This window comes from Nocardiopsis sinuspersici, assembly GCF_001998325.1.
Taxonomy (GTDB): Bacteria; Actinomycetota; Actinomycetes; order Streptosporangiales; family Streptosporangiaceae; genus Nocardiopsis; species Nocardiopsis sinuspersici.
The window spans coordinates 1,551,393-1,664,497 of sequence record NZ_MCOK01000001.1 but is presented as its reverse complement, the minus strand read 5'-3'; the positions used below and the strand labels follow the sequence as shown (position 1 = coordinate 1,664,497).

The following is a 113,105-nucleotide window of genomic DNA, read 5'->3' as shown; positions in this document are numbered from 1 at the left end:
GTACGTGTCCCTGGCCTGGCGCAGGAGGTTCGCGCCCGCACCGCGTTAGCGGCGGTGGCCGGGGCGGCCGGGGCCCGCACACGGTTCGGTGTGCGCGGGCCCCGGGGAGCCGGGACGAGGGTGCTCGCACGCACGCGACGAGGGGGAGAGCGGTGGAGACGAACGGCGCGGAACACGTACACGACGTGGCGGTGGTCGGCGGCGGACAGGCCGGGCTGGCCGCCGGGTACTTCCTGCGGCGGGCGGGCCTGGACTTCGTCGTCCTGGACGAGCGCACCGGCCCCGGCGGCTCCTGGAACGGGTACTGGGACTCGCTGCGGCTGTTCTCCCCCGCCGGGCACAGCATGCTGCCGGGCTGGTGGATGCCCGCCGAGGAGGGGCACGAGTACCCGAGCGCACGACACGTGGCCTGGTACCTGACCGAGTACGAGCGCCGCTACGGCCTGCCCGTGCACCGCCCCGTCCACGTGGGACGGGTCGAGCGGGCGGACGGTGCGCTACGGGTGATCGCGCGCGAGGGGACGTGGCGGGCACGGTACGTCGTCAGCGCCACCGGGACCTGGCGCGCGCCCCACGTCCCGCGGGTCCCCGGCCGGGAGGAGTTCGAGGGCCAACAGCAGCACACCGTCGACTACCGGGGTCCGGAGGAGTTCGCCGGGCGGCGGGTGGTGGTCGTGGGCGGCGGCAACTCCGCGGCCCAGATCCTGGCCGAACTCTCCCAGGTAGCCGAGACCACCTGGGCCACCCTTCGCCCTCCCCGGTTCCTGCCCGACGACGTGGACGGCCGCGCCCTGTTCGACATCGCCACCCGGAGCCAGCGGGCCGCGGGGGCCGGCCGGCCGGTGGAGGGCTTCGGCGACCTGGGCGACATCGTGGTGGTGCCCGGCGTGCGGGAAGCGCGCGAACGCGGCGCGCTCAAGGCCGAGCCGATGTTCGAGCGGCTCACCCGCACCGGGGTGGCCTGGGCGGACGGCACCTCCCTGGAGTGCGACGCGGTCCTGTGGTGCACGGGCTTCCGGCCGGTCCTGGACCACCTCGCCCCGCTGGGCCTGGCGGACGGCCGCGGCCGGATCGCCCTGGAGGGCACCCGCGCGGTGGACGAGCCCCGTCTGTTTCTGCTGGGCTACGGCGACTGGACCGGGCCCGCCTCGGCCACCCTCATCGGTGCCGGGCGCACCGCCAAGGCCACCGTCGCCGAGATCACCGGCGCCCTCGCCCGGGAGGGATAGGAGGCGGACGCGGGCGGGGACCGCTGGCCAGCGCGGTCGCCGCGCCCACGGCCGCCAGGGCTCCCAGCACGGCGAACGCCGCCGGATAACCGCCCAGGACCCCGGCCAGGGCCGCGCCGATCCAGGGGGCCAGGGCGACGGCCAGCATCAGCGGCAGGTGCATCAGGCCGCTGATCGCGGCGTAGCCGCCGGTCCCCCAGCGGTCGGCCACGGCGGTGGCCTTCAGCAGGGTGAGGACGCCGCGCGCCATGCCCGCCAGCACCGCGACGGCCATGAGCACCGCCCAGGGGCCGGGAACCAGGGCCAGGAGCAGGGTCGTGGCCGCGCAGGCGCCCAGCACGGCCACCGCCCGGGGAACGGGGGCCGACCTCCGCTCCAGGGGCGCGTAGACCAGGCGGCCCAGCACCTGTCCCACACCTCCCAGGCCCAGCGCCCAGGCCGCCGTCGCGGCGTCCAGCCCCCGGGCCGCCAGGAGGGGGACCAGGTTGACCACGACCGCGTACACGGTCAGCGATCCCAGTGCCAGGGACGCGGTCAGCGCCCAGAAGGCCCTGCCGCGGACCACGGCCCGCACCGCCGCCCCCGGCGCACCGGAACCCCCGTGCGCGACCGGCGCGCTCCAGGCCGGGGGCAGGGCGAAGGCGTGCAGCGGGACCACCACCAGGGCCAGCACGGCCGCGAGCACCAGATAGGCGCCGCGCCATCCCCACGCCTGCTCCAAGGCGGCGGTGAGCGGGGCGAAGACGGTGCTGGCCAGCCCGGCGACCAGGGTCAGCGCGGTCAGCGCCCGCACCCGCCCCTGCTCGTACCAGTGGGTCAGGGCTGCGAAGGCGGGCGGGTAGAACAGTCCGGACATCGCCGCCCCGGCCGCCAGCCAGGCCGCGCCGAAGAGCCACAGGTCGCCCGCCGACGCCAGTACCGCCAGCGACGGGACCGCCACCAGGGCGGCGGCCGTCATGACCGGGCGGGGACCGCGGCGGTGCAGCCACCGCCCCACCGCGACCGAGCCCAGGCCGGCCACGACCTGGGAGGCCGAGAACAGCGCGGTGACCGTGGTCAGGGTCCAGCCGGTGTCGGCGGCGATGGCCGGGGACAGGACCGGAAAGGCGTAGAACAGCACTCCGTAACTGGTGGTGACGGTGACGCACAGGGTCACCAGCCCCCGGTGCGCCCGCGCGGCGGTCAGGACCCGCGCGGGCACACCGAGGGCGTCGGAGATCACGCGTGTCACGCCACCGGGGCCGACCGGCCCAGGTCGACCGTCTGCGGGACGGGGCCGCAGCAGCCGCCCTGCGCCTCCTCGGGGGTGTCGGCCTCGTCGAACAGGCCCGCGCCGCCGCACACCCCCGTGTCGGGCAGGGTCAGCTCCACCCGGGCCGCGCTCTCACGGTCACCGGCCAGGTGGGCGGCGATACTGCGCACCTGCTCGTACCCGGTCAGAGTGAGGAAGGTGGGAGCGCGCCCGTAGGACTTCATCCCCGCCAGGAAGAACCCCTCCTCCGGGTGCGCCAGCTCCTCGGCCCCGTGGGGGTAGACGGTGCCGCAGGAGTGCACGTTGGGGTCGATGAGCGGGGCCAGGCCCACCGGGGCCTGCAACGTGGTGTCCAGCCCCAGCCGGATCTCCGACAGCGGGGACAGGTCGGGACGGAACCCGGTCAGCACCACGGCCTCCTCCACCGGTTCCAGCGCGCGTCCGCCCTCGTCCACCAGCACCAGGCGCCCGTCCCGCTCCGACCGGACCTCGGCGGTGCGAAACCCCGTGACCACCCGGATGTGTCCGGCGTCCACGGCCTCCTTCGCGCGCTGTCCCAGGGCGCCGCGCGCGGCGAGCTGGTCGGCCGCGCCCCCGCCGAAGGCGTCGCCGACCTCCCCGCGCCGCAGCACCCACACAGCACGGGTCCCGGGCTCCTGCTCGGCCAGCGCGGACAGGGAGACCAGGGCGGTCAGCGCCGAGTGGCCCCGGCCCACGACCGCCGTGGTGCGGCCCGCGTGGCGGGCACGCGCCCCGGGGTCGGCCAGGTCGGGAACGCGGTAGGAGAGGCGTCCGGCCACCGCCGCCTCGCCCAGCGCGGGCAGGCCGTCGCCGCCCACCGGGTTGGGCGAGCCCCAGGTTCCGGAGGCGTCCACGACCGCGCGGGCCAGGATCCGCTCCTCGCCGTGGTCGGTGCGCACCCGCACGGTGAAGGGCTGCTCCTCCCGCCCGGCGTCGACCACCCGGTCCCGCCCCAGGCGGCTGACGCCGGTGACCTCGGCGCCGAAGCGCACCCTCTCCCCCAGGACGTCGGCGAGCGGGGCCAGGTAGGCATCGGCCCACTCCCGGCCGGTCGGATAGCCCTCGTCGGCGGGGCGCCGCCAGCCGGTGGCGGTGAGCAGCTTCTCCGCCGCGGGATCGACCAGGTCGCGCCACATGGAGAACAGGCGTACGTGCCCCCACTCGCGCACCGCCGCTCCGGCGCCGTCCCCCTTCTCCAGGACCAGCGCGGGCAACCCGCGCTCGGCCAGCTCCGCCGCCGCCGCGAGCCCCACGGGACCGGCACCGATCACCACGACCGGACGTTCGTCGACCATGACACACCCTTTCATCGACTGGTGTCTATGAAGAGAACCATATAGACACCGATCGATGAACGCAACATCGACTTTCGTCGATATAGATCATCACTGATAATGGGGGCATGACCGTGACGAGCTCCGCCCCAGTACCCGCACCCGAGACGCTCCCGGCACAGGACGCCGAGACCTACGCCGCGTGGTTCGCCTGCCTGGCCGAGCCGATGCGCGTGCGCCTGCTGCACACCGTCGCCGCCCACCCGGGGTCGATCAGCGTGGGCGAACTCGCCCGCGCGGTGGGCATCCGCCAGCCGACCGTCTCCCACCACCTGCGCAAACTCGCCGAGGTCGGCTTCGTGACCATGACCCGGGCGGGCACCTCCACGCGCGTGGCCATCAACCCGACCTGCTGCACGGGCCTGCCGCACGCCGCCGACGCCGTCATGGGCATGCTCAACTCCCGCCCCTGCTGCCCCACCGACCTGCCCGTCGACGTCACCACCCGGGCCATGGCCGACACCGACCTGGAACGGGTGCGCGACATCTACGCCCAGGGCGTCGCCACCGGGAACGCCACCTTCGAGACCGAGGTCCCCGGCGTGGACGCCCTCAGGGACAGGTGGAGCGACGGGCACCGCTGGGTCGCCGAGCGCGACGGCCGGGTGGTGGGCTGGGCCGCCGCCGCGCCCGTCTCCGCCCGCGAGGCCTACTCCGGGGTCGCCGAGACCTCCGTCTACGTCGCCGAGGACGCGCGCGGCCGGGGCGTGGGCAGGGCGCTGCTGTACCGGCAGGTCACCGAGGCCGACGACGCCGGGCTGTGGACCCTGCAGACCTCGGTCTTCCCCGAGAACCGCGCCGGCCTGTCCCTGCACCACCAGGCCGGTTTCCGCACCGTCGGCGTGCGCGAGCGCATCGCCCGGCACCACGGTGTCTGGCGGGACACGGTCCTGCTGGAGCGGCGGCGCCCGGCAGGGGAGGAGTGCTCCACCGGTCCCACCGCCGCCTGCGGCTGCGCTCCCCAGGAGGCCCCGCGGTCCTGACCGGCACCGGGGGCGGCGCGTTCGACGGGGCGGGCCGGGCGGCGGACCCGGTGGTCCCGTCGGCCCCTCAGCCGACGATCGGCCTCTCCTGGGGCAGTTCGTAGACGCGGACGCGGCGACGCAGCGCCAGGGCGGAGGCCAGCGTGATCGGCCCGATCCTGCCCACGAACATCAGGAAGACGATGACCAGCTCGCCCACGAGCGGCAGGTCGCCGGTGATGCCCGTGGACAGCCCGACCGTGCCGAAGGCCGACGTCGTCTCGAACAGGACCTGGTCCAGCGTGAACGGAGTGACGGTCATCAGTGTCAGCGTCGCCGCAAGGACCAGGCCCAGCGCCAGCAGCACCACCGTGGTCGCCTGGGAGGCGGTGCCCTCGGACAGCCGGCGTCCCGCCATGTGCACCGTCGGCTCCCCGCGCACGTTGGCGTAGACCACGAAGGCCAGCACAGCGAAGGTGGTCACCTTGATGCCCCCGGCCGTGCCCGCGCTGCCGCCGCCGACGAACATCAGGATGTCGGTGACCAGCAGCGTCTGGGTGTTCATCGCCCCGAAGTCGAGGCTGTTGAAACCCGCCGTGCGCGGCATCACCGCCTGGAAGAAGGCGGTGAGGAGCTTGCCGCGCAGCCCCAGGCCGCCCATGGTCGCCGGGTTGGCCCACTCCAGGGCGAGGAAGGCGACGAAGGCGACCACCAGCAGGACCCCGGTCATCGCCAGGGTGATCTTGGCGTGCACCGACCAGTGGCGGTGCTCCCCGCGGTGCCGGGTGAAGCGCCACAGCTCCACCCACATGGGGAACCCGAGCCCTCCCGCGACCACGGCCAGGGCGATGGGCACCGTGATCCACGGGTCGGTGGCGAAGCCCGTCATACTGTCGGAGTACAGGGAGAACCCGGCGTTGTTGAAGGCCGAGATCGCGTGGAAGGTCCCGGTGTGGACGGCCTCGCCGAACGACAGCCCGTAGCCGAGCCACCAGCGCAGCGTCAGCACGACCGCCAGGACCGTCTCGAAGACCACCGTCACCGCGAGGATTCCCGTGACGACCTGGCGCACCTCGCCCAGCGTGACGACCTTGGTCTCCGAACCGGTGCGCAGCGCCATCCGCAGCCCCATCTGCCGCCCCACGACCAGCGTCAGCACCGTCGCCAGCGCCATGATGCCGAACCCGCCGACCTGGATCAGGGCCAGGACCACCACCTCGCCGAAGGCCGACCAGTAGGCGGCGGTGTCCACCACCACCAGCCCGGTCACGCTGGCCGCCGAGGCGGCGGTGAACAGGGCGGTGGGAAAGGACGCCCGCTCCCCGCCGTCCACGGCCGAAGGCAGCGACAGCAGCACCGCTCCGACCAGGACCAGGGCGCCGAAGGCCGCCACCGTGAGCTGGGGCGGCTGGGCCCACCGGGTCAGGCCGCGCAGCCTCCGGTCCGCGACGGCGCTGAACCGGACCAGGACGCGTGAGGTGCATGAGGTGCGTGGATTCGCCGGGGGTCTGTCCGTGTCGGCGCTCACACCCCGCCGGTCCCCTCCGGCCGGAACCGGTAGCCCAGTCCGGGCTCGGTGAGGAAGTAGCGCGGACGCGGCGGGTCCGGCTCCAGGCGCTGGCGGATCTTGGTCATGAACACCCGCAGGTAGTTGGTCTCGCGCCCGTAGGAGGGCCCCCACACCTCGTTGAGCAGGTACTTGTGGGTGACCAGGCGGTCGGGGTTGCGCGCCAGGACCTCCACGATGTGCCACTGCCGCGGCGTCAGCCGCACCGGGTCACCGTCCTTGACGACCTGTTTGGCGGCCAGGTCGATCGTGAAGTCCGCGGTGACCACCGGCTCCTCGTACTCGGGCACCGTGGAGCGGCGCATGGCCGCGCGCACACGGGCGAACAGCTCGTCCATGCCGAAGGGCTTGATCACGTAGTCGTCCGCGCCCATGTCCAGCGCCTCGACCTTCATCGCCTCGGTGTCGCGCCCCGAGAGCACGACCACCGGCACGTCCGTCCAGCCGCGCAGTCCCCGCAGGACCTCCAGGCCGTCCATCCCGGGCAGCCCCAGGTCGAGCAGGAGCAGGTCGGGACGGTAGCGGGCGACGAGCTTGAGCGCGCGCTCGCCCGTGTCGGCCAGGTAGGCGGTGTAGCCGCGGGCGCGCAGGTTCACCTCCAGCGTCCTGAGGATGAGGGGGTCGTCGTCGACGACCAGGACCGCGGGCGCCCCTCCGCCCGTGTCCGTACTGGTCTCCGTGTCCATGGTGGTCCGTTCTCGCCCGTCCGGGTTCCCCGGCCCCGGATGGGGGCCTGTTCCCGATGGTAGGAGCGCCGCGGCCGGGCCCTCCCGTGGCGCGGCGCCGCATCGACTCTGCGCGGGCGCGGCACGTGCGGGCAAGCGCGATAACGACCCCTTAGCACCGACGGGACGGGAATTAGCGTCCTGTTAGCAGCCGAATGTCCGAAACCGTCCCCGCGGCCGGGGAGGATGGGGCGGGAAGGAGGTACACGATGACACGCGGCCATCTGCGCGTCTACCTGGGTGCGGCACCCGGTGTGGGCAAGACCTACCGGATGCTGGACGAGGCACACAGGCGCCGCGACCGCGGCGCCGACGTGGTGATCGGTTTCGTGGAGAGCCATGGCAGGACGCTGACGCAGGCCATGGTCGACGACCTGGAGGTCGTTTCGCGCGCGGTGCTCACCCACCGGGGGGAGCGGTTCGAGGAGATGGACCTGGACGCGGTGCTCGCCCGCCGCCCGCAGGTCGTGCTCGTGGACGAGCCCGCGCACGACAACGCCCCGGGAGCACGCAACGCCAAGCGCTGGCAGGACATCGAGGCCCTGCTGGAGGCGGGCATCACGGTGCTGTCGACGCTCAACGTCCAGCACCTGGAGTCGCTCAACGACGTCATCGAACAGATCACCGGCGTCCGCCAGCACGAGACCGTGCCCGACGCCTGGGTCCGCGAGGCCGACCAGATCGAACTCGTGGACATGACACCCGAGGCGCTGCGGCGCCGGCTGGCGCACGGAAACGTCTACAGCCTGGACCGGATCGACGCGGCGCTGGGGCGGCACTTCCGGATCGGCACGCTGACCGCCCTGCGCGAGCTGGCGCTGCTGTGGCTGGCCGGGCGCGTGGACGACGAGCTGGAGCGGTACCGGGCCGAGCACGCCGCGGCCTCGGAGTGGCACCCCCGCGAACGCGTGGTCGTGGCCCTGACCGGCGGCCCCGGCGGGGAGGCGCTCATCCGCAGGGCCGCCCGCCTCGCCGGCCGCAGCCGGGGCGCCGACCTGCTGGCCGTGCACGTGTCCCTGGGCAGCAGCCCGGTGGGCGCGGACCCCGCCCTGCTCGCCCGGCAGAGGATGCTGGTGGAGGACCTGGGCGGCACCTACCACCAGGTCCTGGGCGAGGACGTTCCCAGCGCGCTGATCGCCTTCGCCCGGGGTGTCAACGCCACCCAGCTGGTGGTGGGCGCCAGCAGGCGCGGCAGACTCGCCAACCTGCTGCGGCCGGGGGTCGGGGTGACCACCACGACCCTGTCCGGGCCGATCGACGTCCACCTGGTCACCCACGAGGAGGCGAACAGGCCACAGCGCCGCCCCAGGGCGGGGTCGGTCTCACGGCGCCGCAGGATCGCGGGGTACGCGCTGGTGGTCGCCGCGCTGGCACTGCTGGCGCTGGGAACCGGCCTGCCCCGGGGCGAGGACTACCTCAGCAACGGGATCCTGCTGGTCTTCGCGACGGTGACGGTGGCGGCGCTGGTCGGAGGGCTGTGGCCCGCGCTGGTGGCGGCCTTCAGCGGGTTCGTGCTGCTGAACCTCTTCTTCACCGAGCCCTACCAGACCCTGTTCGTGAGCCACCCGCGCAACGTGCTCGCCCTGGTGGTGTTCGTGGTCGTGGCCGTGGCGGTGAGCGTCGTGGTCGACCAGGCGGCGCGGCGCACGCGGGAGGCGGCGCAGGCCAGCGCCGAGGCCCAGACGCTGGCCACCATGGCCGGGAGCGTGCTGCGCGGTTCACGGCCCCTGAAGGCGCTGCTGGAGCGGTTGCGCGAGACCTTCTCCCTGGAGTCGGTGGCCCTGCTGGAGCGCAGGCCCGGCACCTCCGCGCGCCCCGACAGCCGTCAGGACCCCGACACCTGGGAGACGGTCGCCTCCGTCGGGGACCGGCCGTGCGAAGCCCCGGGCGAGAGCGACGTGGACGTTCCCGTGGACGAGTCGCTGACCCTGGTGCTGCACGGGCACCGGCCCCGCGCGGGCGACCGGCGCATCATCGAGGCGTTCGCCGCCCAGGCCGCCGTCGCCCTGCGCCAGGAGAGGCTGGCCAGGGAGGCGGCCACGGCCGGGCCGCTGGCGGAGGCGGACCGGATGCGCACCGCGCTGCTCGCCGCGGTCAGCCACGACCTGCGGGCACCCCTGGCCTCGGCCAAGGCGTCGGTGACCAGCCTGCGCAGCCGGGAGGTGCGCTTCAGCGAGGAGGTCCAGGCCGAGCTGCTGGCCACGGCGGACGAGTCCCTGGACCGGTTGTCCCGACTGGTGACGGACCTGTTGGACATGAGCCGCCTGCAGGCGGGTGTGCTGGGTGTGACGGTCACGGACCTGTCGCTGAGGGAGTCGGTGTTCTCGGCCCTGGACGAACTCGGCGAGCAGGGGCACGAGGTGCGGGTCCGGGCCCCCGAGGAACTGCCCCCGGTCGTGGCCGATCCGGGCCTGCTGGACCGGGTCCTGGCGAACGTGCTGGGCAACGCACTGCGCTTCAGCCCGTCCGGCCGGCCGCCGACGGTCACCGCCTCCTGGACGGGCGACCAGGTGGAACTCGTGGTCGCCGACCACGGCCCCGGGGTTCCCGAACAGGAGCGCGAGCGCATGTTCGTCCCCTTCCAGCGGCTCGGGGACACCGACAACGAGAGCGGCCTGGGGCTGGGGCTGGCGCTCTCGCGCGGGCTGATGGAGGCCATGGGCGGCTCGCTGGAACCGGAGACGACCCCGGGAGGCGGGCTGACCCTGCGCCTGACCCTGCCCACGGCGCAGGCCCCCTCCCGGTGACGGCGCGCTCCCACCGCCGGGGAGCGGCACGGGCCGACCGGCGCCGCCCCGCCGACCGGGCGGCTCCCGCGCTCACACGGGCAGGTCGCGGCGGCGCAGCGCCCACACCCCCGCGGCCGTGAGCGCGGCGGCCAGGGCCACGAGCAGCGCGTGGGCGGCCGGGACCGACTGGTAGTAGGGATTGACGTGGGCGAAGGGCGAGACCAGCAGGAACAGCGCCTCCGGCACCAGCCCGGCCTTGACCGCGACCTCGGTCAGGATCCCCACGGCGAGCACCGACCAGCCCACCGCCGCGCACAGGCGCGGAACCGCCCCGTGGGCCAGGACCGTGACGGCGACGACCACCCACACGGCCGGGGCCAGGGACAGGGTCAGCGCGGTGAACCGCGCGACGCCGGCCCACACCTCTCCCCCGCCCGCACCCGAGCCCGCGCCCACGGCGGCGCCGAGGACGAGGAGCAGGACCACGGGCGCGGTGAAGGCGGCGGCGGCGGCGTGCGCCAGCGCCCAGCCGGTCCGGCCCGTGGGCCCCGCCAGCAGCAGTTCGCCCGTTCCGGCGCGCTCCTCCTCCCGCACCCGCAGGGCCGTGAGCACGGCCTGGGCCGCGATCGGGAAGACGAACGCGAAGACGACGTAGACGAAGAAGGTGTCGGCGGGCGCCACGTGCAGCTCGGCGGCCATCGCACGCACCCAGGGCATGTCGGCGTACTCGGCCATCGCCCCGGCCCCGGCGTAGCCCACCGCCAGTCCCGTGACCGCGACGGCCGACGCCCACACCAGCAGGGAGGCCCGGTCGAGCCGCCACACCAGGGCGGGCACCGATCCCAGCCACCGCTTGGCCCGCACGGGGCCGCCCCGCCGGGGAAGCAGGCCCGAGCCCAGGTCGCGCCGGTCGGCCAGGGCGAGGGCCGCCGCCGCGGCCAGCGCGACCCAGACCGGGACCGGGGCCAGCGCCCACCACCGCTCGTCGGCGAAGGGGCGGACGTTCTCCAGCCACCCGTTGGGCACCAGCCAGGTCAGCCACAGCGCCCGTCCGCCCGCCAGCGCGCCCAGCCCGCGCACCATGTGCATCGCGTAGAACACGCCCAGGGCCAGGGCCGCGGCGGCCCCCGGGCCGGTGGCGAACTGGACCGCCACGGCTGCCAGCCCCGCACCCACCCAGGCCGCCGATGCGGTGACCAGGGCCAGCGCGACCGCTCCGGCCGCGGGCAGTCCGGCGGCGAGCAGACCGCCCGCCACGACCGTCGCGAGCACCGCCCCCGAGGCGAGGGCCACGGCCAGGGCCGCCGCCAGGTCCGCGTGCCGGCCCAGGGGCGCTCCCGCCAGCAGTTCGCGCCTTCCCGAGGACTCCTCGGCACGGGTGCCGCGCACCACCAGCAGGACCGCGCCCAGGGCGGCGCACATCGTGGCGGCGGCGAACGCCTGCTGGGCGGCCAGGGCCTCGGCGCCGGCCGAGAAGGCCCGGCTCTGGAACAGGACGAACACGGGCACGGTGCGAAGCTGCTCCCAGCGCTCCTGCCGCGCCTCGGGTGTGGGATAGGTGGCTTCGGCCGCCGCCACGCCGCCGAGGACGATCCCGGCCGTGGCGGTCAGCCAGACGGCGATCAGGACCCGGTCCCGTCGCAGGGCCAGCCGCACCAGGTGGCCCGTGCCCGCGGGGAGCACGCCCCGCCCGGCCGGGCGGGGCCGGTCCGTGGCCGCCCGCGCGCTCATCGGTCCTCCCCCGTGCCCGTGCCGACGCCCTCCCGGGGCTCCGCGGCGTAGTGGCGCAGGAAGAGCTCGTCCAGGGTGGGCGGTCGCGCGGTGAGGTCGCGCACGCCCAGCTCGGCCAGGCGCGCGCACAGGGCTCCCAGCGCCTCCGGGTCGGCGTGCAGGCGCACACTCGGACCCTCCACGGCCAGGTCGTGCACCCCGGGCAGGCCGCTGAGCCCGTCGGGGGGACCCGTGAGCCGCGCGGTGACGGTGACGCGGGACAGGTGGCGCAGTTCGGCCAGCGTCGCGCTCCGTACCGTGCGCCCGGCGCGGATGATGCTGACGCGGTCGCAGAGCGCCTCGACCTCGGACAGGATGTGGCTGGAGAGCAGGACAGTGCGTCCCCTGGCCCTCTCCTCGGCCACGGTCCGGCGGAAGACCTCCTCCATGAGCGGGTCCAGGCCCGAGGTGGGCTCGTCCAGGACGAGCAGTTCGGTGTCGGCGGCCAGTGCGGCCACCAGCGCCACCTTCTGCCGGTTGCCCTTGGAGTAGGCGCGCCCGCGGGTGCGCGTGTCGAGCTCGAAGCGGTCCACGAGTTCGGCGCGGCGCCGCGGGTCGGTCCCGCCGCGCACACGGCCGAGCAGGTCGAGGATCTCCCCTCCGGAGAGCCCGGGCCACAGGGCGACGTCGCCGGGGACGTAGGCCAGCCGGTGGTGCAGGGTCGCGGCGTCGCGCCAGGGGTCGCCGCCCAGCAGCCGTGCGGTGCCGGAGTCGGCGCGGGTCAGTCCGAGCAGGACGCGGAGGGCGGTGGTCTTGCCCGCGCCGTTGGGTCCGAGGAAGCCGTGGACCTCCCCGGTGCGCACGCTCAGGTCCAGGCCGTCCAGGGCCGTGGTGGAGCCGAAGCGCTTGACCAGGCCGAGGACGTGGATCGCCTCACTCATCGCTGTTCTCCCGTGGGGGTGGTGGGGTGGGGGCGGTGCCGTCGGCGGGCAGGGACTCGGCGAGCCGCCCACCCTGCTCTCCGGTGAGGAAGTCGGCCATGGAGGTGTAGATCCCGACCATGGCCGTGCCGATGCGCGGGACGTGCTCGGGGGCGAGCGGATCGGCCCCCATGCGCCGGGACATGTGGGTGTGCAGGACGAGGGTGCCCAGGTGCATGGCGCTCATGACGGCGGCGGCGTCGCGGGTGGAGCGGGCGCCCGCGGGATAGCGGTCGGGCCAGCGCTCGGCGAGGAAGCGCTCGGTCAGGTCGGCCCCGGCGTCGAAGAGGTCGGAGGCGGAGCGCGAGCCCTCCACCAGCGCGCGGGCGAGGTAGCGGACGCTGGCCCCGCCGGCCTGGTACATCGAGGCCGCGAAGCCCGGTGCGGCGGCGTCCTCCTCCATACCTCGCCGGGCCTGTTCGAGCAGGGCGCCGATGGCGTACGCGTCACAGGCCTCGCGCAGGCCCTCCTTGGAGCCGAAGTGGTGGCGGATCAGGCCGGTGGACACGCCGGCCGCGGCGGCGATGGCCTGGACGGTCGCGCCCCTGACGCCGCGTTGGGCGAAGACCTCCAGCGCGGCGTCGCGGATGCGCGCCCGCCCGGTGAGGTCCTCGTGCGGATTGGGTGGTGTGGAGCTCATACCCTCAGACTACACGCTCGTGTAGCAAACTACACGTATGTGTAGCACGCATTCCGGACAAGGCCCGCCCTACTCTTGAAAACAAATATCTAAAGTGTTTTCATGGTTCCAAGCCACCAAGCAGAACGGAACACCTCCCATGGACCTGTTCACCGACTTCCTCGCCTGGGCCTGGCCGCGCCACCTCAACCCGCTGAGCTGGTACGTCCGGCCGCTGTTCTTCCTGCCCATCGCCTACTTCTGCTGGACGCACAGGCCCGTCCTGCTGTCCCTGACCATCGCGGCGATGCTGTCCAGCTTCTTCTGGTTCCCGGCGCCCGAGAGCATCGACCCGGCGATGGCCGGGGTCCTGGAGATGGAGAGGAAGCTGTTCGCCGACCCCACCTGGGTCACCTGGGCGACCCTGCCGCTGGTACCCGCGCTGCTGGGCTCGCTGTGCGCGGCCTTCTGGCACCGCTCCCTGGGATGGGGACTGATCGTGATCAACGGCGGCCTGGCACTCAAGATCGCCTGGACCGTCGCCAACTCCGGACAGGACGGCCTGGCCACCCTGCTCCCCCTGGGCCTGGGCATGGTCGTGATGACCGCGGCCGTGGTCGCCGTGGCACGGTGGCGCTCGCTCCCCCTGTCCCTGACCGGCGGGCACCGGAACGGGGGGCGGGAGGAGCACGCACCGGCCACCGCACGGTGACCGGGAACCACCGGCCGAGGAGGAGACCACCATGCCACCCGCGTTCTCCGAGCAGGAGAAGGAACGCATCACCGCCCTGCTGCTGGAGTCCGGCCGCGCCCTGTTCACCACACGGGGCCTGCGCAAGACCTCCCTGGAGGAACTCGTCGCGCCCGCCGGCATCGCCAAGAGCAGCTTCTACGTCTTCTTCGACTCCAAGGAGGCCCTCTACCTGGAACTGATGCTGCGCCAGATGGCCGAGGTCAGGGAGCGCGTCATCGACGGGGCCCTCACCAGCACCGACGACGTACGGGAGGGGCTGCGGCGCTTCCTGCGCGCCAGCCTGGACGAACTGGGGTCCAACCCCCTCTACGGACGGCTCATGACCCACCCCGAGGAGATGGACGCGGTCGTCCGCAAGGTCGACCCCGCCCGGGTCAACGCCTCCCCCGACAACCCCGCGAACGCCCTCGCGGAGTTCGTCGCGGCCGGGCTCGGGAGCGGGGACCTGGTGAAGGCCCACCCCGCCGCGATCACCGGCGTCATCCAGGCGGTCCTGCTCCTGCCCATGAACGCCGACCGCCTGGCCTCGCCCGAGCACTACCCCCAGACCCTCGACCTGCTGGTCGACATCGTCGCGCGGGGCCTGACCCCCCGAAAGGAATGAACGGCGTGCACGTCCTCCTCCTCACCCACGGCACCCGCGGAGACGTCCAGCCCTTCCTGGCCCTGGCCCGGGCACTTGAGGCCGCCGGGCACACCGGCGTGGTCGCGGGCCCCGCGGCCTCCGCCCCGCTCGCCGCCGAACACGGCGTCGCCTACCGCCCCGTGGACGACGGCCCCACCGCGCTCATCGGCGACCCCGAACTGAGCGGTGTGATGGACACCGGCCTGCGCGGGCTGCGCGGCGCCGCCCACACGGTCGCGCTCCTGCGCAGGATCACCCCGCTCATGCGGCGGGTCCACGACGACATGGTCCACGTCGTCGACGGGGGCGCCGACCTCGTCGCGCACCTCCCCGGCATGCCGGGAGGGCACGTCGCCGAACGCCTGGGCGTGCCCTCGGTCCCGGTGGCCCTACAGCCCTCGTGGGTGTCCACCCGCGCCTTCCCCGCCCCCGGCGTGCCCTGGCCGTCCTGGCTGCCGGACGCGCTCAATCCGGTGACGTACCGGCTCACCGCCCTGGCCCTGCGCGGCCAGCGCTCGGTGGCCGAGGAGTTCCGCGTGCGCGGGATGGGGCTGCCCCCGCGACCGGGGCGGCACGACCCGCTGCGCCAGCCCGACGGGACCCCCTCCACCGTCCTGCACGCCTTCAGCCGCCACCTGCTGCCCCCGCGGACGCACTACCCGCCGCAGGTGCACACCACCGGCTTCTGGTTCCCGCCGCCGGACCGGGAGTGGGAGCCCTCCGCCGAACTGGAGGAGTTCCTCGGCGCCGGGAGTCCGCCGGTGTTCGTCGGCTTCAGCAGCCTGCCCACCGCCGACCCGGCCGCCACCGGGCGCATGGTGGCCGCGGCCGCCCGCCGGGCGGGGGTGCGCGCCGTCCTCGCCTCCGGATCGGGCGGCATCGCCACCGAAACGGACTCCGCGGCGGACGGGGACCACGTCCTGACCATCGACAAGGCCCCGCACGAGCGGCTCTTCCCCCTCTGCTCGGCGATCGTGCACCACGGCGGGGCCGGAACCACCGGAGCCGCGCTCGCCTCGGGCCGGCCCCAGGTGGTGTGCCCCTTCTGGGGCGACCAGCCCTTCTGGGCCCGGCGGGCCCACGCCGCCGGTGCCGCCGTCGCCCCGCTGCGCGGCCAGCGGCTGACCGAGGACGCGCTGGCCCGGGCCCTGTCCCGCGCGGTCGGGGACGCGCGAACCGTGGAGCGGGCACGCGTCCTGGGCGAGCGGGTACGCGCCGAAGGCGGTGCCCACGCGGCCGTGCGCCTGCTGGAGCAGGTCGCCGGCCGGCGGGACACCGCCTGAGCCACAGCACCCGTACGGCGCACGCCGGGTACGCCCCGAAGGATCAGCCCCGACGGGACTCGATGGCCTCGATGACCCGTGGACGCAGTTCCGCGGCGCGGATGACCGCGTCCACGGAGCCGACCTCGACCGCGCGCCGGATGTCGTGCACACGGTCGAAGTCCGCGGCCACCTCGCCGAGCTTCTCCACCCGGACCGACGAGCGCAGCTCGTCCAGTTCCGCGGTCAGCGCGGCGCGGTCCGCACCGGAGGCTGCGGCGACACGGGCCTCCAGTTCCCGCACGCGCGGGTCGGCCGCGGTACGGGCGTTGACGTCGCCGGAGAAGACCACCGCGGCGGCGGGGGCTCCGCCGAGCACCGAGGCGAACGAGCCCTCCAGCGCGAGCACGGTCATGTTCGGGTTCAGCGCCTTCGAGAACACCACGAACGCGCCGCCGTGGTAGCGCGAGATCACGCAGAACACGATGGGCCCCTGGAAGTTCACGATCGCGCGGCCGATCTCGGCACCGTACTCCAGTTGCAGCCTGCGCATCGACTCCGGTGAGCCGTCGAAGCCCGACAGGTTCGCCAGCACCACCAGAGGCCGGTTGCCGCTGGCCGCGTTGATCGCCCGCGCGGCCTTCTTCGACGACCGCGGGAACAGCGTGCCCGCGGTGTAGGTGTCCGGGCCGTCGGTGGGCGGGAAACCGCGCCGCTGCACCGACCGCGACTCGATGCCGAGCAGGCACACCGGCGCACCGCCGAGGTGCACGTCCTGCACCACCGCGGTCTCCGCGTCGGCCATGCCCGCCCAGCGCTCCAGCACCGGGTGGTCCTGGTCGGCGAGCGCCCGCATCACGGTCCGGATGTCGAAGGGCTTCTTGCGGTCCGGGTTGGCCTCGGCGGAGAAGATCTCGCCGACGGTGGAGAAGTCGCTGCCCTCCATGACGTGCGGGAAGTCGGAGACGTCGCGGTCGACGGAGTCGGTGGTCGTCGTCCGCCGCGGCGCCTCCTCGCCCGGTGCGACGTAGGTGTGGGCGTAGTGCGACATCAGCACGTCCCGTGCGGCGGCCAGGTTCGGCGCCCAGTACTGCGCCTGCCCGTTCGGGCCCATCACCCGGTCGTAGCCGCCGATGCCGAAGTTGTCCTCGGCCGACACGCCGCCGGAGAAGTCGAGCGACTGCTTGCCCGTGAGCACCATCGCCGAGTCCGGCGTCATCACCAGGATGCCCTTGGTGTGCATGAGCATCGTGGCCTCGGCGTTCCAGTACGGCTGCGCGCCGACGTTGATGCCCGCGACCACGATGTTGATCTCGCCGCCGTCCTGGGTGAACTCCACGATCCGCTTGAGCGCCGCGGCCACCCAGTCCATGTTCTCGGTGCCCGACTCCATCGAGATGCGGGCTCCGGCGGAGAGCGCGTACCACTCCAGCGGCACCCGCATCCGCTCGGCCAGGTCCAGCGCCGCGATCACGCGGCGGCACTCCGGCTCCGACAGCGCGCCGAGCGACTTCGTCGGGTCGCCGAGCAGCACCACCCTGGTGACGCCCTGGGGGTGCCGCGGGGTCGGCGTGGTGACCACGCCCGCGACGATCGCCGCGGTGTTGCGCCCCTTGGGCCGGTCGACCGGCACCAGCACGTGGTCCTCGTCGAGGTCGTGCTCGACGAAGTCGCCGAGCAGGCCGGTCAGCTCGTAGGGGTACACCGTGTTGCGGCTGCTCGCGCGCAGCACCTTCTGCCGGTAGTCGTCGACGGGCTCGATCGGCTCGTCCGACGGCTCGCTGACGGTCAGCTCGGTGCCGCCGGCGGCGTCGAAGGAGATGCGCACGGCGACCTTGGACAGCTCACCGGTCCCACGGTCGCGCTGTCGCGCGATGAACAGGATCTCCTCCAGCCCGGCGCCCGCGGTCGTCGGCAGCACGCGCCCGCCGAGCATCTCCAGCTCCGCGCGGGTGATGTCGATCGGCGGCCAGACGTAGACCACGATCCTGTTGGTGTTGAAGCGCCTCCTCGACGGCCGCTGCGCCTGCGCGCGGCGGATCGAGTCGAGGCAGGCGGCGATGGTGTTCTCGGCCGTCGGCAGCGCGACCAGCCTGCCGTCGTGCTCGCGCAGCTCGGTCAGGTCGCGTACCTGGGCGAACGCGACGAGGCGGTCGTCCGAGGGGTTCTCCCGCGCCACGCACTGGAAGAGGTAGACCTCCTCGTCCGCGGACGGCAGCCGGGTCAGGTCGAACTTGCTCAACCGCTCCAGCTGCATGCGCCGGGCGATGTGGGGGTGCAGGCCGCGGATCAGCCGGTCCTCGGCCATCCCGGTGTCCGACGGGCGGAACGTGAAGTGGTGGTGCATCACCGCGCCGCCCCTGCCCGCGACGGTGGTGGTGATCCGGCGGACCCGGTTCGGCAGCGGGTACACGCTGAGGGCCTCGTGCAGGGCGGCCGCCATCGCGTCGGAGTCCTCCGGCTGCTTCTCCCAGGCGAGGTAGATGTCGGCGTCGACGTCCTCCTCGCCGTTGGCCAGCTCCGCGAGCCCGCGCAGCGCGCCGCCCAGCGCGTCGAAGCTCACCGCGGAGGAGGCCACGCGCGAGCCCGCGCGTTCGGCGACCACGAACGTGCAGTCCGCGACCTCGCTGGTGCGGACACTGGTGAGGCCCTTGTTGCCGTAGTAGCGCCGGGTCAGCACCTCCAGCATGACCGAGTTGTCCAGGTCGGCGCGGACGAGCCGCTGGCCGAGCAGCCGGACCAGCGGCTCGGTGCTGCGCACCATCTCGGCGATGCGCTCGGCGCGGTCCGGCGCGTCCGGGTGCGCGTCCAGGTGGCGCAGGTGCCTGCGGACGCCGGCGTAGACGCGGGCGCGGTTGCGGCGCAGCAGCGGCTGGCCGAACCAGGCGAAGACCACGCCGCGCGCGAGGTCGGCGACCACGGGGAAGCGGACCTGCGTCGCGGCCACCAGCCGCTCCAGCGCCAGACCGGCGGGCTCGCGCAGCGCCTCGTCCGGCGGCGGCTCCCGCAGCCACGTGCGCAGCAGCGTCGTGACGACCGTGACGTCGGCGGACACGCGCTGTTGGGCGAGGAAGATCCGGAACACCGCGGCCTCGAGCTCGGGGGAGCGCTCCAGCTCGGTGACCCCGTAGTGCCCCAGCACCCTGGCGAGCTTGGTCTGGAAGGACGCGGGCAGCCCGGCCCGCTCCACGTCGAGGCTCTGCAGGTAGGTGTGGAAGTACTCGCGGGGACTGTGCACGTGGTTGTCGCCGTCGCCGCCGTCCTCACCCGCGGGCCGGTTGCGGCTCAGCTCGGCGAGGTCGGTGAGCACGCCGACGAGCTCCAGCTCCTCGGCCAGCGGCCGGTGGCCGCCCTCGGCGACCGCCCGGCGCGCGGCGAGGTAGTCGTCGATCACCCGGCGCTCGTCGTGCGGGTCGACGTCGAAGCCCAGCAGCAGGCTGCGCAGGTCCTGACGGCCGCGCGTGAGCCGCTCCCGCGCCGGAACCTCCCCGGCCGCGGCCGGCAGGTCCAGCTCGACGGACTTGGAGGCCGAGGCGTTCTCGGCCTCGGCGTCGTCGGCCAGCGGCTCCAGCCGCAGCAGCGGGGCACCGGTCTCCACCTGGCTGCCCACGGACACGACGCATTCCCTCAGCCGCGCCCTGAACGGCGCCCGCAGCACCGTCTCCATCTTCATGCTCTCCAGCACCAGCACCGGTGCGTCCGCCTCGACCTCGGCGCCGACCTCCAGCGGCGTGGCGACGACGAGTGCGGGCGCGGGCGAGCGGAGGACGCCGCCCTCGTCCCGGCTGACCCGGTGCGTCACGCCGTCCACCTCGACCAGGTGGATCGGCCCGTGCGTGTCGGTGAGCAGGCGGTACCGGGTGCCGTTGACGACGATCCGCCCGGTGTACCGGTCGAAGCGGTTGAGCTCGACGTCGGCGGTGCGCACGTCCCCGCCCGCCTCGACGCCGACACGGAACCGGTGCGCGCCGACCCGCGCGACGCGCACCCGGTAGCCGGCTCCACGCAGCTTGAGGTCCAGCGGACGGCCGCTCTCGTGCTGTACCTGGGGACGTCCGCCGAACGCCGTCGACAGCAGCCGCTGCTGCTCGACGCGCTCCTCCTCCTCGTAGGCCTCGATGGCGGCGGCCGCCAGCGCGACGGCGGAGTGCCGGTGCGAGACGAGTCCGCCCTCACCGCGGACGCGGTCGATCCAGCCGGTGTCCGCGCTGGCGTCGATCACCGCGGGCTGGTCGAGCAGGTCCAGTACGAAGCTCTTGTTGGTCGCGCCGCCCTCGATGACCACGGTGGTCCGCGCCATCGCCCGGCGCAGCCTGCCGAGCGCCTCCTCGCGGTCGCGGCCGTAGGCGATGATCTTCGCGATCATCGAGTCGAAGTCGGCGGGGATGGTGTCGCCCTCGCTGACACCGGTGTCCACGCGGATGCCCGGTCCGGCGGGCAGGTCCAGCCGCACGATACGGCCCGGGGAGGGCGCGAAGTCGCGGTCGGGGTCCTCGGCGTTCAGCCGGGCCTCGATGGCGTGCCCGCGCTCCGCCGGGCGCTCGCCCTCCAGCCTGCCGCCGGACGCCACGTGCAGCTGCGCCTTGACCAGGTCGAGCCCGGTGGTGGACTCGGTGATCGGGTGCTCGACCTGTAGACGGGTGTTGACCTCCAGGAAGGCGAACAGCTCGTCACCGGGGTGGTAGAGGAACTCGACGGTCGCCGCGCCGCAGTAACCGACCGCGACGGCCAGCCTCTCGGCCGACGCCTTGAGCTCCTCCGCCTGCGCGGCGCTGAGCACCGGCGACGCCGACTCCTCGATGACCTTCTGGTTGCGCCGCTGCACCGAGCAGTCGCGCACGCCCAGCGCCCAAGCGGTGCCCCCGCCGTCGGCGATCACCTGCACCTCGACGTGCCGTGCCCCGGTGACCAGGCGCTCCAGGAACACGACGCCGCTGCCGAACGCCCGCGCGGCCTCCTGGCTGGTGCGCTCGTAGGCGTCGGCGAGCTCGGTCTCGTCCGTGACCACACGGATGCCGCGCCCACCGCCGCCCGCGGTCGCCTTCAGCATCAGCGGGTAGCCGATCTCGGTCGCCGCCGCCAGGGCGTCGTCCAGGGTCCGGACCGCGCCGCGGCTCCACGGCGCGACCGGAACGCCGACCTCCTCGGCGATCAGCTTCGCGCCGATCTTGTCGCCGAGTCTGCGCATGGCCTCGGCGCTCGGTCCGACGAAGGTGACGCCGATCCTCTCGCACAGCTCCGCGAACGCCGGGTCCTCCGCGACGAAGCCCCAGCCGACCCACGCGGCGTCGGCGCCGGTCTCCACCAGCGCGCGCTCCAGCGCCTTCAGGTCGAGGTACGGCCGCGCGGACGCCGGACCCAGGTCGTGGGACAGGTCCGCCTCACGGACGAAGGCGGCCGTGCGGTCGACGTCGGTGTGCAGGGCGACGGTCTCGATCCGCTCCCCGGTCTCCGCGGCGAGGTCCCGTACGGCGTGGATGAGCCGCATGGCGGCCTCACCACGGTTGACGATGGCGATACGACTGAACAACCCGACCGAGCCTCCTGTAGACCAACGATGTGCGACACCGCGACACGACGGTCCCGGCACTGTTCCACCCTCTCGTCTTCTGGTCCGCGGCGCCATGTCGAAGACAACGCACTCTGGGCGGTCCCAGTTGTGGAGAACGACCAAAAGCCGTCTGGCGTCCACCCTGACCGGACCGGGAAGGAGGGCGGCGTCACGTTTTCGCCCCTGCCGCGGCGCGGGCCCGACGCGGCCGGTACGTACCGGCCGGTGACGCGGCGCCGCGACGCGTGCGGTCCGAAGGACGGAGGGAGGGAACCGGCCCTACAACGCGTGCAGGGAGCGCCAGGTCCGCCTCAAAAGTACCGCCGACGCCGCGGCGGTCACGACCGCTCCCCCGGCCAGGCACCACCACGGACCCAGGGGACCGGATGCGTACCCCGGAAGGGCCAGTACCGGCCACGCCGGAGGAAGGACGAGCAGGGCCGACGCCCACGGCTGTGGCAGGGCCCACAGCGCCACCGGGACCAGCACCATCACGGCGCCGAGGCCCTTGACCACCACGAGGGCCTCGACCTTGTTGGCCGCCAGCGCGGTCATCCCCGCCAGCAGCAGGGCCGACTGCGCGGCCGCCAGGATCAGGGCCACGACCGTCCCCGCGGACCACCCCGCCGCCATCAGCCCGCTCAGCGGCAGGGCCACGGCGAGGCCGACCAGGGAGGCGGCGGTGACGGCCGCCAGGCGGTAGGCGAGATAGGCCCGCAGCGAGAGCGGGGACACGCGCAGGACGAGCAGGACGCCCTCGTCCCTGTCCTCGACCGCGCGCAGACCGCCCACAACCCCGAACATCATGGGCACGTGCAACAGCACCAGCGCGGCCAGGACCGCGGGCGTGTGGGCCACCAGGTCGAAACCGTGGGAGTCGGCGAGGAAGTCCGCGACCGGCGGGAACGCCAGCCGGATGAGCAGGGCCAACAGCACGGGCGCCACCAGCATCACCAGCATCAGCGGCCCCCGGCCGGTGCCGAGGAGGTCGACGCGGACGAACCCCGCCACCGCCGGGAGGGCGCCCCTCCCGGCGGCCCGAGCCCTTCCGACGGCCCGAGCCCTCCCGACAGCGGGGCCCCGCCCGGACGGCCCGCGCGTGCCCGTGGTCCTCCGCCAGGGCACGCAGGACCCCTCCTCACCGCGCTCGACGCCCCGGCGGGCGACCTCGGCCGCGGCCACCGCCCACACCAGGGCGTAGAGCACACCGGCGGCCACGACGAGCGGCTCCTGCCCCGGCGAGCGCGGGTCGATCCCCCAGCGGATCAGGTCCGCCCCCACGGTGGTCGGCACCAGATAGGCCAGCGGATGCGCCACGGCCCCCGAGACGTGCAGCAGCGGGACCAGGATCAGCGGCGCCACGGCCGGGGGCAGCGCCACGAGGAAACCCGACAGGTCCCGTGCCCGCGCACCGGCCGCCAGGCACACGGTGAGCAGCACCAGGGAGGTCAGCGCCACTCCGGACAGGGACACCCCCAACGCCCATGCCGTGTCGGCGGGCCGCCCCCGCACCGACACCGCCACCATCGGCACGGCGATGAGCAGGGACAGCGCGGTGAGCACCGTGAGCTTGGCCGCGACCGCCTCGGCGGCGCGCAGCGGGGTGGCGGCCAGTGCCCGGCGCGCCCCCTCGGTCCGCTCGAACAGCAGCAGGGCCACCACGAACAGCGCCCCGAAGCCCGCCGTGTCGACGAAGAGAAGATAGGGCGCCACCACACGGGCCGCGCCCTCCGGAACCGCGAACAGGACCAGGGTCCACACCACGCCCAGGCCCACGGCCACGGGCACGACCCCGTAGCGCCGCTCCACCCGCCACTCCAGCGCGGTGGCCGCCGACAGGCGCCTCACAGCTTCTCCCTGGTCACGGCGGCGAAGACCTCGTCCAGCGACGCCTCCCGCGTGTGCAGGGTCTCGACCGCGCCCCGCGCCAGCAGCCGCTGGAGTTCGGTGTCGCCGGTCAGGGCGCCCATGGGGAACTCCCGCGTTCCCTGCCCCCGCACCTCGGCCACGAGCCCGGGCCGCCCGTGGTCGAGCCTGAACCCGCGCGGGGTGTCCACCGCCGCGATCCGCCCCCGCACGACGAAGGCCACCCGGTCGCACAGCAGGTCGGCGGTGGCCATGTCGTGCGTGGTGAGGAAGACCGTGGCACCCGCGTCGGCGGCCGCGCGCACGACCCCGCGCAGCAGGGCGGCGCGCACCGGGTCCTGGCCCGACGTGGGCTCGTCCAGGAACAGCAGGTCGGGCCGGTTGACCAGGGCCCGGGCCAGGTTCAAACGCATGCGCATGCCCTTGGACAGGTCGTCGGCCCGCCGGTCGGCGGCCTCCGACAGGTCCACCCTGGCCAGGAGCTCGTCCGGGTCCTCGACCGGCCCCCGGTAGAGCGAGGCGAAGGCCGCCAGGTTCTCCCGTGCGGTGAGCCTGCCGAACCCCGCGGGCAGCTCGAACCCGACCCCCACGCGCTCGAAGTAGTCCTGCCCCCACCGGCGCAGCGGGCGCCCCAGGACCCGCACCTCGCCCTCGTAGCGGCGCAGGAGGCGGGTCAGCACCTTCTGGGTCGTGGACTTCCCGGCCCCGCTCGGGCCGAGGAAGCCGAAGACCTCGCCCCGGGACACCGAGAAGCTCATCCGCTCGACGGCGGGCGCCTCGCTTCCGGGGTAGCGGACACCCAGGTCCTCGACGGTGACGACCTGCTCGGCCATGGGCACTTCTTCCTCACGGGGGAACGGCCTCGGCGAGGCCGTCTGGCGTCCCATTGTCCACCGCCGGGGCCGGGCCGCCCGGGCGAGCCCGGACGAAGTCCGGGAGCGGGACGGGCGGCGGCCCGGAGGACGCCTCCCTGCGCCGCCCCGTGGGCCGCGGCCATCCCGGGGACTACGGCTTGGGCACCCGCCGGGCGACATGGTCGGGCACCTCCACACCCGGTGCCAGGTCCGGGGCCGGCTCCGGCTCACCGAACACCTGCCGCACCGGCAGCACACCCGCCCACACAGGCAGGCCGTGGTCCTCCTCATCGCCCGACGGAGGCCCGGTGCGCACCTTCACCGACGCCTCCTCCAACGACAGCGCCAGCACGCGCGTGGCCGCCATCTCCTTGGCGCTCGGCCGACGGACCACGTCCCACTGCCCGGGAGCCAACTGCTCGGTCAGCGCGCGCAACCCCTCCCACCGCTCCCGCTCGTCCGTGACCACGCGCGGCACACCGTAGACCACGGCGGAGCGGTGGTTGACCGAGTGGTGGAAGGCCGACCTGGCCATCACGACACCGTCCAGCAGGGTCACGGTGACGCACACCTCTCCGCCCGCGCGCAGCGACCGCGCCCCGGTGGAACCGTGCAGGTAGAGGGTGTCGCCGACGCGCCCGTACCCGGTGGGCACCACCATGGGCGCGCCGTCGACGACCACCCCCAGGTGGCAGACCATCCCCGCGTCCAGCAGGGAGTACAGGTCCGCGCGGTCGGTCCGGGCCTTGTGCTTGCCGCGGCGGAGTCTGGTGCGTTCTGTGGTGGAGAGCATGGCGCTAGCCTAGGAAGCAAGTGGACACCCGACCATGGCCACTTCTTCCCGAAAGCGAAAGACCACTTTGCCCCGACGCCTCACCGAACCGGCCTTCCGCCTGGACCGCTCCGCCCCGCGCCCCCTCACCGTCCAACTGTCCGACGCGCTGCGCGAGGCCATGTCCGGGGGGACGCTCGCACCCGGCGAGCGCCTGCCCTCCAGCCGTGCCCTCGCCACGCAGACGGGCGTCAGCAGGACCGTGGTGACCGAGGCCTACCAGCAGCTCTACGCCGAGGGATGGCTCGAGGGACGGCACGGCTCGGGCACCTTCGTCGCCGAGCACGACGTCCTCCCCGTCGCCGCGCCGGCCCCGGCCGAGGTCCTCACGCCCCGCTGGTCCCGGGAACAGGCCCGGCGGCACGGCATGATCGACCTGCGCCCGGGCGCGCCGTGGGTGCGCGACCACGACCGTGCCGCCTGGCGCAGGGCCTGGCGGCACGCGGCCGAACAGGCCCCGGACGACGATCCCGACCCCCGGGGCCTGCCCCGCCTGCGCGAGCTCCTCGCCGGGCACCTGCGCCGGACCCGGGGCGTGCGCATCGGGCCGGAGAACGTCATGGTCACCCGCGGCACCGGCAACGGCCTGGACCTGGTCGGGGCCGCCCTGCTCGGCGCGGGCACCCGGGCGGGGGTCGAGGAGCCCGGGTACCAGAAGGCCCGCACCATCCTGGCCGCGCGCGGGGCACAGGTGCTCTCCTGCCCGGTCGACCACGACGGCATCCTCACCGGGGAACTGCCCGACGGCCTGTCCCTCGTCCACACCACCCCCGCCCACCAGTACCCGCTCGGCGGGCGGCTGCCGATCCCGCGCCGCGAGCGCCTCCTGGCCTGGGCCCGCGAGAGCGGAGCCATGGTCGTGGAGGACGACTACGACGCCGAGTTCCGCTACGACGTGGCTCCCCTGCCCGCCCTGTACGGCCTGGACCCCGGACGGGTCATCCTGCTCGGCACGCTCTCCAAGAGCCTGTCCCCCGACGTGGGCGTCGGCTGGATCGTCGCCGAGTCCCCGCTGCTGGAGCGCCTGGCCCGGACCCGGCACGACCTGTCCGACCGCACCAGCGTGCCGGTCCAGGCCGCGACCGCCCTGCTTCTGGAGCGCGGCGACCTCGACCGGCACCTGCGCCGGATGCGCCTGGAGTACGCCCGCCGCCGCGAGCTCCTGATCGAACTCCTCCACACGCGCACGACCGGGGACACCGCGGGTCTGCACCTACTGCTCCCGCTGCCCGCCCGCGCCGTGGCCCCGGTGGTCGCCGAGGCCGCCGAGCGGGGCGTGCTGGTGGACGACACCTCCCGCAGCAGCCACGGCGCCCCGACCGTGCACGGACTGGTCCTGGGCTACGGCACGGCGGATCCCGCCGAGCTGCGCCGCGCCTGCGCGGTCCTCAACGAGGCCGTCGCCCACCACACCGGGAACGGCCCGGACCGCCAGCACGGTGGGGAGCAACCCCTCCGGGAGCCGGTTCGGGGGAGACGCTGAGCCCACTGCACCAGGACGGCGCGGGCCCGGACGAGTTCCGCGTACGGCTCGCCGGTACCGGTGGCCGCCCCGGCCTCGCGCAGCCCTCGAAGGCCGGGTCGGCCCAGGTCATCCCGGCTCCTGCTGCGCCGGTCCGGGTCTGGACCGGCGCTGCGGCCCCGGCGTATTCTGCGCCGGTGCCGACACCATGGGGCGGGTCGTGCGGATCCGGTGCCGGGAGAAGCGGACCCCGGCCGACAGGTGCCCCAGGGCCTGGGCGCAGTAGTCGACCGTGTCCGGTGGGGGCTCGCGGACGGGCCACCACCGGATCTCGGTGTGCTTGTGCGGTTCGTTGTTGACCGGGGTGCCCGACCAGAGGCGGCAGACGAAGAAGAAGTGGACCCAGTCCCGGTGCGGGGACTCCTGGCTGTGGATCACGTGGGCGAACCCAAGGTCCACCGGGTCCAGGCCGACTCCGAGCTCCTCGTGGGCCTCACGCACGGCGGCGCCCACGACGTCCTCACCCGTGTCGACCTTCCCCGCGACTCCGGCGTGCCACAGGCCGGGGGCGTAGGACGCATCAGGGCCGCGACGGGTCAGGAGTACGCACCCCTCACGAAGAAGGAGCACGTGCGCGCTCAGCGCCGGGTGCGCCCCGGCCTGGACGGATGCATCCTCGTGTTCGCTCATGGGATCAGCGTGGCCCAGGAGCCGCTGGTGGTGAAGTGGTTCCGGTGAGTCTCTCCTCGTCCTGCGCGCTGTCTCGACGGGCTCTCTCGCAACAGGCCCTACCTCTCGGCCCAGACGCCCAGTTCGTTGCCGCTGGGATCGGTGAAGTGGAAGCGGCGCCCGCCCGGAAAGGCGTAGGGGCCCTTCACCACGTGCCCGCCCGCGGCCTCCACGGCCTCGGCGGACCGGTCCAGGTCGGTGGAGTACAGCAGCACGAAGGGGCCGCCCGGTCGCACCCGCTCGCCCAGGGCGAGTCCGCCCACCTCGGGTGCGTCCGCGCCCCGCGGGTTCTGGATTCCCGCGTACTGCGGCCCGTAGTCGTTGAACCGCCATCCGAACGCCTCGGAGTAAAAGCTTCGCGCCCGGTCCAGGTCGGTGACCGTGAGCTCCAGGTAGTCGATGGCGTGGTGCCGGTGTGAAGGCTGTGTCATACGTCGATTCTCCGTGACGACTGCGACAGTCCGCGGGTACACGCGTCGCTCCCTGCGTGCCACTGGCGGAGTCCTCGGTCCATTTGTCGGCTGGTGGATGCCCGTGTTCCGTGGTGGTGGATGTGCTCACGATTTCTGGAGAAAAGTCATCGGCCACATTTACGATGTAGATCTTCATCTGCGGCAGAGGAAACCATGGGCTGGCCTCCACGGATCGCACGGCCCGGTTCCCACGGTGACGCCGTCCTCCGGCCCGATCACCCCGACCATGGGTTCGAGCACGACCTCCTCGGCCGCCTCCGGATTCTCGGCCTCACAGGAGCAGCGAACGGTGAAGTCGGTGGGCGGCTCCAAGCGGTCACTCGGAAGCGCGTGTCGGAGTGCGCTTTCCGTCAACGGGCACAGGGCGCGGCCCCTCCGAGGAACAGGACCCGAAGCTCCACACGCCACCGCGTCACGGGAAGGACGCTGGTGAGGTTAGCCTTGCCTGAGGTCGTTTTCGCCCGTATATCCCGGTGAGGAAGAAAGAGGTCCCGTGCGCATCGAACAGCCCGGCCGCCGCGCGATGATCCGTACCCGCGTGGTGCGGACCGAGCGCCTGAGCGAGCACTTCGTCACCGTGACCCTGGGCGGACCGGAGCTGGCCGGCTTCGACTTCCTCGGCCGGGACCAGTTCGTGCGCCTCTTCCTTCCCCGCGAGGGACAGGACCGGCTGTCCATGCCCGCGGACGCCGACAAGCGCTGGGTGGAGCAGCTCTACGCGATGCCCCCGAGCCGCCGGCCGCACGTGCGCAGCTACTCGGTCCGGCGGTTAGACGCCGACGCGCTGGAGATGGACATCGAGTTCGTCGACCACGGCGACGCCGGTCCGGCCTCGGCCTGGGCGTCCCGGGCCGTCCCCGGCGACGAGGCGGGGATGCTCGCCGACGGCGTGTACCACCTCCCCTCCGAGGACGCCGACTGGCAACTGCTCGTGGGCGACGAGAGCGCCGTGCCCGCGCTGGTGTCGATCCTGGAACAGGCCCCCGAGGACATGCGGGCATTGGTGTACCTGGAGGTGCCCTCCGCCGGCGACGTGCGCCCGCTCCCCGACCGGCCGGGGGTGGAGGTGCACTGGCTGCCCCGCACCGACCCGCACGCGGTGCCCGGACGGCTCGCCCTGGACACGGTCCGCGCCGCCGAGCTGCCCGGGGGACGCCCCTACTGCTTCGTGGCCGGGGAGAACGCCCTGCCCACCGAGCTGCGCCGCACCCTGGTACGCGAGCACGGCGTGCCCAAGGAGGACGTCTCCTTCATCGGCTACTGGCGCCACGGCCGTTCCGCCATGGACTAGCACCGCGACGGCGGTGACCGGGAACCGGCGGAGCCGATGGCCGACGCGGTGCCGCGACCGGTCCGGCACGAGGCCCTCCGGTGACGCCTCAGGCCGCCGGGGCCGGCTTCCCGAGGTGTCGTCGCAGCACCGGTCGCGGGCGGGGGCGGTCAGAGTCCGAGGGAGGCCAGCAGCACGAGGATGAGGGTGGCCACGGCGAACACCCCGTGACCGCCCACCACGGCGACCGGGAAGTGCCGTTCGGGCGGGTCCTGGGCCGCGGTGGCACGGGCGCGGTAGGTGGGGATCCAGCGGAACAGCATCACGAATCCGAGGACCGCCACCGGCAGCAGCAGGACGAACCCCGTCCAGGCGATGGCGTGGTCGTCGGTGAACAAGTAGACGATCCACACCACCAGACCGACGACCGCCAGGGCGAAGTGGGCGAACACCACGCTCGGAGGGAGGCGGGTGTTCGACTCCTGCTTCCTCGGGCCGCCCTTGGCGATCCAGGTGCCCAGCATGACGAACCCGCCGACGGCGGTGACCAACCAGGTGATCAGTGCTGCGACAGCCATGTCGTTCTCCTACGAAGTGGTCGAAAGGACGCGGGTTTCCAGCCGTGCCTAAATCGGACGGTCCGGTTCGTGGCCGCGGGGCAGGTAGCCCTGGGCCTGGGTGGCCTCGTCGGCGACCCGCACGCCGTAGTGGTAGGCGAGCTTTCCGCCGAGGAAGCCGGACACCGCCAGCACGGCCACGCTCAGGGCTGACAACGCGAGCATGCCGCCCTCCACCGGTGCCGCCCGGCCGTACTCGGTCGAACGCCAGACGAGGTTGGCGGCGTAGGCGCCGGTGACCGCCAGGTTCAGGCTCATGTGCAGCAGGCCGACGCGGAAGGCCGGCGTGCCGGTGGGAATGGCGAACAGGTCCAGGAAGCCGATCAGTGCCGCGGCCACCGCGCCGAGCACGCCGATACCGATCAACCACACCGACCCCTGGGTGAGGAAGGCCGGTTCGGCCACCAGGTGTGAGGCCACGTCGAAGACCAGGCTCGCGACCCACGCACCGATCGGGACGGTGACCAGGATGGGGTGGAACGGGTGACCGTACGGACCCGCCAATGCCGCGCTCACCGGCTGTTTCGCCTGTGCCTGTCGATCGACCATCACGGGCCCCCTCATTGTTATTTCGCTAACTAAGATTAGTTTTATTTTTCAGAGGGCGCAAGACCCCGATGTCAGGCGGATATGCGTTATTTTCGACCTATGAGTGCTGGTTTATCTGAGTTAGGATGACTGGATGACCACCAGTGAGACTGACTCGATCGCGACCGTGGCGGTGCTGGACGACGAGCTACGCCGGGGGATGTACGGGTTCATCCGGCGCGCCCGTCGGCCCGTGGGCCGCGACGAGGCCGCCGCCGCGGTCGGGATCTCCCGCAAACTCGCAGCGTTCCACCTGGACAAGCTCGTCGCCGCGGGCCTGTTGCAAGCCCGCTTCGAACGGGTCGACGGGAGCCGCAGGGCCGGACGCATCCCGAAGGTCTACGAGCCCACCGACGGCGACGTGCGCGTCAGCATCCCCCAGCGTCAGCACGACCTGCTCGCCGCCATCCTGGTCGAGGCCGTGAGCACCGAAGGCGAGGGGGGCGAGTCCGAGACCGCCCGGGAGGCCGCCATGCGCGCCGCCCACGACCGCGGCCGGGCGCTGGGCACCACCGAACGGGCCCGGACCCGTCCCGGCAGGCTCGGCGCCCAGCGCGCGCTGACCCGCGCCGAAGGCGTGCTCGCCGACCACGGCTTCGAGCCCGCACGCGAGTCACCCGTCTGCCTGCGCCTGCTGAACTGCCCCTTCCACCCCCTGGCCGCCACGTCGCCGGAGCTGGTGTGCGGCATCAACCACGCCTTCCTGACCGGCTTCCTCGCCGGCCTCCGGGCACCGACGGTGGAGGCCGTCCTCGCCCCCCGCGCCGGGGAGTGCTGCGTGCACCTGCGCCAGAGCACCGGCGGTTCCTGACCTGGCCGCGCGTTCGGCGGGTTCGGGCGGACGGCGACCCGGCACACGCCTCAGCAGGAGCCCCGCGGGTTCCACGGGCTGAACAGCCCGTCCGGGTTCTCCTGCCAGAGCCACACGTGCAGCGAGTAGTTGACCGGCAGGCCCGGGGCCTGCGGCTCGGAGGGGCCGTCGAAGGGCTGCCCGAAGAGGCGGGGCCGGTCGTCGTCGGTGGAGACGTCCTGGTCCTCGTCGGCGTAGAAGTACTCCACCGCGACGAGCTCGCGGCCGCCGTAGCCGTCGGGCTGGTAGACCAGCGCCTCGGGTGCGCGCGCGTCCAGCTCCCGGTCGATCCGGTCCCATCTGACGTAGTGGTGGCCCATCACGCCCTCGGCGCTCTCCACGCACTCCCCGTCCGGCAGGTAGCCGTCGGCGAGCGCCCTCTCCTCGTCCACGTACACGTCCAGGGCCTTCTTCGTCGAGGCCAGTTCCCGGTCCACGGTCCCGTCCGCGTGCGCGCCCACCGGCGCGAGCACCGCCAGCACGGTTCCTGTCAGCGCGGTGGCGGCAAGGCGGGTGAGGGCTGGCGGCATCGTTTCCTCCTGGCTGCGTGCACCCTGCGCAGGCGCGTCCCCCGGAGGCGGACCGGGGCGGGCCGCCGCGTACGGAGGCGGCGCCCGTCCTACGGGTCCCCGGACGGGGACCGCGGGTGTGCGTACGACGGACAGGCTCTCGGCGCGCACCCCGGCGGAGCCGCCCGACACAGTGGCCCTTGAGGAAAAACCGACGCGGAATTAACCGGGCATGGGCGCCGTCCCGGAGGCGGGCGCCGCCCCGAAGGGTGTGCCGGGCCGCGCGGCCCGGGAACCGCGCGGCCGGGAACGGGCGGCCCGTCCCCGTCCTCAGCACACGGAGGGGACCCCGGCCGCCGCGACCCGCGTCCGTCAGGCCGATGCGCCCTGCCAGCTGCGCCACAGGTCGGCGTAGCGCCCCCCGGCGGCGACCAGGTCCGCGTGCGCGCCCTGCTCGACGATCCGCCCCCCGTCCATGACCACGACCCTGTCGGCCGTCTCGGCCTGGGTCAGCCGGTGCGCCACCACCAGGGTCGTGCGCCCGGCCGTGGCCGCCGCGGCCGCCCGCTCCAGGCGCCGGGCACCCGAACTGCCCGCCTCGGCCGTGGCCTCGTCCAGGACGGCCACGTCCGGGTCGGCCAGGACCAGGCGGGCCAGGGCCAGGTGCTGGGCCTGCTCGGCGGTCAGGGCGTGCCCGCCCTCGCCGACCACCGTCTCCAGGCCCTCGGGCAGGGCGCGCGTCCACTCCAGGGCGCCGACCGCCTCCAGGGCGGCCTCCGCCTCGGCCCCGGTGGCCCCGGCGCGGGCCAGGCGCAGGTCCTCCAGCAGGGTGCCGGCGAACACGTGGGTCTCCTGGCTGACGAGGAAGACGTGTTCGCGCACGCGCCGCTCCCCCAGCTCCTCCAGGGGGATCCCGCCCAGGTACACGCTTCCGGCCGTGGGCGTGCGCAGCCCGCCGACCAGGGCGGCCAGGGTGGTCTTGCCCGCGCCGCTGGCCCCGACCAGGGCCACGCGCTCGCCCGGGGCGACCTCCAGCGACACCTCCTCCAGGGCGGGCGGGCCGCCGGTGCCGTAGGAGTGGGTGACCGCGTCGACGCGCACCGAGGCGCCCGCGGGACCCTCCTCGGCCTCCGGGTCCGCCTCCGCCGGAAGGTCGGCCACACCGGCCAGGCGGGCCAGGCTCGCCCCGGCCGACTGCACCTCGTTGAAGTTCATGACCAGGAAGATCATCGGTCCGAACAGGCGGTGGAAGTACAGGGCGGCGGCGGTGACCATGCCGACGGTGGCCAGGTCGCCGCGCACCAGCCAGAACCCGACCACCAGCACGGAGGTCAGCCCGACGCACTCGGCGCCGTTGAGCCGCGACCCGAACCGGGTGAAGAGCCGGAACACCTCGACCGTGATGTCCATGGCGGCGCGGGAGCGGCCGCGGACGCGGTCCTCGTGCTCGGCCTCCAGACGGTAGGCGCGCACGCTGCCCCGCCCGCGCAGGGCGCCCATCATCGCGTGCGAGCGCTCGCCCATGGCGATGCGCTCGCGGGCGTAGTAGGGGCCCGAGAGCGGCAGGTACCAGCGCACCGCCAGCACGTACACCGGCAGGGAGAGCATTCCGGCCAGGCCCAGGCGCCAGTCCAGGGCGGTCATGCCCGCGGCGGTCAGCAGCACGGTGGCCAGGGCCACGACGACGTCGGGGCCGGTGCGGGCGATGCTCGCGGTGACCACGGCGACGTCGTCGCCCACGCGGGAGAGCAGGTCGCCGATGCGGACCCGTTCCAGGCGGGCGGCGGGCATGCGCAGCACGCGGTCCATGACGCGTTCGCGCAGACGTGCCAGGACGGTCTCGCCGACCCGGCTGACCAGCCAGGCGCCCACGCCCACCAGCAGTCCGCCGAGCACGCCCGACACGGCGATCAGGGCGGCCGAGGACAGCACGGTGTCCAGGCTCCTGCCCTCGGAGATGTCGTCGACCATCCGGCCCAGCACCCACGGGGCGACCAGTCCGCCGGCGCTGCCGGCGAGCACGGTGGCCAGGGCCAGGGGGGTGCTCCAGCCGGTGCGGCGCACCCCGTCGCCGAGCACCGCCCAGGTGCGGCGGGTCGAGGCGGTGGGCAGCAGTTCGCCGTGTCCGTCCGCCGGCGCCCCGGATGCCTCCGGGGCCTCCTCGTCCGGGGTCCTCGCCGTCGTGCTCATCGCAGCACCGCCTCTCCGTAGTACCGGTCCTCCTCGACCAGGCGCGCGTGTGTCCCCGTGCGGTGGACCCGTCCCCCGACGAGCACCACGACGCGGTCGGCGCGGGCCAGCAGTGCCGGGCTGTTGGCCACGACCAGGGTCGCCCCGGCCGGGGTCCGTTCCTCCCTGGCGGCGGCCACGCCCCGGGCGATGGCCTCCTCGGTGACCGCGTCCACGGCGGTGGTGGGGTCGTGCAGTACCAGCACGGGAGGATCGGCGACCAGGGCGCGGGCCAGGGCCACGCGCTGGCGCTGGCCGCCGGAGAGGTTGGCGGCGCGGTCGGCGACCGGCCGGTCCAGGCCCTCGGGATGGCCGCTGACCAGGTCCTGGGCCGCGGCGGCGCGCAGTGCGGCCAGGAGCCGGTCCTCGTCGGTCCCCGCACGGACCGTCAGGTTGGAGCGCAGGGTGCCCTCGAACAGGGCGGCGCCGTGCTCCTCCACCAGGACCGTGCCGCGCAGGGCGTCCAGGCCGAGCTCGTGGACGGGGACGCCGCCCACCGTGAGTGCGCCGTGCACCCGCTCGGGGTCGGCCCGGCCCGAGAGCAGTTCCAGCAGGGCCTCGGCGTCGCGGGGATCGGCGGTGAGCACGCCCACCAGCTCTCCGGGGGCGAGTTCGAGGTCCACGTCGCGCAGGGTGCGGTAGCCGACGCCGGACAGGGCGACGACCGGTCCGCCCCCGCAGTCGCGGTCGCCCGGGGTGACGGCGGCGGGCGCGTTGAGCAGGCGTACGAGCCGCCGCGCGGAGGCGCGTGCGGTGGCGAACATCTGGCCGACCATGCCCAGCCCCTGGACGGGTTCGGCGAGGAACTGGGCCAGGCCGATGACGATGACGAGTTCGCCGACGCTGAGACGGCCGTCGAGCGCCATCCATCCGGACACGCCCGCCACGCAGGCGAGGAAGAGGGCGCTGGAGGCGGTGACCAGTCCCCGGTAGAGGCCGTTGCTGGCGGCGGCGCCGACCGAGGCCTCCAGGGCGCGGGTGCTGGCGGCGCGGTAGCGGGCGGCGGCGTTGTGCCGTGCGCCGATGCCCATCAGGACGCGCAGGCCGCCGACCAGGTCGGTGGCCAGGGCCGTGGCCCCGGCCGCGGTGGCCTGTTTGGCCTCGCTGCGCCGGGTGATGCGGGCGGCGGGGAAGCGCAGCAGAAGCATGAGCAGGGGAACCCCGACGAGCACTCCGAGGCCGAGGGGGACGTCGACGGCCAGCAGGGCGACGGTGGCGACGACGACGGCGACCACGAGGGCGATCGACGCCGACCAGGCGCGCACGTACTGGGCGGCCTGTTCGGCGTCGGAGGTGGCCACCGACAGCACCTCGCCCGCGCGCAGGCCGCTGCGCTCGCCGCGGGGGTCGAGGGCGCGGCGGGCGGCCTCCACCCGCAGCAGGTGGGCCTCGTTCTCTGTGGCGCGCAGGGAGAAGCGGGCGCCGGTGCGGTAGGCCAGGGCCAGGACGGTGAAGAGCACCGCCATGCCCGTGACGCAGACCGCCAGGGCGCGGACGTCGCCGGGGACGACGGCCCAGTCGATGGTCAGGCCGATGGCGACGGGGACGAGGGCCTCGGCGACCTGGTGCAGGGAGAGCATGACCACGCCGAGGACGACGTGGCGGCGGTTGCGCCGCAGGGTGCGCCCGCGCAGGGCGCGCACACTGGTGGGGACGGCCGTGGTGTCCGGAGTGCCCGCGGCGTCCGGGGAGTCCGGGGCCGGCCGTTCCCGTCCGGCGTCGGCGGGAGCGACGGCGCTCACGCGGCGCGTCCCCTCGGTGCGGGGCGCGCGCCCCCGTGCGGGCGTGTACTCATCCGGTGTTCCCTCTCCTGCCGTGTCGTGCCCCGGTCCGGGCTGGTGCGCCGATCGGAGGCCGTCGGGTGGGACGGGCCCGCTCTCGGCCGGGTGCGGCCCGCCGCGTCCGGCCGCGGTGCCCGCCGTTCCCGGGAAGCGGACCCTGAACCGCCGCATCAGCCCTGGTTAGGCTAGCCTTTCCCAGAACGACAACGGTCACCGCGGACGGAAACCGGCAAACCGGATTCTCCACGACCCTCCGCCGCGGAACAACCAGAGGGGCCCCCGCCTTGCGCATCAGGCATCCGAGCCGTCGCACCATGATCCGGACCAGGGTGGCGCGCACCGAGCGCACCACCGACCACTTCCTCACCGTGACGCTCACCGGTGAGGAACTGGCCGAGTTCGAGTTCCTGGGTCTGGACCAGTGCACGAGGATCCTCTTCCCCAGGCCGGGCCAGGACCGGCTGTACCTGCCGGAGGCCGCCGAGGACGACGGGTGGGTGGCCGAGTTCCGCGCCATGCCCGACGACCGGCGCCCGCACGTGCGCAACTACACCGTCCGCCGCTTCGACCCCGACGCGCTGGAGATGGACATCGAGTTCGTCGCGCACGGGGACGGGGGCCCGGCCTCGGCCTGGGCGCTGGCGGCCCGCGAGGGCGACGAGCTGGGACTGTACCCGGAGGGGGTCTACTACCTGCCCTCCGAGGACACCGACTGGCAACTGCTGGTGGGCGACGAGAGCGCCGTGCCCGCGCTGCTCTCCATCCTCGAGCAGGCGCCCGAGGAGATGCGGGGGCAGGCGTTCCTGGAGGTGCCCTCCGACGCCGACGTCCGCCCGGTACGGGCCCCGGCCGGGGTGGAGGTGCGCTGGCTGCCCCGCACCGACCCGCACGCGGTGCCCGGACGGCTCGCCCTGGAGACCGTGCGCGGGATCGAACCGCCCGGGGGCCGCCCCTACTGCTTCGTGGCCGGGGAGAACGCCCTGCCCACCGAGCTGCGCCGCACCCTGGTACGCGAACGCGGCGTGCCCAAGGAGGACGTCTCCTTCATCGGCTACTGGCGCCACGGCGTGGAGGCCTATCCCTGATCGGAGCGGCGGCGCGGGGGCGCCTACGGGGGACCGTCCCTCCCCCGGCCGGGAGCACCGCCCGGGAACCGTGTGACCCTCACCACGTGGGGCTTCCCCCGCAGGTCACCGCGTACCGGCCGGAAACCGCCGTACGCCCCCGCCACCGGGTCTTCCGGACACGCCGAGGGCGTCCGCGCCTCCTCCGCCCGGACTCGCGCACGGGCTTGCGCAACGACGCCGACTCCCCCAACATGGCTTCTGCTTAGGCAAGGCTAAGCTCAATTCCCCGACCGAATGAGGCTCCATGAACCGCGGTCCGCTGATCCGCGGCGGCTCGATCGCCGCCGGCGCGCTCTCCCTCCTGCTGCTCGCCGCCTGCGGCGGCCAGACCACCGGCTCCGCGTCGGAGGGGTCGGACGGCGCGGCCGCCGAGGGCTACCCGGTCACCGTCGAGACCCTGTACGGCGACGTGACGGTCGGGGACGAACCGGCCAACGTCGTCGCCACGGGCTGGTCCGACGCCGAGACCGCCCTCGCCCTGGGCGTGCAGCCGGTCGGCGTGGCCGACTGGCAGGGCTACGGCGGCACGGGCGTGGGCCCCTGGGCGGCCGACCTGCTCGACGAGGAGCCGGTCGAGGTCGGCACCATGGAGCCCAACCTGGAGGCGATCGCCTCCCTGGAGCCCGACGTCATCCTCGACACCCGCTCCGACAACAGCCAGGAGCGCTACGACCTGCTCTCCCCGGTGGCCCCGGTGGTGGGTCCGCCGCCCGGGGTCGAGGTCACCTACGGCACCACCTGGCAGCAGCAGACCCGCCAGGTCGCCCAGGTGCTCGGCGAGAAGGAGAAGGCCGAGGAGGTCATCAAGGACCTGGAGGACCGCTTCGCCCGGATCAGCGAGGACAACCCCGAGTTCGCGGACACGACCATCGCGGTCGGCGCGTACTACGACGGCCAGTACGGCGCCTACGTCCCCGGCGACTCACGGGTGGACCTGCTCCAGGACCTCGGGTTCCAGTACAAGTCCGAGATCACCGAGATGGCCGACGGCGCGTTCTACGTGGACCTGAGTTCGGAGATGGTGGAGGTCCTGGACGCGGACCTGACCGTCATCTTCCCCATCGGCGGCACCGCGGAGTTCCTGCACGAGGACCCGGTCCTGCAGAGCATCCCCTCCGCCGAGGACGGCCGCCTGATCATCCTGGACGACACGGAGCTGGCCAACGCCTTCTCCAGCGGCTCGTCCCTGGGCACCTCCTACGCGCTGGACGGGATCGTCCCGCTGATCCAGGAGGCCCTGAAGGGCTGACGCCCCCCGACGGGAACGGGCCCCGCCGAGCACGCGCTCGGCGGGGCCCGCGCTGTTTCCCGGACGGTTCCGGACGCCGTCGGCGGGCCTCACCCTCCGTGAGGGCGAACACGAAACCGACATACAGCAGAAAACTCACATACCCCTCAAGTCACATGCTCCCCACGGGAGTGTTCCCGAATTCTCGCCAACACCCCTTGCCTGCACGCGTCCGCGTACGTACAGTCACTTAACACCCATTCAGTGGGCACTCGCCCACGCAGGGTCATCCCTGCGCAGACCCGTACGGAACCCGCTAATCCGCGCGTGTCCGAGCGCTGGGCGGCCCTGTCTCCGCTCCTCCCGAAGGACACCATGAGCAGAAGGAAGAACGCCCGCCGCGCCACCGTCGCCTCCACGGCGGTGGCCGCATCCGTCGCCCTCGCGGCGGCGGTCCTCACCGCACCGCACTGGACCGGGGGCACCACGGCCGGGACCGACGCCGACCTGAGCGCCGCCCCCGGCGACCTCGTCTGGTCCGATGAGTTCGACGGTGCCGCCGGCAGCGCACCCAACCCCGCCCACTGGAACCACGAAACCGGCGACCACGGCTGGGGCAACAACGAACTCCAGAACTACACCGACAACCGCGCCAACTCCGCCCTCGACGGCAACGGCAACCTCGTCATCACCGCCCGCCAAGAAACCAACGGCACCTACACCTCCGCCCGCCTCACCACCCAGAACAAAATCGAACACGCCTACGGCCACATCGAAGCCCGCATCAAAATCCCCCGCGGCCAAGGCATCTGGCCCGCCTTCTGGATGCTGGGCTCCGACTTCCCCGACACCCCCTGGCCCCACTCCGGCGAAATCGACATCATGGAAAACGTCGGCCACGAACCCCACATGGTCCACGGCACCGTCCACGGCCCCGGCTACTCCGGAGCAAACGGCATCGGCGCCTCCTACACCCACCCCCAAGGCTGGTCCTTCGCCGACACCTTCCACACCTTCGCCATCGACTGGTCCCCCGGCTCCATCACCTGGTCCGTAGACGGCCACCCCTACAACACCATCACCACCAACGACGTAGGCACCAACCCCTGGGTCTACGACCAACCCTTCTTCATGATCCTCAACGTCGCCGTCGGCGGCCAATGGCCCGGCTACCCCGACCACACCACCCAATTCCCCCAGCAAATGACCATCGACTACGTCCGGGTCTACGAGAACTGATCCGTTGAACGGGTCCCGTCCCCGGCGGCGGCGCCGGGGACGGGACCAGAGGCGGGACCGGGGACGTGGACGGGTCAGGGGCGGAAGAGCACCTTGAACACGCCGTCCTGCTTCTTCTGGAACTTCTCGTAGGCGGTCGGGGCGTCGTCCAGGGACAGGTGGTGGGTGGCGAAGTCCTCCACGCCCAGGCGGTCTGCGTCGTCCAGCAGCGGCAGGATCTCCGGTGTCCAGCGGCGCACGTTGGCCTGCCCCATCCGCAACTGGATCTGCTTGTCGAAGAGCGTCATCATCGGCATCGGGTCGGCCATGCCCCCGTAGACGCCGATCAGCGAGATGGTTCCGCCGCGCCGCACCAGGTCGATGGCGGTGTGCAGGGCGGTCAGCCGGTCGACGCCCGCCGTCTCCATCATCTTGGCCGCGGTCCCCTTGGGCAGGAACGAGGCCATCCGCTGGGCGAACTTGGCCGAGCCGTGCCCCGCCGCCTCCATGCCGACCGCGTCGATGACCGCGTCCGGTCCGCGTCCGTCGGTGCGGTCGCGGATCTCCTGGACCAGCTCGTCGGTGCCCTCGGAGGAGTCGAACACCTCCGCTCCGCGGGAGGCGGCACGCGCGCGCCGCTCGGGCACCGGGTCCACGCCGAACACCTGCCCCGCGCCCAGGTGGCCGGCGACCCGGCAGCACATGTCGCCGATCGGTCCCAGGCCCAGGACCGCCACCGAACCGCCCTCGGGCACGTCGGCGTAGCGGACGGCCTGCCAGGCGGTCGCCAGCACGTCGGAGAGGAACACGTAGCGGTCGTCGGGTCCTTCGGGGGGCACGGGGATCGCGGTGTTGTCGGCGTGCGGGACCCGCAGGTACTCGGCCTGCCCGCCGGGCACCGATCCGTAGAGCTCGCTGTAGCCGAAGAGCGCCGCGCCCATGCCCTGTTCCTTCACCTGGGTGCTCTCGCACTGGCTCTGCAGGCCGCTCCGGCACATGACGCAGTGGCCGCAGGAGATCTGGAAGGGGACGACGACCCGCTGCCCGGGGACCAGGGAGGTCACGCCGCCGCCCACCTCCTCGACCACGCCCATGGGTTCGTGTCCGAGGATGTCCCCGGGGCGCATGAAGGGGCTGAGCACCTCGTACAGGTGCAGGTCCGAACCGCACAGCCCCGAGCTGGTGACCCGGATGACCGCGTCACCGGAGTCCTCGATCCGGGGGTCGGGGACGTTCGCGGTCCCGACGTCCCTCGTACCGTTCCACACCACTGCCTTCATGATTCCCCCTGGTGTCACGCCGGTCGTGGTCGGTCGTGGCCGCCCACTACCCCGGGCACACCGTGGAAAACGGCCCCCGTGGTCCCGGGAAAGACCGACCGGGTTTCGCTACGGTGGGTGATGGACATCCACCATCCGCCCCGGGTCCGCGCCACGGCGGCCGCCCGCGGAGCATCCGGCCGGTTCCCGGCCGTCGGACGGCCCGACCGCGTGGCCGGACTCGCCGCCGTCCAGCGACGAGGAGGCCCCATGGCCGCGAGGACCACCGCCCGCACCCTGCTGGCGTGCGCGGTGGCGCTGCTGCTCCTGTGCGGATGCGTCTCCCCCGCCGGGGACGCCGAACCGGAGGAGCGCACCTTCGCACCGGGCTCGGACCAGCTCACGATCGTGGTGGACCACGGCGACCTGGAGGTCTCCCCCACCCAGACGAACGAGATCCAGGTGAAGCGCTGGGTGTCGGGCCGGTCCGTCATCGGCGAGCCCGGCGTCACCTGGGGGCTCGACGGGGAGACCCTGGTGCTGCGGTCCAGGTGCAATCAGGGAGACCCGTGCCAGGTCCGCTACGAGGTGCACGTCCCCGAGGGCACCTCGCTGACCGTCGAGGGCGGTTCCGGCCGCGTCGAGGCCACCGCGTTCGGCAAACCGCTGACGATCAGCACCGTCGAGGGTTCGGTGGAGGTCCAGAGGGTCTCCGGCCCCCTCTCCCTGCGTAGCACGGAGGGGGACCTGCGCGCCGGCGGGGTGCGCTCGCGCACACTGAGGGCCAGCACCGGGAGCGGGAGGATCGACGTGTCCTTCATCGGTGTCCCCGACGACGTCCGGGTGGTCACGGAGGAGGGGTCCGCGACGCTGGAGCTGCTCGAGGCCGTCTACGACGTGGACGCCTCCGGCGGCGGGGACGTCGTCATCGAGGTGGACACGGACGAGGACAGCCCGCACAAGATCGCCGCCGAGACGGACAGCGGACGGATCCGTCTGGTCCCCGCCGACTGAGCCCCGCGGTGGCCGGCGGCGGTGCCCCGAGGCCCCGAGGTCCGGGCCCGGCGGACTCCTGCCCCGGCCCCGGACGCACGGGCCGGTCGGCCCCGGGCCGGCGGCCGCTTCGGGGGAAGGGATTCCGGTCCCGACGTGCGCGTCCTACGAGGACCCGGTTCCGGCTCCCGGAGTCCGAGGCTGCTCCCCGCGAGTCCCCGGGCCGGGCGGGCAGTGCCAGAATGCGGTGTGTGAGACACCAGCACTCGGATGAACCGGACCCCGCACAGGACTCTCCCCAGGTCGGTCCGCCCAAGACCAGCGCGGCCGGGCTCCCGGCCGTCCTGAACAGCGTCCGCCAGGTCGGCGAGCACGCGGGCGTGCGGCGCGGGCTGCCCGCCATGCTCGCGGTCAACCAGAAGCGCGGCTTCGACTGCCCCGGCTGCGCCTGGCCCGAGGGCGACAGGCGGCACCGGGCCGAGTTCTGCGAGAACGGCGCCAAGGCCGTGGCGGAGGAGGCCACCGCCAAGGCGCTGACCGCCGGGTTCTTCGCCGACCATCCGGTCGCCGAGCTGGCGGAGCGGTCCGGGTACTGGCTGGGCCGGCAGGGCCGGCTCACCGAGCCGATGTACCTGGCCGAGGGCGCCACCCACTACGAGCCGGTCGGCTGGGACCGCGCCCTGGACCTGGTCGCCGAGGAGCTCCGGGCGCTGGACTCCCCCGACGAGGCGGTGTTCTACACCTCGGGCCGCACCAGCAACGAGGCCGCGTTCTGCTACCAGCTGTTCGCCCGGGCGCTCGGCACGAACAACCTCCCCGACTGCTCCAACATGTGCCACGAGTCGTCCGGTTCGGCGCTGACCGAGACCCTGGGCGTGGGCAAGGGCAGCGTGTCCCTGGAGGACCTGCGCGAGGCCGACCTCATCATCGTGGCCGGGCAGAACCCCGGCACCAACCACCCCCGGATGCTCACCGCCCTGGAGAGGGCCAAGCGCGCGGGAGCGCGGATCGTCACCGTCAACCCGCTGCCCGAGGCGGGGATGCGCGAGTTCCGCAACCCGCAGCACGCGGGCGGCCTGCTCGGGCGCGGCACCGAGCTGACCGACCTGTTCGCGCAGATCCGCCTGGGCGGCGACCTCGCCCTGTTCAGCGCGCTCAACCGCCTGCTGCTGGAGGCGGGTGAGCGCGGCGAGGACGTCCTGGACCGGGAGTTCGTCGCCGCGCACACCCACGGCTTCGAGGAGTTCGCCAAGACCCTGCTCGACGAACCGGACGGGGAGTTCTGGCCGCGCACCGAGCGGGCCACCGGCCTGGACCGGGAGCTCATCGAGCGGATCGCCGCGATGGTCACCGCCTCGGAGCGGATCGTGGTGTGCTGGGCGATGGGCCTGACCCAGCACAGGCACTCGGTGCCCACCATCCGCGAGGTCGTCAACTTCCTGCTGCTGCGCGGCAACGTGGGCCGCCCGGGCGCGGGCGTGTGCCCGGTGCGCGGCCACTCCAACGTGCAGGGCGACCGAACGATGGGCATCTTCGAGCGCCCCGCCGACGCGTTCCTGGACGCCCTGGGCGCCGAGTTCGGGTTCGCACCACCGCGCGAGCACGGACACGACACCGTCAACGCCATCCGCGCCATGGCCCGCGGCGATGTGCGGGTGTTCTTCGCGATGGGCGGCAACTTCGTCTCGGCCACCCCCGACACCCTGGTCACCGAGGAGGCCATGCGCCGGGTGGGGCTGACGGTGCACGTGTCCACCAAGCTCAACCGCTCGCACGTGGTGACGGGGACACGGGCGCTGATCCTGCCCGCGCTGGCGCGCAGCGACCGCGACGTGCGCGGCGGCGAGTCCCGGTGGGTGACGGTGGAGGACTCCATGGGGAGGGTGCACGCCTCCCACGGGGCGCTGCCTCCCCTGTCGGAGGGCATGCGCTCGGAGGTGGACATCATCTGCGACCTGGCAGGACGCGTGCTGGGGGAGTCCCCGGTGGCGTGGTCGGAGCTGACCGACTACGACCGGGTGCGCGAGCACGTGTCGAGGGTCGTCCCAGGGTTCGAGGACTTCAACGCACGTGCCCGGCGGCCCGGCGGGTTCACCCTGCCGCACGCGCCGCGCGACGACCGGCGCTTCCCCACCGCGACCGGGCTGGCCAACTTCACGGTGAACGGCACGTACGCCCCGGAGGTCCCCGATGGGCGGCTGCTCCTACAGACGCTGCGCTCGCACGACCAGTACAACACCACGGTGTACGGCCTCGACGACCGCTACCGGGGCATCACCGGTGGCCGCCGGGTGGTACTGGTCAACCCCGAGGACGCCCGCGAACTGGGGCTGGCCGACGGCTCCTACACCGACCTCGTGGGCGAGTGGCGGGACGGACGCGAGCGGCGCGCGGCGCACTTCCGTGTGGTGCACTACCCGACGGCGCGCGGGTGCGCGGCCTCCTACTTCCCGGAGACGAACGTGCTGGTGCCGCTGGACTCCACGGCCGAGACCAGCAACACGCCCACGTCGAAGTCGGTGGTGGTGCGGTTCGAGCCCGACTCCGGCACCGGCCTGCGCCGATGATCTTGCTCCCAGCGGCACTGTCGACCGCCGACAGTGCCACCAAGAGCAAGATCATCCCGGGTGGGCGGGGACCCGCGATCCCGTCCCCCGGTGTGCGGGGGGCCGGGGCCTCGCTCGTACTCTGGTGCGATGCCAGCTATCTACCTCATCCGCCACGGGAAGGCCTCTCCGGAGGCGGAGGACTACGACGAGTTGAGTCCGACCGGCTACGAACAGGCGCGGCTCCTGGGCACCGAGCTCAAACGGCGCGAGCTGCGGGTCGGCCGGGTGGTGACGGGCGCGCTGCGCCGCCAGCGCCAGACCGCGGCCGCGGCCCTGGCCGAGGCGGGCCTGGGCCTGGAACCGCACGGTGACGAGCGCTGGAACGAGTACGACCACCTCGGCCTGCTGGGCGACCACCCGGTCGGGACGGGCTCCCTCCAGGAGCGGCTCGACGCCTCCCTGAGCGCGTGGATCGAGGCCGGGGGCAGCGGCCCGGGCACCTGGGAGGGCTTCCGCTCGGGGGTGCGCGAGGCGCTGGACGACCTGGTCGCCGGGCTGGGCCGGGGCGAGACGGCGCTGGTGTTCACCTCCGCCGGGGTCATCGCGACGGTGTGCTCGACCCTGCTCGGCACCTCCCCGTCCGGGTTCCTGGCGATGAACCGCGTGGTGGTCAACGGCTCGGTGACCAAGCTGCTGCACGGCCGCGGCGGCACGCAGCTCCTGTCCTTCAACGACCACGCCCACCTGGAGCAGGGCGGTTCCGCCCTGATGACCTACCGCTGAACGCGTGCCCAGTGGAAACCGACCGGTCGGTACCTTCCCGTGGATAGTGCCGACCGGTCCTCCTCATCCCGCCTGGGCGCCGCCCGCCGCCTCCCGGCGCTCGGCGTCGCGCCGCAGCACCGCGCGCAGGGCCAGTTCGTAGCCGAAGACGCCGCATCCGGCGACGTAGCCGGCGGCCACCGGCGCGGTCACCGACGTGTGCCGGAACTCCTCGCGGGCGTACACGTTGGAGATGTGCACCTCCACCACGGGCGCCTCGACCGCGTCGATCGCGTCGCGCAGTGCGATGCCGTAGTGCGCGTAGGCGCCGGGATTGAGCACCACCCCCGCCCAGCCGCGCGCCTCGTGGATCCGGTCCACCAGCGCGCCCTCGCTGTTGCTCTGCGCGCACACCACCTCCACTCCCAACTCCCTGCCGAGGGAGGTCACGCGCCGCTCGACCTCCTCCAGGGTGGTGGTGCCGTACTGCGCGGGGTCGCGGGTGCCCAGGAGGTTGAGGTTGGGGCCGTTGAGCAGCAGGACGGCGCGGGACGGGTCGGACACAGTGGACATACGGGTCAGCGCTCCTTCTCGGGTCGGTGGCAGCCAGGTTAGAGGGCGCGCGTGGAGCACGATGGCCCCGGTCACCCCGGAGTCGCGCGGCAGGTAGCATACCGACCAGTCGGTCCACGATTCCTAGGAGGCGACCCGTGGCGTCCACCCTGCTGTCCGCGCGCGACCTGCAGTTCCTGCTCTACGAGTGGCTCGACACCGAGGAGCTCACCAGCCGCTCCCACTACGCCGACCACTCCCGCGAGACCCTCGACGCGGCGCTGGAGCTGGCCGAGCGCGTGGCCACCGACCACTTCGCGCCGCACAACAAGGCCAACGACGCCAACGAGCCGCACTTCGACGGCGAGCGCGTCCACGTCATCCCCGAGGTCAGAAAGGCCCTGGAGGCCTACGCCGAGACCGGCCTGAGCGCCGCCGGGATGCCCGCCTCCGTGGGAGGGGGCCAGCTCCCGCACGTGGTCTCCAGCGCGTGCAGCGCCTACTTCCAGGCCGCCAACCTGGGCACCTCCGCCTATCCCTTCCTCACCGCGGGCAACGCGCGCCTGCTCCTGGCGCACGGCAGCCCCGAGCAGATCGACACCTGGGTGCTGCCCATGGTGGAGGGCCGCTTCACCGGCACCATGTGCCTGTCCGAGCCGCAGGCGGGCAGCTCGCTGTCCGACATCACCACCCGCGCCGAGGCCGGTGAGGACGGCGAGTACCGGCTGTTCGGCAACAAGATGTGGATCTCCGCGGGCGACCACGAGCTGACCGAGAACATCGTGCACCTGGTGCTCGCCAAGATCCCCGGCGGACCTCCCGGGGTCAAGGGCATCTCCCTGTTCGTCGTGCCCAAGTACCTGCTGGAGGAGGACGGCTCGATCGGCGAGCGCAACGACGTCGTCCCCGCCGGGCTCAACCACAAGATGGGCTACCGGGGCACCGTCAACGCGCTGCTCAACTTCGGCGAGGGCCGCCACACCCCCGGCGGCCGGGCGGGCGCGGTCGGCTACCTCGTGGGCGAGCCCCACCAGGGGCTGAAGTACATGTTCCACATGATGAACGGCGCGCGGATCGGGGTGGGCGCGGGAGCCACCGCCGTCGGCTACACCGGCTACCTCAAGTCGCTCGACTACGCACGCGATCGCCTCCAGGGCCGTCCGATGGGCGCCAAGGACCCCGCCCAGCCGCAGGTGCCGATCATCGAGCACACCGACGTGCGCCGGATGCTGCTCGCGCAGAAGAGCTACGTCGAGGGCGCGCTCGCCCTGGTGCTGTACTGCGCCCGGCTGGTGGACGAGACCGCCAGCACCGAGGACGAGGACGTCCGCCGGCGCGCCCACCTGCTGCTGGACGTGCTCACCCCGATCGCCAAGAGCTGGCCCTCCCAGTGGTGCGTGGAGGCCAACGACCTGGCCATCCAGGTGCACGGCGGGTACGGCTACACCCGTGAGTACGACGTGGAGCAGCACTACCGGGACAACCGGCTCAACCCGATCCACGAGGGCACCCACGGCATCCAGGCCCTGGACCTGCTGGGGCGCAAGGCCGTACTCGACGACGGCGCCCGGCTGACGCTGCTGCTGGAGACGGCACGGGAGACCGTGGCCCGCGCCCGGGAGCTGGGCGGCTCCGAGGCCGAGTACGCCGGGCTGCTGTCGGCGGCCCTGGACCGGACGGCGGAGACCGCCGCGGCGGCCTGGGCCGAGGGCGACCCGGCCGTGGCGCTGGCCAACGCCACCCCCTACCTGGAGGCGGTGGGCCACGTGGTGGTGGCGTGGCTGTGGCTGGAGCAGCTGGTGGCCGCGCACGGCCGCGAGGGCGGCTTCTACGAGGGCAAGCGCGCCGCGGCGGCCTACTTCTTCCGGCACGAGCTGCCGCGCACCGGCCCGCAGTTCGACCTGGTGGCCTCCCGCGACCGCACCGTCCTGGACGTCTCGCCCGACGTGCTCTGAGGGGCCGCGCGGGGGGACGGGCCGCCGCATCCGGTCCCGGGCCGGGGTGCGGGGCCCGTCTCCACCGGCGCGGGTTCCGCTGCCGGTTCAGCTCGTGACGTGCCGCTCCAGCCAGTCCAGGAGGGGGCGCAGCGCCCGCCAGTCGGCGCGGACGGTCTCCAGGAGCGCGGGTGAGCACAGCTCGTCGGAGCGCTCCACGTGGTGCTCGGCCCCCAGGGAGCGGTAGCGCAGCAGGTGCACGCGCGGGTGGTCGCCGGCGTAGCCGCGCGGCCGGGTCCTGAGGGTGTCCCCGACGAGGTCGAAGCCCCTACCGGTCAGCTCGTCGACGATCCGGTCCAGGCGCGGGCCCTCGCGGTCGTCGTCGACTCCCTCGCGGAAACGCCGGACCTGCGCGCTCGACATCGCGTGGTAGCCCGCGCCGGCCCACAGCCCGTCCAGGCCCAGCTGGAGGTAGCGGCCGACCGGCCCCCGCCCCCGGCCGACCAACCCCACGTGGGTCTTGTAGGGGCTCTTGTCGTGGGAGAAGCGCGTGTCACGGTTGGGCCGGCCCACTTTTATCGGACCGAACTCCTCCTCCAGCGCTCGGGCCAGGGCGCGGGCGGGCTCGCGCACGGCGCGCACGTAGACCTCGTGGTGGGCGTGGAAGTACTCCTTGGAGTTGTCGCGGGCCAGCCCGTCGAAGAACGTGAACGTCTCCTCGGTGAAGCCGGTGGAGTCCATCCTCCTCCTCACGCGGTGGCGGCCGGCGCGCCCCCGGCGCCCTACCCCGGTGGTTACCCGGATCCGCCGACCGCACGCGGGACCCGCCCCAGGCCGGTCGGCGCACTCGTCCGCAGCACGCACAATGAAGGAGTCCCCCTCCCCTCTCCAGGACGGACCCGCGGGTTCTCGTCGAACCGATCTCCTGAGGAACGCCGTGAAGAACGATCTGCGCGCCCACGTCGCCGTGGGCCACCACGCCGAGCGGGCCGTCCCCTGGACCGTGCTCCTCGCTGTGCCGGGACTGTGGGTTCCGGACCTTCCCGCCTGGGCCCTGGCACTGGGCTTCGCACCGATGTACGCGGCCATGGCCCTGCACTGGGCGACCCACCGCGGCAGGCTGTGCGAGCTGTGCGCGGCCGACATCCCCCTGAGCGGCTCGGAGGTCGCCGAACGGTGGCGGCGCCCCCTGCGCGCCTTCCACTGGGTCGCCGAGCGCCTGGGCCGCACCGCCCTGGTGGCCGCCGCCGTGATGATCACGCTCGGACTCCTCGTCCCCGCCGCGGGGATCTCCCTGTTCTTCGTGCTCGTCTCGACGGGACTGCTGTGGGCCATGCGGCACTCGCGTGTCTCGGTGTGGTGCCCCTGGTGCAGGCACGGGGGCGGTGAGGACGAGGAGTCGCCGGTGGTGCCGCCCCTGCCCACGGTGACCGCCTGATCCGGCCGGCGGCCGTCCCGTCCCCGGGCCCCGCCGGAGGCGGGGTTCAGCTCCCGGCGGGGCGCAGGCGTCCGGTCTCGGGTACGTCCAGCACGAACACGTGCCCGTAGTCGGCCTCCTCGTAGCCGAGGTCGACGTTGGCCACCCGTACCCTGCGCGGACCGACCTCCAGGATCCGCACCGCGATCGGCTCCCCGCGCCCGGGCAGGCTGAGCAGCCACGGGTCGGCGAGGTAGGACAGGCCGCGGGCGTCCAGCGCGGCACGGGCGTCCTCCTCCCCGACGGGGCCGTCCACGGGGTGGCCGAGGAGTGTGACGGGGCGGTACCGCTCCCCGCCCACGGGTTCGAGGTAGCCGAGCACCTCCCCGTCCTCCTCCCGCCGGTGGGCGTGCCAGTGTCCGGGGATCACGCCTGCCCCCTCCATCCCAGCCGTTCGCGGGCGTAGACCCTCATGGCCTCGCTCTGGTAGTCGGCCAGGCCCGGGGCGACCCTGTCGTAGACCTCGCGCCAGGGCCCCTCCTCGGCGTAGACGCGGCCCAGGTCGGCGAAGGCGTCCGCGTCGGGCGTCCACGTACGGTTCACCGTCAGGTAGTGGGCGTGCACCTCGCTCTGGACCACCGGGTCGCCGGCCGGGGTCCCGGCCGCCATGTGCACGGCCATCCGCCCCATCTGGGCGGCGACCTCCGCGCGGCCCCGCGCCCAGCCCTCCTCGGTCAGCCCCTCCGTGGCCCGCACGGCCCGGCCCCACTCGTTCGGCCACTCGGTCCGGGCGTGCTCGGTGTAGAAGGAGGTGTCGAATCCGGCGAACAGCTCCTCGGGCCGGTCTGCGGCCTCCATGGCGTCTCCCTCCTCCAGTGCGTCGACGGTGCGGCGCACGGTGGCGGCGAGGGTGTCGATGCGGTCGCGCTCGGCCAGCAGGGCGCGCAGGTGCTCGCGCAGCGCCTCGGCCTGGCTCCGGTGCTCGTCGAGCACCCGGGCGATGTCGGCCAGTCCCATGTCCAGCTCGCGCATCAGCAGGATGCGCTGGAGCCGCAGGAGCTGCTCGTGTCCGTAGTGGCGCACCCCGCCGGGGCCGGTCCACTCCGGTTCCAGCAGCCCGATCCGGTGGTAGTGCCGGAGTGTTCGGGAGGTGACCCCGCTCATACGGCACACCTGCGCCATCGGCCAGGACATCGCGGCCTTCCCCTCACCGGGCCGGTCCGTCCGGCCCGGGAACGACGTTAGGGGTTGACGTTACGTCAACCGCAACCCCTTGACGGTCGGCCTGCTCCGCTCCGGGCGTCCGGCGGGCCGGAGCCGGCGGCGGGCCGCCCTCCCGCGTAACACCGGGCCTCGAAGGAACGGCGCGCGTCCCGACGATCCCTCCGCCCCCGGAGCTTGACCTCAATAAAGATTGAGGATCCATGCTTGCCGAGAGGTTCCCACCGGTTCCTCCCGGCGGGCCGTACGGGCCGGCCGTGCCACACCCTCACGGAAACGGTGCTGCTGATGAAGACACGGGGAAAGATCCTGGTGACGGGGGCGACCGGCAACATCGGACGGCACGTCGTCTCCGGCCTGCGTACGGCCGGGGCCGACGTCCGCGCGCTGGTGCGCACACCCTCCGCCGCCCGCCTGCCCGAGGGGGTCGAGGTGGTCGGGGGCGACCTCTCCGCGCCCGAGAAGCTCGACCACGCCCTGGAGGGGGTGGACACGCTCTTCCTGCTCTGGCCCCTCGTCACGGCCGACGGCGCGCCCGCCCTCATCCAGGCGGCCTCCCGGCACGCGCGCCGGATCGTCTACGTCTCCGCGGCGGTGTCGGACGAGGCCGGTTCCGAGGACAACGGCGTCTGGGGGCGTATCGAGCGGGAGATCGCGGCCTCCGGCCTGGAGTGGACCTTCCTGCGCGTCGGCGGCCTGGCCGCCAACACCCTCGGCTGGGCGGACCAGATCCGCCTGGACGGGACCGTGCGGTGGACCTACGGCGCGGCCGGGCGGTCCCTGGTCCACGAGAGGGACGTCGCGGACGTCGCCGTGCTGGCGCTCACCGAGGACGGCCACGTCGGGGCGAAGTACGTGCTCACCGGCCCCGAGGTGCTCACCCAGGCCGAGCAGGTGCGTCTCATCGGCGAGGCGCTCGGCCGCCCCGTCCGTTGGGAGGAGGTCCCGCGTGAGGTGACCCGGGACGGGTTCCTGGCACAGATCGGCGACCCGGCGTTCGCCGAGGCGGCCCTCGACGCCTGGGGCGGGATGGTCGAGAACCCCGAGCCGGTCTCCACGGCCGTGGAGGAGGTCACCGGACACCCGGCGCGCACGTTCCGCGAGTGGGCGGCCGACCACGCCCACGACTTCCGTCCCCTGCCGACCGCGGAGGCCGCCGGACACGCCCGGTCCGCGTCCCGGTAGGAGGCGTCGGAGGAGTCCGCCCGCCGGCGCCGGGCGCGGTGCGTGCCGCCCCACCGGAGTCGAGAGGGGAGCACGTGGAGGTGCGCGGCGCCGACGGGCCCAGCAGGAGCGAGACCGCGACCGGCCCCGGCGCTTCGGTGAGGGCCCGCTCAGCCCACGTAGCGCCGGGCCTTGGACTCCCGGCGGGGACCCTCCAGGGCACGCAGTCCCCGTTCCACCTCGGGCGGGACCGGCCTGCGCTCCCTGAGCACCCACGGCAGGCCCGCCAGCGCCTCGGCGACGGCCATCGCGCTGGAGCGGTCGCGCGGCACCGACCGCAGGATCGACCGGGTGTGCCGCCACGCGCCGTCGGCGGGGCGCCGCAGCCAGGCGGTCCACAGGGTGTTGCGGATGCCCAGGCGGCGCCGCCGGGAGGGGTCTCGCACCGGGGAGGCGGCGTGGTGGGCGACCGTCTGCTCGTCCCAGCACATCCACCACCCGGCGGCGGCCAGGTCCAGCGCCAGCAGTTCCTCCTCCCCGCCCAGCCACAGGCGCGGGGAGAAGCCCCCCACCTCCTGGAAGGCGCGGACGCGGAACACGGTGACCCCGGCCAGCACCCCCAGCAGGGCGGGCCCGGGCAGCCAGTCGGGGCCCGGGACCGGCGAGTACCGCAGCTCGGGGGTGAGGGGGTCCTCGTGTCCCCCGGGTTCGACGAGCAGGCGCGCCGTCACCGAGCCCAGGCCGGGGTGGGCGTCCAGCAGCTCGGCCGCCCGTTCGAGGGAGCCGGGCTCCCACCAGGTGTCGTCGTCGCAGAAGGCGACGTAGGGCGTGTCCAGGGCCTCCACGCCGACGTTGCGGCCCACCGAGCCCAGGTTGGCGCCCGCCCGGATGAGCCGTACCCACGGGTGGCGCTCGCCGACCGCGTCGGACGTGCCGTCCGTGGAGGCGTTGTCCACCACCACGGTCGGCGGCGGACCGGGCAGCTCCTCCAGGCGGTCCAGGGTGCGCAGCAGTTCCTTCCGCCGGTCGCGGGTGATGACCACGATCCCGACGCGGGCTTCCTCGCTCATGCCTTCTCCAACAGGGACAGGTCGCGTTCCACGCGCGCGGGCACCGGGCGGCGCCGCGCCATCGCGGCGGGCAGGGCCCGCAGTGCCCCGGCCAGGGCCCCGCGGGCGACCGGGTCGCGCAGCGAGCGCCCGGCCAGCCGCGCCGTCCGGGCCAGGGCCAGGCCCCGCCGGCGGCGCAGCCATACGGTCAGCAGCGCGTTGCGCTCCTCCAGGGTCCGCCGCCACCGGCCGGGCGGGCGCATGGAGGAGGGGTGGTGGTGCACGTGTACGTGCTCCAGGTGGCACAGGTCCCAGCCCGCCGCCGCGAGGTCCTGGGCCAGGAGCGCCTCCTCCCCCGCGAAGAACAGCAGCGGATCGAAACCGCCCACCTCCTTGAAGGCCTCGCGCCGCACCACGGCCGCGCAGGCCAGGAAGCCGAGGATCCGCGGCCCCGGCAGGCCGCCGCCGTCGGGCAGCGGGCTGTGCGCCAGTGCCTCGTTGACCGGGTCCGGCCTCTCCTCCTCCCCCACGAACACGGACGCCGCCACGAGCCCCAGCCGCGGATGGGCGTCCAGGGCGTCGGCCGCCGCCTCCAGCGCCCCCGGGGCCCACCAGGAGTCGTCGTCGCAGAAGGCGACGTAGGGCGTGTCCGCGCGAGCCACGCCGGTGTTGCGGGCGGCGCATCCGACGTTGCCGGGCTCACGCACGAGCATGACGTCGGGGAACCCGGAGCGGACGGCCTCGGCGGTGCCGTCGGTGGAGGCGTTGTCCACGACCACCACGGGCGGTCGGGGCTCCAGCTTCTCCAGGTGCCGCAGCGTGCGCAGCAGTTCGTCGCGGCGGTCGCGGGTGGCCACCACCACGGTGACCCGCGCGTGCTCCGGGTTCCCCATTCCGTCCTCCCCAGCGTCCTGCCGTCCTTCACTCGGCCGTCTCAGTTGGCGGGTGTGGCCCCCTCGGGCAGGTCGTCGTAGCGGGAGCGCTGCTCCACGAAGTAGGCGACGGTGCGCCGCAGCCCCTCCTCCAGGCGTATGCGCGGACGCCAGTTCAGGACCTCGTCGGCCAGGCGGATGTCGGGGCGCCGAAAGCGCGGGTCGTCCTCCGCGCGTTCGATGAACGTGAGTCCCTCCCGCGCGCCGGTGACGTTCAGGACGATGCGGGCCAGGCTCAGCACGGACAGCTCCTCGTCGCTGCCGATGTTGATCGGTCCCGTCGCCTTGCTGTCGGCCAGGGCGAGCAGGCCCCGCACGGTGTCCTCCACGTAGCACAGCGACCGCGTCTGGTGGCCGTCGCCGGCCACCGTCAGGTGCCGGCCCTCCAGGGCCTGGGTGACGAAGGTGGGCACCATCCGGCCGTCGTCGGCGCGCATGCGCGGCCCGTAGCAGTTGAAGATGCGCGCGATGCCCACGTCCGCCCCGCGTGCCCGGTGGTGGGCCATCGTCAGCGACTCGGCGTAGCGCTTGGCCTCGTCGTAGACGCTGCGCGGGCCGACCGGGTTGACGTTGCCCCAGTAGGTCTCGCGCTGCGGGTACTCCAGCGGATCGCCGTACACCTCGCTGGTGGAGGCCAGGACCATGCGCGCGCCGTGCTCCTCGGCCAGTTCCAGCACGTTGCGGGTGCCCAGGCTGCCCACCTCCAGCGTCTCCACCGGAAGGCGCAAGTAGTCCGGCGGCGAGGCGGCCGAGGCCAGGTGGAACACCGTGTCCACGGGTTCGTCCAGTGCGAGCGGTTCGGTGATGTCGGCCTCCCTCAGTTCGAACCGCGGGTGCCCGGCCAGATGCCCCACGTTCTCCGCACGGCCGGTGGCGAAGTTGTCCAGGCACACCACGTGTGTGCCCCTCTCCAGCAGCCGTTCGCACAGATGGGAGCCGATGAAGCCGGCGCCACCGGTGACCAGGGCCTTTCCACTCGACGCGGGTTCTCGCATCGTCGCCCACCTCCTCGGAGGGTCTCACCACTTGCCTGGGTCTGTTGTCTGGAGGGCTGGGTCGTCGGGGCGGGTCCGGGCGCCGCCGGGCGCCGGAGAGGCGCCGGGGGACACGGCGGCACCCGGACACGTGGGCGGGGACGCGGCCTAGGGCCAGGACGTCTCCTGCGAGGAGCAGACGACCATCTCGCGCACCTCGCAGCCGGGCGGCTGGCGCAGCGCGAACACCACCGTGCGGGCCACGTCCTCGGGCGCGTTGAGCTTGGCGTCCGGACCGGGCTTGTACTGCTCGGGCCTGTCGTCGAAGAAGGCCGTGCTCATGCCGCCCGGGACCAGGAGCGTCACCCCGACCTGGCCGGCGAGTTCGGCGGCCAGAGCCCGGGTGAAGCCCACGACCCCGAACTTGGAGGCGCAGTAGGCGGTGGCGTCGCTGAGCGCGCGCAGGCCGAGGGTGGAGGCGCAGTTGACCACCGTGCCCTCGGAGGAGCGCAGGTGCGGCAGGGCCGCGCGGGTCACGGCGGCGGTGCCGAGCAGGTTGACCTGGATGACCTTCTCCCAGTCGTCCGCGGACACGTCCGTGAGCGTGCCGCAGGCGTCGGTCCCGGCCGCGTTGACCAGGGCGTCGATGCGCCCGTGCTGGACGACGACCTGCTGGACGGCGCGCTCGACCGCCTCGCGGTCGGCCAGGTCCACCTGCTCGAAGGGCATGTCGTTGCCCGGGTGCTGCTTGTCGAGAATGATCGGGTGCCCGCCCTCGGCGGCCACGGCCTCGGCCGTGGCGGCTCCCAGGCCCGAGGCACCTCCGGTGATCAGCGTGTTTCCGAGTGGACGCATATATCCCCCGTTCCTCATGTCGGACTCGTCAGTGGCGACCGGCTCGTGGCCGGTGGTCTGTGGGTGGTCGGCGCGGACCCGGCCGTCTCAGCGGACGGGCACGTTGTCGCGGCCCCGACCGCGTATGCGGGTGATCAGCCCGGTCGTGGAGTGGCCGGGCACGAGCGGCACGGTGACCACCTCTCCCCCGGCCCGCCGTACGACGGGTGTCTCCGGCAGCTCCTCCACGTCGTAGTCGCCGCCCTTGACCCACACGTCGGGCCGCAGCTCCTCCAGGGCGTGCGCGGGCGTCTCCTCGCCGAACACGACGACCTCGTCCACGCAGTCGAGCGCGGACAGCACCCGGGCGCGGTCGTGCTCGCCGACGACGGGTCTGCCGGGTCCCTTGAGCGCCCGCACGGAGGAGTCGCTGTTGAGCAGCACCACCAGGTGGTCCCCCAGGGCACGGGCCCGCCGCAGCAGGTCGACGTGGCCCGCGTGCAGGACGTCGAAGCAGCCGCCGGTGGCCACGACGCGCCCGGCGCGCCCGCCGGCGGCGGTCCCCGCGTCGGCCGCGACGCGCGGAGCTGGCGCGGTCGCCGGTGCGGCCGCGGCACGGGGAGCGGGTGTGCCGGGGCGCGGGCGGGTGTGGGCCGCCGCTCCGCCCCGGGCCACGAAGGCCGACGCCGAGCCGACCCCGTGGCGGACGGCGTCGCGCACGTTCGCTCCGTCGGCCAGTGCCGTGGCGCACGCCGCGGCGAAGGCGTCGCCCGCCCCGCAGGTGTCCTCCGGTGCGTCCACGGGCTCGCCCGGCACCAGGGCGCGTGCCCCGGCCCCGTCGGCCCAGGCGGCACCGTGCGCGCCGAGGGTGACGGCCACGGAGTGCGTCCCCCACACTCCGGCCAGCTCACCGGCCCGGTTCAGGGCCCGCTCGCCCTCGTCCTCGGCCACCTGGGCCTCGGCCGCGTTGGGCGTGACCAGGCGCGCCCCGCGCAGGGGCGCCGCGCCGCGCGGGTGCGGGTCCCACACGAGCGGGACGCGGTCCGCGCACTCGGCCAGGGCCTCGCGTACGGCGCTCTGGCGGGTGAGTCCGTGCCCGTAGTCGGCCACCAGCACGGCCGAGGCGCCCGCCAGGGCCCGGGCCACGTCGGCTCCGGACGCGGTCTCCTCCACACCGTCGCACCCCTCGTCCATGCGGGCCACGGTGCGCCCGTTGGCCTGGACACGGGTCTTGGTGGGCGTGCGCTCCATCAGGGGCAGCCCCACCAGGGTGACCCTCCCCTCCAGCAGGGCGGCCAGGTCGTCGGCTGCCGCGTCGCGGCCCACGGCGGTCACCAGGACCACCTCGCGGCCGTCCTCGCGGGCGCACAGCGCGGCCAGGGCCGCGCCGCCCGGCCTGTACCAGGCCTCGGTCCCCTCCAGCACGGGCGCGGGCGCGTCGGGGCAGTCGCGTCGGGACACGCCCCGCATGTCCACGTCGAGCAGGGCGTCGCCGACCACCACCACGGGTCCTTCGGCGGCGCTCACGTGGCGGCCCTCCGGGCCGGGACGAACACCTCGTGCTCACGCGCCGCCACCTCCCGGTCCACCGCTGCGCAGAACACGTGGACGAGCGCCAGGTGGACCTCCTGCACGGTCGAGGTGCTCGGTGCGGGGACCGCGACCGTCTCGTCGCTGAGCGACTCCAGGGCGCTGGGGCCCGGGCCGGTCATCGACCAGCAGGTGACGCCGAGTTCGTGCGCGACCTTGGCCGCGGCGACGACGTTCTCGCTGTTGCCGCTGGTGGACATGCACACCAGCAGGTCGCCGGGCCGGGCGTGGGCGCGCAGTTGGCGCGCGTAGACCTGGCGGTACCCGTAGTCGTTGGCGATGGCGGTGACGCTGGAGGTCTCCGCGTGCAGCGCGATGGCCGACAGGGGCGCGCGCTCGTTCTCGAAGCGCCCGGTCAGCTCGGCCGTCAGGTGCTGGGCCTCGGCCGCACTGCCGCCGTTGCCGCAGGCGAACAGGCGCTGCCCGTCGCTCAGGGCCCGCGCGGCGCGGGCGCCCCACTCCTCGACGCGGGCCGCGTCGGTGCCGTCCAGGGCGGAGCTGAGCCGCCTCAGGTGTGTGTGCATCACTCCTCGCCTCCCCTGGCCGTGGTGCCGACCGGCGTGCTGCTGACCGCGCGGGGCGCCGGAACGCCCGCGCCGACCGTGCCGGTCACGTGCAGGTAGCACTCCTCCGTGCGCCGGGCCACCTCCGCCCAGGAGTAGCGCTCCCGGGCGCGCTCGGCCGCCGCTTCGGCGAAGGAGGACCTGGACCCCTCGTCGGAGAGCAGCCAGCGCATGGCGCGGCCCAGCCGCTTGGGCGAGCGGGGCGGCACGAGCAGGCCGGTCTCCCCGTGCACGACGGTGTCCACGTGACCGCCCACGCGGGAGGCGACCACGGGGACACCGCAGGCCATCGCCTCGACGGTGGAGATCCCGAAGGGCTCGTACCAGGGCACGTTGACGGCCGCGTCGACCGACCTGAGCAGGGCGGGGACCTCGTAGCGGTCCACACAGCCCAGGAAGCGGACCCGGTCCTCGACGCCCATGCGCTCGGCGACCATGCGCAGCCGCACCGCCTCGGGCTGGGTCCACAGGCGGTCCAGGTCGGCGCCTCCCGCGATCACCAGTTCGGCCTCGGGCACCTCGGCCAGCGCACGGATCACCGTGTCCACGCCCTTGCGCCTGACCAGGCGGCCCAGGCTGAGCAGGCGCGGCCGGTCGCCGCGCGCGGCGGCGGGACCCTTCGGGGTGAAGCGTGAGGTGTCCACGCCGCAGGGCACGACGGCGACGCGCTCGGGCGGGACGCCCCACTCCCCGAGTTCGCGGCGCTCCTCGGTGGAGGTGGCCACGACCATGTCGCACTGGCTGGCCACGGCGCGCTCGGTCGGGATGCGGTCCACGGGGCTGGTGTCGTCCGAGCCCTGGTGGCGGTGCTTGACGGTGCCCAGGGCGTGGAAGGTCTGCAGGACCGGCAGGCCCAGGGTGTTGGCGGCCCGCAGTGAGGCGAAGCCGCTCATCCAGAAGTGGGCGTGGACGACGTCCGGCCGGTGGATCCGCCAGGCCGCCCGCAGCCGCTGCGCGAACTCGGGCATGTAGCGGGGAAGCTCGTCCTTGCTGATCGGAGCCGCCGGACCGGCGCGCACGTGCTCCACACGCACTCCCGGGCCCATGGACACGGTGTCGGGTTTCTCGGCGTCGGTGCGGCGCGTGTAGACGGCGACCTCGTGTCCGCGCGCGGCGAGCGCCGTCGCCAGCTCGGCCACGTGGACGTTCTGGCCGCCCGCGTCCTCTCCGCTGATCGCCGCCAGCGGGCTGGCGTGTTCGGAGACCATGGCGATCCTCATGACGTCACCTCCTGTAGCACCCGGTCCCAGTCGTCGAGGAACCGGGTGAGCCCGTAGCGGCGCAGGGCCGCGGCTCGGGCGGCCGTGCCGGTGCGGAAGGCGAGGTCGCGGTCCTCATGGAACGCGTGCAGCGCCTCCGCGAGTACTCGGGGGTCGGTCGAGACGGTGCCCGCCTCCGGTGGTACGGCCTCGTGTGCCTCCGTGGTTCCCAGGACGGCGACGGGAAGGCCGAGCATCATGGCCTCGATGAGGGAGAGGCCGAGCGAGGTCCACCGCAGGGGATGCGCGTAGGCGCGGCGGCGGGCGAGCTGGTCGTGCATGGCGCCCTGGGGCAGGTCCTCGTGGGCGCGCAGTCGTGAAGGCGGCAGCCCGAAGTGGTCGGGGACCCCGGCCACACCCATGCCGAACAGGTCCAGGGGCACCCTCTCGGCGAGTGTGGGGAGCAGGTCGGTGCCGGTGAAGCGCCAGCGGCGCAGGGGCTCGTTGAGCACCACGCCCGTGCGGGCGGTCTCGCCGGTGTACCGGTACCCGGGGTCGGGCACGCCGTGCTCGATCACACGGGTGGGGGCGCGCCCGCAGTCCCAGAACAGGTCGTTGAAGTGGGTGACGTGGACGACGGGGATGTCGTCGCGGTCGGCCATGGGGTGGCGGGTGACCGGCACGTCGTTGCGCGGGGTGTTGTGCTCCACGTAGACGGCGGGCACGTCCCTGCCCAGGGTGCGGCCCAGGAGCCTCTCGGCCAGGGCGAGCTCGTGCGGGCGCTGGAGGATGACCAGGTCGGGCTCGCTCCCGCGTATCCGTTCCCAGGGCGTGTCCACGGCGTTGCGCGGCCAGTCCCACGTCCGCGCGCGCCCCCGCCCGTCCGGCCCCCGGTCGGGGGTCGCCGGCAGCAGGCAGGTGTGCCCGCCGTGGACGAACGCGGTGGTCCACGAGCCGTGGACGTGCCAGAGCAGGATCCGCAGGACGCGCCGGGGCGTCCTGGCCTCGCCCTGGGACATGTCGGCCGAGGCCGTCTCGGCCGAGACGGCCGTGTTCGGTGCCGGGGTCGGGTGGTGGACGGTCATCGTTCCCCCAGGAGTTCGTCGACGGCGGTCAGGACGTCGTCGGAGGAGACGGAGCCCAGACAGGGATGGCCGGGTACGGGGCAGACCCGGGCCCGGGTGTCGGCGCAGGGCGCCCGCTGGTCGCCCAGGACACGCACCGGCGTGCCGTAGGGAGCCCAGGCGGAGGCGGGCACGACCGGGGAGAAGAGCGAGACCACGGGCGTGCCGACCGCGGCGGCCAGGTGGGCGGGGCCGGTGTTGCCCGAGACCAGGACGGCGGCGCGGTCGAGCAGGTCGGCCAGTTGGGCGACGGTGGTGCGCCCGGCCAGGTCCGTGCCGCCGTGCGCGGCGATCTCCCCGGCCAGGTCCGCCTCACCCGCCGAGCCGGTGACCAGGACGCGGTGTCCGCGCTCGGCGAGCGCGGCGACGGTCTTGGCGGCCAGGTCGGGCGGCAGCTCCCGGGAGGGCGCGTCCGCGCCGACGTGGACGACCGCGTACCCGTCCGGCCCGGTCACCCTCCGGGTGTCGGGCAGTGGACGGCGCACCGCCAGGCGCCCGGTCTCGCCCTCGGGAGGCGGGTACCCGGCGGCCTCGGCCAGGGAGAGCATCCGCTCGGCCTCGGGGATGCCGTGGGCCACGTGGTGGCGCACGTCGAGCAGGCTGCCCGGGTAGTCCTCGCTGATGGCGCAGACCCGCGGTACCCCGGCCATGCGCAGGAGCAGGGCCAGCGGCAGGGGCGACTGGTGGAAGGAGGTCAGCAGCACGGCGGCGTCCGCGCCGACGCGGGACAGGCGCTCCACGAGACCCGTGACCTCCTCGCGGTCCACCGGAGGCGGGTCGGCGGCGATCCAGGGAGCGCACCAGGTCAGGACCTCGTCCACGCCCGGCAGCATCGCGGCGGCCTCGGCGCCCCGGGGCCCGGCCAGGTAGACCACCCGGTCGGCGCCGTGGGCGACGGCGCGTACCGCCGGTCCCGACAGCAGGACGTCGCCCATGCTGTCCAGTCGTGCCACGAGCACGGTGCCACCACTCACGGAGCGCCCCCTCCCAGGAGGCGCAGCACGGCCGCCTCCAGGTCGGGTGCGGTCTCGGGGGCGACCCGGCTCTCCGCCTCCAGGGTCGCCGCGGTGGGCACGAGCACCCCGCGCGCGCCCGCGGCGCGGGCGGCGTCGACGTCGGAGCCGATGTCGCCGACCAGAGCGCACTGGGAGGCGAACAGGCCCAGCTCGGCCGCGGCGGAGTGGACCATGCCGGGTTCGGGCTTGCGGCACCGGCAGCCGTCCTCCTCGCCGTGCGGGCACATCCGCCAGACGTCGAAGGGGCCGAGCAGTTCGTCCACACGCCGGTTGACCGCCTCCACCTGGTCGTGGGTGAGCAGCCCGCGGGCGATCCCGGACTGGTTGCTCACCACCCCGACGGCGAGTCCGGCGCGGCGTGCCAGGGCCAGAGCCCGTGCGGCGGTGGGCGTGGGCCGCACCTTGTCGGGGTCGCCGTTGTAGGGGACGTCCTCGACCAGGGTGCCGTCCCTGTCGAACAGGATCGCCCGGACACCGGTGGCCGGGCTCGCCCCGGCGTGGCGGATCTCGCCGCGCAGCCGCTGCCAGCAGGCCAGGGGCGGGATGAGCGCGCTGGTCACCACCATGTCGGTGACCTCGGCGGCGGTGGCGGGACCGCCGGTGACACGCCGCCCGGCGAAGGCGGCGGTGCGCGCCGCCCACAGGGCGCCGAGCGCGGCGGCCGTCCTCCGGTGTCCGGTCAGCGCGGCTCCGGCGGCGGCCGCGAGCGCGGCCGTGGTCACGACGTGCCCGCGCAGGCCGCCGGGCCCCTCACCGACCCGGTCGCGCCAGTGGCGTCCGTGCAGGCGGTCCATCAGAGCGTTGTCGGCGTTGCCGCGCTGGGCGGGAAGGCTGGACCAGCGGCCGCCGCCGCGCAGCGGGTGCACGCACTCTCGCTCGCCCCCGACCAGGGTGTATCCGGCGTCCATGACCCGCAGGGCCAGGTCGGTGTCCTCCCGGTAGGCACGCGGGAAACGCGTGTCGAAGCCGCCGACCGCCTCCAGCGCGCTCCTACGGTAGGCCATGTCGGCGGTGATCCACGGGGCGCCCTCCAGGGCCAGGGTGGCGCGTTCGGCGTCCGTGGGCCCGCGTCCCTCGGGCCGGGGCACGGTGACGCGCCCCTGGCTCGCCCCCGCCTCGGGGGACATGGAGGCCAGGTCCGCGCACAGCCGCTCCGGCCAGTCGTCGGGCGGGGCGACGTCGTCGTCCAGGAAGGCGATACACTCGCTGCGGCAGGAGTGCCATCCGGCCTGGCGGGCGGAGGCGGGACCGCCGCCCCCGGTACGCAGGACGCGCACCCGGGCGTGGTCGGTGCCGGGCAGGGGCCCGGTCTCCGTCAGGGGCCGGTCGTCGGCGACGACGATCTCCTCGGGGGCCGCCTCGGGCGGCGCGTCGAGCAGTGGTCGGAGCACACGGGGCAGGGTGTGGCGCCCCACCGTGGGCACGACGACCGAGTAGCGGGCCGCACTCATCGGTACACCCTCTCTCGCGGGTGGCGGCGGACCACGAACGGTCCGATCGCCAGGACGTCCACGGGCGCCGAACCGAAGCACTCCAGGGCGTCGCGCGGGGAGTCGACCATGGGGCGTCCGGCGGTGTTCAGGCTGGTGTTGACCAGGACGGGCAGGCCGCTGCGCGCCTCGAAGCGCTCCAGCAGGCGCGAGGTGAGCGGGTCGTCGGCCGGTGAGACGGTCTGGACCCGGGCGGTGCCGTCCACGTGGACCACGGCGGGTATGCGCTCGCGCCAGTCGGGGTGCACGTCGTGGACGAAGAGCATGTAGGGGCTGGGCAGGGGCCCTCCGGAGAAGATCTCCGGCGCCCTGCGCTCGGCCACCATCGGCGCGACGGGCCGGAACTGCTCGCGGCCCTTGACCCGGTTGAGCCGTTCGAGGTTGCCGGAGTTGGCGGGGTTGGCGAGCAGGGAGCGGTGTCCCAGGGCGCGGGGCCCGTACTCCGAGCGGCCCTGGAACCAGGCCACGAGGGCGTCGCCCTCCAGGGCCTCGGCCACGGTGTCGGCCAGGTCGTCGGGGCGCTCGAACTCCACGTCGGCCTCGCGCAGTATGCGCCACAGCTCGTCCTCGTCCCAGGAGCGGCCCAGGTCGGCCCCGGGCATGGGTGCGACGTGGTCCTCCACCAACGAGGCCATGTGCATCGCGCCGCCCAGCGCGGTGCCCGCGTCGCCGGAGGCGGGCTGGACCCACACGCGCTCGAAGGGGCTCTCGCGGGCGATGCGGCTGTTGGCGACGCAGTTGAGCGCCACCCCTCCGGCCATCGTCAGGTTCGGGCTCCCGGTCTGCTCGTGCAGCCAGCCGAGCGCGCCCAGGAGCGCCTCCTCCATGGCGGCCTGCACACTGGCGGCAAGGTTGGCGTGTTCCTTGGCGGGCTCCTGGCCGGGCACGCACGGATCGGCGAAGGAGTTCCAGTCCACGCCGGAGGCCCGGACCAGTCCGTCGCCCTCGTAGCCGATGCGCTCGCGCAGCCGGTCGAGCATGGTGGGCTCGCCGTAGGAGGCCAGGGCCATCACCTTGTACTCGTCGCTGGAGCGGTGGAAGCCCACGTGCTCGGTGAGCTCCTCGTAGACCAGGCCCAGCGACTCGGGCAGCGGCTGGCGGGCCAGGACCTCCAGGTGACCGCCGGTGTAGACGCCCGCCAGGTGCGAGGTGCTCTCGCCGCGTCCGTCGGCCACGAACACCGCGCACTCGCCGCCTCCGGCCTCGGCCGGGGCCGCGAGTCCCGTGGAGGCCGCGTGCGCGACGTGGTGGGGCACGTAGCTGACCTTGGCCGGGTCCAGCCCCGGCAGGGCGGTGGCGAGGAAGTGCGGCGCGCGCTCGACGTAGAACAGGCGCAGCCGCTCCCAGCCGCGGTCCTGCCCGGGCCCCTCGGGGTCGGCCAGGGAGGGGTCGTAGGAATAGGCGACGGCGTCCAGGTCGGCCGGGCGCAGGCCCGCCTGTTCCAGGCACCAGCGCATCGACTGCACCGGCAGCTCCCAGGCCGAGAAGGGGACCGCTTCCTTGCCGTGCTTGCGTCGGGAGAATCTCTCCTCCTCGGCCGCCGCGACGGTGTGACCGTCCACGACGAGCGCCGCCGCCGGATCGTGGAAGACGGCGTTGACACCGAGGATTCTCATGACCGCTCCCTCCTTGCCGGAGTCTGTGCACTCGGACGCTGAGCGCACTCACTCGACTACCAGTCGAAGCGACGACTAAACATGGGCCCGGAGCGGGCACACGCCCCCACCTGCCCTGACACCCGCACGCGGGAGAACCCGCCGACACGGAGGGTGACGGGAGGGCCCGCCGGCGCGGGACACGCCGTGCACGGCCGGAGCGGTTCTTGACATGCGACGAAGCGCCATGTTTGTCCCGGTGAATGCGGGCTATGGGACGGATGAGGCCACGGGGTGTTCCGAGCGCTCGCGCCCACACGGGCGGAACCGCTCCCCGGGCGCGAGACCGCCCGACGAACACGGCCGTGGCAGGAGCCGGCAGAAAGGAGCAGGCCATGTTGCGAACCATCGACGAGGTGATGAGCACCCCGGTCCGCACGATCTCACCGGACACGTCGCTGCGTGAGGCCGCGGAGGTCATGCGCGACTCCGACGTGGGCGACGTGGTCGTGACCCAGGACAACAGGATCATGGGCATCCTGACCGACCGCGACATCGTCGTGCGCTGCGTGGCCGAGGGCGGTGACCCCGCCCAGCACACCGCCGAGGAGGTCTGCAGCTCCGAGCTGGCCACGGTGCCGCCCCAGAGCGACATCCGCGACGCGGTGCACGTGATGCGCACCAGCGCCGTGCGCCGCCTTCCCGTGGTGGACGGCGACCGTGTCGTGGGCGTCGTGAGCATGGGGGACCTGGCACGTGCCGTCGACGAGGACTCCGCTCTGGCCGATGTCAGTGCTGCCGACCCCAACCGCTGAGCGTCCGGCCGGGGACGTGCGCCCGCTCCCGCCCGGTCGAGGGGGCCCGGGCGGGAGCGGGCCGTCCCTGCTGGTGTCTCGGGCCCTGGGCCTCGGTGACTTCGCCACGGCCGTTCCCGCGCTGCGCGCGCTGGAGAGGGCGCTGCCCGCGTGGCACAGGGTCCTGGCGGGCCCCTCCTGGTACCGGCACCTGGTCGCGCTGGCCGGGTTGCGCTGGGAGGTCCTGCCGACCGAGCCGTTGTGCGTCCCGGACGGGGCCTCCGCCCCGGACCTGGCGGTCAACCTCCACGGCCGGGGGCCGCAGAGCACTGCGGCCCTGGCCTCCCTGGGGCCGGAGCGGCTGTGGACCCACGGGCACCCGTCCGCGCCGGAGTGGCCCGGCCCCGAGTGGCCGCGGGGGGTCCACGACGCGGAGATCTGGTGCCGCCTGCTGCGTCTGCACGGTGTGGCCGCCGATCCGGACGACCTGAGGTGGCCGCGTCCGCCGGAGTGGGCGGACCGGTCGGGGCCGGGGGACCCTGTGGTCGCGGGGGACACCGCCGTCGTCCACCCCGGAGCCGCCTCGGAGTCGCGCCGGTGGCCCGCGGAGCGCTTCGCGCGCGTGGCCGCACACCTGGCGGCCTCAGGACTGCGGGTGGTGGTGACCGGATCCGAACGCGAGGCGGCCCTGGCCGAGCGGGTGGCCGAGGCCGCCGGGATCGGCCCCAGGGCGGTCCTGGCCGGGCGCACCTCCCTGGACCTGTTGGCGCGCCTGGTCGCCGGGGCCCGGCTGGTGGTGTGCGGGGACACCGGTGTCGGCCACCTGTCCACCGCCTACGGCACGCCGTCGGTACGCCTCTTCGGGCCCGTGCCCCCGCGACTGTGGGGCCCCCGGGTAGACCGGGACCTCCACGTGTGCCTGTGGAGGGGAGGACGGGGCGACCCGCACGCCGCGACGCTGGACCCGGGCCTGGAGGCCATCGGCATGGAGGAGGTCGTCACCGCGTGCGACACCGTGCTCGCCGCGGCCGCCGGCCACGCGGGCGAAGGGGCGGTCGCCGGAAGAGCGGCCGGTGAGAGGACGGCCGGCGAGAAGAGGATCAGCGAGCCCTGACCGCGCCGCGAGGAGCGGTCCGCCTCCGCCAGGGGCGCGCGCACAATCCGGTTGTCCCGGCGGCCGGATCGTGCGGACCACCTCGGCCCGAGGTTCGCCAACACCCGGGCAAGCTTCCTCCAAGTCATGGTTGCGCGCTTTTTCGGGACTCTGCTCATGGGCACGTACACGCTGCGTACCCACCGGCCCCGAGCCGCGTCCGCCGGGCAGGCCACAGAAGCCACAGCCTTCCACCACCGTCCACATGAGCGCACCACCCGTGGGCACCGCGTCTCGGAGGGCGACCGGACATCGCGCGACGACGCGGACGAAACCGGCCCCGGGCCTCAACGAAGTCCATCGACGAGTGAGGTCTTACGTGTCCGCCAACACCGATGCCGTGGAAGCCTCCTCGACCTCCTCCGTCTCCGCGGAGGAGCTCCTGGTGGCCCTGAAGGCACTGTCGAGCCAGGACCCGCGCGCCGTGGCGCTGTGCGAGCGCGTGATGGACCTGTACCGTCCGCTGGTACAGCGGATCGCCCGCCGCTACGACGGCAGGGGCGAGCCCTACGAGGACCTGAAGCAGACGGCCATGCTGGGGCTGGTCAAGGCCATCCACGGCTACGACCCCGAGCGCGGCAAGCCGTTCATCTCCTACCTGCTGCCCACGGTCACCGGGGAGATCAAGCGCCACTTCCGCGACCACACCTGGGCCGTGCGCGTACCGCGGCGGCACCAGGAGAACCGCAGTCAGCTCAGGCGCGTCACCGGCGAGTTCCAACAGGCCCACGCGCGCACCCCCACGACCTCGGAACTCGCCCTGGCGATGGGGATCTCCGAGGCCGAGGTACGCGAGCTGACCCAGGTCTCGGCGGCCTACCGGTCCCTGTCGCTGGACGCGCCCGACGCCTCGGGCTCCGACCGCGGGACGGCCGTCCCGCTGGAGGACCACCTGGGCAGCGAGGACGAGGCCCTGGAGCGGGTGGTCGAGCGCGAGTCGATCAAGCCCGCCCTGGCGCGCCTTCCCGAACGGGAGCGCACGATCCTCATGCTGCGGTTCTTCGGCGACCACACCCAGTCCGAGATCGCCGAGGCGCTGGGCTACTCACAGATGCACGTCTCCCGGCTGCTCGCGGGGGTCCTGGACCAACTGCGCAGGGAGGTCGTCGTGGACCCGGCGCGCGGGGACGGCCGTTCCCGGCCCCGCCGCACGCCACGGACGCCGCCACCGTGACGACGCCGGTGACGCGTTCGGACGTACACGGTCGAGACCGGACGCGGACGCCCGCGGGGGGACGGTGTCCGTAGCTTTGGGGCCATGACCGCACAGAACCGCCCCGCCCTGGGCCTGCCGTGGACCGTGCTGATCGGACTGGCCCTGCTCGCGGTACCCCGCGTGGTACTGCACGACCTCGACGTCATCCACGAGGGGACGTTCGTCAACGCCCTGTTCGTGTTCGTCCCGCCGCTCGTCTGGGTGGTCGTGGCCGTCCTGGCCCGGGTGCCCAGACCGTTCCTGACGCTGTTGGTGGTCGGCCTGGTCTACGGGGTCCTCCTCGCGTTGGGCCACCAACTGCTGTGGGGCGCCTCCTGGGAGGGGAACCCGCCGAGGCTGGGCGGCAACCTCAGCGACCTGCCGCCCCTCGCGCACACGGTCCTCTTCCGCGGCTTCGCCGTGGTGAGCAGCCTGGCCACCGGTGCGGTCGTCGGCGCCCTCAGCGGCCTCGTCGCCTGGGTGATCAACAAGGCCGTGCGCCCACGGGCCCGCGCCTCCTGACGAAGGCACGGCCTCAGATGGCCTCGCGGCGCTGTAGATAGGAGAAGGCGCCCCAGCCGGGCAGCACCGGAAGCCAGAAGGTCAGCAGCCGGAACAGCAGCACCGCGGGCAGCGCGACGGCGGCGGGCACGCCCACCACGGTGGTCATGCCGCCGATCAGGGCCGCCTCCACCGCTCCCAGGCCGCCCGGCGTGGGAGCCGCCGAGCCGATCGCGTTGCCCGCCAGGTAGACCACCGCGACCGCCACCAGGCTCACCTGGGTCCGCGGGTCGGCGAAGGCCAGCACCGAGAAGTGCATGCACAGCACGAACGCCACGGTCAGCAGCAGCGTCCCCCCGAATCCCAGCGCCAGGCTGGACGGGCTCTGGAGCATGTCCAGCAGCCGGGGCAGCACACCGCGCAGGTAGGGCCGGACCCGGTCGACGACGGCCCGCCGAAGCCGGGGCACCAGGAGGGTCATGCCCACCGCGGCCGTTCCTGCGATGCTGATCACGACGACGGTCGGGGACGGCGTGAACCCCGTCCAGTACGAGGTACCGGTGAGGTAGGCGCACACCAGCAGCAGCGGCACGTGCACCATGAAACCGACCAGCTGGGTGAGGCCCACCGCGGACAGGGCCAGTGAGGTGGGCGCCCCCGCCTTGGTGGCGAACCGCGTGTTGATCGCGATCGACCCCAGTCCGGCGGGCGCGGCGATGCGCACGAACGACCCCGCGTACTGGACCATGACGGTGCGCCACCACGGCAGCGGCACGGGCACGAAGCCGATGAGGATCATCGCGGCGGAGAGCGTGCACACCACGGACGCCACGAGGGCGGCCGCCGCCCACCCGGGGTCGGCCTGGCCGATGGTGCTGAAGTCCACCCCGGTGAGCTGGTACAGGAGGACCAGGCCGACGGCGGTCACGACGATCACGCTGACGATGGTGCGCGGACGCATCCGTTCCAGGCGCGCCGGTTCGGAGGGCGCCTCCGGTGCGACGCTCACCACGCGCTCGCGCAGCCGCCCGAGGAGCCCGCGGTCCCCCCGCAGGCCCGCGCGCAGTGTGTAGGGCAGGCCCGCGGGCTGTAGGAACGGCAGGACCGCGGCGGCGGCCGGAACCCCCAGTGCGCGTACCGCGGAGTCCACCGCCCGCTCCACCCCCACCCGCATCGCCAGCAGGGTGACCATGGCGGCCTGGTCCAGGGCGATCTGGAGCTGGGGCGCGGCCACCGCGCCCCGGTCCAGGCCGGTGAAGACCGCGCGTTCGGGGGGCGTGCCCAGGACGCCGACGGTGGCGCCGTTGAGGTTGCCGTGCGCCAGGCGGTGCCGGTGCAGCAGACCGAGCTCGTCCCAGCACAGGTCGAGCAGTTCGTCGGTGAGGTCCCGCTCGTCCAGCTCGTCCAGGGTGCGGAACCCGGGCAGCTCCCGGACCAGCAGGACGGTGCCGGGCCCGAGTTCGCCGACGGCCAGGACGCGGGGGGCGACGACCCCGGCCTGACGGGCGGAGAAGCTCATCAGAGCGGCGTGCTCGGCGCGGCGGCGGACGCCGTAGAGCATCCGGGGCGCCACGGGTCCGCGCAGGAAGAGCAGGTCGCGCAGGCGCCGCCAGAACCCGGTGGTGCTCTCCGAGCTGAGCACGACGACCTCTCCCCCGCGCCCGTCGTCGAGTTCGACCAGGTAGCGGGGGTTGCCCTCCTCGTCGTCGTCCGCGCGGACCACGTCGGTGGCGTCAACACCGAACCGCCGCAGCTCCTCGTGCAGGCGGCCGTCGGGCCGGGGCGGGGGTCTCTCCCCCAGGGCGTAGCGGACCAGGGCCGCGCAGGTGAGGCCGACCAGGGCGGTCAGGACGAGGGCGAGGAGGCTGGTGACCCCGGCCAGGAGCGCACAGACCGCGACGGTGGTGTTGCCCGCCCACAGGGCCGAGCGGACCCGGGGCATCCCGGTGGGCATGGTGCGGGCGAAGGCGAGGACGGCGGCCACGTAGCCGAGGGCCGCGCTGGTGAAGACGCCGTCGGGCGCGGCGATCACCTCGGGGACCCGCTCCGGGCCGATCAGGGCCACGAGGGCGGCGTTGATCAGGGAGGCGAGGGTGTACGCGGCGATTCCGGCGGTGATCGGCCGGGCCAGGGACCGCGGTCCCTCCGTGAACAGGAGGCGCAGGACGACGTAGCTGACCAGGACGATGAGCAGCAGGTTGGCGCCCGCGGCGGCGAACAGGAACAGGCCGGCGGGCAGCAGCGCGCGGAGCCGGTCGGGGTCGGTGGCCTCCACGTCTCCGGTGGCCAGCTGGACGGCGATCATGATCGCCGCCACCACGAGCAGGCCGACCGCGCCCATGAGGAGGTCGACGGGCCTGCGCGGGGCCCGTGCGGCGTGGGGAGACGGGGAGGGGGCGTCGTCGGTTCGGGGTGTCACGTTCCCCAGAGTGCCCGATCGGCGGGGGTCCGGGTACCAGGGGCGGGGGCGTTTCGTGCGAACGGGACCCCTCGCACGAGATCGGATGCGCCGCCGTGCGCGGGGACCGGGTGGGTTCCGGCGCACGGCGGTGTCCACGGCCAGGGGCCTTCTCCGGTGTGGACCGGTCGGCGGGGCGCGGGGCCCCGCCGTCGGTTCCGGCGGCTCAGCGCTTGCGCTGGTAGCGGCGCTGGAAGCGCTCCACGCGGCCCGCGGTGTCCACCACACGGGTCTGGCCCGTGTAGAAGGGGTGGCTGGCGCTGGAGATCTCGACGTCGATCAGCGGGTAGGTGTTGCCGTCGCTCCACTCGATGGTCTTGTCGCTGTCGACGGTGGACCTGGTGAGGATGGCGAAGTCACCCGCGCGGTCGCGGAAGACGACCGGGTGGTAGTCGGGGTGGATTCCGGGCTTCATGTGTCCCCCTGTGGAGTTCGGTCGGTGGAGGGGACCGCCCCGGTCCGGACGGCCGTGCCGTCTGGGCCTGCCGGTGACGGGCCCCGCGGGCGGTGGGCGCTCGCTCAGCGCTCCTCGCGGAAGTCGACGTGCCGGCGGGCGCTCGGGTCGTACTTGCGCAGGGTGAGCCGGTCGGGTGTGTTGCGCCGGCTCTTGCGGGTGACGTAGGTGTAGCCGGTTCCGGCGGTCGACCTGAGCTTGGTGATCGGTCGGATCTCGTTGCGTGCCATGGGTACCTCCTCCGGGTCCACACGTAACAAGTCGATGATAACCGTTTTCATTCCCGCTCCGGCCGGTCGGCGACGGACCGCGCCGCGCCCCGGGAGGAGCCGGGACCTGGAAGCTCCACGGCTCGGCCACCCGCCGCGAACCCCCGCCGTGACACCACACCACGGCCTCCGGGGGCGTGTCGGCGCGACACGCCCCCGGATGGGGCGGTGACCTGCCGTAGGACGTACCCGGGCGCCTCCCGGCCGACACCGTTTGCGGCCGGTACCGCGGGAGCGGCTCCGCCGGTGGAGGTCCTCGGGCTCACCCCTCCGAGGGGGAACCGTTCCGGACCGGGCGCCAGTACTGGCGCCCGCCCTCCTCCCGCACGACCACGCCCAGGCGGGCGAGCTCCTCGCGCAGTTCGGCGCCGTCGTCGGCGTCCCCGGCCTTCAGCGCGTCCTGGCGGGCCCGCAGGAGGGCCTGGGAGTGCTGTTCCAGCCCCGGCATCCCGTCGACCCAGCGCTGGAACTCGTCCCGGTGCGGGTCGCCGTCGTACCAGGGGTAGCCGTGCGCCTCGAACGCGGCGCGGAGCCGCTCGCCGCCGTGGTCGGTGCGCTCCCGGGTGAGCTCGGCGGTGTCGGGCCCGAGGAGGACCAGTTCCCGGCCGTCCATGAAGGCCGCGTCCACCCGCGCGCGTTCGAACGCCGTGGTCGTGCCCGAGCGGGTGACGCGCACCCCGTCCCCGGCCACCTCGACGGCCGTCATGTCGTCGTAGGAGGAGAGCGCGACGAAGCCGCCCGCCAGGATCCCGAGGACCACCAGGACGGCGGTGAGGACCGGCCCGTCCAACCGGGCCAGGAGGGCGGTCTGCTCCTCACCGGGAACCAGCGGAAGCTGGTGGACCCACACGGGTACGCGGGCGAGCCAGCCCGGCACCTGGGACAGCGTCCAGCCGATCCCGGCGCCGAGCAGGGGGAAGACCGTCCACAGGAACACGTGCGTGCCCCTGCCCTCGCGGACGACGGACGGCGGTCGGTGGGTGTTCATCGTGTTCTCTCCCTGTTCCGGATCCGGTTGACCACGACGCGGCCCCCGCGCAGTACCGCCGCCACCCGGCGCAGGGCGCCGAGGTCGGACAGCGGGTCGCCGCGGACGGCGACGAGGTCGGCGGCGCGGCCGGGGGCGACCGCGCCGACGTCGAGGGCTCCCAGCGCCCGGGCGGGTGCCGAGGTCGCCGCGACCAGCGCCCGGCGCGGGGTCAGGCCGCAGGCGGCGAGCAGTTCGACCTCGCGGAGCAGCCCGGAGCCGGCGTGTACCGAGGGCATCCCGGCGTCACTGCCCGCGAGGAGCGTGCCGCCCGCGTCGGCGAACTCCCCGGCCCGTTCGCACAGGGCCGCGGTGACGCGGGTGTCGCGGACGGTCTCGGTGACGGCCAGGGGCGGGGTGAGGGTGACCCCGCGCCGCACCGCCTCCGCGAGCAGGTCCTCCGGCCACCCGTCGAGGGGACCGCGCGCTTCGAGGTGGTGGAGGTGGTCGACCCCGGCCTCCAGCAGTTCCTCCAGGTCGGCCAGACTCCCCCAGTGGGCGGCGACCCGCGTGCCGTGGCGGTGGGCCTCGTCCACGATCGCGGCCAGGACGCGCGGGTCGAGCGGTTCCAGGCTCCGACGGCGGGGATCGCCCCGGTCGTGCACGGCCTTGACCAGGTCGACGGGGTCCTCCCCCGTGACGAGCGCCGCCACCTGCGCACGGGCCTGTTCCGGGCCTCGGGGCACACGGACCCAGTCGTCGTCGGGCGAGGCGCCGACGGTGGCGACCGGGTGCCCGCCGGGGGCGGTGAAGAGCGGCCCCGCGATCAGCAGGCGGGGGCCGGTCAGGGTGCCTCTGGCGGCCCGGCGCCGGAAGTCGTGGACCCAGGCGTTCTCGTCGCCCAGGCTGCACACCGTGGTGACCCCGTGACGGAGGAAGCCGCGCCTCTTGCGCGGCTGGAAGCGGAACCAGTCGGCGACCGCCCTGGTCCGGGCCGGGGGGCGGGGCCCGCCGCCCCGCTCGGACTCGGGCGCGCCGAGGTGGACGTGGGCGTCGACCAGCCCGGGGAGCACGGTGTGCCCCGTGAGGTCCAGGACCCGGGCGCGGGGCGGTACCGGCGCGTCGGGTCCGACGGCGGTGACGCGGCCGTGCTCGACCACGACGACGGCGTCCCCATGCGGCTCCAGGGCCTCGCCGACGAGCACCGTGGCCCCGGTCAGGACGATCGATCGGTCATTCATGACGGCCTCTCGGAGATGTTCGCCGTGGTGGTCGACCACTTCCTAGTTGAGCATATAGGATCCTGTACATGCAAACAGTCCACAGTGAGGACGAGGGAGGACGGCGGTCCTTCATCGAGGAGGCACGCCGTCGCCAGATCGTGGCGGCGGCGGTCACGACCATCGCCGAGGAGGGCTACGCGCGCGCATCCTTCGTGCGCATAGCCGCGCGGGCCTCGGTCAGCCCGGGCCTGATCACCTACCACTTCAGGACCAAGGAGCGCCTGATCCGCCAGGTGCTGGAGTACGTCCACACCCGTCTGGACCGCGCCATGGAGGGAGGGCCCGAGCCGCTGACCGGGTTCGAGGACGGGCTGCGGCGCATCGTCGCGGGCCACGTCATGTACTGCTCACAGCACCCGGAGGAGATGGCCGCGCGCCAGGAGATCATCGGTGCCGCGGCGCCGCCCGCCGTCCGCGAGTGGATCACCGAGAACGAGGCCTCCGGGCGCGCCGAGCTGGCCGGGTTCCTCACCGAGGGGCAGCGCCACGGTGAGTTCCGCGCCTTCGACCCGGAGGTGTTCACCGACACCCTCTTCGCCGCCCTGGGCTCCGCGCCCGGCCGGCTGCGGCGCAGACCGGCCGAGGAGCACGAGGCCTACGCCCAGGAGCTGGCACGCCTGTTCGCGGCCGCCGCGACCGGCCGCACGCCCCCGTGGTGACCGGAGATGCCGGGGCGCCGGGCCCCGGACCTTTCCGAGGGGCACCGGCCCGTGACCGGCAAGAGCGCGATGACCGCCGTCGCAGGCCGGCCGCGACGGGTCGTCAGCCGAGCTGCTCGGCCAACGCGACGATGATCCCCTCGGGGCCGCGGACGTAGCAGAGCAGGTAGCTGTCCTCGTACTGGGCCAGCTCACCGACGAGTTCGGCGCCGTGGGTGCGAAGGCGGGCGACGACGTCCTCGATGTCGTCGACGGCGAACATGACGCGGTGCATGCCCAGCGTGTTGTGCGGCAGGTTGCGCGGTCCGGCGTCGATCGGCGCGGGGGCGTGGTACTTCGCCAGCTCAAGGCGGCCGTGGCCGTCTGGGATCCGCATCATCGCGATGTCGCAGCTGATGCCGTCGAGTCCGACGACGCGGTCCGCCCAACGCCCCTCGATCCGCCCTCCGCCCTCCGGTTCCATGCCGAGTTCGGTGAAGAAGGCGATGGCGGCGTCCAGATCTTCGACGACGATGCCGACGTTGTCCATCCGATGGATCGTCATGGTGGTTCTCCTTCGTCGCGTGGCCTGTCGTGGCCGCTGGTGTACCTGGGACGGAGCCGGAGCCGCGTTCTCGACACCCGGAAACGTGCCGAGTTCCACGGATCCGCGTCCGGCCGTCACCGCCCCGGGGCGCCCACCCCGCCGAACGGGAACCCGCGCGCAAGCCGATCCGCCACCGGACGTGCGTGGAGCGCGGTTCGGACGTCTCCGCCGGGGTTCGCCGAGGACCGAACGCCAAGCGTTGGATCTCCCGCGAAGACCACCGGGTCCCAGAGAGCGGCGACATCGCCACGGCGCACGCGGCGCGGGCCACCGAGAGGCCCTGGCCGCCGCCGCACCGCGTTCCAAGAGATCCGGGTGCACCTTCGCCCCTACCCGGCGAGGGCGTCGTCCAGACCGAGGCCGACGGCGCGCCGTCCCGGTACACCAACTGGTTCGTGTGCCGGTCGAAGTCCTCCCGTCCGTCGGCGCTCTGGGACCTGCCTCGGATCCGGTGCGCACAGTCCGGTGTCCGATCAGGCGCGCGGCGGGACCCGGCGACTACCTCGTACACCTCGGACGGCTTCGAGGAGATCTCCTCATGGTCGGATGGTCACGAAGACCTACCACGGCACCAGGGCGGTCCGAGGTTCCGGCGGCGGCCGAGTCCGGTGACGCGCACACCATGGAGGTTCGATGGCCAGGGGAAGAGTCCGGCGATTCGACTACGCACTGCAATACGGCGCCATCACCCCTGACGAAGGGGCCCACGACGTGCTGTTCAGTGCCTCGGAGATCCGGATGGACGGGGAGGAGACCGGGTGGAGGGACCTGGAGGTGGGCACGCGCGTGTCCTTCGTCCTGCAGTACGAACCCGTCGGTGGCGCGCCCCACGCGATCATGGTCACCCCGCTGGAGGAGGGGGTCCCCGGCCCGCCGGGTCTGGTGTGGAGGATCGCGGGCGTCACCGGCCGGCTCGTGCTGGCCGCCCTGTTCGGCTTCTCCCTCTACGCCGCCGTGCAGGCGTTCGGTTCTTAGCCCTGGATCACGGGCCGGAGCGCCGGAACGCCGGGCCCCGGACACGGCGACGCCGGTGCCGCCGCGGGATTCCGCGGCGGCACCGGCGTGCGGTACCGGCGTGCGGTACCGAGAGGCCGGACCTGGGAACGGCCGTGGGCCGAAGCCTACGCGGCGGTCCTGCCGTCGCGCCTCTCCATGCGCTCGGCTCGCAGGTTGCGGGCCTCGTCCGGGTCCAGGACGGGGGCGGCGTTGAGCAGCTGACGCGTGTACTCACTCCCCGGCGCCTCGTACACCGAGTCGCTGTCACCCATCTCCACGACCTCGCCCGCACGCATCACCGCGACCCGGTCGCTCACCTGACGCACCACCGCCAGATCATGCGCCACGAAGATGTAGGTCAACCCGAAGTCGTCCTGCAACTCCGACAACAACCGCAACACCTGATCCTGCGTGGACACGTCCAACGCCGACACCGGCTCATCACAGATGATCAGCTTCGGCTTCAGGATCAACGCCCGCGCGATCGCGATCCGCTGACGCTGACCACCCGAGAACGCGTGCGGGAACCGGTTGTAGTGGTCGGGCTCCAACCCCACCCGCTCCAACAGCTCCTGCACCTGACGGCGGATCTTCTTCCCGTCCTTCTCCCCCTGCACCCGCAGCGCCGTCCCGATCGCGTCCCCCACCGTCAACCGCGGGTTCAACGACGAGTACGGGTTCTGGAAGACCATCTGCACGTCCCGGCGCAGCGGGCGCAACGCCCGGTCGGACATGTGCGTGATGTCGCGGCCCTCGAACTCCACCCGGCCCCGGGTGGGCTCCAACAACCGCATCACCATCCGCGACAGCGTGCTCTTACCCGAGCCCGACTCCCCCACCACGCCCAGCGTCTCACCGCGGTACAGGTCGAAGGACACGTCCCTCACCGCCCAGAAGTCCGTGGACTTGCCCCACGTACCACCACGCACCCTGAACCGCTGGGAGACGTTCTCCACCCGCAGCAGCGGGGTCTCCTCGGAGGAGGCGTCGTCGGAGGCGGGCGGGGTGAAGGCGGCGAACTCGCCCGGCTCGGTGACCCTGCCCCTGTCGCGCTCGGCCCGGTCGGCCCGGTCCTGGGCGCGCCGCTGGGCGCGGGAGACCTCCACGCGCGGCACCGCCGCCAACAGGGCCTGGGTGTAGGAGTGCTCGGGCTCGGACAGCACCTTGCGCACGTCCCCCCGCTCCACCGCCACACCATGGCGCATGACCACGACCTCGTCCACCGACCCCGCGACCACCGCCAGATCGTGCGAGACCAGGATCAGCCCCATCCCCAGATCCGTACGCAACTCATCCAACAGATCCAGCACCTGCGCCTGCACCGTCACATCCAACGCCGTCGTCGGCTCATCGGCCAACAACACCTTGGGATCACACATCAACCCCATCGCGATGACCACACGCTGGCGCATACCACCGGAGAACTCATGCGGATAGGAATTGATCCGCTTCGCCGGATCAGGGATACCCACCCGGTCCAGCGACTCGATGGCGCGCTTGTGCGCCTGGGCCTTGGTGGCCTTGGGGTTGTGGATCCGGTAGGCCTCGATCAGCTGGTTGCCGATCGTGTACTGCGGGTGCAGCGACTGCATGGGGTCCTGGAAGACCATCGCGATGTCGTTGCCGCGCATCCGCCGCAGCTTCTTGTCCGAGGCCCTGACCACGTCCTGGCCCACGACCTCGATCGCCCCGCTGATCCGCGCCCGGCTGCCCCGGTGCAGGCCCATCAGCGCCAGCGAGGTCACGCTCTTGCCCGAGCCCGACTCCCCCACGATGCCGAGGGCGCCTCCGGCGGGCACCTCGAAGGACAAACCGTTCACCGCCTGGACGTCACCGTCCATGGTCGGGAACGTCACCCGCAGGTCGTCCACGCGGACGACGGGCTCGGTCGAGGCCATGTCACTTTCCTTCGCTAGAGCTGCTCTGTTCAACGCTGGCGCGCGTTACGCGGCGATCCGCACGCGCGGGTCGACGACCGGGTAGAGCAGGTCGACGACCAGGTTGCAGACGACGATGAAGACGGCGCCCATCAGGGTCACACCGAGGACCACGGGCAGGTCCTTGCCGACGATCGCGTCGATGGCGTAGGCGCCGATGCCGTTCAGGGAGAACACCGTCTCGGTGAGGATCGCGCCGCCCAGGACCAGACCGACGTCCAGTCCGAAGATCGTCACGATGGGGGTCAGCGTGGGGCGCAGCGCGTGCTTGAAGATCACGCGGCGCTCACTCAGCCCCTTGGCCCGGGCGGTGCGGATGTAGTCCTCGCCCAGGACCTCCAGCATGCCCGCACGGGTCTGGCGCGCGTACTGCGCCGCGTGCAGGAAGGCCAGGGTCACCCAGGGCAGGAACATCACCTGGAACCAGGCGACCGGGTCCTCACTGAGGGGAACGTACCGCGAGACGGGGAACAGCTCCCACGAGTGCACGAGGAAGACCAGGGCCAGCAGTCCGGTGAAGTAGATCGGCATGGACACGCCCACCAGGGCGGTGCTCATGGCCAGGCGGTCGAAGAGGCTGCCCTTCTTGACCGCGGACAGAACGCCGACGGCCACGCCGCCGATGATCCAGATGATCGCCGCGCCGAAGGCCAGCGAGGCGGTGACCGGCAGGCGCTCGAGCAGCTGGGGCAGCACGGGGCTGTTGGTGGTGAAGGAGTAGCCCAGGCAGGGCGCGGCGCACTCCACCGTCGCCCGGCCGAAGTCGAACTCCTGGCCGAACAGGAGGCCGCGCACGAACTCCAGGAACTGCATCGCGACGGGCTGGTCCAGGCCCAGCCGTTCCACGGTGGCGTCGAGCGCCTCCGGGGTGGGCGCCTTGCCCACGTACATCGCGGCCATACCGCGCGGCGTCACACCCGCCCATCGGGGCAGGACGTAGAAGATCCAGAAGGTCACCGCCGTGACGACGGCGAGCAGCAGTAGTCCCGCGCCCAGGCGGCGAAGAATGTAGTTCAGCATCGCGGTCAGCGGCGGGGTCCACGGGGCCGTGGACCCCGCCGCTTTCACCTGCCTTCTCGTGCTAGTTCAGGCCGGTTGGGGCTCTAGCCCCGGTCCACGCCCAGGGCCATGAAGTCGTACATCGCGTACGCGGACATGTGGTACACGTTCGTCAGCTCGTTCGAGCGGTAGTACAGCGCGCGGTCGAAGACGACGGGCAGGATGGCGGCCTGCTCCATGACCAGGGTGTCGATCTGCTCGTAGATGTCGGCACGCTCGGTCGGGTCCTCGGTCTCCAGGGCCTTGTCCCACAGGCCGTTGACCTCGGGGTCGTCGAGCTCGGAGGTGTTGAAGTTACCCGTGTCCTGGATGGCGTCGCCGTCGGTGATCTTGGAGGCGAAGCCGTAGCCGGTGGCCCAGTCGGGGCTCCAGCCCGAGACGCTCAGACCGATGTCGTTCTCACGGACGTAGTCCCGCGAGCCGGCGTACTGGGCGAAGAAGTCCGCCGCCGGGAAGGTCTGGATGTCGAGCTCGATGCCGACGCGCTTCAGGGACTGCTGGAGGGACTCGGCGGTGGCGATGTCCTCCGGGCGGCCCTCACGGACGGCGATGGTGGTGCTGAAGCCGTCGGCCTTGCCGCACTCCTCCAGCTTGGCCTCAGCCGAGTCCAGGTCGCCCTTGTTGTCCTCGGAGGGGTACAGGTCCGACTCCGGGTTCGAGCCCGGGATGGTCGGCGGGAGCAGGTTGGTGGCGATTTCGCCGCCGCTGTCGCCGCCCCAGGCGCGGTGCAGGCTCTCACGGTCGGCCGCGTACATGATGGCCTGGCGGCAGGCCACGTCCTCGATGATCGGGGTGTGGATGTTGACGTAGCGCAGCGCACCGGAGAACGGGTTGTCCAGGTTGGCCTGGGCGGACTCGTCGGTGAGCAGGGTGCTCGCCATCGCCGGGCCGACACCGGTGCCGGCCAGGTCGACGTCGATGTCGCCGTTGACCAGGCGCCGGTCGATCTCCTCCTGGTCGATGCCGATCTGGACGGTGACCTCGTCCGGCAGGGCCGGGCGGATCGGGTCGGTCTCGGAGTCCCAGTGCTCGTTGCGGACCAGGTTGAGCTTCACGCCGGGCTCGTAGTCGCCGTCGAACTTGTACGGGCCCGAGGAGACGACGTGCTCCTTGTACAGCGCGCCGCGGTCGGCCTCCATGGGCACCGGGGCGGTCTGCGGCTGGGTCAGCACGTACGGGAACTCGGAGAAGGGGCTGTTGAGGTGGAAGACCAGGGTGTGGTCGTCCGGGGTCTCGACCGCCGTGAGGGTCTCCAGCGGGTCGTCGACCTCGTAGACGTTGAAGGTCTCCTGGTCCAGGTGCTGCTGGAAGTAGCGCGGCCCGTTGGGCAGCTCGCCGCCGTTGTAGTTGGAACGGGCGATGGCGTACTCGATGTCCTGCGCCGTGATCTCGGAGCCGTCCTCGTACTTGAGGCCCTCCTGGATCTTGACGGTCCACTCGGTGAAGTCGTCGTTGGGCTCGGGCATGCCGGCGGCCAGGTCCGTGGCCAGCGTGGTGGACTCCTCACCCGGCGCCGGGGTGAAGGTCAGCAGCGTACGGGCGTAGTAACGGCTGAAGTTCCAGCTGAAACCGTAGTAGGTGTCGCCCGGGTCGGTGGAGTCGAAGTCCGTGGCGATGGCGTAGCGCAGGGTGCCGCCGGCCTTGTCGGACGGGTTGACGACCTCGGTCGCCCCCTGGTTGAAGGCGGCGTCGGACCCGGAGTCTCCTCCGGCGGAGCCACCGCCTCCGCAAGCTGAAAGAAGGATGGACGCCGTCGCGCCGAGCGCGACGAAGCCGAGGGTACGTTTCCTCAAGGAACTGCCTCTCATACGGACCTGATGGGGAATGGTGGGATCAACCTGTGGTCGGATCCCTTACCGGTGAAGACCGGACGTGCGGCCTCCGCCAACCGGGAATCAGTCGGAGGTCTTGGGGTCGAAGGCGTCTCGGAGGCCGTCACCGAACAGGTTGAACGCGAGCACGGTGATGAAGATGGCCAGGCCGGGGAAGATGACGAAGTACGGCGCGTTCTCGGCCACGCGTACCGCGTCGGACAGCATCTTCCCCCAGCTCGGGGTGGGCGGGTTGATCCCGACGCCCAGGAAGCTCAGCGCCGCCTCGAACAGGATGTTCGTCGGGATGAGCAGGGTCGAGTAGACGATGATCGGCGTGACCAGGTTCGGCAGGATCTCCCTGAACAGGATGTGCCGGTTGCCGGCGCCCAGGCTTCTGGCCGCCTCCACGAACTCGCGCTCGCGCAGGGAGAGCGTCTGCCCCCGGACGATCCGGGCGACGTAGGGCCAGTTGAAGAAGCCGATGATGAAGACGATGACGCCGATGCGCAGACCGTTGCCGGTCAGGCCGAGGATGCCCTCGGGGATGACGCCCACGAGCGCGATGGCGAAGAGCATCAGCGGGAAGGCCAGGAAGACGTCCATGGCCCGGCTGATGACGGTGTCGATCCAGCCGCCCTTGTACCCGGCGATGATGCCGAGGACGGTGCCCAGGACCACGCACACCACCGTGGACAGGAAGGCCACCAGCAGGGAGATCCGGGCACCGTAGACGATACGGCTGAACAGGTCGCGGCCGGTGATGGGCTCCACGCCCAGCAGGTGGTCCGCGCTCATCCCGCCCCACGGGTCGAGGTTCTCGGTCGGCATGCTGCCGTCGGAGGGGGGCGGAAGGTTCGGGTCCTTGTACGGAAGACCGGTGTCGGGGTGGATCAGGTCCTGGTGGAACAGGGTGGGCGGGTACCCGAACCACTTGGTCAGCAGGGGCGCGAAGATCGCGGCCAGGATGAGCAGGACCACGACGATGCCGGAGATCATCGCGACCTTGTCCTTGCGCAGCCGCTGCCAGGCGATCTGGCGCAGGGACCGGTTCTCGGAGTCTCCGCGGGCCTTGCGGGCCTGCGCGGTGACGTTCACGACGTCGTCCTGCTCCGCCTGCTCCTCCGACTCGGGGGCATGCGAGGGCGCGCTCATCAGGCCACCACTCTCCACTCATAAGCTTCTGGCCGAGGGGAACGGGACAGAACCCACCAGGGATCCCGCATGGAGGGGTGACCCGCGGGTTCTCACAGTGGGGCCGGCCGGTTCTCGACGCTGGCTGGCGTGGGCGCTGTGTCGACGCGGCGGGTGGTGACCCGCCCGCGCAGACGCCGGTCCGTGGGGGTGTGCCACATCACCTGAGGGATTGGACACACCGGGACCGCTGCACCCGGGCTGTTACACAGCGACCAACTTACTCGCCCATCGGGTACAGAGCGTCCAATATCCGATCATGTATCTAAATCGTGACAAACAATGCCAAAAAGCTTATATAACAACAAAAGATGGCACAGTTCGTATTCACCGGACGACCGGCCGCGAGCTGGGGCGATGCCCGATCGCACTGGATCAACGATACGTCCGGATCTACACCGGTTCGTCCGCCAAAGAAGCGCACTATGGCAAGTGCTATGTGTCGTAGCGTGTCAGAACGCATCCGAAACGCGACGACGGCCCCGCACCGGCGGGGCCGTCGTCGGTCGTCGGCGGGTCCTCCCGGACGCCGCGCCGACTACTCGATGCCGCGCTTGCGCAACAGCTCCTCGATGTCACCGAGGTCGGAGAGGTCGTCGGTGTTACCGGACTTCTTCGGGGGCGCCTCCACCCGTCCCCTGGTGTCCTCGGCCCCGGTGGCGCCGGGCGGGGTTGCCTCCCCCGCGGCCCTGGGCGCCTTGTCCCGCGGCCGGGTCCCCGCACCTCGGGCGCGCATGACACCCGAGACCACGTAGAGCACCACCGCCACGCCCGCCAGGACCACGCCGGCCCACACCGCCGGGTTGAACAGCAGGCCGGCCAGGATGCCGAGGACGCTCGCGACGAACTGCCAGACGGCGTTCACCAGCCCGATCAGAGCGGCGGCCAGCGGCAGCAGTGACCACGCCACCCCTCGCAGGCCGGAGGCGGCCCCCTTGGCGCGCCACACGGCGAAGGAGATCACCAGCCCCACGAGGGTGAGTCCGCCTCCCAGGACCAGACCGGCCATCCATGTCAGATTCTCAGGCATGGGTCCAGTCTCCCATCCGGCGCCGGAACGCACATCCGGTCGATCCCTTAGGGCGTGCCCCCGATCCGGCGCCCGCCTCGGGGTTCCCGCCATCCACGGTACCCGCGCGTTCGGCACCCGGACAGGCGAGGACCGGGGCGGGAGGGGAAGGGGAGACGGCGGCGAGCGGGCTCAGCGGTCGGCGACCAGCGACTCCAGCCAGTCCAGGTCCACTCCCACCAGGCTGTCCCGGAACACCACGCCCTCGCGCGGGGGGATCTCCACGTGGTTGGGCACCGCGACCGTGACGCACCCGGCGTCGGCCGCCGAGGTCACGCCGACCACCGAGTCCTCGAAGGCGACGCAGCGCCCGGGGTCCGCCCCGAGGCGCCGGGCGGCCCTGAGGTAGGGGTCGGGGTCGGGCTTGTTCGCGGCGACCTCGTCACCGGCCACCGAGTCGTCGAAGTTGTCCAGGCCGATCCCGCCGATCGCCGCCTGCACCAGCGGGCGCTCGGTGGAGGTCACCAGGGCCACCGGCACCCCGGCCTCCGCCAGCATGGTCACCAGCGCCTTGGCCCCCGGACGCAGCTGGGCCCCTCCAGCGAGCTTGGCGCGGAACCGGGCGTACAGGCGGTCGGCGACCTCGCGCGGAGTGAGGTGGTCGGCCCCGGTCAGGCCGATGATGTAGCGGCCCACGGGCTCGGCGGCGTTGCCGACGTTGCGCGTGTGGTCCTCCTCGGTCCACACCCCGCCCAGTTCGGCGACCAGTTCGGCCTCGGACTCGCCCCACAGGTGTTCGCTCTCGATGAGGGTGCCGTCCATGTCCAGGAGCACCGCCTGGAGGCGTCTGCCCTCGGGTACCGCGGTGTCGGAGGCGTCAAGGCTCAGTGTGCTCTGCTCGCTCATGTGTTCGGTGGCGTGTTCCGGCCGGGACCGGAGGGACACCACACTCTCCCCTCGTGTGTCATGGGTTCTCACCCGCCCAGGGGCGCTCCGGGGTGCGTCGTCATCGTGCTGCACGTGGGGCGCCCACGTCGTGAAGAGGACCTGTCGGCGTCCTTTCCACACTACGAACACTCGGCCCGTGTCGGGGGGAGAGCTGTCCCACAGCCGCCCCGCGCGCGAGGGGCCCGGCCCGTCCCCGGAAGGGACGGGCCGGGCCCGGACGGCCGGGAGCCGGATCCGCGCGCGCGGATCCGGAGCCGGTCAGACGTTGAAGTAGGTCGCCTCCGGGTGGTGGACGACGATCGCGTCGGTGGCCTGCTCCGGCGCCAGCTGGAACTCCTCCGACAGCGTCACACCCACCCGCTCGGGCTCCAGCAGGCGCATGATCTTGGCACGGTCCTCCAGGTCGGGGCAGGCCCCGTAGCCCAGGGAGAAGCGGGCGCCCCGGTAGCCGAGCTTGAAGAAGGCCTCCAGCTCGGCCGGGTCCTCGCCCGCGAAGCCCAGCTCCGCGCGCACCCGGGTGTGCCAGTACTCGGCCAGCGCCTCGGTCAACTGCACCGACAGGCCGTGCAGCTCCAGGTAGTCGCGGTAGGCGTTTCTTTCGAACAGCTCGGCGGTGGCGCGGCTGATCGCCGATCCCACGGTCACCACCTGGAAGGACACCACGTCCAGCTCCCCCGACTCCTTGGGCCGGAAGAAGTCGGACAGGCACAGGTGGCGATCGCGGCGCTGGCGCGGGAAGGTGAAGCGCGTGCGCTCCTCCTTGCCGTCCTCGTCCAAGACGACCAGGTCGTCGCCCTCGCTGTAGCAGGGGTAGTGGCCGTGCACCACGGCGGCCTCCAGGAGGCCGTCGGTCTGGATGCGGTCCAGCCACATCCGCATGCGGGGACGGCCCTCGGTCTCCACGAGCTCCTCGTAGGTGGGGCCGTTGCCGCCGCGGGAGGCCTTGAGGCCCCACTGGCCCATGAAGGTGGCGCGCTCGTCGAGGAAGGAGGCGTAGTCGGCCAGCGGGACGCCCTTGCTGATGCGGTCGCCCCAGAAGGGCGGCGTGGGCACCCTGTTGGTGGTCGACACGTCGCTGCGGGCGGGCATCTCCTCGGGCTCGGTCACCTTGAGCTTGGCGCCGCTCCTGACCCTGCGCTGGCGCAGGGCGGGCAGCTCCGCGCCCTCCTCACCGCGCTTGACCGCCATGAACGCGTCCATCAGGCGCAGGCCCTCGAAGGCGTCCTTGGCGTAGCGCACGTGGCCCTCGAACATCTCGGCCAGGTCCTGCTCCACGTAGGAGCGGGTGAGCGCGGCGCCTCCCAGCAGGACCGGGAAGCGCTCGGAGAGGCCCCGGGAGTTCATCTCCGCCAGGTTCTCCTTCATGATCACCGTGGACTTGACCAGGAGGCCGGACATGCCGATGACGTCGGCGCGCTCGGTCTCGGCGGCCTCCAGGATCGTCGACACCGGCTGCTTGATGCCGATGTTGACCACGTCGTAGCCGTTGTTGGACAGGATGATGTCGACGAGGTTCTTGCCGATGTCGTGGACGTCGCCCTTGACGGTGGCCAGGACGATGCGGCCCTTGCCGTCGTCGTCGCTCTTTTCCATGTGCGGTTCGAGGTGGGCGACGGCGCCCTTCATGACCTCGGCGGACTTGAGGACGAAGGGCAGCTGCATCTGACCGGAGCCGAACAGCTCGCCGACGGTCTTCATGCCCGCGAGCAGGGTGTCGTTGACGATGGCCAGTGCCGGCCTCTCCCGGAGCGCCTCGTCGAGGTCGGCCTCGATCCCGGCCATCTCGCCGTCGATGATGCGGCGCTCCAGGCGCTCCCACAGGGGAAGCGCCGCCAGTTCCTCGGCGCGGGAGGCCCTCATGGACTTGGCGTCCACACCCTCGAACATGTCCATGAAGTTCGAGAGCGGGTCGTAGTCGCCCTCGCGCCGGTCGTAGACCATGTCGAGGGCGACCTGGCGCTGCTCGTCGGGGATCTGGTTGATCGGCACGATCTTGGAGGCGTGCACGATCGCCGAGTCCAGGCCCGCCTGGACCGCCTCGTGCAGGAACACCGAGTTCAGCACGATGCGGGCGGCCGGGTTGAGGCCGAAGGAGAGGTTGGACAGCCCCAGCGTGGTCTGCACGTCGGGGTAGAGCCGCTTGAGCTCGCGGATGGCGTTGAGCGTCTCCAGCCCGTCCCGGCGGGTCTCCTCCTGCCCGGTGGTGATGGGGAAGGTGAGGCAGTCGATGACGATGTCACCGGTGCGCAGTCCCCATTCGCCGGTGATCTGCTCGATGAGGCGGCTGGCGACGCGCACCTTCCACTCGGCGGTGCGCGCCTGGCCCTCCTCGTCGATGCACAGGCCCACCACGGCGGCGCCGTGCTCCTTGGCCAGCTCCATGATGCGGGTGAAGCGGGAGTCGGGGCCGTCTCCGTCCTCGTAGTTGACCGAGTTGATCACGGACCGGCCGCCGAGAGACTCCAGGCCGGCCTCCAGGACGGGCGGCTCGGTGGAGTCGAGCATGACCGGCAGGGTGGAGGAGGTCGCGAAGCGCGAGGCCAGCTCGCGCATGTCGCTGACCCCGTCGCGGCCCACGTAGTCGATGTTGAGGTCGAGCAGGTGGGCACCGTCGCGGATCTGGTCCCGGGCGATCTCCACACAGTCGTCCCAGCGCTCCTCCAGCATCGCCTGGCGGAACTTCTTCGAGCCGTTGGCGTTGGTGCGCTCGCCCACGGCGAGGTAGCTGGCGTCCTGGCGGAAGGGCACGCTCTGGTAGAGGGAGGCGGCCGCCGCCTCCACGATCGGCTTGCGGTTCCTGATACCGCGCCCCTGGACGCGCTCGACCACCTGGCGCAGGTGCTCGGGGGTGGTGCCGCAGCAGCCGCCGACCAGGCTCAGGCCGAACTCGGAGGTGAAGGTGTCGTGGGCGTCGGCCAGCTCCTCCGGGGAGAGCGTGTAGACGGCGCCGTTGGGCCCCAGCTCGGGCAGGCCCGCGTTGGGCATGCAGGAGATGGGGATGCGGGCGTGGTGCGAGAGGTAGCGCAGGTGCTCGCTCATCTCGGCGGGGCCGGTGGAGCAGTTGAGGCCGATGACGTCGATGCCCAGCGGTTCGAGGGAGGTCAGCGCGGCGCCGATCTCCGAACCGAGCAGCATGGTGCCGTTGGTCTCGATACTGACCTGGGCGATGATCGGGACGTCCCTGCCCGCGGCCTTGCGGGCCCGGTTGGCACCGACCACAGCGGCCTTGACCTGGAGCAGGTCCTGGCAGGTCTCGATCAGGACGGCGTCGGAGCCGCCGTCGATGAGGCCGCGCGCGCACTGCTCGTAGTAGTCGCGCAGCAGGGCGTAGGGCGCGTGGCCCAGTGTGGGCAGCTTGGTGCCGGGTCCCATGGAGCCGAGGACGTAGCGGGGCTGGTCGGGGGTGGAGTAGGCGTCGGCGGCCTCGCGGGCCACCCGTGCTCCGGCCTGGGCGATCTCGTGGGTGCGGTCCTCGATGCCGTACTCGGAGAGGCCTCCGAGGTTGGCGGAAAAGGTGTTCGTCTCGACACAGTCCGAACCCACGGCAAGAAAGGCGGCATGGGTGTCGCGGACGATGTCGGGACGGGTGAGGTTGAGGATGTCGTTGCAGCCCTCGTGGCCCTCGAACTGGTCGAGGTCGAGATCGTGTGCCTGGAGCATGGTGCCCATCGCTCCGTCCGCCACGACGACGCGCTGGGACAGTGCTTCGCGGAAGGTGGGACTAGCTCTCATATTTCGCAACTCTATGTCGGGGCACCGCGGCGGCCCAGCCGATGTCCCCGTGACGCGTGGCACTGGGCGGACCCGCGGTGCGAAAGGCGGGTCGGGGCGTCCGGGGACAGCGGCGTCCTTGTCAGTCGCTGTCTGTGAGGCTACCCGATCGGCTGTTCCAGCACGTGAGACGGGTGTCCCACAATGGGCGGTCCGGGCCCTCCGGAGGGAGTACGGACCACTGTTTCCCGGGCGGGTCGGAACCCCGTAGGGTGGACCACGTCCGCGTGCAGGAAGGGGCCATCGATGACCAAGCTCGTCCAGGAGCTTGTCGAACCTGTGATGGTGGCGGCGTTCGAGGGATGGAACGACGCCGGCGAGGCGGCGAGCCTCGCCATAGAGCACCTCTCCAAGGAGTGGGGTGCCTATGAACTGTGCGCCCTGACGCCGGACGACTACTACGACTTCCAGGTGACGCGGCCGCGCATGTCGGTCGTGGACGGTGTCGTCGGCGAGATCGAGTGGCCCACGACCCGGGTCCAGGTGGCCAGGCCGCCGGGTTCGGGACGCGACGTGGTGCTGGTGACCGGCCCGGAGCCGAACATGCGGTGGCGTTCCTACACCGCCGACCTGCTGGCGGTCGCCAGGGAGCTGGGCGTCCGGCGGGTGGTGATGCTGGGCTCGCTGTTGGCGGACGCCCCGCACACCCGGCCGATCCCGGTGACCGGGATGGCCTCGCCCGTGAACCTGGGCACCTCGCTGGGGCTGGAGGCGACCACCTACTCGGGTCCGACCGGGATCGTGGGCGTGGCCCACGAGACGTTCAGCTCGGTGGGCATGGAGACGGTGTCGCTGTGGGCGGCCATTCCCCACTACGTCGCCCAGCCGCCGTGCCCGAAGGCGACCCTGGCGCTGCTGGCGTGGCTGGAGGACTTCCTGGACCTGCGGATGCCGCTGGGCGACCTGCCCGACGAGGCCGTCTCGTGGGAGTCCAACGTCAACGAGCTGACCGCCGAGGACGAGGACATCGCGGCGTACGTGCGCGGCCTGGAGGAGGCCAAGGACACCACCGACCTGCCCGAGGCCTCCGGGGACGCGATCGCCCGGGACTTCGAGCGCTACCTGCGCCGCCACGACGAGGGCTGAGCCCCTCCCCGTGTGACGGGGCCCCGGCGGACGTCCGCCGGGGCCCCGTACTCGTCCGTGCGCCTGTCCGTGTCCGTCCGGGGGCCGGGGCTCCGGGCTCAGAGCCGCAGGTGGCGCCACTCCCCCGTGGCCAGGACCGAGGCCCAGGCACCGGCGATGCGGGCCAGGCCGCGGCGGACCTCGTCCACGACGGCGGGGGCGAGCTGCACCCCGGTGTCGGGGACGGGCTGGAGGCGGACGGTGACGCGCAGGCCGTCCAGGACCCTCTGGCCCCGGGCGATCGCCTCGTGGTCGGGATCGGAGCCGCGCTCCAGAACCGCCCGGATACCGTCGCGCAGGGCGATGGCCTCGTCGAGGTCGGCCAGTGTGATGGGGATGGCTCCCTCGGTGGCCAGGCGGTGCTCGCGGAGGAACCGCGCGAGATCGGCCCGGTCGGTGAGGCTGCCACCGGTGGAGACGAAGTCCGCGATGAGTTCGGCGGCCGTGCTGCGCCGCGTGGGGGTGGTCATCATGGAGGCTATCCCACCACGGTTGGGCTCCGGATGCCGGTGTTTGGACGAGCTCGTGGCCACAGGTGGTCACCGTGCACGTGCACGAAGCGGCGCCGGGCCCGGGAGGCTGGCGGGAGTGGGGCGTACGCGTCCGTCGAAGGAGGCCGGGCGGACGGCGGACCAGGCGAGGAACCCGGTGGTGTCGCCGCCGGAGCCGTAGGCGTGGAAGGTGCGGGTCCAGTCGGTGGTACGGAGTACGTCCGGTCCTGTCTGCATGTCCCCGATTGTGGCGGCGCCCACCGACGGCCCATGGGCGTGGCATCCGGTGCCGGGACGGCGGCGTGGCTAGACTCGTGCCGCTCCGCCGGGTCCGAACAGCAGGAAGGCCGCCTTACATGTCGTTCGCCCGACCGCCCGCCACACCCGCGCGCCGGGCGCTGTTTCGCGCTCCGGTCTGGCTGTACCGGCTCGGGCTGGGCGGGATCCTGGGTGACCGGTTCGTCCTGCTCACCCACCGGGGGCGCACCACGGGCGAGGCCCGGCAGGCGGTGCTGGAGGTGGTGGGCGGCAACGACGCCACCGGAACGGTGCTGGTGGCCTCCGGGTACGGTTCGCGGTCGCAGTGGTTCCGCAACATCCTGCGGGAACCGCGGGTGCTGTTCCAGGTGGGCGGCCGGCGCCGGCGGGGCACGGCCACCGTCCTCTCCCCCGAGGAGTCCGGCCAGGTGCTGGCGCACTACGCGCAGCGGCGCCCCCGAACCGCCATGGCACTGGTGCGGGGGCTGGGACACGAGGTGGACGAGGGCCCGGAGTCCTTCGAGCGGGTGGGGTCCGACCCCGAGAACGGCGTTCCGATCGTCCGCCTGGCCCCCGACGACCCGCCACCGACCTCCTACCCCGACCTGTCCGCGCGCTGAGCCGTCCGCCGGGCCCGCTCTCTCTCACGCGCACGGCCCGGCGGCACGCACGGATCGGCTCGGCGGCACACTCCACACCGCGCGGGACCGCGGCCGGAAGGCGCGCGGCCGACTCCTACAGCGCCACGCCCAGCAGGGTGTCGACGGTGGCGCGCACCAGGGCGGGCGCGCCGGTGTCGGTGCCGCCCTCGCCGAGGGCGGTGTCGGCCCAGGCGTCCACCGCGGCCAGGGCCGCGGGCGAGTCCAGGTCCTCGGCCAGGGCCGCGCGTACGGCGGCGAGCACCGGAGCGGCCTCGGGAGCGGCGCCCAGGGCCAGGGCGGCGCGCCAGCGGTCGGCGCGCGCGGTGGCCCTGGGAAGCTCGGCGTCGGTCCACTCCCACGGCGTGCGGTAGTGGTGGTCGAGCATGGCCAGACGGATGACGGCCGGTTCGACGCCCTGCTCCCGCAGCCTGGACACGAACACCAGGTTGCCCTGGGACTTGGACATCTTCTCGCCGTCCAGGCCGACCATGCCCACGTGCAGGTGGTTGTGGGCGTTGGGGCCGCCCGTGGCGCAGCGGGTCTCGGCCGCGCCCATCTCGTGGTGGGGGAAGATCAGGTCGCTGCCGCCGCCGTTGAGGTCGAAGGCCGGGCCCAGCCGGTCCAGGGCGATGGCGCTGCACTCGATGTGCCAGCCGGGGCGTCCGCGGCCCAGGGGGCTGTCCCAGGAGGGCTCGCCGGGACGCTCGGCACGCCACAGCAGCCAGTCCAGCGGGTCCTTCTTGTCGGTGCGCCCCGGGTCGCCGCCGCGCTCGCCGAACAGCTCCAGCATCTGGTCGCGGTCCAGGTGGCTGATCTCGCCGAGGCCGGTGGCCTCCGCCGCGGAGAAGTACAGGTCGCCGTCGATCTCGTAGGCGGCACCGGTGCCGCGGATGCGCGCGGCGAGGTCGCTGATGAGGTCGACGGACTCCACCACTCCGACGTAGGAGGTCGGGGGGATGATCCGCAGGGCGGCCATGTCCTCGCGGAACACGTCGATCTCGCGGTGGGCCAGGTCGCGCCAGTCGACACCGGTGGCCGCCGCGCGCTCCAGCAGCGGGTCGTCGATGTCGGTGGTGTTCTGTACGTAGTTGACGTCGTGCCCGGCGTCGCGCCACACCCGGTTGGCCAGGTCGAAGGCGAGGTAGGTGAAGGCGTGGCCGAGGTGGGCGGCGTCGTAGGGGGTGATGCCGCAGGCGTACATCCCCGCCCGGGGGCCCGGCGTCGTCGTCCTTATCCGGCCGGTGGCGGTGTCGTGGACGCGGAGGGGGCCGCCGGTACCCGGCAGGGGGACGATGTCAGGCGCAGACCATGAACGCATACGGGAAGCCTATCCGGACGTACGTGCGGCACACCTCCGAAGGAGGGTGGTCGTCCCACGTGATGATCGCCCCAGGCCGGACGGGAATAGCACGGCGGGGTCAGCGGTGCGCGGCGGTCCTTCGGCGCCTCCCGCCGATGAGGACCGCGCCGAACAGCGCCGCGGCGGCGCACACGGCCGCCATGCCCTCGTTGCCCAGCCTCCAGTGCAGCAGAGCCCCGCTGACCGAGACCACGTAGAGCAGCCAGTACGCTCCGGTCTCCACCAGGTTGCCGTTACGGCCCTCCATCGTGCCCCCCGCCGTGAACGCGTGCCTCCACGCGAGCCTGACGGCGTGCGCGCCGTCTCCCTCAGAGACGCACTGGTCACCCTGGGGGTTGACAGGCCTTTCGCGGGTACGAGCGTGACGATGGTCGCGGGAACGCGGCCGGCGGCCGGAGGGCGCGACGCCCAAGGACGGGCGGCGGGGCACCACCGGCCGGACGTCGCCGAGGGGCGCGCCGCACTCGGGAGGCGCCGTGGTCAGGGCCTGGCGGCCTCCGCGGTCTCCAGGAGGTACAGCTCCTCATGTGCCCGTGCCAGGTCGGGATCCTCGGCCGAGCCGAACTCGGCGATGTCCGCCCGGACCGCGCGGAGCCGCCACCTCGCCCGGGCCGTGTCACGGCGTCCGGTGCGCACGTACGGAGTCTGGTCGTCGAGAAGTGCCTGTTCGCGGACGGTGGTGGCGCTCATGTGCGGTCCTTCGGGGTGGGTAGGCGGTCAGGGGTACCCCGGGTCACGGTGGGATGCGGCTCCCGCGTCCCGGGTTCACCGTGAACACGATCCCGTCCCGCGCCTACGGCACACTTCCGGAATCCTTTCGCCCTCTCCCAGGTGAGCGGGGATCGGGAGGGGCGCCGCCACGATGTCCCCGTCCTCTACCCGTTGTCCCGACCGGAATACATAGCACCGGACCACCGCTCGGCGCTTCCGGCCGGATCCTCATCCCTTTCGTCCCTCATGCCCCCCTTGTGCGGAGGCCTGACTAAACGTAAAGTAACTTAACGTTTCAATCCGCTGAGTGATACGGCGACCGCGAACAGTCGCCACCAGCGTGTCCGGCGCTCAGACGCCGGGCCGACTCCGCCCGCCTTCGCCCCGCCGTCGCGGGGCCTCCCCCCGGAGTAGTCCATGCGTACCGCGTTCCCTCCACGTCCAGCCCTCGCCTCCGCGGCCGTGTCCGTCCTCACCGCCGCGGCGCTCCTCCTCCCCGCCACCGCGTCGGCCGCCCCCGTCCCGGAGGCCGGCGCACCGACCGACGGCGCCGAGACCGCCCAGGCGGCGCAGTCCGCCCTGGTGTGGTCCGATGAGTTCGACGGTGCCGCCGGCAGCGCACCCAACCCCGCCCACTGGAACCACGAAACCGGCGACCACGGCTGGGGCAACAACGAACTCCAGAACTACACCGACAACCGCGCCAACTCCGCCCTCGACGGCAACGGCAACCTCGTCATCACCGCCCGCCAAGAAACCAACGGCACCTACACCTCCGCCCGCCTCACCACCCAGAACAAAATCGAACACGCCTACGGCCACATCGAAGCCCGCATCAAAATCCCCCGCGGCCAAGGCATCTGGCCCGCCTTCTGGATGCTGGGCTCCGACTTCCCCAACACCCCCTGGCCCCACTCCGGCGAAATCGACATCATGGAAAACGTCGGCCACGAACCCCACATGGTCCACGGCACCGTCCACGGCCCCGGCTACTCCGGAGCAAACGGCATCGGCGCCTCCTACACCCACCCCCAAGGCTGGTCCTTCGCCGACACCTTCCACACCTTCGCCATCGACTGGTCCCCCGGCTCCATCACCTGGTCCGTAGACGGCCACCCCTACAACACCATCACCACCAACGACGTAGGCACCAACCCCTGGGTCTACGACCAACCCTTCTTCATGATCCTCAACGTCGCCGTCGGCGGCCAATGGCCCGGCTACCCCGACCACACCACCCAATTCCCCCAGCAAATGACCATCGACTACGTCCGGGTCTACTCGCAGGACGGGGACGGCGGCGGTACCGGCGGGGGCACCGGCACGATCACCGCCTCCAACGGCGTCTGCCTCGACGTGGCCGGGGCGCAGACGGGCGACGGGACCCCCATCCAGCTGGCGAACTGCAACGGCAGCCAGGCCCAGCAGTGGACCGTGGGCGCCGACGGCACGGTCCGGGCGTTCGGCAAGTGCCTGGACGTGGCCGGCGGCGGAACCGCCGCGGGCACCCCGGTACAGCTGTGGGAGTGCAACGGGACCGGCGCCCAGCAGTGGACCCGTGACGGCGGCACCCAGGCCCTGCGCAACCCGCAGTCGGGCCGCTGCCTGCAGCCGCAGGGAAGGGCGCAGAGCGACGGCACCCGTACGGAGATCGCCGACTGCGACGGCAGCGCCGTCCAGCGCTGGAACCTGCCCGGCTGATCCCTCCGCCCCTTCGTGAGTGCCGTCCGCCGACCCCGTCGGCGGGCGGCACCTCGCCTGTCAGGACCGGGGCGGCGACAGGTCGATCATCCGCCACGCCCCGGGGTCGGCCGGGGCGTCGGTGAAGGCGTAGCGCACGGTCTCGCGGTCCAGGGCCAGCAGGGTCACCGACCCGGTGGCCCATATCCTCCCGTCGCCCAGGTCCGCGCGGGCGATCAGGCCGGCGGGATCGCCGGACTCGTCGGTACCCGCCGAACGGGGCGCGGACTCGGCCGCCTCGGTGATCAGGCGGGGCCACTCCCCCCACACCTCCTCGACGCCGTCGGCGCGGGAGAGGTCGGCAGGATCGGGCCGTGTGCGCGCGAACACGGGCGTGTGCCGGACGGCGCGCGGGTCGTCCGGGTCCAGACCGGTGTTGACCACGATGCTCACCCCGGTCGGCAGCGTCCGGGTGTCCAGGCAGCGTCCGTCCCAACTGTGCACGCTCACCCGGTGGGCGTCGGCGTCCAGCAGGTGGAAGGGCGCGTACAGGGTGGGGTCCTCGCCGTGCAGCGGGTCCCGCTCCGGGTCCCGGCCCGTGTGGGCGAGGGCGCGCAGCGGCAGGTCCCCGCGGCTGGCCGGGTAGGTGCCCTCCCAGGGCATGCGTCCGTCCCAGGGCCACCCGTTGAGCAGGGCGGCCGCACGGACGCGGACGGGGTCGACGGCCAGCCAGGTGCCCCCGGCCACACGGTCACGGCCGCCGACCAGCCCGGGCTGGTCGGGCCAGTGGTGCGCGGGCCGGTCCCAGGGCCGGGAGGACATCTCGTCCCTGAGCGCGGCGATGACCAGGGGCGTGTCCGCGCCGGGATCGAAGCCGACGATGACAGTGCACATGACGACCTTTGCTGTGACTTCCGGCGGGACGGCCGGGAGGCGAACGGAAATGAACGCAACGGTACTCGGACTCTACGACGCGGTGGGCCCCGTGGGCGAGAGGTGTGGGACTCCGCACGGCCGGGGCGGGTGCCGGCACCACACCGATCCGGGAGCGGGTGTACCTGTGCGCGGGTCGGGAGTCTTCTAGTCTGTGTGTCTCCCTACCCTTGAGTCGTCCGGGGCGGACGCGTCCGGCGCGCCCCACAGGACCCCGTCCCGTTTCCCGTACCACCCAGGAGTGTGCGTGCCCGAGCAACCCGAACGGCCCGACGACGGTGCGGACGGCACCGCGGACAGGGCTCAGGGGGCCTTCCCGGCCGCCACCGGCCCGCGGCCGGGCAGCGGCTCCGCCGGTTCCCCGGACCGCTCCGCCCCGGCGGTCACACCCGCGGCCCGGACCGGGCCGCAGGGTCCCCCGGACGAACCCGGCCTGACCCGGCGGGAGGTCGCCGAGCGCGTCGCCACCGGCCGGACCAACGACGTCCCGGTGCGTGCCAGCCGCACGGTCGCCCAGATCATCCGCGGCAACGTGTTCACCCGGATCAACGCGATGGTCGCGGTGCTGTTCTCCATCATCGCCGTGATCGGCCCCGTGCAGGACGGGCTGTTCGCGATGGTCATCCTCATCAACACGCTCATCGGCATCGTCCAGGAGCTGCGCGCCAAGCACACCCTGGACAAGCTCGCCATCGTCAACGCCAACCGCCCGCGGGTGGTGCGCGACGGCGCCACCACGCGCGTGACCGCCCAGGAGATCGTCCTGGACGAGGTCCTGGAAGTGGGGGTGGGCGACCAGGTCGTGGTCGACGGCACCGTCACCTGGGCCGGAGGGCTGGAGGTCGACGAGTCGCTGCTGACCGGCGAGGCCGATCCGGTGTTCAAGCAGCCCGGCGACACGGTGATGTCGGGCAGCTTCGTGGTGGCGGGCACCGGCCGGTTCCGGGCCACCAAGGTGGGGCGGCACGCCTACGCGGCACGGCTGGCGGAGGAGGCGAGCCGCTTCTCGCTGGTGCGTTCGGAGCTGCGGTCGGGGATCAACCGGATCCTGACGTGGATCACCTTCGCGCTGTTCCCGATCGGTGCCCTGCTGGTCTACAGCCAGCTGTTCATGGGCGGGCACGTGACCCTGGAGGAGCCGACGGCGGGCGGACAGGTCTCCGGCCCGCTGGCGGACGCGCTGCGCGGCATGGTGGCGGCGCTGGTGTCCATGATCCCCGAGGGACTGGTCCTGCTCACCAGCATCGCGTTCGCGGTCGGGGTGATCCGGCTGGGGCGGCACAGGTGCCTGGTCCAGGAGCTGCCCGCGATCGAGGGCCTGGCACGTGTGGACGTGGTGTGCACCGACAAGACGGGCACGCTGACCGAGGCGGGCATGAGGCTGGCGGAGATCCGCGACCTGGGCGGGTACGGCGGCGACGGGCCGTCCCCGTCCCGGGTGCTGGCCGCGCTGGCGGCCGGCGACCCCGACCACAACACGAGCATGGCGGCCATCGCGCGCGGGTGCGGGGCCGGCCGCTCCGCCCCGGACTGGCCGGTGGTGGCGCTGGCGTCCTTCTCCTCGGCCCGCAAGTGGAGCGGGGCGAGCTTCCTGACCTCCGAAGGCGAGGAGCACTGGGTACTGGGCGCGGCCGACGTGCTGGTCCCCTCCGAGGATCCGGCGGCGGCCGAGGCGGCCAGGCTGGGTGCGCAGGGCCACCGGGTACTGCTGCTGGCCCGGGCCTCGGCACGTGTGGACTCCGAGGAGGCCCCGGGCACGGTGGTGCCGGTGGCACTGGTGGTGCTGGACCAGAGGGTGCGCGAGGACGCCGCCCCGACCCTGGACTACTTCGGCGAGCAGGGCGTGGACGTCAAGATCGTCTCCGGCGACCACGCCGCGTCGGTGGGCGCGGTGGGCCGCGAACTGGGCCTGTCGGGCGCGGAGCAGCCGGTGGACGCGCGTGCTCTGTCCGAGGACGGCGGTGAGCTGGCACGCGAGGTGGAGGAGCGCTCGGCGTTCGGGCGGGTGACGCCCGAGCGCAAGCGCGACATGGTGCGTGGCCTGCGCGGGCGCGGGCACACGGTGGCGATGACCGGTGACGGCGTCAACGACGTGCTGGCGCTGAAGGAGGCCGACATCGGCGTGGCGATGGGGTCGGGAAGCCCGGCGTCGCGCTCGGTGGCCCAGCTGGTGCTGCTCGACGACCAGTTCGCGGCGCTGCCGCGCGTGGTGGCCGAGGGCCGCCGGGTGATCGGCAACATCGAGCGGGTGGCCGGCCTGTTCCTGACCAAGACCGTGTACACGATGACGCTGGCGATCATCGTGGGGCTGCTGGCGGTGGCCTATCCCTTCTTCCCCCGCCACGCGACGCTGATCAACGCGGTGACGTTCGGCATCCCGTCGTTCTTCCTGGCGCTGGCGCCCAACACCGACATCGCCCGTCCGGGGTTCGTGATGCGGACGCTGCGGCTGGCGATCCCCTCGGGGATGGTGGCGGGCTTCGCGGCGGTGACCACCTACCTGCTGGTGCTGGGCGGGCGGACGGTGCCCGACCCGACGGACCGCACCGCGGTGGTGATCACGCTGTGCGCGACGACGCTGTGGGTGCTGCTGCTGGTGGCCAAGCCGTACGTGTGGTGGAAGGTGCTGCTGGTGGGTTCCATGGTGGGCCTGCTGACGCTGGCCATGGTGACCCCCCTGGGGCAGTGGTTCTTCGACCTGGACGTGAGCGACCCGGCCAAGGTGCTCACCGGTCTGGCCGTGGCGGGTGTGGCGATCGTGGCGATCACGGTGATCCGTGTGGTGGACGACCGGATGATCGCCCGCTCCGAGGCCCGCTCCGCCGAGGAGAGGGCCCGGGAGGACTCCGAGGAGCGCACCCCCGAGCCCGTCTGAGGCCTCTTCACCGACGTCCGCGCCGGATCCGTCCGGCGCGGACGGGGACGAGGTCTACCTCGTCGTCGACGGCAGGAGGATCTGGTCGTCCGCGGACTCGGTGGACTGTGACCACGACTCCCCCGCCAGGATGCCGGTCAACCGGAAGACGAGCAGCGGCAAGAAGGTGTTCCTGTACGAGTCCGACTCACCCGACGGAGACGACCTCCTCGGCGCCGACGTCGTCGACGGGACCAGCGCAGCCCTGACCTTCGACAACGACGGCGCCCTGTACGACCTCGACTACGGTCCGGCCTGACGGACCGCCCTCGCGGGGTGGCCGACGCCCGCGGGCGGTTCCCCGGGGACCGGCCTGCGGGCGACCAGGTAGGCCTGCCGGGTGGTCTCCGGGCCCTCCGGCTCCCGTAGCACGCGGGTGTGCACGGCCAGCCCGGCCTCCTCCAGCAGGCCCGCGATCCGCTCCAGGGGGCGCCGGTGGAAGTCGAGCGAGACGGCGTGCCCGAAGGCCCCCTCCAGCCGCAGCGGCGGCTCCTCGCCCTCCTGGAACACCACCAGCGCCTGGCCGCCCGGGGCCAGGGCGCGGTGGAAGCCCGCGAACACCCGCGGCAGCAGCTCCAGCGGCACGTGGATGGTGGAGTACATGGCCACGATCCCGCCCAGGGAGGCCTCGGGCAGGTCCAGGTCGGTCATCGAGCCCTCGGTGAAGCGCAGCTCCGGGTGGGTGCGGCGGGCCACCTCCAGCATCCCCGGTGACAGGTCGACCCCGGACACGTCCAGGCCCAGACCGCGCAGGTGGGCGGTGTTCCTGCCCGTCCCGCACCCCACGTCGGCGACGGGGCCGCCCCGGGCCCGCACGAGTTCGGCGAACAGGGCGAGCAGCGCCCGGTCCAGCGGCTTGCCCGCGAGCTCGTCGCGGGCGAGTTCGTCGTAGTCCTCGGCCACGGTGTCGTATGAGACGCGGGTGGCGGCCAGGAAGGAGGGTTCTGGTTCTGCGTGGTCGGGCATGGCGCACATCCGACCAGTATCTCCGGAACAGGGCCCGCATGAGGTGTCGTCCACGGCCCGGACCCCGCTCTGGCGCGGTCGGCCCCGCCCACGGGCCGGGACACGGGGGGCCGTTCGGTCCCGCCCGCCTCCGCGTGCCTCCGGGCCCCTTCACGAGCGCGCACAGGCGTCGGGGCCGGGCCGGTAGTCTCGCGTCGGAGCAGAGGAGGCACCATGGTGGACGACACCGACCTGCGGCACCTGGGGCGCGCGGTGGAACTGGCCGCCCGGGCACTGGAGTCGGGAGACGAGCCGTTCGGCTCGGTGCTGGTGGGCGCGGACGGGGCCGTGCTCTTCGAGGACCACAACCACGTCGCCGGCGGCGACAGGACCCAGCACCCGGAGTTCGCGATCGCCCGGTGGTCGACGACCCGTATGACCATCGCCGAACGCGCGGCGGCGACCGTCTACACCTCGGGCGAGCACTGTCCCATGTGCTCGGCCGCGCACGGGTGGGCGGGCCTGGGCCGGATCGTGTACGCCAGTTCCTCGGCGCAGCTGGTCTCGTGGCTGGAGGAGTGGGGCGTGCCCCCTGCTCCGGTACGGGCGCTGCCGGTGGGCGAGATCGTGCCGGGAGCCGTGGTGGAGGGACCGGTGGACTCCCTGTCAGAGGAGGTGCGCGGGCTCCAGGCCCGTTTCCACGGCCGGTCGTGACGGCCGGCCCGGAAGGCGCCGCCGCGGCGCGCCCGCGCCCTTCCGGTGCGCGGCCGGGAGGGCTCAGTGCCCGGTGTCGTCGGGGTCCTCGGGTTCGAAGCTGCCCCGGATGACGCGGCCCCGGTTCGGTGGGGAGGCCTCGCCGCCGGCGCCGGGGCGGCGGCCGAAGGGCTCGCCCGTGCCGCCGAAGGGTCCCTGCCCGGGGGCGCCGGGAGCGCCGGAGCCCCGGACGACGAACTCCTCCTCCATCCGCTCCTGCATCCGCCTCACACGCCGCTGCGCCCATCCGGCGAACGCCCAGCGCAGGGCGGGCCGGGTGAAGGGCAGGACCATCAGCAGGCCGAGCACGGCGGTGACGAACCCGGGGACGACGAGCAGGATGCCGCCCGCCATCAGCATGAGCGGGTCGAGCAGGCCGCCGCGCGGCGGCTCACCCGACCGCAGGGCCCCGTCCGCATCCCGGAAGGCCCTGGTCCCGGCCCGGCGCAGCACGGCCACGCCCAGGACCAGGAGCGAGACCAGGGCCGCCAGTGTCCACGGCACCCCGATCCAGCCGCCGACCGCGATCATCAGCCACACTTCCACGAACGGCAGCGCCATCAGCGCCAGCACTGTCAGCAGCGGCATGCGGAACCATCCTCAGGGTCGTCGGCCGGGTCCTCCCCACTCTGGAGAACGCACGCGCGGGCTCCAGGGTTCCCTTCGCCCCCGACGCCGCGGGCGAACAGGCGGTCAGGCGCGACGGCGGCGGCCGATGACCACGGCGGCGGCCACAGCGGCCAGGCCCAGCGCGCTCAGCAGCGCCTCGGGGGCCGCGCCGAGCCGGGTGGCGACGGTCGTGCCCTCCATGGCCTCCAGCTCGGCGACGTGGATGTCGGCCACGGCCTCCTCCGAGGTGTAGGCCAGGGTCCCGTCGGGCTCGACCACGGCACTGACGCCGCTGGTGGAGACGACCACCGCCGGGCGCCCGTGCTCGACGGCCCGCAGCTGGGTGATGGCCAGCTGCTGGTTGGTCTGGCCGGTGAAGTTGTAGTTGGCGTTGTTGGTGGGGACCACGATGATCTGTCCGCCCTCGGCCACCGCCTCGCGTACGGGCAGGTCGAAGGCCACGTCGAAGCAGATGCCGACGGCCAGGGTGGTGCCGGCCACGTCCAGCGCGCCGGGCTCGGTGCCGGGGACGGCGTCGGATCCGACCTGTTGCAGGCGGTCCACGAACCGCGTGAAGAAGTCGCGGTAGGGGACGTACTCGCCGAAGGGCACGAGGTAGCGCTTGTCGTAGACCTGCCCCGGGCCGGTCCCGGGGTTCCAGACCACGCTGCTGACGTGGCGGGTGCCGTCGTCGTTGAAGCGGCTCATGCCCCACAGCAGGGGGACGCCCATGTCGTCGGCGGCCGCGTCGATGACCTCCCGGGCGACGGGGTCGCGGAAGGGGTCGATGTCGCTGGCGTTCTCGGGCAGCAGCACCATGTCGGGCCGGGGGTACTCCCCGGCGCGGACGGCGTCGGCGAGTTCGTGGACCCCGTCGGCGTGGTTGTCGAGGACCTGCATGCGCTCGCCGAGGATGGACATCTCTCCGACGCCCGGCACGTTGCCCTGGACCATGCCGACGGTGACGGTGTCGGCGACGGCGGGGCGGCCGAGCGCGGGGGCCGGCGTGCCGCCCGCGACGACCGCGGCGCCGGCGGCGAGGCCGACGGCGGCCAGGCCCAGGTGCGCCGGTGCGCTCCGGCCGCTCCGGTCCGACCGGTCACCGCGCACGGCCCCTCGGGCGGAGGCGGCGTGCAGCACGCTCCACAGCAGCAGGCCGCCGGTGAGGGCGACGGAGAAGGTCACCAGCGCGGAGGATCCCAGGGCCGCGTAGCCGACGAAGGGCGTGTCCGGCTGGGCGAAGGCGAGCTTGCCCCAGGGGAAGCCGCCCAGCGGCCAGCGGGCGCGCACGGCCTCCTGGGCCACCCACAGGGCGGCGGTCCACAGCGGCCAGGCGGGCAGGCGCGTGACCAGCGCCAGGCCCATCGCCATGGGAAGGAAGTAGGCGGTCTCGGCGGAGGCGATGAGCAGCCACACGTCGACACCGAAGATGTCCTGCCACCGCACCAGGGGGACCATGAGCGTGGCCCCGGACAGGACCCCGAGCCAGGCGGCGCGGCGCACGCGGGTCCCGGCGACGGCGAAGGCGAGCAGGGCGGCGCTGAGCGGCCCCAGCCACCACAGGCCGTGGGGCGGCAGGGCCAGGAGCTGGGCCAGGCCGGAGCCGGCCGCGGCGAGCACCCGCCACACGAGGTCGCCGCGCCCCCAGCGGTGTCCCGGAGCCAGGGCGAAGGCGGGGGAGCGTGTCGGGGTCGCCGTCCGCTCCCGCCCCACCGGTTCCGGCGAGGGTTTGTCGGAGCCGGGGACGTCGCCCTGCTCGGTGTGCTCGGCAACCACGTGGGGTGCTCGCTTTCCGCTGGCTGGTGAAGTGCTCGCGGTCAGCATATGGGGGGACGCGGAAAAGGCCCGAGCCACCCTTCGGACCGGCTCCGTCCCGTCGGCGGCGAGCTCGGAAGACCGTTGTCTACTGGATGTTCGGGCCTTTTCCGGGTCCAACCCCCCGCCCGGTCGCGGTACTCCACCCCTCACCCGATCCCAACCGCACCTGGTGCGTGATGCAGCGTCCAATCGGACGAGTGGGGGCCGCACAACCGGTCCGTCCAGTGCTGGACTGGTCGTTAGGTTACCCAGACTCCCCGACCCGATGCCTCAACCCGGCGGCCGTGTCGTGGCCGCCGCCCCGAGGGCGTGAAGGGAAGAAAGTGATGAACCGTCGGACAGGCTAACGCACCTGGGGCCGCCACGCCAGCCGAGCGGACGGGGTGCGCGCCTGCCCGCAACCAGATCGACATCGACCCAAGTATGGACTTTTCGATCAGAATCCTGTCTGATGTGATCAGCAGAGCGACCTGGTTCGATCAACTTCGAAAGACCCAGGTCCGGTGGCACGGACCTTCCGAGACTCGCGTCACCATCACCTCGAACCCGGCCCGGGAGCTGACAACCATGGCGGAGATCGCCCTTGAGGGTGTTGACAAGATCTACGGCGGCGACGTCAAGGCCGTCGACAACCTGAACCTGAAGATCGAGGACGGCGAGTTCATGGTGCTCGTCGGCCCCTCCGGCTGCGGCAAGTCCACCGCGCTGCGCATGATCGCGGGTCTGGAGGAGATCTCGGCGGGCACGCTGGTCATCGGCGACGAGATCGTCAACGACCGTCCGCCCAAGGACCGCGACATCGCGATGGTCTTCCAGAACTACGCGCTCTACCCCCACATGAGCGTCGAGCAGAACCTGGCCTTCGGCCTGAAGCTGCGCAAGGTCCCCAAGCCCGAGATCGCGCGCCGCGTGAAGGACGCGGCCGAGATGCTGGGCCTGGAGCCCTACCTCAAGCGCAAGCCGGGCGCGCTCTCCGGCGGCCAGCGCCAGCGTGTGGCCATGGGCCGCGCGATCGTGCGCGAGCCGCGCGCGTTCCTCATGGACGAGCCGCTGTCCAACCTGGACGCGAAGCTGCGCGTGCAGATGCGCGCCTCCCTCAACCAGCTCCACGAGCGCCTGGGCGTCACCACCGTCTACGTCACCCACGACCAGATCGAGGCGATGACCCTCGGCGACCGGGTCGCGGTGCTGCGCGACGGACGCCTGCAGCAGGTGGACACCCCCAAGCGCCTCTTCGACGCCCCCGTCAACCTGTTCGTGGCCGGGTTCATCGGCTCCCCGGCGATGAACTTCGTCGACGCCCGGCTGGTCGCCGAGGGCGACGACGCGGTGCTCACCTTCGCCGACCACAAGCTCCCCGTCCCGGCGAGCGTCCTGGACTCGCGCCGGAACCTGCGCGAGTACCTGGGGAAGAGCATCATCCTGGGCATCCGTCCCTCGGACTTCAACGACGCCGACCTCGACGGCAGCAGCGACCCGAAGATCCAGGTGACCGCGGGCGTGACCGAGGAGCTGGGCACGGAGATCAACGTGATCTTCGGCGTCGACGCCCCGCCGGTGCGCCACGAGGACGCCGCCGCCCTGGCCAAGGACGCCGCGGGCGAGGAGGGCGGCGAGAGCGGTATGCCGCTGGGCGGCAGCCAGACGCAGTTCACGGCCCGCGTGAGCCCACGCAGCGACGTGCGCCCGGGCAAGACGGTCAACCTGTCGGTGGACGTGAGCCAGCTGCACTTCTTCGACCAGGAGAGCGGACTGGCCATCGGCCACCCGGACAACTTCTAGGTCGCCCCACGGCCGCCCCGCCGGGTCCTTTCCCTCCTTCCGGGACCAGGCGGGGCGGTCTCCTGCGTCCGTCCACCGGATGACCGGGCCGGGCGGTGTTCCCTTGAGGCTCCGCCGCGCCTCGCCTCGCGCCCGGACGCCGCAGGTACGGCAGCCCCGTCGGCGCCCTCGCTGTTTTGTTTTTGAGGCTCCGCCGCGCCTCGCCTCGCGCCCGGACGCCGAAGGTACGGGAACCTTCGGCCCCTGCGGTGCACCCGCTCGTACCTCACGGGCGCACCTGCGGGACCTCCAGAACCCCGTCGGCGCCCTCACTGTGTCGTCTTTGAGGCTGCGCTGCGCCTCGCCTCGCGCTCGGGCGCCGAAGGTACGGGAACCTTCGGATCCTCCGGTATGGCGGCTCGTGCCTCGCAGCCCCACCTACGAATCCTCCAGAACCCCGTCGGCGCCCTCACCGCCCCCAGCGCACGGGACCGAGTCCACCCGGCAGGGCCCAGGCGCCGACCCGAGGAAGGCCGGTGTGCTTCCCGGGTCGTGCACCGACAAACCTTGCCTTGGGGACACAGCCGTGTGCCCGGGGGCAAGGGATCTGTTGCTTGACCACCGGCTCAGACCGCACCAACGATGTGATGGTGCGCAACCGAGCCCCCGGAGCCGCCTTCGCCCCCGACCCGGTGTCCGTCGTCGACACACTGCACGGCCGGGCCGTACCCGATCCCTACCGGTGGTTGGAGGCCGCGGACTCCCCCGAGACCCTGCGCTGGCTGGAGGAGCGGAGCCGCGAGTACGAGCGCGAGGCGGCCACCTGGCCCCTGCGCGCACGCCTGGCGTCGCTCATCCGCTCGCTGGTGGACACCGACCTGTGGAGTCCCCCGGTCCACCGGCCCGGAGCGGCCTTCGCCACCGTGCGCCCCTCCGGGACCGAGCACCCGCGCCTGGTCGTCCTGGCCGGGGACGGCCCGCCGCGCACCCTGTACGACCCCGCCGAGGAGGACCCCGGCGGGCGCACCACCCTGGACGCCTGGGAGCCCAGCCCCGACGGGGGCCTGGTGGCGGTGCAGACCTCCTCCGGGGGCGTGGAGCGCGGTGGTCTGCGCGTGCTGCGTACCGGCACCGGCACGCCGGCGGGCCCGCCCGTGCCGGAGGTGCGCTACTCCCACGTGGCGTGGGTGCCCGGGGGCACGCCCTCCTTCTACTACGTGCGCCGCGACGGTGGGCAGGGCGTACGCGGCGTGTGGCTGCGCCGGGTCGCCGACGGCGCCGAGGCGCTCATCCACACCTGCACGGCGTCCGGCACCGTGCCCGGGGTGCGGGTCCTGGGCCGCAGGTGGCTGCTGGTGACCGAGAGCCACGGCACCGGGCACCGCACCGACCTGTGGCTGGCCGACCTGGCCGCCGACGCGCCGGAACGCCCCGTGCTGCGCCCCGTCCAGGTGGGCGCCGAGGAGGAGACCGAGGCCCGGCTGGGGCCCGACGGCCTGCTGTACCTGCGCACCACCCTGGGTGCGCCGTGGCGGCGGATCTGCTCGGTCTCCCCCGAGGAGCCGGGGACGGAGCACTGGCGCGAGGTGGTGCCCGAGGAGCGCGGCGCGACCCTGGACGCCTTCGCACCGTGCCCTGGCGGCCCCGGAGGCGGTCCGGCGCTGTTCGTGTCGCGCACACGCCTGGGGATCAGCGAGGCCGCCGTGCACGACGCCCGCTCGGGTGCGCCGCTGCACGCGGTGGACCTGCCCGGACAGGGCATGGTCAGCGCCCCGGAGGCCGCTCCCGACGGATCGGTGTACCTGGGGTACGCGGACGTGGCCGCCCAGCAGCGGGTCCTGTGCCTGCCGCCGGGAGAGCGCGTTCCCCGGCCGTGGCCGCCCGGTGCGTCCGGGGAGCGGGACTCCCCCGCCGTGGAGCGCACGGTGCTCTGGTGCCGCTCCGAGGACGGCACGCGGGTCCCGGTGACCGTGTTCGCCGTCGCGGGCGGTGGGGGGCCGACCCTCCTGCACGCCTACGGCGGTTTCGGGCGCCCCCGCCAGTTCGGCTTCAGCGCGACCGTGCTGGCCTGGCTGCTCTCGGGCGGCCGGTACGCGGTCGCCCACGTGCGCGGAGGGGGTGACGCGGGCCGCGAGTGGCACCTGGCCGGCTCCGGCCGCGCCAAGCCGCGTGCCGTGGAGGACCTGGTCGCCGCCGCGGACGCCCTGGTCTCGGCGGGGCTGTGCACACGCCGCCAGCTGTGCCTGTCGGGCGGATCGGCGGGAGGGCTGCTCGTCCTGGCCGCCGCGACCGCGCGCCCCGACCTGTGCGGGTCGGTGATCGCCTCCGCCCCGCTCGCGGACATGGCCCGCTTCGAGCGGATGGGGCTGGGCCGCATGTGGACCCGCGAGTTCGGCACCGCCTCCGACCCCGACGACTTCGCCGCCCTGATGTCCTACTCCCCCTACCACCGTGCGCTGGACAGTGCGGTGCACGCGCCCGGGCGGCGCTTCCCCAGCGTCCTGCTCGCCGGCTTCCACGGTGACACCCGCACCGACGCCGCCCACCCGCGCAAGATGTGCGCGGCCCTGCTGGCGGCGGCGCGGGAGGAGGGGCGTCCACCGGTCCTGCTCCGGTACGAGCGCGACGTGGGCCACGGCCCGCGCGCGGTCGGCCGTGCGGTGGGACTGGCCGCCGACGCACACGCGTTCGCGGCCCACCGAACGGGGCTGTCACCACGCTGAGCGCCGGTGCGGTCCTGACAAGAGAAACGGCACACAGAAAGCGAGGTGTGGTGCGTATGGACCCGATCGAGGTCGAGGTCGAGGACCTGGCGGAGGTGACCTCCCGCGATATCACCGCGGGCGGCGACAACGACGGCACCGACTCCAGTTCCGACTTCATCTGACCGACGTCCCGCCCGGCCCGGTCCCCCCTGGCCGGGCGGGGCCCTCACCGTGCGCGGAAAGGACACGCCATGACCGATCCCGGCCACCTGTTCACCCGGACCCTGTGCGACGTCGTGGGCCGGGAAGCCCTCACCACACGCCTGTCGGAGGAGTTCGTCTTCGCCGACCTGGGCGCGGACGCGGTGCGCTCGCTGCTGACCTTCGACGACCTCAACGAGCTGCTGGCCACCTGTTCCCCCGAGCCGCCGAGGCTGCGCCTGCACCGCGACGGGTCGCCGGTCCCGGTCGACCGCTACACCGAGACCGCGGCCTCCTCGCGCAACGCGCGGCGGGTGGTACGCCCCGAGGCCCTGTACCGGGAGCTGCGGGCGGGGGCGAGCCTGGTCCTGGACAGCCTGGACCGGATGCATCCGCCGGTGGGCGCGGCGGCCGACGACCTGATGCGGCTGGTGCGCGAGCGCGCGCAGGCCAACCTGTACCTGATCTGGGGCGAGTCGCGCGGCTTCGACACCCACTGGGACGACCACGACACGGTGATCGTGCAGGTGGAGGGCACCAAGCACTGGCAGGTGCACGGTCCGGGGTCGCGCCCGTACCCGATGAAGAACGACGTGGACCACACCCACACGCCTCCGCGCGACGCCGACGGCGAGCTGCACCTGGTGTGGGAGGGCGTGCTGCGGCCGGGACAGGTCGTCCACGTGCCGCGCGGCTGGTGGCACACGGTGACCGGGACCGGCGAGGTGAGCATGCACCTGACCTTCGGCTTCACCCGGGCGACCGGGGTGGAGTGGGCGGAGGCGCTGGTACGGCGGCTGTTCGAGGAGGAGGTCTTCCGCCGGGACCTGCCGCGCTTCGCCGAACCGGAGGTGCGGCGCAAGCACCAGGGCGAACTGGCCGCGCGGGTGGCCGAACTGGCCGAGGAGCTGGACGTGGACGGCTTCCTGACCGAGCGGGACGCCCGCTTCCCGCGCCGGACCTCGTTCTCCCTGCCCTGGCCTGTGGAGGAGGGCGCGCCGCCCGCCGACGCCCGGGTGGAGTTCGTGCCGATCCTGCCGCCGCCGCTGTCCCGTGAGGGCGAGAGGGTGGCGGTGACGGTGGGCGGGCGCCGGTACCGGTTCCCGGCCGCGGTCGGTCCGGTTCTGGAGGCGATCGCCGAGCACCGGACACTGACGGTGGCCGAGCTGGCCGGACACGCGGACGTGGAGGTCGAGAGGGCGGCGCAGATCGTGTCCGTGCTGTCGAGGCACCACCTGGTACTGGTGCGGTAGTCGTCCACGGGCGGGAACACGGCCCGGCCCGAACGCCCGGACCGGGTCCGCCATGGACCGGGGGCTTCCCGCCGCGCTCCCGCACTCCGGGCTCCGCCCTGCCCTCCAGCCCGCTGTGCGCCCCGGGGCCCGCCGCGCCCTCAGTCCCGCTCCGGGGCCCCGGCCGCGCGCCGGCGCTCCACATACGCCTCGATACCATCCAGGAGCCGGCGGACGGCGAAGTGCATGTCGTCCACGGGTCCGGCCACACCGTCCGCGCTCCCGGGCGGGGGCTCCTCCTCCAGCGCGCCCTCCCGGAGCAGCCGGGCGATCGTGGGGAACCTCTCCTCGGTGACGACCCGGCGCAGGCCCGTGCTGTAGTCGCGCCCGATGTCGGCCATGGTGGATCCCGTCTCCCTGGCCGCGCGGCCCATCTCCAGCTCGATGCGCAGCGTCTCGCGTGCGGCGGCGGACAGCATCGTCAGGATCTGGACCGCCGGGCCGGTCTCCAGCCCGGAGGCGACCAGCTCGCGCAGACCCGACTCCATCCACCGGAGCCCGTTGGGCCCGCTGGGCGGTCCGCTCAGGGGAAGGTAGACCGACCACGGGTGCAGGCGGTACACGTTCGTCACCCCGTGCGCCCACTCCTCCACACCGGCCCGCCAGTCGCCGTCCTCACGCGGCGCGGGGGGCTCCACGTCCATGACCGCGTCGCCCATGAGGGCGAGCATGTCCTCCTTGCTGTCCACGTACCGGTACAGCGACATGGTCGTGTAGCCCAGCTCCTTGGCCACCCGCTGCATGGAGACGGCCTCCAGGCCCTCGGCGTCGGCGAGGGCGACCGCCGCCGCCACGACCGACCCCCTGCTGAGTCCGGGCTTGGGCCCCCGTCTTGGCTCGGACCGGTCGAGCCCCCACAGGAGCTCCATCTCGCGCTCCATCCGGTTCGTCCTACGCTGCTCGGCCGCCATGCCCCACCCGTCTTCGACTGCGTCGTTGACACCATCCTAGATCTGTGTATTACTTACACTTATACGTGTATGAGATAAACAGTTTATGGAGCACACTGCCATGCCCCACACGGCCCCGGCCATCAGCGCCGAGGGACTGCGCAAGAGTTACGGCACCACCCGGGCCCTGGACGGCCTCGACCTGACCGTCCGGGCGGGGACCGTGCTCGGCCTGCTCGGCCCCAACGGCGCGGGCAAGACCACCGCCGTCCGCGTCCTGGCCACACTGCTGCGCCCCGACTCCGGGCGGGCCTCCGTCGCCGGTTACGACGTGGTCGACCAAGCCGACCGCGTACGCCCCGAGATCGGTCTGACGGGCCAGTACGCCTCGGTCGACGAGCTCCTCACCGGCCGCGAGAACCTCGTCATGTTCGGCCGCCTGTACGGTCTCGGCGCCCGCGGCGCCGACGAGCGCGCCGAGGCCCTGCTGGGGCGCTTCGACCTCGCCGAGGCCGCCGACCGGCGCGCCGACGGCTACTCCGGCGGCATGCGGCGACGCCTGGACCTGGCCGTCAGCCTCATCCAGGAGCCCAGCGTCCTGTTCCTGGACGAGCCCACCACCGGGCTGGACCCGCGCAGCCGCCTCCGGGTCTGGGAGTCGGTGCGCTCCCTGGCCTCCTCCGGCACGACCGTGCTGCTCACCACCCAGTACATGGAGGAGGCCGACCAGCTCGCCGACACCGTCGCCGTCATGGACCGCGGCCGCGTCATCGCCGAGGGCACCCCCGGCTCCCTCAAGACCCAGGTGGGCGGCGACCGCCTCGACGTGGTCGTGCGCGACCCCGCCGACCTGGCCGCCGCCGCCGAGCTCCTGGGCACCGCCGTGGCCGCCCGGGCCACCGTGCACCGCGAGGAGCAGCGCGTCAGCGTTCCGGCCGAGGACCGCATGGAGGCGCTCACGCGTGCTGTGCGCGCCCTGGACGGCTCCGGCCTCCAGGTGGAGGACGTCGGTGTGCGCCGCCCGAGCCTGGACGAGGTCTTCCTCGGCCTGACCGGCGCGCCCGCCACCGACCGTGGGGCCACCGACCACCAGAGCGACCACGCCGTCCGATCGGAGGTACCCCGATGAGCTCCACCACCCCCGTGGGCGACCGGCACCGCCCGGGCGCCGGCGAGGGCCCGCCGCGTCGGCTCACGCGCGGCCGGCGCCCGCGCAAGACCGCCGCCGACACCCTGGTGCTGACCCGGCGCAACCTCCGGCACATGGTCCGCGACCCGTTCGAGCCGGTCATCGCGATCACCATGCCGGTGGTGATGGTGCTGCTGTTCGGCTACGTCTTCGGGAACGTGATGGCCCCGCCCGGCACGGAGAGCTACCAGGAGTTCCTGGTACCGGCGATGCTGGCGATGGTCATGCTCTACGGGATCGGCGGGACCGCCTCGGGCATCGCCCGCGACACCTCCCGGGACGTGATGAGCCGGTTCCGGTCCATGCCCATGTCCCCGGTGGCCCTGCTCGGCGCGCGTGCCCTGGCGGACATGGCGCGCGCATGCCTGGAGGTGGTCCTGCTGCTCCTGGTCGGGTTCGCCATGGGATGGCGCTTCGAGGACGGGGGCGGCGAGGCCCTGGCCGCCGTCGGTGTGCTGCTGCTCTTCCGCCTGTCCCTGGTGTGGCTGGGGGTACTGATGGGCCTGGTGCTGCCCACTCCCGACTCCGTGAGCATGGTCGTCTACCCTTTGACGTTCCCGCTCAGCATGCTCTCGACGAGCTTCCTCCCCTCCACCGCCATGCCGTCCTGGCTGGCCCCGGTCGCCGAGTGGAACCCGCTGTCGGCGGTGGTCACCGCCACCCGCGACCTGTTCGGCAACCCGTCGCCGCCCTCGGACGCCTGGCCCGCGGAGAACGCCCTGCTCCTGGCCGTGGCCGTGCCCGTGGCCCTCATGGCCCTGGTCACCCCGCTGGCCGTGCGCCGGTTCCGGCGGCTCAGCCGCTGACGCCGACCGTCCGGCCTCCGCGAGAGCGGAGCCGCGCCGACCCTCCCCGCACGGCGCCGGAGCGTCGGAGACCGGCCCCGACCACACGGTGCCCCCTCCCCCGCGAGCCCTGTCCCGCGCCGCGGCCGTCCCACACCGACCCCGTTCCGCGCAGAGGAGCAACCGACATGGCCGCACCCGCCGCCGCCCCGCCGACACCGACCGCCGACCCCCCGGGCCCCCGCTGGTGGCGGCGTCCCTGGATCCTTCCGCTCGCCCTGTTCAGCCTGGCCTTCCTGGGCTTCGCCCTGCCCCCGTACGCGGGACTGGACCCGGAGGCGGCCCGGTTCCCGATCCGGGAGGACGTCCCCTGGCACTACCCGGTGATGGTCACGCACATCTTCGGCGGCGCGGTCCTGACCCTGCTGGTGATCCTCCAGGTGTGGCCGTGGCTGCGCGCACGCCATCCGGCCGTCCACCGCTGGAGCGGACGCACCTACGTGATGTTCGGCGTCTCGTTCGTCGGCGTTCCCGCCCTGCTCATCGCCCCGCTCAGCCACACCGGCATATCCGGGCAGGCCAGCAGCGTCGTGTGGGCCCTCCTGTGGCTGTCGTGCACGGTCCTGGGATACCGGATGGCGCGGCGCCGCCGCTACGCCGAGCACCGCGAGTGGATGCTGCGCAGTTTCGTACTGCTCTTCGGGATCGCCCTGAACCGCCCGGTGGTGTTCCTGTTCATCCTGATAGCGATACCCCAGCTGGACACCACCTTCGGCGGCGACACCGACGCGATGGCCATGGCCATCGCCCCCGCGAGCAGCTTCCTGTCCTGGGTGCTCCCGCTGCTCTTCGTCGAGTGGTGGATCAAGTACCGCCGCCCGCGCGGACCGCGCCCGGGGACGGGGGCCGCCACCGCCTGACCCGGCGGCCCGGACGCCGGAGCCGGGCGGCCACCCGCCGGGACGGGGAGCGGAGAGGTCCTCTTCCTCCCCGTCCCAGCCGGCACGTCCATCTCTGCGCGCAAACAGCAAATACTTCACAAAGCCGACACCGCTGCCGGGTTCCACACCACCCACCTTGCAGGGGAACCCGCTCGGGCCTGTGCCCTACCCGCCCTGCGCACTCCCGGATTCCTCCCATGATCATTGCGACCCGCGGGAGCGTTAGGGTAGCCTCACTTAATAGGCGCAGATGCACCCACTCCCCCGGAGGTCACTGCGGCCACACGGACTCCGGACATGACGGCATCGTGCGACGAAGGGCAGGTTCACGCGGTGGTTGCAGATCCGCTCGACGCACTCCGTGGCGCCTGTGCGCCACTGAAGTTCGCTCCGCTGCCCGACCTGCTCTCCCACCGGGACGTCGAGGCCCAGGCCGACCCGGCGGGTCCCGTGCACTGGTACCAGGCCGGTGTCCTGGCCTCGGACGGCTCGCTGCCGGTCCTGTTCGACAAGATGCGGACCGAGCACGGCCCCGGCCACCGCCTGCCCGCCGCCACCAACTTCCTCCGGGTCACCCTGCGCGAACCGATCTTCATGGTCTCGGCGTCGCTGTACCTGACCGGACGGGCCCCGCTGCTGGGCCCGGACACCCTCTACCTGCCCTGGGACACCGCCCGGGCGCGGTTCGGCACACCGGCCTCGGTCGACACCCGTGTGGCGGTCCTGCCGGACGACCCCGCGGCCGACCACCCGGCCACCGTGGTCGTCCAGGACGAGGACGCCCTGCTGCGGGCGGCCGCCCAGGCCCTGTTCGCCACGTTCGAGCCCCTCATCGACGCCCTGCACGCGCACTCCAGGTCGGGCAAGCGCACCCTGTGGGGCTGGGTGCTCGACACCCTGCACTTCTACATGCTCAACCCGGCCCGCTACCTGGGCCGGGACGCCGAGCAGGCCTGGGATCTGGCCACCCGGCTGGGGGACGCGGTGGTCGAGGCCGGCGCGGTGACCCGCAGGCGGCCCCGCCTGTTCCCCTTCGCCCCCGAGCACCCGCGCGGGACGTGGGCGGTGCGCGGCACCTGCTGTTTCGACTACAAGGGCGACCCGGAGCACGGGTACTGCACCACGTGTCCGCTCAAGTGCGACGGAGAGCGCCGGCAGGACCTGTCGGAGTGGCTGCGCGACCCCGCGCTGGCACCCTGACCCGCTCCTTCGCACGGGCCCGGCGTACACCGGCCGGCGCGCACCCGCGTAGGGCCCCGATCGCGGTCGACCCCTCCCCGGGCGCCGCCGCTATCCCGCGGTGAACAGCAAGAGCGTCGTGCAGCCTCCGACGAGGAACAGCAGGAGCAGGAGCACTCCGCAGCCGATGCCCAGGATCTTGGCCCAGGGGGTGGGCCGGGTCGGCGGAGGGCCGTAGCCGCCCTGGGGCGGGTAGAACTGCCCGCCGCCGGGCCCCTGCCCGTATCCCTGTCCGTGACCTCCGGCCGCTCCAGACCCCGGGGCGTATCCCGGGCCCTGGCCGGAGGGGTAGCCACCGGCCTCGGAGTAGCCGGGCGCCTGGCCGGAACTGTAGTTCTCCGGCTCTCCGCCGGGCGGGGAGGCGCCCGGGCCCGCAGCGGAGAAGTCCGCCTCCCCGTATCCGGGTGCGTATCCGGCGTGCTCGTACCCGGCCTGGGCGGGTCCGCTGGGCCCCTCGGAGAGTTCACCGCCCACCGGTTCGGGAGGTGCGCCCGTCGGGTGCCGGTCCCCGTAGGCGTGCGCCCCCGAGAACCGCGGCCCCGTCCCGGGCTGGTCCCCCAAGCCCCCGGGAGCCTCCTGTTCCGGGCGCCCACCCGTCGGGGGCTCGTGGTGGGGATACCGGTGCGGCGGCTCCCCGGGGGGCTGGGAGCCGCTTTCCATCGGGTCGCCGGGATCACCGGGACGCCACTCCTCCGGAGGACGGTGGTTCACCGGGTCCTCGTGCCGCCCCGGCCTCTCCCCCGGTACGCCCTCATCGCGGTCGGACACTGGGAACACACCTCCGTCAGCGGAATCCGCCCACCGGGGTCGGTAGGCACATCACACCTGCACGGTAACCACGCGAACACGGATCTCCGTGGAGATCACGGGGCGTTTCCGGTAAAGACCCGCGCGTGTCGCACGGGCCCGGAGCCGGGGCCGCGCGCGTGCGCTCACCCGGCGTGCGGAGCCCGGTCCCGCCGGACCAGGAGCGCGCGCACGGCGAGCACGGACACCGGCACGGTGAACAGGGCCGCGAAAAGGTTCAGGCCGCCGAACCCCGACAGGGACATCACCACGCCCGACAGCGCCCCGGCCGCGGCACCGCCCAGGTTCATGACCAGGTCGCTGACCCCCTGTGCACGGGGACGCACCTCGGCCGACAGGGACTCGGCCAGCAGCGCCGTCCCGGACACCAGGCCGAACGACCACCCCAGGCCCAGCAGGACCAGCCCGACCGCCACCAGGGTCTCGTCGTGCCCGGCCGTACCCGACACCACCGCCGCGACCAGCAGGACCGCCTGCCCCGTCAGCAGCAGGGGGACGCGGCCGAGCCGGTCGGTGAGCCACCCCACCACCGGGGACAGCGCGTACATCCCGGCGATGTGCAGGGAGATGGTCAGACCGATCACGGTCAGCGCCGCGCCGTGGTGGGACATGTGCACGGGGGTCATGGTCATGACCGCGACCATCACCGTGTGGCTGGCCACGATGCCGACCACGGCGAGCAGGGCGCCGGGGCTGGCCGCGATCACCCGCAGTGTCCCGGCCACGGACAGCCGGACGCCGGAGGGAGCGCCTTCGCGCGCCTGGGCCGCGGTGGCCACGAGCAGCGGGTCGGGACGCAGCAGCGCGAACGTCAGCACCGCGCCCAGGGCGAACCCGGCCGTG

The 113,105-nt window shown here is 73.2% G+C and carries 97 protein-coding genes (2 of these 97 cut by a window edge); 38 read left to right on the top strand and 59 right to left on the bottom strand.

Annotated elements, in window-relative coordinates:
- Both arsB and NOSIN_RS06990 read left to right on the top strand, forming a co-directional pair.
- Positions 1–49, top strand: partial view of an ACR3 family arsenite efflux transporter gene (gene arsB / locus NOSIN_RS06995; protein ID WP_077689955.1) — the final stretch only. 1,034 nt of this gene lie to the left of the window's left edge; only the last 49 of its 1,083 coding nucleotides appear in the window; its start codon lies beyond the left edge, outside the window; its stop codon occupies positions 47–49.
- Between the two features lie 103 nt (positions 50–152).
- Positions 153–1,229, top strand: coding sequence for an ArsO family NAD(P)H-dependent flavin-containing monooxygenase (locus NOSIN_RS06990; RefSeq protein WP_077689954.1), 1,077 nt, complete (start codon positions 153–155; stop codon positions 1,227–1,229).
- On the opposite strand, the gene NOSIN_RS06985 is transcribed toward NOSIN_RS06990, so the two are convergent.
- A complete protein-coding gene (locus tag NOSIN_RS06985; RefSeq protein WP_375539648.1) occupies positions 1,201–2,448 on the bottom strand; it encodes an MFS transporter in 1,248 nt (415 codons plus the stop codon). The two genes, NOSIN_RS06990 and NOSIN_RS06985, sit on opposite strands and share 29 nt — an antisense overlap.
- Before the next feature lie 8 nt (positions 2,449–2,456).
- Positions 2,457–3,797: an FAD-dependent oxidoreductase gene (locus tag NOSIN_RS06980; protein WP_077689952.1), complete on the bottom strand. Its 1,341-nt coding sequence runs from the start codon at positions 3,795–3,797 to the stop codon at positions 2,457–2,459.
- A 107-nt stretch (positions 3,798–3,904) separates the two neighbouring features.
- Between NOSIN_RS06980 and NOSIN_RS06975 the strand changes: the two genes are divergently transcribed.
- A complete protein-coding gene (locus NOSIN_RS06975) occupies positions 3,905–4,819 on the top strand; it encodes a helix-turn-helix domain-containing GNAT family N-acetyltransferase (protein WP_077689951.1) in 915 nt (304 codons plus the stop codon).
- A gap of 67 nt (positions 4,820–4,886) precedes the next feature.
- Here the strand turns inward: NOSIN_RS06975 and NOSIN_RS06970 are convergent, their stop codons facing one another.
- Both NOSIN_RS06970 and NOSIN_RS06965 read right to left on the bottom strand, forming a co-directional pair.
- A complete protein-coding gene (locus NOSIN_RS06970; RefSeq protein ID WP_143833026.1) occupies positions 4,887–6,191 on the bottom strand; it encodes a TrkH family potassium uptake protein in 1,305 nt (434 codons plus the stop codon).
- Positions 6,192–6,322: 131 nt separating this feature from the next.
- Positions 6,323–7,051 carry a response regulator gene (locus NOSIN_RS06965; RefSeq protein WP_077689950.1) on the bottom strand — a complete coding sequence of 243 codons (729 nt, stop codon included), beginning with the start codon at positions 7,049–7,051 and terminating at the stop codon, positions 6,323–6,325.
- A 248-nt stretch (positions 7,052–7,299) separates the two neighbouring features.
- Here NOSIN_RS06965 and NOSIN_RS06960 point away from each other — a divergent pair, with 248 nt between their 5' ends.
- Positions 7,300–9,837 (top strand): ATP-binding protein, encoded by a 2,538-nt coding sequence (locus tag NOSIN_RS06960; protein WP_077689949.1) that lies wholly within the window; start codon positions 7,300–7,302, stop codon positions 9,835–9,837.
- 72 nt (positions 9,838–9,909) lie between these two features.
- Here NOSIN_RS06960 and NOSIN_RS27980 read toward each other — a convergent pair whose 3' ends face one another.
- From NOSIN_RS27980 to NOSIN_RS06945, 3 genes are read right to left on the bottom strand one after another with little or no spacing between them, the layout of a single operon-like run.
- A complete protein-coding gene (locus tag NOSIN_RS27980; RefSeq protein WP_077689948.1) occupies positions 9,910–11,550 on the bottom strand; it encodes an antibiotic ABC transporter in 1,641 nt (546 codons plus the stop codon).
- The gene (locus NOSIN_RS06950) at positions 11,547–12,470 is read right to left on the bottom strand and encodes an ABC transporter ATP-binding protein (RefSeq protein WP_077689947.1); all 924 of its coding nucleotides are present in this window, start codon (positions 12,468–12,470) and stop codon (positions 11,547–11,549) included. The genes NOSIN_RS27980 and NOSIN_RS06950 overlap by 4 nt, the downstream gene beginning before the upstream one ends.
- Positions 12,463–13,149: a TetR/AcrR family transcriptional regulator gene (locus tag NOSIN_RS06945; protein ID WP_077689946.1), complete on the bottom strand. Its 687-nt coding sequence runs from the start codon at positions 13,147–13,149 to the stop codon at positions 12,463–12,465. Before NOSIN_RS06945 ends, NOSIN_RS06950 begins: the two co-directional genes overlap by 8 nt.
- Before the next feature lie 139 nt (positions 13,150–13,288).
- On the opposite strand from NOSIN_RS06945, the gene NOSIN_RS06940 reads away from it, so the two are divergent.
- From NOSIN_RS06940 to NOSIN_RS06930, 3 genes are read left to right on the top strand one after another with little or no spacing between them, the layout of a single operon-like run.
- Positions 13,289–13,840, top strand: a complete 552-nt coding sequence (locus tag NOSIN_RS06940) for a hypothetical protein (RefSeq protein ID WP_077689945.1) — start codon at positions 13,289–13,291, stop codon at positions 13,838–13,840.
- Positions 13,841–13,871: 31 nt separating this feature from the next.
- Positions 13,872–14,486 (top strand): TetR/AcrR family transcriptional regulator, encoded by a 615-nt coding sequence (locus tag NOSIN_RS06935; protein ID WP_077689944.1) that lies wholly within the window; start codon positions 13,872–13,874, stop codon positions 14,484–14,486.
- The gene (locus NOSIN_RS06930; protein WP_077689943.1) at positions 14,483–15,790 is read left to right on the top strand and encodes a glycosyltransferase; all 1,308 of its coding nucleotides are present in this window, start codon (positions 14,483–14,485) and stop codon (positions 15,788–15,790) included. Before NOSIN_RS06935 ends, NOSIN_RS06930 begins: the two co-directional genes overlap by 4 nt.
- A 43-nt stretch (positions 15,791–15,833) precedes the next feature.
- Here the strand turns inward: NOSIN_RS06930 and NOSIN_RS06925 are convergent, their stop codons facing one another.
- The 4 genes from NOSIN_RS06925 to NOSIN_RS06910 all read right to left on the bottom strand — a co-directional run bounded on the left by NOSIN_RS06925 (position 15,834) and on the right by NOSIN_RS06910 (position 24,833).
- Positions 15,834–21,299, bottom strand: coding sequence for an ATP-binding protein (locus NOSIN_RS06925; protein ID WP_077689942.1), 5,466 nt, complete (start codon positions 21,297–21,299; stop codon positions 15,834–15,836).
- A 300-nt stretch (positions 21,300–21,599) separates the two neighbouring features.
- Positions 21,600–23,168 carry a fluoroquinolone export ABC transporter permease subunit gene (locus tag NOSIN_RS06920; RefSeq protein WP_077689941.1) on the bottom strand — a complete coding sequence of 523 codons (1,569 nt, stop codon included), beginning with the start codon at positions 23,166–23,168 and terminating at the stop codon, positions 21,600–21,602.
- Positions 23,165–24,019, bottom strand: a complete 855-nt coding sequence (locus NOSIN_RS06915) for an ABC transporter ATP-binding protein (protein ID WP_077689940.1) — start codon at positions 24,017–24,019, stop codon at positions 23,165–23,167. The genes NOSIN_RS06920 and NOSIN_RS06915 overlap by 4 nt, the downstream gene beginning before the upstream one ends.
- 172 nt (positions 24,020–24,191) lie before the next feature.
- The gene (locus NOSIN_RS06910; RefSeq protein WP_077689939.1) at positions 24,192–24,833 is read right to left on the bottom strand and encodes a pyridoxamine 5'-phosphate oxidase family protein; all 642 of its coding nucleotides are present in this window, start codon (positions 24,831–24,833) and stop codon (positions 24,192–24,194) included.
- 67 nt (positions 24,834–24,900) lie between these two features.
- Between NOSIN_RS06910 and pdxR the strand changes: the two genes are divergently transcribed.
- Positions 24,901–26,355, top strand: coding sequence for a MocR-like pyridoxine biosynthesis transcription factor PdxR (pdxR, locus tag NOSIN_RS06905; protein ID WP_077689938.1), 1,455 nt, complete (start codon positions 24,901–24,903; stop codon positions 26,353–26,355).
- A 108-nt stretch (positions 26,356–26,463) separates the two neighbouring features.
- On the opposite strand, the gene NOSIN_RS06900 is transcribed toward pdxR, so the two are convergent.
- Together NOSIN_RS06900 and NOSIN_RS06895 are read right to left on the bottom strand one after the other, a co-directional pair.
- On the bottom strand, positions 26,464–27,024 hold the full coding sequence (locus tag NOSIN_RS06900; RefSeq protein ID WP_077689937.1) for an NUDIX hydrolase: 561 nt from the start codon (positions 27,022–27,024) through the stop codon (positions 26,464–26,466).
- Positions 27,025–27,122: 98 nt separating this feature from the next.
- Positions 27,123–27,494 (bottom strand): VOC family protein, encoded by a 372-nt coding sequence (locus tag NOSIN_RS06895; protein WP_077689936.1) that lies wholly within the window; start codon positions 27,492–27,494, stop codon positions 27,123–27,125.
- A 535-nt stretch (positions 27,495–28,029) separates the two neighbouring features.
- Here NOSIN_RS06895 and NOSIN_RS06885 point away from each other — a divergent pair.
- The gene (locus NOSIN_RS06885) at positions 28,030–28,827 is read left to right on the top strand and encodes a siderophore-interacting protein (protein WP_077689934.1); all 798 of its coding nucleotides are present in this window, start codon (positions 28,030–28,032) and stop codon (positions 28,825–28,827) included.
- A gap of 149 nt (positions 28,828–28,976) precedes the next feature.
- On the opposite strand, the gene NOSIN_RS06880 is transcribed toward NOSIN_RS06885, so the two are convergent.
- Together NOSIN_RS06880 and NOSIN_RS06875 are read right to left on the bottom strand one after the other, a co-directional pair.
- Positions 28,977–29,384 (bottom strand): hypothetical protein, encoded by a 408-nt coding sequence (locus NOSIN_RS06880; protein WP_077689933.1) that lies wholly within the window; start codon positions 29,382–29,384, stop codon positions 28,977–28,979.
- A 48-nt stretch (positions 29,385–29,432) separates the two neighbouring features.
- Positions 29,433–29,972: a DUF2231 domain-containing protein gene (locus NOSIN_RS06875; RefSeq protein WP_077689932.1), complete on the bottom strand. Its 540-nt coding sequence runs from the start codon at positions 29,970–29,972 to the stop codon at positions 29,433–29,435.
- Between the two features lie 133 nt (positions 29,973–30,105).
- Between NOSIN_RS06875 and NOSIN_RS06870 the strand changes: the two genes are divergently transcribed.
- Positions 30,106–30,822, top strand: a complete 717-nt coding sequence (locus NOSIN_RS06870) for a helix-turn-helix transcriptional regulator (protein ID WP_077689931.1) — start codon at positions 30,106–30,108, stop codon at positions 30,820–30,822.
- A gap of 50 nt (positions 30,823–30,872) precedes the next feature.
- On the opposite strand, the gene NOSIN_RS06865 is transcribed toward NOSIN_RS06870, so the two are convergent.
- The 3 genes from NOSIN_RS06865 to NOSIN_RS06855 all read right to left on the bottom strand — a co-directional run bounded on the left by NOSIN_RS06865 (position 30,873) and on the right by NOSIN_RS06855 (position 35,341).
- Positions 30,873–31,391, bottom strand: a complete 519-nt coding sequence (locus NOSIN_RS06865; protein ID WP_143832870.1) for a hypothetical protein — start codon at positions 31,389–31,391, stop codon at positions 30,873–30,875.
- Positions 31,392–31,742: 351 nt separating this feature from the next.
- Entirely contained in the window at positions 31,743–33,560 is a 1,818-nt protein-coding gene (locus NOSIN_RS06860) for an ABC transporter ATP-binding protein (RefSeq protein ID WP_077689929.1), read from the bottom strand.
- Positions 33,557–35,341, bottom strand: coding sequence for an ABC transporter transmembrane domain-containing protein (locus NOSIN_RS06855; RefSeq protein WP_077689928.1), 1,785 nt, complete (start codon positions 35,339–35,341; stop codon positions 33,557–33,559). Before NOSIN_RS06855 ends, NOSIN_RS06860 begins: the two co-directional genes overlap by 4 nt.
- A gap of 353 nt (positions 35,342–35,694) precedes the next feature.
- Here NOSIN_RS06855 and NOSIN_RS06850 point away from each other — a divergent pair, with 353 nt between their 5' ends.
- The 3 genes from NOSIN_RS06850 (at position 35,695) to NOSIN_RS06840 (ending at position 38,974) form a co-directional block, all read left to right on the top strand.
- Positions 35,695–36,465 carry a siderophore-interacting protein gene (locus tag NOSIN_RS06850; protein ID WP_077689927.1) on the top strand — a complete coding sequence of 257 codons (771 nt, stop codon included), beginning with the start codon at positions 35,695–35,697 and terminating at the stop codon, positions 36,463–36,465.
- A 286-nt stretch (positions 36,466–36,751) separates the two neighbouring features.
- A complete protein-coding gene (locus tag NOSIN_RS06845; RefSeq protein WP_077689926.1) occupies positions 36,752–37,756 on the top strand; it encodes an iron-siderophore ABC transporter substrate-binding protein in 1,005 nt (334 codons plus the stop codon).
- A gap of 354 nt (positions 37,757–38,110) precedes the next feature.
- Positions 38,111–38,974 (top strand): glycoside hydrolase family 16 protein, encoded by an 864-nt coding sequence (locus NOSIN_RS06840; RefSeq protein ID WP_077693455.1) that lies wholly within the window; start codon positions 38,111–38,113, stop codon positions 38,972–38,974.
- 74 nt (positions 38,975–39,048) lie between these two features.
- On the opposite strand, the gene NOSIN_RS06835 is transcribed toward NOSIN_RS06840, so the two are convergent.
- Positions 39,049–40,233 (bottom strand): alcohol dehydrogenase catalytic domain-containing protein, encoded by a 1,185-nt coding sequence (locus tag NOSIN_RS06835; RefSeq protein ID WP_077689925.1) that lies wholly within the window; start codon positions 40,231–40,233, stop codon positions 39,049–39,051.
- A 249-nt stretch (positions 40,234–40,482) separates the two neighbouring features.
- Between NOSIN_RS06835 and NOSIN_RS06830 the strand changes: the two genes are divergently transcribed.
- The 3 genes from NOSIN_RS06830 (at position 40,483) to NOSIN_RS06820 (ending at position 44,537) form a co-directional block, all read left to right on the top strand.
- Positions 40,483–41,226 (top strand): DUF4097 family beta strand repeat-containing protein, encoded by a 744-nt coding sequence (locus tag NOSIN_RS06830; RefSeq protein WP_143832869.1) that lies wholly within the window; start codon positions 40,483–40,485, stop codon positions 41,224–41,226.
- Between the two features lie 221 nt (positions 41,227–41,447).
- On the top strand, positions 41,448–43,772 hold the full coding sequence (locus NOSIN_RS06825; RefSeq protein WP_077689923.1) for an FdhF/YdeP family oxidoreductase: 2,325 nt from the start codon (positions 41,448–41,450) through the stop codon (positions 43,770–43,772).
- Between the two features lie 129 nt (positions 43,773–43,901).
- Entirely contained in the window at positions 43,902–44,537 is a 636-nt protein-coding gene (locus tag NOSIN_RS06820; RefSeq protein ID WP_077689922.1) for a histidine phosphatase family protein, read from the top strand.
- Between the two features lie 63 nt (positions 44,538–44,600).
- On the opposite strand, the gene aroQ is transcribed toward NOSIN_RS06820, so the two are convergent.
- Positions 44,601–45,089, bottom strand: coding sequence for a type II 3-dehydroquinate dehydratase (gene aroQ, locus NOSIN_RS06815; protein WP_077689921.1), 489 nt, complete (start codon positions 45,087–45,089; stop codon positions 44,601–44,603).
- 137 nt (positions 45,090–45,226) lie between these two features.
- On the opposite strand from aroQ, the gene NOSIN_RS06810 reads away from it, so the two are divergent.
- Positions 45,227–47,023 (top strand): acyl-CoA dehydrogenase, encoded by a 1,797-nt coding sequence (locus tag NOSIN_RS06810; RefSeq protein ID WP_077689920.1) that lies wholly within the window; start codon positions 45,227–45,229, stop codon positions 47,021–47,023.
- 87 nt (positions 47,024–47,110) lie between these two features.
- Here the strand turns inward: NOSIN_RS06810 and NOSIN_RS06805 are convergent, their stop codons facing one another.
- Entirely contained in the window at positions 47,111–47,743 is a 633-nt protein-coding gene (locus NOSIN_RS06805; protein WP_077689919.1) for a DUF2461 domain-containing protein, read from the bottom strand.
- Positions 47,744–47,939: 196 nt separating this feature from the next.
- On the opposite strand from NOSIN_RS06805, the gene NOSIN_RS06800 reads away from it, so the two are divergent.
- On the top strand, positions 47,940–48,440 hold the full coding sequence (locus NOSIN_RS06800) for a hypothetical protein (RefSeq protein ID WP_077689918.1): 501 nt from the start codon (positions 47,940–47,942) through the stop codon (positions 48,438–48,440).
- A 46-nt stretch (positions 48,441–48,486) separates the two neighbouring features.
- Here NOSIN_RS06800 and NOSIN_RS06795 read toward each other — a convergent pair whose 3' ends face one another.
- Both NOSIN_RS06795 and NOSIN_RS06790 read right to left on the bottom strand, forming a co-directional pair.
- Positions 48,487–48,849: a hypothetical protein gene (locus tag NOSIN_RS06795; RefSeq protein ID WP_077689917.1), complete on the bottom strand. Its 363-nt coding sequence runs from the start codon at positions 48,847–48,849 to the stop codon at positions 48,487–48,489.
- A complete protein-coding gene (locus NOSIN_RS06790) occupies positions 48,846–49,601 on the bottom strand; it encodes a MerR family transcriptional regulator (protein WP_330359724.1) in 756 nt (251 codons plus the stop codon). Before NOSIN_RS06790 ends, NOSIN_RS06795 begins: the two co-directional genes overlap by 4 nt.
- Positions 49,602–49,928: 327 nt before the next feature.
- On the opposite strand from NOSIN_RS06790, the gene NOSIN_RS06785 reads away from it, so the two are divergent.
- Positions 49,929–50,825 (top strand): NAD(P)H-binding protein, encoded by an 897-nt coding sequence (locus NOSIN_RS06785; RefSeq protein ID WP_077693454.1) that lies wholly within the window; start codon positions 49,929–49,931, stop codon positions 50,823–50,825.
- Positions 50,826–50,974: 149 nt separating this feature from the next.
- Here the strand turns inward: NOSIN_RS06785 and NOSIN_RS06780 are convergent, their stop codons facing one another.
- The 11 genes from NOSIN_RS06780 to NOSIN_RS06730 form a co-directional block, all read right to left on the bottom strand.
- A complete protein-coding gene (locus tag NOSIN_RS06780; protein ID WP_077689915.1) occupies positions 50,975–51,874 on the bottom strand; it encodes a glycosyltransferase family 2 protein in 900 nt (299 codons plus the stop codon).
- Entirely contained in the window at positions 51,871–52,746 is an 876-nt protein-coding gene (locus NOSIN_RS06775; protein ID WP_077689914.1) for a glycosyltransferase family 2 protein, read from the bottom strand. The genes NOSIN_RS06780 and NOSIN_RS06775 overlap by 4 nt, the downstream gene beginning before the upstream one ends.
- Before the next feature lie 41 nt (positions 52,747–52,787).
- A complete protein-coding gene (locus tag NOSIN_RS06770) occupies positions 52,788–53,780 on the bottom strand; it encodes an NAD-dependent epimerase/dehydratase family protein (protein ID WP_077689913.1) in 993 nt (330 codons plus the stop codon).
- A 147-nt stretch (positions 53,781–53,927) separates the two neighbouring features.
- Complete coding sequence (locus tag NOSIN_RS06765; RefSeq protein WP_077689912.1) at positions 53,928–54,614, bottom strand: SDR family oxidoreductase; 687 nt, start codon at positions 54,612–54,614, stop codon at positions 53,928–53,930.
- Positions 54,615–54,701: 87 nt separating this feature from the next.
- Entirely contained in the window at positions 54,702–56,063 is a 1,362-nt protein-coding gene (locus NOSIN_RS06760) for a PfkB family carbohydrate kinase (RefSeq protein WP_143833025.1), read from the bottom strand.
- A 53-nt stretch (positions 56,064–56,116) separates the two neighbouring features.
- A complete protein-coding gene (locus NOSIN_RS06755; RefSeq protein ID WP_077689910.1) occupies positions 56,117–56,707 on the bottom strand; it encodes a D-sedoheptulose-7-phosphate isomerase in 591 nt (196 codons plus the stop codon).
- Complete coding sequence (locus tag NOSIN_RS06750) at positions 56,707–57,966, bottom strand: glycosyltransferase (protein ID WP_077689909.1); 1,260 nt, start codon at positions 57,964–57,966, stop codon at positions 56,707–56,709. The genes NOSIN_RS06755 and NOSIN_RS06750 overlap by 1 nt, the downstream gene beginning before the upstream one ends.
- Complete coding sequence (locus tag NOSIN_RS06745; RefSeq protein ID WP_077689908.1) at positions 57,963–59,030, bottom strand: glycosyltransferase; 1,068 nt, start codon at positions 59,028–59,030, stop codon at positions 57,963–57,965. The genes NOSIN_RS06750 and NOSIN_RS06745 overlap by 4 nt, the downstream gene beginning before the upstream one ends.
- Positions 59,027–60,043, bottom strand: coding sequence for a glycosyltransferase family 9 protein (locus NOSIN_RS06740; RefSeq protein WP_077689907.1), 1,017 nt, complete (start codon positions 60,041–60,043; stop codon positions 59,027–59,029). Before NOSIN_RS06740 ends, NOSIN_RS06745 begins: the two co-directional genes overlap by 4 nt.
- On the bottom strand, positions 60,040–61,536 hold the full coding sequence (locus NOSIN_RS06735) for an HAD-IIIA family hydrolase (protein ID WP_077689906.1): 1,497 nt from the start codon (positions 61,534–61,536) through the stop codon (positions 60,040–60,042). Before NOSIN_RS06735 ends, NOSIN_RS06740 begins: the two co-directional genes overlap by 4 nt.
- Positions 61,533–63,191 carry a carbamoyltransferase family protein gene (locus tag NOSIN_RS06730; protein ID WP_077689905.1) on the bottom strand — a complete coding sequence of 553 codons (1,659 nt, stop codon included), beginning with the start codon at positions 63,189–63,191 and terminating at the stop codon, positions 61,533–61,535. The genes NOSIN_RS06735 and NOSIN_RS06730 overlap by 4 nt, the downstream gene beginning before the upstream one ends.
- Positions 63,192–63,565: 374 nt before the next feature.
- On the opposite strand from NOSIN_RS06730, the gene NOSIN_RS06725 reads away from it, so the two are divergent.
- From NOSIN_RS06725 to NOSIN_RS06710, 4 genes are all read left to right on the top strand, one after another.
- Positions 63,566–63,985, top strand: a complete 420-nt coding sequence (locus NOSIN_RS06725; protein ID WP_077689904.1) for a CBS domain-containing protein — start codon at positions 63,566–63,568, stop codon at positions 63,983–63,985.
- 70 nt (positions 63,986–64,055) lie between these two features.
- Entirely contained in the window at positions 64,056–65,078 is a 1,023-nt protein-coding gene (locus NOSIN_RS06720; RefSeq protein WP_227015393.1) for a glycosyltransferase family 9 protein, read from the top strand.
- A gap of 358 nt (positions 65,079–65,436) precedes the next feature.
- Positions 65,437–66,291, top strand: coding sequence for a SigB/SigF/SigG family RNA polymerase sigma factor (locus tag NOSIN_RS06715; RefSeq protein WP_236743315.1), 855 nt, complete (start codon positions 65,437–65,439; stop codon positions 66,289–66,291).
- 84 nt (positions 66,292–66,375) lie between these two features.
- On the top strand, positions 66,376–66,834 hold the full coding sequence (locus NOSIN_RS06710; protein ID WP_077689901.1) for a hypothetical protein: 459 nt from the start codon (positions 66,376–66,378) through the stop codon (positions 66,832–66,834).
- 13 nt (positions 66,835–66,847) lie between these two features.
- Here NOSIN_RS06710 and NOSIN_RS06705 read toward each other — a convergent pair whose 3' ends face one another.
- The 5 genes from NOSIN_RS06705 to NOSIN_RS06685 form a co-directional block, all read right to left on the bottom strand.
- The gene (locus NOSIN_RS06705; RefSeq protein WP_375539676.1) at positions 66,848–69,232 is read right to left on the bottom strand and encodes a flippase-like domain-containing protein; all 2,385 of its coding nucleotides are present in this window, start codon (positions 69,230–69,232) and stop codon (positions 66,848–66,850) included.
- A gap of 205 nt (positions 69,233–69,437) precedes the next feature.
- Positions 69,438–69,686: a type B 50S ribosomal protein L31 gene (locus NOSIN_RS06700; RefSeq protein ID WP_077689899.1), complete on the bottom strand. Its 249-nt coding sequence runs from the start codon at positions 69,684–69,686 to the stop codon at positions 69,438–69,440.
- A gap of 104 nt (positions 69,687–69,790) precedes the next feature.
- Positions 69,791–69,955, bottom strand: a complete 165-nt coding sequence (gene rpmG, locus NOSIN_RS06695; protein WP_077693453.1) for a 50S ribosomal protein L33 — start codon at positions 69,953–69,955, stop codon at positions 69,791–69,793.
- 301 nt (positions 69,956–70,256) lie between these two features.
- Entirely contained in the window at positions 70,257–70,982 is a 726-nt protein-coding gene (locus tag NOSIN_RS06690) for a YqeB family protein (RefSeq protein WP_193371971.1), read from the bottom strand.
- Positions 70,979–72,202 (bottom strand): amidohydrolase family protein, encoded by a 1,224-nt coding sequence (locus NOSIN_RS06685; RefSeq protein ID WP_077693452.1) that lies wholly within the window; start codon positions 72,200–72,202, stop codon positions 70,979–70,981. The genes NOSIN_RS06690 and NOSIN_RS06685 overlap by 4 nt, the downstream gene beginning before the upstream one ends.
- Positions 72,203–72,270: 68 nt before the next feature.
- On the opposite strand from NOSIN_RS06685, the gene NOSIN_RS06680 reads away from it, so the two are divergent.
- Entirely contained in the window at positions 72,271–72,903 is a 633-nt protein-coding gene (locus tag NOSIN_RS06680) for a TetR/AcrR family transcriptional regulator (RefSeq protein WP_218908796.1), read from the top strand.
- A 103-nt stretch (positions 72,904–73,006) separates the two neighbouring features.
- Here NOSIN_RS06680 and NOSIN_RS06675 read toward each other — a convergent pair whose 3' ends face one another.
- Positions 73,007–73,432, bottom strand: a complete 426-nt coding sequence (locus tag NOSIN_RS06675) for a VOC family protein (protein ID WP_206057684.1) — start codon at positions 73,430–73,432, stop codon at positions 73,007–73,009.
- Between the two features lie 690 nt (positions 73,433–74,122).
- Here NOSIN_RS06675 and NOSIN_RS06670 point away from each other — a divergent pair.
- Positions 74,123–74,464, top strand: a complete 342-nt coding sequence (locus NOSIN_RS06670; protein WP_077689896.1) for a cold shock domain-containing protein — start codon at positions 74,123–74,125, stop codon at positions 74,462–74,464.
- A 146-nt stretch (positions 74,465–74,610) separates the two neighbouring features.
- Here NOSIN_RS06670 and NOSIN_RS06665 read toward each other — a convergent pair whose 3' ends face one another.
- From NOSIN_RS06665 to metH, 7 genes are all read right to left on the bottom strand, one after another.
- Positions 74,611–76,383 (bottom strand): ABC transporter ATP-binding protein, encoded by a 1,773-nt coding sequence (locus tag NOSIN_RS06665; protein ID WP_077689895.1) that lies wholly within the window; start codon positions 76,381–76,383, stop codon positions 74,611–74,613.
- A 45-nt stretch (positions 76,384–76,428) separates the two neighbouring features.
- Positions 76,429–77,442 carry an ABC transporter permease gene (locus tag NOSIN_RS06660; protein WP_077689894.1) on the bottom strand — a complete coding sequence of 338 codons (1,014 nt, stop codon included), beginning with the start codon at positions 77,440–77,442 and terminating at the stop codon, positions 76,429–76,431.
- A gap of 83 nt (positions 77,443–77,525) precedes the next feature.
- Positions 77,526–79,274, bottom strand: a complete 1,749-nt coding sequence (locus NOSIN_RS06655; protein WP_077689893.1) for an ABC transporter substrate-binding protein — start codon at positions 79,272–79,274, stop codon at positions 77,526–77,528.
- A gap of 102 nt (positions 79,275–79,376) precedes the next feature.
- A complete protein-coding gene (locus NOSIN_RS06650) occupies positions 79,377–80,447 on the bottom strand; it encodes an ABC transporter permease (RefSeq protein WP_077689892.1) in 1,071 nt (356 codons plus the stop codon).
- Positions 80,448–81,024: 577 nt separating this feature from the next.
- Entirely contained in the window at positions 81,025–81,516 is a 492-nt protein-coding gene (locus NOSIN_RS06645; protein WP_227015425.1) for a cellulose synthase, read from the bottom strand.
- A 171-nt stretch (positions 81,517–81,687) separates the two neighbouring features.
- Complete coding sequence (locus tag NOSIN_RS06640) at positions 81,688–82,401, bottom strand: HAD family hydrolase (RefSeq protein ID WP_077693451.1); 714 nt, start codon at positions 82,399–82,401, stop codon at positions 81,688–81,690.
- A gap of 300 nt (positions 82,402–82,701) precedes the next feature.
- A complete protein-coding gene (gene metH, locus NOSIN_RS06635; protein WP_077689890.1) occupies positions 82,702–86,175 on the bottom strand; it encodes a methionine synthase in 3,474 nt (1,157 codons plus the stop codon).
- A 285-nt stretch (positions 86,176–86,460) separates the two neighbouring features.
- On the opposite strand from metH, the gene NOSIN_RS06630 reads away from it, so the two are divergent.
- Complete coding sequence (locus NOSIN_RS06630) at positions 86,461–87,300, top strand: PAC2 family protein (RefSeq protein WP_077689889.1); 840 nt, start codon at positions 86,461–86,463, stop codon at positions 87,298–87,300.
- A gap of 98 nt (positions 87,301–87,398) precedes the next feature.
- On the opposite strand, the gene NOSIN_RS06625 is transcribed toward NOSIN_RS06630, so the two are convergent.
- On the bottom strand, positions 87,399–87,809 hold the full coding sequence (locus tag NOSIN_RS06625) for an ABATE domain-containing protein (protein WP_077693450.1): 411 nt from the start codon (positions 87,807–87,809) through the stop codon (positions 87,399–87,401).
- 69 nt (positions 87,810–87,878) lie between these two features.
- Positions 87,879–88,067, bottom strand: coding sequence for a hypothetical protein (locus tag NOSIN_RS06620; RefSeq protein ID WP_077689888.1), 189 nt, complete (start codon positions 88,065–88,067; stop codon positions 87,879–87,881).
- Positions 88,068–88,186: 119 nt separating this feature from the next.
- Between NOSIN_RS06620 and NOSIN_RS06615 the strand changes: the two genes are divergently transcribed.
- On the top strand, positions 88,187–88,708 hold the full coding sequence (locus NOSIN_RS06615) for a nitroreductase family deazaflavin-dependent oxidoreductase (protein WP_077689887.1): 522 nt from the start codon (positions 88,187–88,189) through the stop codon (positions 88,706–88,708).
- A gap of 115 nt (positions 88,709–88,823) precedes the next feature.
- Here the strand turns inward: NOSIN_RS06615 and mshC are convergent, their stop codons facing one another.
- From mshC to NOSIN_RS06600, 3 genes are all read right to left on the bottom strand, one after another.
- Positions 88,824–90,047: a cysteine--1-D-myo-inosityl 2-amino-2-deoxy-alpha-D-glucopyranoside ligase gene (gene mshC, locus NOSIN_RS06610; RefSeq protein WP_077689886.1), complete on the bottom strand. Its 1,224-nt coding sequence runs from the start codon at positions 90,045–90,047 to the stop codon at positions 88,824–88,826.
- 100 nt (positions 90,048–90,147) lie between these two features.
- The gene (locus NOSIN_RS06605) at positions 90,148–90,336 is read right to left on the bottom strand and encodes a hypothetical protein (protein WP_077689885.1); all 189 of its coding nucleotides are present in this window, start codon (positions 90,334–90,336) and stop codon (positions 90,148–90,150) included.
- 233 nt (positions 90,337–90,569) lie between these two features.
- A complete protein-coding gene (locus tag NOSIN_RS06600) occupies positions 90,570–90,779 on the bottom strand; it encodes a hypothetical protein (RefSeq protein WP_077689884.1) in 210 nt (69 codons plus the stop codon).
- Positions 90,780–91,217: 438 nt separating this feature from the next.
- Here NOSIN_RS06600 and NOSIN_RS06595 point away from each other — a divergent pair, with 438 nt between their 5' ends.
- Positions 91,218–92,501: a glycoside hydrolase family 16 protein gene (locus NOSIN_RS06595; RefSeq protein ID WP_077689883.1), complete on the top strand. Its 1,284-nt coding sequence runs from the start codon at positions 91,218–91,220 to the stop codon at positions 92,499–92,501.
- A 60-nt stretch (positions 92,502–92,561) separates the two neighbouring features.
- Here NOSIN_RS06595 and NOSIN_RS06590 read toward each other — a convergent pair whose 3' ends face one another.
- Positions 92,562–93,374 (bottom strand): NRDE family protein, encoded by an 813-nt coding sequence (locus tag NOSIN_RS06590; RefSeq protein ID WP_077689882.1) that lies wholly within the window; start codon positions 93,372–93,374, stop codon positions 92,562–92,564.
- 286 nt (positions 93,375–93,660) lie between these two features.
- Between NOSIN_RS06590 and NOSIN_RS06585 the strand changes: the two genes are divergently transcribed.
- Both NOSIN_RS06585 and NOSIN_RS06580 read left to right on the top strand, forming a co-directional pair.
- Entirely contained in the window at positions 93,661–96,288 is a 2,628-nt protein-coding gene (locus NOSIN_RS06585; protein ID WP_077689881.1) for an HAD-IC family P-type ATPase, read from the top strand.
- Positions 96,289–96,388: 100 nt separating this feature from the next.
- Entirely contained in the window at positions 96,389–96,586 is a 198-nt protein-coding gene (locus NOSIN_RS06580; protein WP_077689880.1) for a hypothetical protein, read from the top strand.
- Here NOSIN_RS06580 and NOSIN_RS06575 read toward each other — a convergent pair.
- Complete coding sequence (locus NOSIN_RS06575; RefSeq protein ID WP_309232816.1) at positions 96,571–97,293, bottom strand: class I SAM-dependent DNA methyltransferase; 723 nt, start codon at positions 97,291–97,293, stop codon at positions 96,571–96,573. The two genes, NOSIN_RS06580 and NOSIN_RS06575, sit on opposite strands and share 16 nt — an antisense overlap.
- 213 nt (positions 97,294–97,506) lie before the next feature.
- Here NOSIN_RS06575 and NOSIN_RS06570 point away from each other — a divergent pair, with 213 nt between their 5' ends.
- Positions 97,507–97,986: a nucleoside deaminase gene (locus tag NOSIN_RS06570; RefSeq protein WP_077689878.1), complete on the top strand. Its 480-nt coding sequence runs from the start codon at positions 97,507–97,509 to the stop codon at positions 97,984–97,986.
- Positions 97,987–98,049: 63 nt separating this feature from the next.
- Here NOSIN_RS06570 and NOSIN_RS06565 read toward each other — a convergent pair whose 3' ends face one another.
- Positions 98,050–98,613: an FxsA family protein gene (locus NOSIN_RS06565; RefSeq protein ID WP_077689877.1), complete on the bottom strand. Its 564-nt coding sequence runs from the start codon at positions 98,611–98,613 to the stop codon at positions 98,050–98,052.
- Between the two features lie 105 nt (positions 98,614–98,718).
- A complete protein-coding gene (gene lnt, locus NOSIN_RS06560) occupies positions 98,719–100,410 on the bottom strand; it encodes an apolipoprotein N-acyltransferase (RefSeq protein WP_077689876.1) in 1,692 nt (563 codons plus the stop codon).
- Positions 100,411–101,019: 609 nt separating this feature from the next.
- Here lnt and NOSIN_RS06555 point away from each other — a divergent pair.
- The 3 genes from NOSIN_RS06555 (at position 101,020) to NOSIN_RS06545 (ending at position 106,372) form a co-directional block, all read left to right on the top strand.
- Entirely contained in the window at positions 101,020–102,234 is a 1,215-nt protein-coding gene (locus NOSIN_RS06555; RefSeq protein ID WP_077689875.1) for an ABC transporter ATP-binding protein, read from the top strand.
- 626 nt (positions 102,235–102,860) lie between these two features.
- Positions 102,861–104,936 (top strand): prolyl oligopeptidase family serine peptidase, encoded by a 2,076-nt coding sequence (locus tag NOSIN_RS06550; RefSeq protein ID WP_077693449.1) that lies wholly within the window; start codon positions 102,861–102,863, stop codon positions 104,934–104,936.
- A 233-nt stretch (positions 104,937–105,169) separates the two neighbouring features.
- The gene (locus NOSIN_RS06545) at positions 105,170–106,372 is read left to right on the top strand and encodes a JmjC domain-containing protein (RefSeq protein ID WP_077689874.1); all 1,203 of its coding nucleotides are present in this window, start codon (positions 105,170–105,172) and stop codon (positions 106,370–106,372) included.
- 140 nt (positions 106,373–106,512) lie between these two features.
- Here NOSIN_RS06545 and NOSIN_RS06540 read toward each other — a convergent pair whose 3' ends face one another.
- Positions 106,513–107,322, bottom strand: coding sequence for a TetR/AcrR family transcriptional regulator (locus NOSIN_RS06540; protein ID WP_077689873.1), 810 nt, complete (start codon positions 107,320–107,322; stop codon positions 106,513–106,515).
- 100 nt (positions 107,323–107,422) lie between these two features.
- Here NOSIN_RS06540 and NOSIN_RS06535 point away from each other — a divergent pair, with 100 nt between their 5' ends.
- From NOSIN_RS06535 to NOSIN_RS06520, 4 genes are all read left to right on the top strand, one after another.
- The gene (locus NOSIN_RS06535) at positions 107,423–108,430 is read left to right on the top strand and encodes an ATP-binding cassette domain-containing protein (protein WP_077689872.1); all 1,008 of its coding nucleotides are present in this window, start codon (positions 107,423–107,425) and stop codon (positions 108,428–108,430) included.
- Positions 108,427–109,296 carry an ABC transporter permease gene (locus NOSIN_RS06530; protein ID WP_077689871.1) on the top strand — a complete coding sequence of 290 codons (870 nt, stop codon included), beginning with the start codon at positions 108,427–108,429 and terminating at the stop codon, positions 109,294–109,296. Before NOSIN_RS06535 ends, NOSIN_RS06530 begins: the two co-directional genes overlap by 4 nt.
- 167 nt (positions 109,297–109,463) lie before the next feature.
- On the top strand, positions 109,464–110,195 hold the full coding sequence (locus NOSIN_RS06525; RefSeq protein ID WP_077689870.1) for a DUF2306 domain-containing protein: 732 nt from the start codon (positions 109,464–109,466) through the stop codon (positions 110,193–110,195).
- A 354-nt stretch (positions 110,196–110,549) separates the two neighbouring features.
- A complete protein-coding gene (locus tag NOSIN_RS06520; protein WP_143832867.1) occupies positions 110,550–111,416 on the top strand; it encodes a (2Fe-2S)-binding protein in 867 nt (288 codons plus the stop codon).
- Positions 111,417–111,506: 90 nt separating this feature from the next.
- On the opposite strand, the gene NOSIN_RS06515 is transcribed toward NOSIN_RS06520, so the two are convergent.
- The gene (locus NOSIN_RS06515; protein ID WP_227015389.1) at positions 111,507–112,016 is read right to left on the bottom strand and encodes a hypothetical protein; all 510 of its coding nucleotides are present in this window, start codon (positions 112,014–112,016) and stop codon (positions 111,507–111,509) included.
- A gap of 371 nt (positions 112,017–112,387) precedes the next feature.
- Positions 112,388–113,105 carry the 3' portion of an MFS transporter gene (locus NOSIN_RS06505; protein ID WP_077689868.1) on the bottom strand. Its footprint extends 572 nt past the window's final position, so only the last 718 of its 1,290 coding nucleotides appear in the window; its start codon lies beyond the right edge, outside the window — the gene reads right to left on this strand; its stop codon occupies positions 112,388–112,390.

Bases quoted from the DNA above. Each gene is read 5' to 3' on its own strand.
- NOSIN_RS06935 (WP_077689944.1), top strand. From the start codon at position 13,872: ATGCCACCCGCGTTCTCCGAGCAGGAGAAGGAACGCATCACCGCCCTG.
- NOSIN_RS06595 (WP_077689883.1), top strand. From the start codon at position 91,218: ATGCGTACCGCGTTCCCTCCACGTCCAGCCCTCGCCTCCGCGGCCGTG.
- NOSIN_RS06540 (WP_077689873.1), bottom strand. From the start codon at position 107,322: ATGGCGGCCGAGCAGCGTAGGACGAACCGGATGGAGCGCGAGATGGAG.
- NOSIN_RS06550 (WP_077693449.1), top strand. From the start codon at position 102,861: ATGGTGCGCAACCGAGCCCCCGGAGCCGCCTTCGCCCCCGACCCGGTG.
- NOSIN_RS06700 (WP_077689899.1), bottom strand. From the start codon at position 69,686: ATGAAGCCCGGAATCCACCCCGACTACCACCCGGTCGTCTTCCGCGAC.
- NOSIN_RS06770 (WP_077689913.1), bottom strand. From the start codon at position 53,780: ATGCGAGAACCCGCGTCGAGTGGAAAGGCCCTGGTCACCGGTGGCGCC.
- NOSIN_RS06535 (WP_077689872.1), top strand. From the start codon at position 107,423: ATGCCCCACACGGCCCCGGCCATCAGCGCCGAGGGACTGCGCAAGAGT.
- NOSIN_RS06530 (WP_077689871.1), top strand. From the start codon at position 108,427: ATGAGCTCCACCACCCCCGTGGGCGACCGGCACCGCCCGGGCGCCGGC.
- NOSIN_RS06640 (WP_077693451.1), bottom strand. From the start codon at position 82,401: ATGAGCGAGCAGAGCACACTGAGCCTTGACGCCTCCGACACCGCGGTA.
- NOSIN_RS06960 (WP_077689949.1), top strand. From the start codon at position 7,300: ATGACACGCGGCCATCTGCGCGTCTACCTGGGTGCGGCACCCGGTGTG.
- mshC (WP_077689886.1), bottom strand. From the start codon at position 90,047: ATGCGTTCATGGTCTGCGCCTGACATCGTCCCCCTGCCGGGTACCGGC.
- NOSIN_RS06835 (WP_077689925.1), bottom strand. From the start codon at position 40,233: ATGAAGGCAGTGGTGTGGAACGGTACGAGGGACGTCGGGACCGCGAAC.
- NOSIN_RS06845 (WP_077689926.1), top strand. From the start codon at position 36,752: ATGAACCGCGGTCCGCTGATCCGCGGCGGCTCGATCGCCGCCGGCGCG.
- NOSIN_RS06755 (WP_077689910.1), bottom strand. From the start codon at position 56,707: ATGCACACACACCTGAGGCGGCTCAGCTCCGCCCTGGACGGCACCGAC.
- NOSIN_RS06545 (WP_077689874.1), top strand. From the start codon at position 105,170: ATGACCGATCCCGGCCACCTGTTCACCCGGACCCTGTGCGACGTCGTG.
- NOSIN_RS06590 (WP_077689882.1), bottom strand. From the start codon at position 93,374: ATGTGCACTGTCATCGTCGGCTTCGATCCCGGCGCGGACACGCCCCTG.
- NOSIN_RS06840 (WP_077693455.1), top strand. From the start codon at position 38,111: ATGAGCAGAAGGAAGAACGCCCGCCGCGCCACCGTCGCCTCCACGGCG.
- NOSIN_RS06735 (WP_077689906.1), bottom strand. From the start codon at position 61,536: ATGAGTGCGGCCCGCTACTCGGTCGTCGTGCCCACGGTGGGGCGCCAC.
- NOSIN_RS06745 (WP_077689908.1), bottom strand. From the start codon at position 59,030: ATGACCGTCCACCACCCGACCCCGGCACCGAACACGGCCGTCTCGGCC.
- NOSIN_RS06880 (WP_077689933.1), bottom strand. From the start codon at position 29,384: ATGGCTGTCGCAGCACTGATCACCTGGTTGGTCACCGCCGTCGGCGGG.
- NOSIN_RS06980 (WP_077689952.1), bottom strand. From the start codon at position 3,797: ATGGTCGACGAACGTCCGGTCGTGGTGATCGGTGCCGGTCCCGTGGGG.
- NOSIN_RS06630 (WP_077689889.1), top strand. From the start codon at position 86,461: ATGACCAAGCTCGTCCAGGAGCTTGTCGAACCTGTGATGGTGGCGGCG.
- NOSIN_RS06915 (WP_077689940.1), bottom strand. From the start codon at position 24,019: ATGGCCGAGCAGGTCGTCACCGTCGAGGACCTGGGTGTCCGCTACCCC.
- NOSIN_RS06710 (WP_077689901.1), top strand. From the start codon at position 66,376: ATGACCGCACAGAACCGCCCCGCCCTGGGCCTGCCGTGGACCGTGCTG.
- NOSIN_RS06900 (WP_077689937.1), bottom strand. From the start codon at position 27,024: ATGAGCGAACACGAGGATGCATCCGTCCAGGCCGGGGCGCACCCGGCG.
- NOSIN_RS06870 (WP_077689931.1), top strand. From the start codon at position 30,106: ATGACCACCAGTGAGACTGACTCGATCGCGACCGTGGCGGTGCTGGAC.
- NOSIN_RS06790 (WP_330359724.1), bottom strand. From the start codon at position 49,601: ATGGCGCAGGTGTGCCGTATGAGCGGGGTCACCTCCCGAACACTCCGG.
- NOSIN_RS06825 (WP_077689923.1), top strand. From the start codon at position 41,448: ATGCGGTGTGTGAGACACCAGCACTCGGATGAACCGGACCCCGCACAG.
- NOSIN_RS06895 (WP_077689936.1), bottom strand. From the start codon at position 27,494: ATGACACAGCCTTCACACCGGCACCACGCCATCGACTACCTGGAGCTC.
- NOSIN_RS06645 (WP_227015425.1), bottom strand. From the start codon at position 81,516: ATGCCTGAGAATCTGACATGGATGGCCGGTCTGGTCCTGGGAGGCGGA.
- NOSIN_RS06620 (WP_077689888.1), bottom strand. From the start codon at position 88,067: ATGCAGACAGGACCGGACGTACTCCGTACCACCGACTGGACCCGCACC.
- NOSIN_RS06860 (WP_077689929.1), bottom strand. From the start codon at position 33,560: ATGAGCACGACGGCGAGGACCCCGGACGAGGAGGCCCCGGAGGCATCC.
- rpmG (WP_077693453.1), bottom strand. From the start codon at position 69,955: ATGGCACGCAACGAGATCCGACCGATCACCAAGCTCAGGTCGACCGCC.
- aroQ (WP_077689921.1), bottom strand. From the start codon at position 45,089: ATGTCCACTGTGTCCGACCCGTCCCGCGCCGTCCTGCTGCTCAACGGC.
- NOSIN_RS06730 (WP_077689905.1), bottom strand. From the start codon at position 63,191: ATGAGAATCCTCGGTGTCAACGCCGTCTTCCACGATCCGGCGGCGGCG.
- NOSIN_RS06670 (WP_077689896.1), top strand. From the start codon at position 74,123: ATGGCCAGGGGAAGAGTCCGGCGATTCGACTACGCACTGCAATACGGC.
- NOSIN_RS06660 (WP_077689894.1), bottom strand. From the start codon at position 77,442: ATGCTGAACTACATTCTTCGCCGCCTGGGCGCGGGACTACTGCTGCTC.
- NOSIN_RS06625 (WP_077693450.1), bottom strand. From the start codon at position 87,809: ATGACCACCCCCACGCGGCGCAGCACGGCCGCCGAACTCATCGCGGAC.
- NOSIN_RS06930 (WP_077689943.1), top strand. From the start codon at position 14,483: ATGAACGGCGTGCACGTCCTCCTCCTCACCCACGGCACCCGCGGAGAC.
- NOSIN_RS06605 (WP_077689885.1), bottom strand. From the start codon at position 90,336: ATGGAGGGCCGTAACGGCAACCTGGTGGAGACCGGAGCGTACTGGCTG.
- NOSIN_RS06665 (WP_077689895.1), bottom strand. From the start codon at position 76,383: ATGGCCTCGACCGAGCCCGTCGTCCGCGTGGACGACCTGCGGGTGACG.
- NOSIN_RS06875 (WP_077689932.1), bottom strand. From the start codon at position 29,972: ATGGTCGATCGACAGGCACAGGCGAAACAGCCGGTGAGCGCGGCATTG.
- NOSIN_RS06555 (WP_077689875.1), top strand. From the start codon at position 101,020: ATGGCGGAGATCGCCCTTGAGGGTGTTGACAAGATCTACGGCGGCGAC.
- metH (WP_077689890.1), bottom strand. From the start codon at position 86,175: ATGAGAGCTAGTCCCACCTTCCGCGAAGCACTGTCCCAGCGCGTCGTC.
- NOSIN_RS06975 (WP_077689951.1), top strand. From the start codon at position 3,905: ATGACCGTGACGAGCTCCGCCCCAGTACCCGCACCCGAGACGCTCCCG.
- NOSIN_RS06675 (WP_206057684.1), bottom strand. From the start codon at position 73,432: ATGGACAACGTCGGCATCGTCGTCGAAGATCTGGACGCCGCCATCGCC.
- NOSIN_RS06765 (WP_077689912.1), bottom strand. From the start codon at position 54,614: ATGCGTCCACTCGGAAACACGCTGATCACCGGAGGTGCCTCGGGCCTG.
- NOSIN_RS06565 (WP_077689877.1), bottom strand. From the start codon at position 98,613: ATGCCGCTGCTGACAGTGCTGGCGCTGATGGCGCTGCCGTTCGTGGAA.
- NOSIN_RS06600 (WP_077689884.1), bottom strand. From the start codon at position 90,779: ATGAGCGCCACCACCGTCCGCGAACAGGCACTTCTCGACGACCAGACT.
- NOSIN_RS06650 (WP_077689892.1), bottom strand. From the start codon at position 80,447: ATGAGCGCGCCCTCGCATGCCCCCGAGTCGGAGGAGCAGGCGGAGCAG.
- NOSIN_RS06830 (WP_143832869.1), top strand. From the start codon at position 40,483: ATGGCCGCGAGGACCACCGCCCGCACCCTGCTGGCGTGCGCGGTGGCG.
- NOSIN_RS06690 (WP_193371971.1), bottom strand. From the start codon at position 70,982: ATGAACACCCACCGACCGCCGTCCGTCGTCCGCGAGGGCAGGGGCACG.
- NOSIN_RS06615 (WP_077689887.1), top strand. From the start codon at position 88,187: ATGTCGTTCGCCCGACCGCCCGCCACACCCGCGCGCCGGGCGCTGTTT.
- NOSIN_RS06850 (WP_077689927.1), top strand. From the start codon at position 35,695: ATGATCCGGACCAGGGTGGCGCGCACCGAGCGCACCACCGACCACTTC.
- NOSIN_RS06950 (WP_077689947.1), bottom strand. From the start codon at position 12,470: ATGAGTGAGGCGATCCACGTCCTCGGCCTGGTCAAGCGCTTCGGCTCC.
- NOSIN_RS06760 (WP_143833025.1), bottom strand. From the start codon at position 56,063: ATGCGGGGCGTGTCCCGACGCGACTGCCCCGACGCGCCCGCGCCCGTG.
- NOSIN_RS06775 (WP_077689914.1), bottom strand. From the start codon at position 52,746: ATGGGGAACCCGGAGCACGCGCGGGTCACCGTGGTGGTGGCCACCCGC.
- NOSIN_RS06945 (WP_077689946.1), bottom strand. From the start codon at position 13,149: ATGAGCTCCACACCACCCAATCCGCACGAGGACCTCACCGGGCGGGCG.
- NOSIN_RS06680 (WP_218908796.1), top strand. From the start codon at position 72,271: ATGCAAACAGTCCACAGTGAGGACGAGGGAGGACGGCGGTCCTTCATC.
- NOSIN_RS06570 (WP_077689878.1), top strand. From the start codon at position 97,507: ATGGTGGACGACACCGACCTGCGGCACCTGGGGCGCGCGGTGGAACTG.
- NOSIN_RS06575 (WP_309232816.1), bottom strand. From the start codon at position 97,293: ATGCCCGACCACGCAGAACCAGAACCCTCCTTCCTGGCCGCCACCCGC.
- NOSIN_RS06685 (WP_077693452.1), bottom strand. From the start codon at position 72,202: ATGAATGACCGATCGATCGTCCTGACCGGGGCCACGGTGCTCGTCGGC.
- NOSIN_RS06725 (WP_077689904.1), top strand. From the start codon at position 63,566: ATGTTGCGAACCATCGACGAGGTGATGAGCACCCCGGTCCGCACGATC.
- NOSIN_RS06865 (WP_143832870.1), bottom strand. From the start codon at position 31,391: ATGCCGCCAGCCCTCACCCGCCTTGCCGCCACCGCGCTGACAGGAACC.
- NOSIN_RS06780 (WP_077689915.1), bottom strand. From the start codon at position 51,874: ATGAGCGAGGAAGCCCGCGTCGGGATCGTGGTCATCACCCGCGACCGG.
- NOSIN_RS06750 (WP_077689909.1), bottom strand. From the start codon at position 57,966: ATGAGGATCGCCATGGTCTCCGAACACGCCAGCCCGCTGGCGGCGATC.
- NOSIN_RS06805 (WP_077689919.1), bottom strand. From the start codon at position 47,743: ATGGACTCCACCGGCTTCACCGAGGAGACGTTCACGTTCTTCGACGGG.
- NOSIN_RS06965 (WP_077689950.1), bottom strand. From the start codon at position 7,051: ATGGACACGGAGACCAGTACGGACACGGGCGGAGGGGCGCCCGCGGTC.
- NOSIN_RS06525 (WP_077689870.1), top strand. From the start codon at position 109,464: ATGGCCGCACCCGCCGCCGCCCCGCCGACACCGACCGCCGACCCCCCG.
- NOSIN_RS27980 (WP_077689948.1), bottom strand. From the start codon at position 11,550: ATGAGCGCGCGGGCGGCCACGGACCGGCCCCGCCCGGCCGGGCGGGGC.
- NOSIN_RS06910 (WP_077689939.1), bottom strand. From the start codon at position 24,833: ATGCTCTCCACCACAGAACGCACCAGACTCCGCCGCGGCAAGCACAAG.
- NOSIN_RS06785 (WP_077693454.1), top strand. From the start codon at position 49,929: ATGAAGACACGGGGAAAGATCCTGGTGACGGGGGCGACCGGCAACATC.
- NOSIN_RS06940 (WP_077689945.1), top strand. From the start codon at position 13,289: ATGGACCTGTTCACCGACTTCCTCGCCTGGGCCTGGCCGCGCCACCTC.
- NOSIN_RS06820 (WP_077689922.1), top strand. From the start codon at position 43,902: ATGCCAGCTATCTACCTCATCCGCCACGGGAAGGCCTCTCCGGAGGCG.